The 85,788-nt window shown below is 73.3% G+C and carries 75 protein-coding genes; 51 read left to right on the top strand and 24 right to left on the bottom strand.

Annotated elements, in window-relative coordinates; all coding sequences use genetic code 11:
* Positions 1–115: 115 nt before the first annotated feature.
* On the top strand, positions 116–2,965 hold the full coding sequence (locus GD970_RS22580) for a helix-turn-helix transcriptional regulator (protein WP_170297188.1): 2,850 nt from the start codon (positions 116–118) through the stop codon (positions 2,963–2,965).
* A 3-nt stretch (positions 2,966–2,968) separates the two neighbouring features.
* On the opposite strand, the gene GD970_RS03985 is transcribed toward GD970_RS22580, so the two are convergent.
* A complete protein-coding gene (locus GD970_RS03985) occupies positions 2,969–3,853 on the bottom strand; it encodes a fructose bisphosphate aldolase (RefSeq protein WP_152201045.1) in 885 nt (294 codons plus the stop codon).
* A gap of 154 nt (positions 3,854–4,007) precedes the next feature.
* Between GD970_RS03985 and GD970_RS03980 the strand changes: the two genes are divergently transcribed.
* Complete coding sequence (locus GD970_RS03980) at positions 4,008–5,264, top strand: serine hydrolase domain-containing protein (RefSeq protein ID WP_152201043.1); 1,257 nt, start codon at positions 4,008–4,010, stop codon at positions 5,262–5,264.
* Here GD970_RS03980 and GD970_RS03975 read toward each other — a convergent pair.
* Both GD970_RS03975 and GD970_RS21480 read right to left on the bottom strand, forming a co-directional pair.
* Positions 5,261–5,722 carry a MerR family transcriptional regulator gene (locus tag GD970_RS03975; protein WP_152201040.1) on the bottom strand — a complete coding sequence of 154 codons (462 nt, stop codon included), beginning with the start codon at positions 5,720–5,722 and terminating at the stop codon, positions 5,261–5,263. The genes GD970_RS03980 and GD970_RS03975 overlap by 4 nt on opposite strands.
* Before the next feature lie 35 nt (positions 5,723–5,757).
* Positions 5,758–6,012, bottom strand: coding sequence for a hypothetical protein (locus GD970_RS21480; RefSeq protein ID WP_170297189.1), 255 nt, complete (start codon positions 6,010–6,012; stop codon positions 5,758–5,760).
* Between GD970_RS21480 and GD970_RS03970 the strand changes: the two genes are divergently transcribed.
* A complete protein-coding gene (locus tag GD970_RS03970) occupies positions 5,993–7,174 on the top strand; it encodes an MFS transporter (RefSeq protein WP_170297190.1) in 1,182 nt (393 codons plus the stop codon). The genes GD970_RS21480 and GD970_RS03970 overlap by 20 nt on opposite strands.
* Here GD970_RS03970 and GD970_RS03965 read toward each other — a convergent pair.
* Complete coding sequence (locus GD970_RS03965; RefSeq protein ID WP_152201035.1) at positions 7,129–7,674, bottom strand: SRPBCC family protein; 546 nt, start codon at positions 7,672–7,674, stop codon at positions 7,129–7,131. The two genes, GD970_RS03970 and GD970_RS03965, sit on opposite strands and share 46 nt — an antisense overlap.
* A gap of 138 nt (positions 7,675–7,812) precedes the next feature.
* Here GD970_RS03965 and GD970_RS03960 point away from each other — a divergent pair, with 138 nt between their 5' ends.
* A complete protein-coding gene (locus GD970_RS03960; RefSeq protein WP_152201033.1) occupies positions 7,813–8,463 on the top strand; it encodes a dihydrofolate reductase family protein in 651 nt (216 codons plus the stop codon).
* 62 nt (positions 8,464–8,525) lie between these two features.
* Positions 8,526–9,542, top strand: coding sequence for a PHP domain-containing protein (locus GD970_RS03955; RefSeq protein WP_152201030.1), 1,017 nt, complete (start codon positions 8,526–8,528; stop codon positions 9,540–9,542).
* Between the two features lie 45 nt (positions 9,543–9,587).
* Here the strand turns inward: GD970_RS03955 and GD970_RS03950 are convergent, their stop codons facing one another.
* Positions 9,588–10,265, bottom strand: coding sequence for a TetR/AcrR family transcriptional regulator (locus GD970_RS03950; protein ID WP_152201027.1), 678 nt, complete (start codon positions 10,263–10,265; stop codon positions 9,588–9,590).
* Positions 10,266–10,708: 443 nt separating this feature from the next.
* Between GD970_RS03950 and GD970_RS03945 the strand changes: the two genes are divergently transcribed.
* From GD970_RS03945 to GD970_RS03900, 10 genes are all read left to right on the top strand, one after another.
* The gene (locus GD970_RS03945) at positions 10,709–10,939 is read left to right on the top strand and encodes a Flp family type IVb pilin (RefSeq protein WP_152201025.1); all 231 of its coding nucleotides are present in this window, start codon (positions 10,709–10,711) and stop codon (positions 10,937–10,939) included.
* 87 nt (positions 10,940–11,026) lie between these two features.
* On the top strand, positions 11,027–11,419 hold the full coding sequence (locus GD970_RS03940; protein ID WP_152201022.1) for a TadE/TadG family type IV pilus assembly protein: 393 nt from the start codon (positions 11,027–11,029) through the stop codon (positions 11,417–11,419).
* Positions 11,407–12,477, top strand: coding sequence for a TadE/TadG family type IV pilus assembly protein (locus GD970_RS03935; RefSeq protein ID WP_152201020.1), 1,071 nt, complete (start codon positions 11,407–11,409; stop codon positions 12,475–12,477). The genes GD970_RS03940 and GD970_RS03935 overlap by 13 nt, the downstream gene beginning before the upstream one ends.
* 12 nt (positions 12,478–12,489) lie before the next feature.
* Positions 12,490–13,245, top strand: coding sequence for a Flp pilus assembly protein CpaB (gene cpaB / locus GD970_RS03930; RefSeq protein ID WP_152201016.1), 756 nt, complete (start codon positions 12,490–12,492; stop codon positions 13,243–13,245).
* Positions 13,242–14,438 (top strand): AAA family ATPase, encoded by a 1,197-nt coding sequence (locus GD970_RS03925; RefSeq protein ID WP_152201013.1) that lies wholly within the window; start codon positions 13,242–13,244, stop codon positions 14,436–14,438. Before cpaB ends, GD970_RS03925 begins: the two co-directional genes overlap by 4 nt.
* Positions 14,435–15,988: an ATPase, T2SS/T4P/T4SS family gene (locus GD970_RS03920; protein WP_452179036.1), complete on the top strand. Its 1,554-nt coding sequence runs from the start codon at positions 14,435–14,437 to the stop codon at positions 15,986–15,988. Before GD970_RS03925 ends, GD970_RS03920 begins: the two co-directional genes overlap by 4 nt.
* A complete protein-coding gene (locus tag GD970_RS03915) occupies positions 15,985–16,932 on the top strand; it encodes a type II secretion system F family protein (protein ID WP_226925143.1) in 948 nt (315 codons plus the stop codon). Before GD970_RS03920 ends, GD970_RS03915 begins: the two co-directional genes overlap by 4 nt.
* A 14-nt stretch (positions 16,933–16,946) precedes the next feature.
* On the top strand, positions 16,947–17,846 hold the full coding sequence (locus tag GD970_RS03910) for a type II secretion system F family protein (RefSeq protein ID WP_152201011.1): 900 nt from the start codon (positions 16,947–16,949) through the stop codon (positions 17,844–17,846).
* A 69-nt stretch (positions 17,847–17,915) separates the two neighbouring features.
* Positions 17,916–18,488: a prepilin peptidase gene (locus tag GD970_RS03905; RefSeq protein WP_152201009.1), complete on the top strand. Its 573-nt coding sequence runs from the start codon at positions 17,916–17,918 to the stop codon at positions 18,486–18,488.
* Positions 18,489–18,721: 233 nt separating this feature from the next.
* On the top strand, positions 18,722–19,033 hold the full coding sequence (locus GD970_RS03900) for a hypothetical protein (RefSeq protein WP_152201006.1): 312 nt from the start codon (positions 18,722–18,724) through the stop codon (positions 19,031–19,033).
* Positions 19,034–19,119: 86 nt separating this feature from the next.
* Here GD970_RS03900 and GD970_RS03895 read toward each other — a convergent pair whose 3' ends face one another.
* Positions 19,120–20,067, bottom strand: coding sequence for an NAD(P)H-dependent flavin oxidoreductase (locus tag GD970_RS03895; RefSeq protein WP_152201004.1), 948 nt, complete (start codon positions 20,065–20,067; stop codon positions 19,120–19,122).
* Positions 20,068–20,194: 127 nt separating this feature from the next.
* On the opposite strand from GD970_RS03895, the gene GD970_RS03890 reads away from it, so the two are divergent.
* Positions 20,195–21,094 (top strand): TIGR03619 family F420-dependent LLM class oxidoreductase, encoded by a 900-nt coding sequence (locus tag GD970_RS03890; RefSeq protein WP_152201002.1) that lies wholly within the window; start codon positions 20,195–20,197, stop codon positions 21,092–21,094.
* Between the two features lie 9 nt (positions 21,095–21,103).
* Here the strand turns inward: GD970_RS03890 and GD970_RS03885 are convergent, their stop codons facing one another.
* Positions 21,104–22,195, bottom strand: a complete 1,092-nt coding sequence (locus GD970_RS03885; protein WP_152201000.1) for a DUF932 domain-containing protein — start codon at positions 22,193–22,195, stop codon at positions 21,104–21,106.
* A gap of 271 nt (positions 22,196–22,466) precedes the next feature.
* On the opposite strand from GD970_RS03885, the gene GD970_RS03880 reads away from it, so the two are divergent.
* From GD970_RS03880 to uidA, 5 genes are all read left to right on the top strand, one after another.
* Entirely contained in the window at positions 22,467–23,225 is a 759-nt protein-coding gene (locus GD970_RS03880; protein WP_152200997.1) for an SDR family NAD(P)-dependent oxidoreductase, read from the top strand.
* Between the two features lie 200 nt (positions 23,226–23,425).
* Positions 23,426–24,388 (top strand): ABC transporter ATP-binding protein, encoded by a 963-nt coding sequence (locus GD970_RS03875; protein WP_152201076.1) that lies wholly within the window; start codon positions 23,426–23,428, stop codon positions 24,386–24,388.
* Positions 24,388–25,554: an ABC transporter permease gene (locus GD970_RS03870; protein WP_226925141.1), complete on the top strand. Its 1,167-nt coding sequence runs from the start codon at positions 24,388–24,390 to the stop codon at positions 25,552–25,554. Before GD970_RS03875 ends, GD970_RS03870 begins: the two co-directional genes overlap by 1 nt.
* The gene (locus GD970_RS03865) at positions 25,551–26,714 is read left to right on the top strand and encodes an ABC transporter permease (protein ID WP_152200995.1); all 1,164 of its coding nucleotides are present in this window, start codon (positions 25,551–25,553) and stop codon (positions 26,712–26,714) included. Before GD970_RS03870 ends, GD970_RS03865 begins: the two co-directional genes overlap by 4 nt.
* 111 nt (positions 26,715–26,825) lie before the next feature.
* Positions 26,826–28,610, top strand: a complete 1,785-nt coding sequence (gene uidA / locus GD970_RS03860; protein WP_152200992.1) for a beta-glucuronidase — start codon at positions 26,826–26,828, stop codon at positions 28,608–28,610.
* Between the two features lie 124 nt (positions 28,611–28,734).
* Here the strand turns inward: uidA and GD970_RS03855 are convergent, their stop codons facing one another.
* Positions 28,735–30,120, bottom strand: coding sequence for an aspartate aminotransferase family protein (locus tag GD970_RS03855; RefSeq protein ID WP_152200990.1), 1,386 nt, complete (start codon positions 30,118–30,120; stop codon positions 28,735–28,737).
* A 214-nt stretch (positions 30,121–30,334) separates the two neighbouring features.
* On the opposite strand from GD970_RS03855, the gene GD970_RS03850 reads away from it, so the two are divergent.
* Positions 30,335–31,060: a TetR/AcrR family transcriptional regulator gene (locus GD970_RS03850; protein WP_226925140.1), complete on the top strand. Its 726-nt coding sequence runs from the start codon at positions 30,335–30,337 to the stop codon at positions 31,058–31,060.
* A gap of 162 nt (positions 31,061–31,222) precedes the next feature.
* Here GD970_RS03850 and GD970_RS03845 read toward each other — a convergent pair whose 3' ends face one another.
* Together GD970_RS03845 and GD970_RS03840 are read right to left on the bottom strand one after the other, a co-directional pair.
* Positions 31,223–32,665, bottom strand: a complete 1,443-nt coding sequence (locus GD970_RS03845) for a gamma-aminobutyraldehyde dehydrogenase (RefSeq protein ID WP_226925139.1) — start codon at positions 32,663–32,665, stop codon at positions 31,223–31,225.
* Positions 32,666–32,787: 122 nt separating this feature from the next.
* Positions 32,788–34,284, bottom strand: coding sequence for a PucR family transcriptional regulator (locus GD970_RS03840; RefSeq protein ID WP_152200986.1), 1,497 nt, complete (start codon positions 34,282–34,284; stop codon positions 32,788–32,790).
* A 128-nt stretch (positions 34,285–34,412) separates the two neighbouring features.
* Here GD970_RS03840 and gabT point away from each other — a divergent pair, with 128 nt between their 5' ends.
* The 4 genes from gabT to GD970_RS03820 all read left to right on the top strand — a co-directional run bounded on the left by gabT (position 34,413) and on the right by GD970_RS03820 (position 39,653).
* Positions 34,413–35,765, top strand: coding sequence for a 4-aminobutyrate--2-oxoglutarate transaminase (gene gabT, locus GD970_RS03835; RefSeq protein WP_152200983.1), 1,353 nt, complete (start codon positions 34,413–34,415; stop codon positions 35,763–35,765).
* Positions 35,762–37,030: a Glu/Leu/Phe/Val family dehydrogenase gene (locus GD970_RS03830; RefSeq protein WP_152200981.1), complete on the top strand. Its 1,269-nt coding sequence runs from the start codon at positions 35,762–35,764 to the stop codon at positions 37,028–37,030. Before gabT ends, GD970_RS03830 begins: the two co-directional genes overlap by 4 nt.
* 177 nt (positions 37,031–37,207) lie before the next feature.
* Positions 37,208–38,707, top strand: coding sequence for an NAD-dependent succinate-semialdehyde dehydrogenase (locus GD970_RS03825; RefSeq protein ID WP_152200978.1), 1,500 nt, complete (start codon positions 37,208–37,210; stop codon positions 38,705–38,707).
* Positions 38,708–38,858: 151 nt separating this feature from the next.
* Entirely contained in the window at positions 38,859–39,653 is a 795-nt protein-coding gene (locus GD970_RS03820; RefSeq protein ID WP_152200976.1) for an MBL fold metallo-hydrolase, read from the top strand.
* A 117-nt stretch (positions 39,654–39,770) separates the two neighbouring features.
* Here the strand turns inward: GD970_RS03820 and GD970_RS03815 are convergent, their stop codons facing one another.
* The 3 genes from GD970_RS03815 to GD970_RS03805 are packed head-to-tail and all read right to left on the bottom strand — an operon-like array spanning position 39,771 to position 43,069.
* Positions 39,771–40,619, bottom strand: a complete 849-nt coding sequence (locus tag GD970_RS03815) for an enoyl-CoA hydratase-related protein (protein WP_152200974.1) — start codon at positions 40,617–40,619, stop codon at positions 39,771–39,773.
* Positions 40,609–42,453 (bottom strand): acyclic terpene utilization AtuA family protein, encoded by a 1,845-nt coding sequence (locus GD970_RS03810; protein WP_152200971.1) that lies wholly within the window; start codon positions 42,451–42,453, stop codon positions 40,609–40,611. The genes GD970_RS03815 and GD970_RS03810 overlap by 11 nt, the downstream gene beginning before the upstream one ends.
* A 28-nt stretch (positions 42,454–42,481) precedes the next feature.
* Complete coding sequence (locus GD970_RS03805) at positions 42,482–43,069, bottom strand: TetR/AcrR family transcriptional regulator (protein WP_152200969.1); 588 nt, start codon at positions 43,067–43,069, stop codon at positions 42,482–42,484.
* Positions 43,070–43,144: 75 nt separating this feature from the next.
* On the opposite strand from GD970_RS03805, the gene GD970_RS03800 reads away from it, so the two are divergent.
* The 8 genes from GD970_RS03800 to GD970_RS03770 all read left to right on the top strand — a co-directional run bounded on the left by GD970_RS03800 (position 43,145) and on the right by GD970_RS03770 (position 51,163).
* Positions 43,145–44,719, top strand: coding sequence for a carboxyl transferase domain-containing protein (locus tag GD970_RS03800; protein WP_152200966.1), 1,575 nt, complete (start codon positions 43,145–43,147; stop codon positions 44,717–44,719).
* Positions 44,720–44,722: 3 nt separating this feature from the next.
* Positions 44,723–46,759, top strand: coding sequence for an ATP-binding protein (locus GD970_RS03795; protein WP_152200964.1), 2,037 nt, complete (start codon positions 44,723–44,725; stop codon positions 46,757–46,759).
* On the top strand, positions 46,759–47,889 hold the full coding sequence (locus GD970_RS03790; protein ID WP_152200961.1) for an NAD(P)H-dependent flavin oxidoreductase: 1,131 nt from the start codon (positions 46,759–46,761) through the stop codon (positions 47,887–47,889). Before GD970_RS03795 ends, GD970_RS03790 begins: the two co-directional genes overlap by 1 nt.
* Before the next feature lie 115 nt (positions 47,890–48,004).
* On the top strand, positions 48,005–48,166 hold the full coding sequence (locus tag GD970_RS21475; protein WP_155524109.1) for a hypothetical protein: 162 nt from the start codon (positions 48,005–48,007) through the stop codon (positions 48,164–48,166).
* A gap of 66 nt (positions 48,167–48,232) precedes the next feature.
* A complete protein-coding gene (locus GD970_RS03785) occupies positions 48,233–48,682 on the top strand; it encodes a hypothetical protein (RefSeq protein WP_152200959.1) in 450 nt (149 codons plus the stop codon).
* Between the two features lie 86 nt (positions 48,683–48,768).
* Complete coding sequence (locus tag GD970_RS03780) at positions 48,769–49,071, top strand: hypothetical protein (RefSeq protein WP_152200956.1); 303 nt, start codon at positions 48,769–48,771, stop codon at positions 49,069–49,071.
* Positions 49,072–49,155: 84 nt separating this feature from the next.
* Complete coding sequence (locus GD970_RS03775; RefSeq protein WP_152200954.1) at positions 49,156–49,425, top strand: hypothetical protein; 270 nt, start codon at positions 49,156–49,158, stop codon at positions 49,423–49,425.
* An 85-nt stretch (positions 49,426–49,510) separates the two neighbouring features.
* Positions 49,511–51,163 (top strand): DUF222 domain-containing protein, encoded by a 1,653-nt coding sequence (locus GD970_RS03770; protein ID WP_152200952.1) that lies wholly within the window; start codon positions 49,511–49,513, stop codon positions 51,161–51,163.
* 31 nt (positions 51,164–51,194) lie between these two features.
* Here the strand turns inward: GD970_RS03770 and GD970_RS03765 are convergent, their stop codons facing one another.
* The gene (locus GD970_RS03765; RefSeq protein ID WP_152200949.1) at positions 51,195–52,229 is read right to left on the bottom strand and encodes an LLM class flavin-dependent oxidoreductase; all 1,035 of its coding nucleotides are present in this window, start codon (positions 52,227–52,229) and stop codon (positions 51,195–51,197) included.
* Positions 52,230–52,393: 164 nt separating this feature from the next.
* On the opposite strand from GD970_RS03765, the gene GD970_RS03760 reads away from it, so the two are divergent.
* The 4 genes from GD970_RS03760 (at position 52,394) to GD970_RS03745 (ending at position 56,073) form a co-directional block, all read left to right on the top strand.
* On the top strand, positions 52,394–52,993 hold the full coding sequence (locus GD970_RS03760) for a pyridoxamine 5'-phosphate oxidase family protein (protein ID WP_152200947.1): 600 nt from the start codon (positions 52,394–52,396) through the stop codon (positions 52,991–52,993).
* Positions 52,994–53,120: 127 nt separating this feature from the next.
* Positions 53,121–53,765: a DUF3105 domain-containing protein gene (locus GD970_RS03755; protein ID WP_152200944.1), complete on the top strand. Its 645-nt coding sequence runs from the start codon at positions 53,121–53,123 to the stop codon at positions 53,763–53,765.
* Between the two features lie 20 nt (positions 53,766–53,785).
* On the top strand, positions 53,786–54,442 hold the full coding sequence (locus GD970_RS03750) for a DUF305 domain-containing protein (RefSeq protein ID WP_226925138.1): 657 nt from the start codon (positions 53,786–53,788) through the stop codon (positions 54,440–54,442).
* An 80-nt stretch (positions 54,443–54,522) separates the two neighbouring features.
* The gene (locus GD970_RS03745) at positions 54,523–56,073 is read left to right on the top strand and encodes a molybdopterin-dependent oxidoreductase (RefSeq protein WP_152200939.1); all 1,551 of its coding nucleotides are present in this window, start codon (positions 54,523–54,525) and stop codon (positions 56,071–56,073) included.
* 9 nt (positions 56,074–56,082) lie between these two features.
* Here the strand turns inward: GD970_RS03745 and GD970_RS03740 are convergent, their stop codons facing one another.
* The 3 genes from GD970_RS03740 to GD970_RS03730 form a co-directional block, all read right to left on the bottom strand.
* Positions 56,083–57,396 carry an anaerobic C4-dicarboxylate transporter gene (locus tag GD970_RS03740; RefSeq protein WP_152200937.1) on the bottom strand — a complete coding sequence of 438 codons (1,314 nt, stop codon included), beginning with the start codon at positions 57,394–57,396 and terminating at the stop codon, positions 56,083–56,085.
* 197 nt (positions 57,397–57,593) lie between these two features.
* A complete protein-coding gene (locus tag GD970_RS03735) occupies positions 57,594–58,403 on the bottom strand; it encodes an ABC transporter permease (protein ID WP_152200934.1) in 810 nt (269 codons plus the stop codon).
* A complete protein-coding gene (locus GD970_RS03730) occupies positions 58,400–59,389 on the bottom strand; it encodes an ATP-binding cassette domain-containing protein (protein WP_152200931.1) in 990 nt (329 codons plus the stop codon). Before GD970_RS03730 ends, GD970_RS03735 begins: the two co-directional genes overlap by 4 nt.
* A 171-nt stretch (positions 59,390–59,560) precedes the next feature.
* On the opposite strand from GD970_RS03730, the gene idi reads away from it, so the two are divergent.
* The 3 genes from idi to GD970_RS03715 all read left to right on the top strand — a co-directional run bounded on the left by idi (position 59,561) and on the right by GD970_RS03715 (position 61,737).
* On the top strand, positions 59,561–60,124 hold the full coding sequence (gene idi / locus GD970_RS03725; protein ID WP_193314876.1) for an isopentenyl-diphosphate Delta-isomerase: 564 nt from the start codon (positions 59,561–59,563) through the stop codon (positions 60,122–60,124).
* A 100-nt stretch (positions 60,125–60,224) separates the two neighbouring features.
* Positions 60,225–60,656: an SRPBCC family protein gene (locus GD970_RS03720; RefSeq protein ID WP_152200928.1), complete on the top strand. Its 432-nt coding sequence runs from the start codon at positions 60,225–60,227 to the stop codon at positions 60,654–60,656.
* Between the two features lie 106 nt (positions 60,657–60,762).
* The gene (locus GD970_RS03715; RefSeq protein WP_152200926.1) at positions 60,763–61,737 is read left to right on the top strand and encodes an aldo/keto reductase; all 975 of its coding nucleotides are present in this window, start codon (positions 60,763–60,765) and stop codon (positions 61,735–61,737) included.
* Between the two features lie 92 nt (positions 61,738–61,829).
* On the opposite strand, the gene GD970_RS03710 is transcribed toward GD970_RS03715, so the two are convergent.
* Complete coding sequence (locus GD970_RS03710; protein ID WP_152200923.1) at positions 61,830–62,942, bottom strand: MIP/aquaporin family protein; 1,113 nt, start codon at positions 62,940–62,942, stop codon at positions 61,830–61,832.
* A 371-nt stretch (positions 62,943–63,313) separates the two neighbouring features.
* On the opposite strand from GD970_RS03710, the gene GD970_RS03705 reads away from it, so the two are divergent.
* Positions 63,314–63,490 carry a type II toxin-antitoxin system VapB family antitoxin gene (locus GD970_RS03705; RefSeq protein WP_152200921.1) on the top strand — a complete coding sequence of 59 codons (177 nt, stop codon included), beginning with the start codon at positions 63,314–63,316 and terminating at the stop codon, positions 63,488–63,490.
* 66 nt (positions 63,491–63,556) lie between these two features.
* Here GD970_RS03705 and GD970_RS03700 read toward each other — a convergent pair whose 3' ends face one another.
* Both GD970_RS03700 and GD970_RS03695 read right to left on the bottom strand, forming a co-directional pair.
* Positions 63,557–65,140 carry a solute symporter family protein gene (locus tag GD970_RS03700; RefSeq protein WP_152200918.1) on the bottom strand — a complete coding sequence of 528 codons (1,584 nt, stop codon included), beginning with the start codon at positions 65,138–65,140 and terminating at the stop codon, positions 63,557–63,559.
* On the bottom strand, positions 65,140–65,535 hold the full coding sequence (locus GD970_RS03695) for a DUF485 domain-containing protein (RefSeq protein ID WP_152200916.1): 396 nt from the start codon (positions 65,533–65,535) through the stop codon (positions 65,140–65,142). The genes GD970_RS03700 and GD970_RS03695 overlap by 1 nt, the downstream gene beginning before the upstream one ends.
* Before the next feature lie 318 nt (positions 65,536–65,853).
* On the opposite strand from GD970_RS03695, the gene GD970_RS03690 reads away from it, so the two are divergent.
* Positions 65,854–66,885: a cyclic nucleotide-binding domain-containing protein gene (locus GD970_RS03690; RefSeq protein ID WP_152200914.1), complete on the top strand. Its 1,032-nt coding sequence runs from the start codon at positions 65,854–65,856 to the stop codon at positions 66,883–66,885.
* A 146-nt stretch (positions 66,886–67,031) separates the two neighbouring features.
* Positions 67,032–67,607 (top strand): helix-turn-helix domain-containing protein, encoded by a 576-nt coding sequence (locus GD970_RS03685; protein ID WP_152200912.1) that lies wholly within the window; start codon positions 67,032–67,034, stop codon positions 67,605–67,607.
* Here the strand turns inward: GD970_RS03685 and GD970_RS03680 are convergent.
* Positions 67,588–68,931, bottom strand: a complete 1,344-nt coding sequence (locus tag GD970_RS03680; protein ID WP_152200910.1) for an RNA polymerase sigma factor — start codon at positions 68,929–68,931, stop codon at positions 67,588–67,590. The genes GD970_RS03685 and GD970_RS03680 overlap by 20 nt on opposite strands.
* A gap of 182 nt (positions 68,932–69,113) precedes the next feature.
* On the opposite strand from GD970_RS03680, the gene lpdA reads away from it, so the two are divergent.
* Positions 69,114–70,514: a dihydrolipoyl dehydrogenase gene (lpdA, locus tag GD970_RS03675; protein WP_152200908.1), complete on the top strand. Its 1,401-nt coding sequence runs from the start codon at positions 69,114–69,116 to the stop codon at positions 70,512–70,514.
* A gap of 532 nt (positions 70,515–71,046) precedes the next feature.
* Entirely contained in the window at positions 71,047–76,431 is a 5,385-nt protein-coding gene (locus tag GD970_RS22575; RefSeq protein ID WP_319593447.1) for a ThuA domain-containing protein, read from the top strand.
* A gap of 150 nt (positions 76,432–76,581) precedes the next feature.
* On the opposite strand, the gene GD970_RS03665 is transcribed toward GD970_RS22575, so the two are convergent.
* Positions 76,582–77,061 (bottom strand): Lrp/AsnC family transcriptional regulator, encoded by a 480-nt coding sequence (locus GD970_RS03665; protein WP_152200903.1) that lies wholly within the window; start codon positions 77,059–77,061, stop codon positions 76,582–76,584.
* 218 nt (positions 77,062–77,279) lie between these two features.
* Here GD970_RS03665 and pdhA point away from each other — a divergent pair, with 218 nt between their 5' ends.
* From pdhA to GD970_RS03640, 5 genes are all read left to right on the top strand, one after another.
* Positions 77,280–78,377 (top strand): pyruvate dehydrogenase (acetyl-transferring) E1 component subunit alpha, encoded by a 1,098-nt coding sequence (gene pdhA / locus GD970_RS03660; protein WP_226925137.1) that lies wholly within the window; start codon positions 77,280–77,282, stop codon positions 78,375–78,377.
* Positions 78,374–79,396, top strand: coding sequence for an alpha-ketoacid dehydrogenase subunit beta (locus tag GD970_RS03655; protein WP_152200899.1), 1,023 nt, complete (start codon positions 78,374–78,376; stop codon positions 79,394–79,396). The genes pdhA and GD970_RS03655 overlap by 4 nt, the downstream gene beginning before the upstream one ends.
* Complete coding sequence (locus tag GD970_RS03650; RefSeq protein WP_152200897.1) at positions 79,393–80,772, top strand: dihydrolipoamide acetyltransferase family protein; 1,380 nt, start codon at positions 79,393–79,395, stop codon at positions 80,770–80,772. Before GD970_RS03655 ends, GD970_RS03650 begins: the two co-directional genes overlap by 4 nt.
* Positions 80,773–80,835: 63 nt before the next feature.
* Positions 80,836–82,026 carry a thiolase family protein gene (locus GD970_RS03645; protein ID WP_152200894.1) on the top strand — a complete coding sequence of 397 codons (1,191 nt, stop codon included), beginning with the start codon at positions 80,836–80,838 and terminating at the stop codon, positions 82,024–82,026.
* Positions 82,019–82,759 carry an enoyl-CoA hydratase/isomerase family protein gene (locus GD970_RS03640; protein WP_152200892.1) on the top strand — a complete coding sequence of 247 codons (741 nt, stop codon included), beginning with the start codon at positions 82,019–82,021 and terminating at the stop codon, positions 82,757–82,759. Before GD970_RS03645 ends, GD970_RS03640 begins: the two co-directional genes overlap by 8 nt.
* A gap of 47 nt (positions 82,760–82,806) precedes the next feature.
* On the opposite strand, the gene GD970_RS03635 is transcribed toward GD970_RS03640, so the two are convergent.
* Both GD970_RS03635 and paaZ read right to left on the bottom strand, forming a co-directional pair.
* A complete protein-coding gene (locus GD970_RS03635; RefSeq protein ID WP_152201067.1) occupies positions 82,807–83,652 on the bottom strand; it encodes an enoyl-CoA hydratase/isomerase family protein in 846 nt (281 codons plus the stop codon).
* A 40-nt stretch (positions 83,653–83,692) separates the two neighbouring features.
* Complete coding sequence (gene paaZ / locus GD970_RS03630) at positions 83,693–85,720, bottom strand: phenylacetic acid degradation bifunctional protein PaaZ (RefSeq protein ID WP_152200889.1); 2,028 nt, start codon at positions 85,718–85,720, stop codon at positions 83,693–83,695.
* Positions 85,721–85,788 lie beyond the last annotated feature (68 nt).

Genomic DNA, 85,788 nt, shown 5'->3' with positions numbered 1-85,788 from the left:
CCGAGCGCGCCGGCGACGCCGCCCCGCCGGCCCGCCGCCCCCGGCCGCCGCGCTGGGCCCTGCGCCGCGCCCTGTTACCCCAGCCGCGTGGGTACCGCATGGCACGATGAGCGCCGTGCCCCCACGCCCGGTCCCGCTGCTGGTCGGCCGGTCCGCCCAGCTCGACGAGCTGCGCCGGACCTGGTCCGCCGCGCTGACCGACGGCGCCCGCCTCACCCTCGTCGCCGGCGAGGCCGGCATGGGCAAGACCACCCTCGTCGCCGCCTTCGCCGAGTCCCTCGACGACGCCGAGGTGGTCACCGGCCAGTGCGTGGCCTTCGCGGGGGAGGGGATGCCCTACGCCGCCGTCGCGCAGATCGTGCGCGACCTCGTCCGCCGCTACGGCCAGGACCAGGTGATCGGCTGGGCCGGCGCCGGCTGGACCTCCCTCGGCACGCTGCTGCCCGGGCTGACCCCCGCCCCCGGCGGCGCCGACGTCGAGCGGCTGCGCCTGTACGAGGCGGTCACGCTCGTGCTCGAGGAGGCCGCCCGCCGCCACCCGCTGCTCGTCGTCGTCGAGGACCTGCACTGGGGCGACCAGTCCACCTGGCACCTGCTGCGCTTCCTCGGCGCCGCCCTCACCGACGCGCCGGTGATGATCCTGGCGACCTACCGCGAGGAGGAGCTCCACCGCCGCCACCCGCTGCGCCCGGTGCTCGCCGAGCTGCTGCGCCAGCGCGGCACCACCCGCCTCGACCTCGGCCCGCTCGACGCCGCCGGCACCGCCGACCTCGTCGCCGCCGTCGGCTCGCCCCCGCCGGGGGTGGCGGCGGCGATCTACCGGCGCAGCGACGGCGTGCCCTACTTCGTCGAGGAGCTCGCCCGGGCCGCCGCGGACGGCGTGACCATGCCGGGCACGCTGCGCGACGCGCTCCTGGGCCGGGTGCGGGCGCTGAGCGAGGAGACCCAGCACGTGCTGCGCACGGCGGCCGCCGCCGGCACCCAGTTCGAGCACGAGCTCCTCGCCGCCGTCAGCGACCTGCCGGCCCCCGCGCTCGACGCCGCACTGCGCGAGGCGGTGGACGCCGTCGTCCTCGTGCCCGACGAGACCGGGTACCGCTTTCGCCACGCGCTGCTCCACGAGGTGGTCCAGGACGACCTGCTGCCCGGGGAGCACACCCGCCTGCACGCCCGCTACGCCGCGGTGCTCACCGAGCGGCCCGAGCTGTCCGCCGCCCGCGGCCACGACCTGGTCCACCACCTCTTCGCCGCCCACCGCCTCGACGAGGCCTTCCGTGCCGCCCTGGCCAGTGCCGAGGACGGCGCCACGGCGCCGCACGAGGCCCTCGCCCTGTACGAGCGGGCGCTGGAGGTGTGGGACCTGGTGCGCGAGCCGGCCGCGGTGGCCGGGGACCACGACGTCGTGCTCGAGCGGGCGGCCCGCGCGGCCATCTGGGCCGGGGAGGCGGAGCGGGCGCTGGCCCTGGTCGAGGCCGCGCTGCGGGGGACCCCGGCCGATGCCGCCCCGGAGGTGCGCGCCTACCGGCTGGTGATCCAGGGGCGGGCCCTGGGCAACCTCATGCGCCCGGGCGGGCCCGAGGTGCTCGCCGAGGCGGTGGCCCTGACCGGGGACCGCCCGCCCACCCGCCAGCGCGCCATGGCGCTCGAGCTGCTCTCCGCCCAGCTCGGCCTGGCCGGGCGGCACCGGGAGGCGATCGCCGTGGCCGACGAGGCGATCGCCGTCGCCACCGCGCTCGACGAGCCGGCCTACCGCGGAAGCGCCCGCAACACCCGGGCGATGGCGTTGTGCGCGCTCGGGGACGAGGAGGCGGGCCTGGCCGAGCTGGCCGCCGCCCGGGCCGACTCCACCGCCCGGTCGCGCATCGCCATGCGCTTCTGGATCAACTGGTCCAACCAGCTCAACCTCGCCGGCCGGTTCCAGGAGGCCAAGGAGGCGGCGCTGGCCGGCGTGGAGATGACCCGGGCGCTGGGCCTCGAGCGCTCCGGGGGCGTGATGCTCTTCGGCAACGCGGCCGAGCCGATGATCGCCCTCGGCGAGCTCGCGGCGGCCGAGCGCATGGTGGACCGTGCCATCGAGCTCGTGCCCCCGCAGAACTACGTGCTCCACCTGCGCATCCTGCGGGCCTGGCTGGCGCTGTGGCACGACCGCCCCGAGGAGGTCGAGCAGACCCTGGCCGACTTCGCCTCGGTGGCCGAGGGGCACAGCCCGCAGACCCAGTTCCAGGGCGAGCTGACGCTGCTCACCGCCTGGCTCGCGCTGCTCGGCCCGCGGCCCGACCCCGGGCGCGCCTGGGACGCGACCCAGCGCATGCTGCGCGCGCCCGGCGGACACGTGCCCAACCGGCTGTGGCAGGTCGCCCACCTGGCCGCCGCGGCGCTGCGGCTGCGCGCCGACGACGCCGTGCCCGCCGACCGGGCCCTGCTCGCCGGGCAGGTGGCCGAGATCCCCGCCGCTCTGGTCCGGCCCACCTGGGCGCCGATGGTCGCGGCGGAGCTCGCCGGCGACGCCGCCACCTGGCGGTCCGCGCTGGCCGACCCGGGCGTGCTCGCCGGTCCGGCGGTGCTGGGCCCCTACGCCGGGCTGCAGCTGGCGCGCTGCCTCGCCGGGCAGGACCGGGCGGGCGCCGAGCCCGTGCTCGCCGCCGCCCGCCGGGAGGCCGAGCGCATCGGGGCGCGCCTGCTCACCCGCCACCTCGACGACGTCGCCCAGCGGGCCGGCCTGGGCACGCCCCGGCGGCGCGGCGCCGACCCCACCGCGCTGACCGTGCGCGAGCGTGAGGTGCTCGCGCTGGTGGCGGCCGGGCGGTCGAACGGGGAGATCGCCGCGGAGCTGTTCATCTCGACGAAGACGGCGAGCGTGCACGTCTCGAACATCCTCGCCAAGCTCGGCGTGCCGACGCGCGGGGCGGCGGGGGCGCTGGCGCACAGCCGGCCCGACCTGCTGGGCGAGCCGGCGGTGCGCTGAGCCTCAGGTCAGCGAGGCCGCCGCGATCCCGGCGATGGCGCCGTCCAGCGCGGCGTCGAACTCCTCGTCGCTCTGGTCCGCGTGCAGCCCCTCGGTCAGGGCCCGGGAGAAGCTGGCCACCACGCCGTGGTTGCGGGCGAGGCGCTCGTCCGCCTCGGCGCGGGTGTAGCCGCCGGAGAGCGCCAGCACCCGCAGGACCTTCGGGTGCTCCACGAAGTCGCGGTAGAGGTCCTCCTCCTCGGGCAGGGTGAGCTTGAACATCACCAGCTGACCGTCCGGGACCTGCTCGAGGTGCCCGGCCAGGGCGGTCTTGAGCTGCTGCTCCGCCTCGGCCTTCTGGGGGCTGTGGATGTCCACCTCGGGCTCGATGATGGGCACCAGGCCCGCGCCGAGGATGCGCTGGGCGACCTCGAACTGCTGGTCGACCACCGCGTCGACCCCCGCGCCGGGCAGCTTGATCACCGAGCGCATCTTGGTCCCGAAGATGCCCTTGTCCTTCGCACGGGCGAGGAGCTCGTCCAGCCCGGGCATGGGCTTCATGACCTGCGCGCCGTCGGCCTCCTTGGCGAGGCCCTTGTCGACCTTGAGGATCGGCACGACGCGCTTGACGTTCCACAGGTAGTCCGGGGTGGGCCGGCCCTCGATGTCCCGGTCCATGGTGTTCTCGAAGAGGATGGCGGCGAGGATCCGCTCGCCGTTGAAGCTCGGGCTGGTCATGATGCGCGTGCGCATCTGGTGGACCAGGTCGAACATCTCCTCCTCGGAGGAGTAGGCGTCCTCGGGGATGCCGTAGAGCCGCAGCGCCTTGGGGGTGCTGCCGCCGCTCTGGTCCAGCGCCGCGACGAAGCCGGCGCCGTTCCTCATCTTCTCGAGCTGCTCAGGGTTCATCGAGAAGTCCCTCGCCCTTCCGCACGGGTTGGCGCCCGGGCCCTGCCCGGGCGGTGGCGTGGCGCCACGCCACCAGCGTGGCACCGCGGGTGCCCGTGCGGGAGGCGTTCACCTGCCATCCTTGCGCCGTGACTCACACAGACGTGACGGCGCGGTGAGCGCCGCCATCACCACCGCGACCGCCCTAGCCACCGGGGCCCTCGCGGTCGCCGCCGCGCTCCTCGTGCGGCGCGGGCTCCGGCGCCGGCGGCACCGGCTGCGATGGCCGGCCACGGTGGCGACCGTGCTCGCCGTCGTCCTCGCCGGGACGTGGACCTGGGCGCACCTGATGATCGACCGCTCCACCGCCGCCCGGGCGATCGCCTGGATGGACGCCGACACCGGCGACTGGCGACGCTTCCCGGCCCGGCCGGTCCCCGCCGGCCCCGCACCGCTGGCCTTGCGCGACGCGCCGTTGCCGGAGGGGGCGCTGGACGCCGTCCGCCTGCCCCGAGGCGCGACCTCGCTGAGCGGGCTGCTCGAGGACACCGGCACGACGGCGTTCCTGGTGCTGCACGGGGACGACGTCGTCGTCGAGCAGTACCTCAACGGCTCCTCCCGGGAGGCGACGCAGACGTCGTTCTCGGTGGCCAAGTCCTTCGCGTCCACGCTGGTGGGCATCGCCATCGCCCGCGGGGAGATCGCCAGCCTGGACGAGCCGGTCACCACCTACGTGCCCGAGCTGCTCGCGCGGGACGAGCGCTTCGCCGACATCACGCTGCGCGACCTGGTGACGATGTCCTCCGGGCTGCGCTACGTCGAGCACAGCACGCCGTGGAGCGACGACGCCGTCACCTACTACTCGCCGGACCTGCGCGCCGCCGCGATCGGCGCCGAGGTGGTCGAGGCGCCGGGGGAGCGGTGGCACTACAACAACTACAACCCGCTGCTCATCGGGCTCGTGCTCGAGCGGGCCACCGGCCGCCCGGTTGCCGACTACCTCGCCGAGGAGCTGTGGCAGCCGATGGGCGCCGAGGCCGACGGCTCCTGGAGCCTGGACAGCGAGGCGAGCGGCTTCGAGAAGATGGAGAGCGGGATCAACGGCCGCGCCCGCGACTTCGCCGCCCTCGGGTACCTCTTCGCGCACGACGGCGCGGTGGGCGGGCGCCAGGTGGTGCCTGCGGACTGGGTGCGCGAGGCGACGGCGAAGGACGTGACCACCGACCCGGCCGCCCACTACCAGTACTTCTGGTGGGTCGACACCGAGCGCCCCGGGCGCTTCTACGCGATGGGCAACCACGGGCAGTTCATCTACGTCGACCCGGCCACCGACGTCGTCGTGGTCCGGATGGGGGACCGCTACGGCCTGAGCCACGAGGAGTGGCCGGCGCTGCTGCGGGACGTCGCGGACGTGGTGGGCGCCGGGGCTTAGGCGCGCGAGGCGGCGGTGCTGTCGACGGCGCCGGCGCCGTCGTCGAGGGCCACGGTGGCACCGGGGACGCCGTGGCTTGCCTCTCCATCGGGCAGCACCGCGGCGTGCTCGGTCTGGGCGAGGAAGGCGCGGATGGTCTCCCGGCTGCGGGTCAGGCACCCGATCCGGGCGTCGAGGTCGCGCAGCTCCCCGGCGAGCAGCTCGGCGACACCGCGCGAGCAGGAGGCCGCCAGCTCCGGGGCCCGGACCCCCTCGAGCTCGAGCAGCGCCTTGACCAGCCGGGTCGGCACCCCCGAGCGCACCAGCAGAGCGACGCGCTCGACGACGGCGACGTGCTCCTCGTCGTAGGTGCGGTACCCGTTCGCCGAGCGCCCGGGGGTGAGCAGGCCCTGCTCCTCGTAGTACCGCAGCAGCCGGGTGGCCACCCCCGTCCTGCGGGAGAGCTCGCCGATCTTCACGCCGTCCCCCTTGACCCTGACATTGGTGTGAAAGTTTAGCGTCGCGGCATGGACCTGACCACGAATCCCGCGGCCGCGCCCGCGACGGCCGCCCGCGCAGGGGAGCCGAGCCGCCTCGACCGCGAGTCGGCGGTGCGATCCCGCCGCCTTCCCATGCGATCCCGCCGCCCCAGCGGCACGGTGCCGAGCGGAACGCCGTCGTCGTCGCGGCCGTCGTCGCCGTCCACCGTCGCGCGGCTGCCGTGGCCCAGCCTGCTCGCGCTCGGGTTCATGACCTTCGTCGTCGTCACCGGGGAGATGCTGCCCACCGCGGTCCTCCCGCTCATGGCGGCCGACCTGGGTGTCTCCCCGGCGCGGGTCGGGCTGCTCGTGTCAGGCTGGGCGTTCGTGGTGGTGGTGGCGAGCTTCCCGCTCGTCCGGCTGACCCGCGTCCTCGACCGGCGGCGCCTGCTCGCCGCGGCGATCGCCGTCTTCGGCGTGGCCAGCCTCGTCACCGCCCTGGCCGGCTCCTACGCCGTCGCGGCGGGGTCCCGGCTCGTCGCCGCCGGCGTGTGCGGGCTCCTGTGGGCCACGGTCAACGCCCACCTCGCCGCGCTCGTGCCCGAGCGGCTGCTGGCCCGGGCCGTCGCCGTCGTGCTCGGTGGCGGCACGCTCGGCACGGTGCTCGCTGTCCCCGCCGCCAACGCCGCCGGCGCCCTGTGGGGATGGCGGACGACGTTCGCGGCGCTGGCCGCCCTGAGCCTGTTCGCCGCGGCGGCCGCCCTGAGCATGCTGGCGCCGGCGACGGCGCGCGCCGACGCGGTCGCGCGGTCCGGCCAGGCGGGGCGCCGGTCGGTGCGTCCGGTGGTCGTGCTCGTGACGCTCGGCGGAACGCTGCTCGTCGGGCACTTCGCGGCGTACACCTTCGTCACCGAGCTCCTCGCCGACTCCGGCGGGACGCTGGCGGTGAGCGCCGCTCTCCTGCTGTTCGGGGTGCTCTCCGGGGTGGGGGTGCTCGTCGTCGGCCGGGTGGGGGACCGTTTCCCCGGCGCCGCCCTGGCCGGCAGCGCCGGCCTCGTGGCCGCCGCGCTGCTGGGACTGACCGCGCTGGGCACTCACCCGCTCGGCGACGTCGCCGTCGTGGCGCTCTGGGGCCTGGCCACCGGCGCGCTGCCCCCGCTCATCCAGACGGCGGTCATGCGCGCCGCCGGGGTGGAGCACCGGGCGGTCGCCGCGACGCTCATCCCGGTCGTGTTCAACCTCGGCATCGCGGTCGGTGCGGCGGCCGGCAGCGCGGTCGTCGCCTGGTTCGGCGTGGGGTCGCTGCCCGTGCCGGCGGGCGTCGTCGCCCTGCTGGCCGCAGCCGGGCTGGCAGCCGCCGGGATCGCGGGGCGCCGCTCACCGGGCCGGCGAGCGCGCGGCGCCGCTCAGTCGCTTCCCGTCGTCTCGGCGACGTCGAGCTGCCCCGCGTAGCCGTCGGCCAGCGCCTGCCAGCCGTACCCCATGGCCGCCTCGCCGACGATCGGCGGGATGGGGGCGCCGTCGAGAAGGTGCTCGGCCACGAGGAGGCACAGGTGCCACCCGGCGGCCACCTTGGGTATCCACTCCGGCGCCTCGACGGTGTGCGCGAGGGTCAGGCACGTGCCGCCGTCGTCGGGGGCCACCTCCCAGCGCATCCGGTCGCCGCCCCATGTGTACTCCAACAGGCGCGGCGCCTGCGCGGCGGAGACGGTGGCGGGCAGGTCCAACCGGGACTCGGCGTCGATCATCGTCAAGGTCGCTGGGCCCTCGCTGCCGAGGTCGCGGTCGGCGGTGAACGGCGCCCACCGGCCCAGCAGCTCCGGATCGGTGAGCACCGCCCACACCGCCCCGGGCGGGTGGGCGAGGGGGCGGCGCAGGACCAACGTGCTGCGGTCGCCGTCCTGGTGGCCGGAGACCTCCAGCAACGGACCGGGATCGAAGGCGGCGGGCATGAGCTGCTCCTCGGGCCGGGGATCGGCGTGCGGCACTAGTCGATCACGCCGCCGTGTCGATCGGGTCCTCAGTCGTTCGACGCAGGGATGAATGGGGGGCGGAGACGCCCCCAAGATTCGACATCGAAGGAGCAGTTCATGCGCAAGCTCGTCATGGTCGCGTTCGTCTCGCTCGACGGCGTGATGCAGGCGCCGGGCGGTCCGGAGGAGGACCCCTCGGACGGCTTCCCGTACGGCGGCTGGCAGTTCCCCTTCAACGACGACGAGATGGGCGAGATCGTCGTCGAGGTCTCACGGCGCGCGGGCGGCTTCCTCCTCGGCCGGCGCACCTACGACATCTTCGCCGGATACTGGCCCCAGGTCACCGATCCCGACGACCCGATCGCGTCGGGGCTGAACTCGCTGCCCAAGTACGTCGTCTCCACCACCCTGCGCGACCCCGCCTGGCACAACACCACGGTGATCAGCGAGAACGTGCCGGAGGCGGTGCGGGCGCTCAAGGCGGCGGAGGACGGGGACATCCTCATCTGGGGCAGCAGCCAGCTGCTGCCCACCCTGCTCGCCCACGATCTCGTCGACGAGTTCCTGCTCGGCATCTACCCGGTCGTGCTCGGCCGTGGCAAGCGGCTCTTCGCGGAGGGGGCGCCGGCGCGAACGCTGCGCCTGACCAACTCGCGGCGCACGAGCAGCGGGGCGATGTTCAACACCTACGAGCCCGCCGGTGAGGTGAAGACCGGGGAGTTCGGCGTGGACGAGCATGGCCAGGAGACCGCCACGCCGAGCGCCTGAGCGGCGACGGGCGGTCGACGGCGGGGGAGCGGGCCCCCGCCGTCGCCGCTAGCCTCGGCGCCGTGGACCCGGTCTCGGCGCTGCGGCGCGTGGCGTACCTGCTCGAGCGCGAGCTCGCCGAGCCGCACCGGGTGCGCGCCTACCGCACGGCGGCGAACCGGCTCGCGGCGTTGCCCGCCGGCGAGCTGGAGCGGCGGGTGGCGGCCGGCACGCTGACGCAGCTGCCCGGCGTCGGGCCGAAGACGGCCGCCATCGCGACGCAGGCGGCCGCCGGGGGCACGCCGGAGTACCTCGCCGAGCTGGAGGAACGGGCGAGCGCGCCGCTCGTACCCGGTGGGGAGACCGTGCGCGGCTGGCTGCGGGGCGACCTGCACGCCCACTCCGACTGGAGCGATGGCACCACGCCGATCGAGGAGATGGCTCGCGCCGCGATGGCCGCCGGCCATGAGTACCTCGCCCTCACCGATCACTCGCCGCGGTTGACCATCGCCAACGGGCTGAGCCCGGAGCGGCTGCGCCGCCAGCTGGGCGTCATCGCGGAGCTCAACGCCTCGCTGGCGCCCTTCCGGATCCTCACCGGGATCGAGGTCGACATCCTCGAGGACGGTGAGCTTGACCAGGACGACGCGCTGCTCGCCGAGCTGGATATTGTCGTCGCCTCGGTGCACTCCAAGCTGCGGATGGACACGGGGGAGATGACCCGACGGATGGTGCGCGCGGTGTCCAACCCTCGGGTGGACGTGCTGGGCCACTGCACCGGCCGGCTCATCACCGGCGGGCGGGGCACCCGGCCGGAGTCAGCGTTCGACGCCGAGGCGGTGTTCTCGGCGTGCCGTGAGAACGACGTGGCGGTGGAGATCAACTCTCGGCCGGAGAGGCGCGACCCGCCCACCCGGCTGCTGCAGCTCGCGGCGGAGATGGGGTGTCGGTTCTCGATCGACACCGACGCCCATGCACCTGGGCAGCTGGACTTTCTGGACTTCGGATGCCAGCGCGCCGAGGCGGCGGGGCTGGGCTGGGAGCGGATCGTGAATGCGATGGGAATTGACGAGTTGCTGGCGTGGTCTCGGCGAGGGTGAGGCGCGTTGCGTGACGATTCCGGGGGTTGTCGCGGCCTGGGATGGTCAGGCCGGCGCGGCGGCCGACCGGTGCGGAGGCCCGTGCGAGGCATGGGCGCCGTCCTCGGCGGACGATGGCGGACGCAGGCCCCCAGCGATCTGGTCGAAGGCGGCGCCGATGAGCTCGGGAAGTGCCTCAGGCCCTGACTCCGTACGCGCCCATAGCCGGATCGACGAGCTGATCGCGGAGACGGCGGCGGCCGCCGCGATCCACGGATACACGTCGGTGTCGCCGTTTGTGTGCGTGCGGGCGGCGATGGCCTCGCGGAGCGATGCCTCCAGCTCGTCGTACTGAGCGACCTGATAGGGGTGCAGCGCCGGGTACTCCTGCTCGACCTCGAGCTTCTGTCGTTCCACGCGGAGTCGCTCCGGGGACAACGAGGCGGCGAAGTCGATGAGCACCTGACGCAGGGCATCCATGGGCGGCTCGTCGGCGGGGCGCAAGGTGAAGGCGTCGACGAGTTCGAGCAGGTCGTGTGCGCCGGCCCGGGCCACCGCCTCCTCCTTGCAGGAGAAGTAGTTCGACACCGTTCTGGCGGAGACGAAGGCGAGGTTGGCGATCTCGTCGAGCGTGACGTTCGCGAGGCCGCGCTCGACCGACAGCGCCAGGGCGGCGTCGGCGATCGTCTCCCGCGTGAGGTGCTTCTTGCGCTCCCGCAGGCCCATCTTCTCGGGGGTGGCCATGCGATTCACGATACGAGTTTGTTGTCGGTCGCCACGCAGTTTCCAACCTGGCAAAAGCCGCAAAGAATAGAGACGGCAAGGTAACAAAAGTCCCTAGGAGCGCTAGTGGACGGCGTCAGGAGGCCATGTGGCCTCGCAAGGGTGAGGCTACGAGATCCGGCGAACATCGAGCGGCCGCGCCTCAGTACCCTCGGAAATTCGCGGTTTCCTGCGGGGACAAGGGCTCTCACCTGGTGTTGCCACTACCCCTGACGCACGGCCTCTCACCCATGTAACTCACCCTCCTCACCCTGACCGGATGAAGTTTCGGACACCCGAAAGTTCGTCCCCACGAAGCTCTTCCGATCTCGAAAAGTTCTGGGAAGTTCCTCTCGTCACCGGTTCGAACCCGAGCCGGAGAAATTGCACCGGAACTCTCCGGGCACGCCTCGAAAGGAAAACCCATGAACCGCGCTGCCGCTTACCTGATGACCATGTTCACCGTCATTGGAGACCGCTTCGAGAACCGCAAGGACCGCGGCGCCACCGCTGTCGAGTACGGGCTGATGGTCGGCCTCATCGCCGTCGCGATCATCGTGGTCGTCGCGTTGCTCGGTCGACAGCTCGACGCCCTCTTCGACAAGGTCGCGGCGGAGCTCGCTGGTCCTTCCGGTGTCGCCGTCCCCGCTCCGTGACCGACTGAGACTTGCGAGCCCGGCGTGGTGCTCCTCGCGGACGCACCACGCCGGGCTCGATCCGAACTCGCTGGGAGGAGGCGACAGGTGAGCCGCAGCAAACATGACCGCGGTGCATCGGCGGTGGAGTTTGCCTTGGTGATTCCAATGCTCGTGCTTCTAGTTTTCGGGATCGTCGAGCTCGGTCGGGCGTATCAGGTTCAGACGACCCTCTCCGCGGCCGCCCGTGAGGGCGCCAGGAGCGTGGCGCTGGGCAAGCCAACCGAGGCCGCCGGGGCCATCAAGAACTTCGATTCGACGATTGCCATCGCTGACAGCGAGATCACGATCTCACCCACGTCGTGCCCCAGCCCGGGCGCCACCCCGGCGGTCACCACCAACGTCAAGGTCACCGTCCGCCATAAGCACCACTTCCTCACGGACTTCTTCGGTGCCGACGTCACCCTGACAGGCAAAGGAACGATGAGATGCGAAGGCTGAAGCGGGAGCGAGGTGCCGTCGCCGTCGTGATGGCGATCCTGGCGGTCCCGCTCATCGCGGCCGCGGCCCTGGGAGTCGATATCGCGGCCATGGCGGCCGAACGTCAGCAGCTCCAGAACGGCGCCGACGCCGGTGCTCTCGCGATCGCGCAACTCTGTGCCAAGGCGAGCGCGGCGGCGCCGGGAGACTGTACCGCCGGCGGGACGACGCCCAATCGGGCCGTCGGAGCGGACAAGATCGCCCAGAACTACGCGCTGACCAACAGCAACGACCAGGAGGTGCTGGCCGGGGTCGTCAGGCTGCCGGCGCCTCTCACGCTCAGCCCGACGACGGGTGAGGTCACCGTGGAGAACACGGGCGTCCGAGAGCATTGGCTGGCGCCCGTCATCGGCGTTGACGCGAGCAACATCCGGACCACGTCCACCGCTGTGTGGGGTGCCATCAACCACGGCACGTCCCTGCCGCTCACGATCTCGCTCTGCGAGATCACCAAGCTCATCGCCGCGGGTGACCCGACGTTCAAATTCAACACCGCCACCGGCAACTACGAGAGCAACGCACCATCGGGCAACAAGCTGGCGATCCGGCTGCCCCATCCCAGCAGCCCGAACGAATGCATCCCGAATGGCTCACCCCAGTACGTGCCTGGCGGGTTCGCCTGGATCACCGACGGGCTGAATCAGTGCAGCGCCGCCACCAAGATCGGCGACTGGATCCACTCGGACCCGGGCGCAAGCGTCTACCAACCCTGCGACGCCCCGTATCTGAAGGGCCTCGTGGACAGCGGCAAGGTGCTGACCATCCCGATCTTCGACAAGGCGCAGGGAACCGGGTCGAACGCTACGTATCGCATCTACGGCTATGTGGGCTTCAAGCTCACGGGGTTCGCCTTCAACGGAAACGCCGAGTTCCAGTACAAAAACACCGGCTTCTGCACCGGTAGCGGCAACGACCAGTGCATTGTCGGCATCTTCTCCAACGTCCTGGTGCCCGACGGCACGCTGACGCCCGGCGCACCGGCGCTCGGCGGCAAAACCATCCGGCTGATCAAGAAGTAAGGAAGCGCTCCCATGATCCGTCGAATTCTCGCCGCCGTGGCAGCGATCCTGCTGGCCGCCGTCGGTGCTCTCGTCCTCGTGACCTATGTCGGCAACGCCGACGAGCGGGCCATGGCCGGGATGCAGACCACAGACGTGCTGGTGGTCACGGCCCCAGTCGCCCAGGGCACCCCCGTGGCCAACCTCAAGGACGCGGTGAACCTCGAGGCGCTACCCGCGAAGGCGGTGCCCGCCGGCGCGGTCGCCACGCTCGACGATCTCGTCGGGCAGGTCACCACCGCCGACCTGCAGCCGGGAGAGCAGCTCCTCGCCGCCCGCTTCGCCGACCCCGCCACCCTCCAGAAGCATGGCGCGGTGGAGGTGCCGCCGAACATGCACGAAGTCTCGGTGCTTCTCGACCCGCAGCGCGTGGTCGGGGGCCGTGTCACCGCCGGTGACACCGTAGGCGTCTTTGTCTCGCTCGGCGGCAAGACACACCTCACTCTGCACAAGGTGCTGGTCACTCACGTCCAGGGCGGGGTCATCGTTCCTTCGGAGGGAAGTGCGGCCACAGACGTGGCTCCCGCAAAGGCCACAGACCCTGGTGCCGCCGCAACTCCCGAACCGGCACCGTCGAGCAGCGTGATGGTGACTGTCGCAGTGAGCGCCCCGGACGCGGAGAAGATCGTCTTCGCTGCAGAGAGCGCCAGTATCTGGCTGTCCAAAGAGGGGGCCGAGGTTCCCGTGGACGGGACGCGCATCGTGACCGAAGGGAACGTGTACGAATGAGCATCCTCCTGGCCACCACGTCCGTCGAGCTGGAGGATCGTATCCAGCGCGCCACCTCTGGGCACGTTGTCGCGATCAAGGGGCCGCTGCCGGACCGGCCCGAGGAGTTGCTCCAGCGCCTCGTCGGCTCCCCGGTCCCTGAGGTCGTCGTCCTCGATGCCCAGGCATCCTCCGGGCAGGCGCTCGGCCTCGCGGCCGGATTCGCCGTCGCGTCGCCGGGAACCAGCGTCCTGTTGGTGAGCGATCTGTGGCAGGAGATCGGCATGGACGCGATGCGCGCCGGCGTGCTGGACATCGTCCATCCTGCGGCGGAGATCGCTGACATCCAGGTCGCGCTGGAACGCGCCGAGCGGGTGGCGCAGCTGCGCGGGCAGTCCACCGCACCGGCGACGGTGGCCCCGACCACGGCCACCGTCGCCGGCGGGCGGGTGATCAGCGTGGTCTCGCCCAAGGGCGGGGTCGGGAAGACGACCGTCTCGACGAACCTGGCCGTCGGCCTCGCCCGGAGTGCGCCGCAGGCCGTCGTCTTGGTCGACCTGGACATCCAGTTCGGGGACGTCGCCAACGCCCTCAATCTTCAGCCGGAGTACCAGCTGCCGCAGATGGTCCGCGGCGACGCCGCGCGCGACACGATGGTGCTCAAGACCTACCTCACCCTCCACCCGACCGGCCTGTACGTCGTCTGCGGCCCGGAGTCGCCGATCGAGGCTGACGGGATCGACGGCGAGATGGTCGGTCACCTGCTCGACCAGCTCGCGGCCGAGTTCCGCTTCGTCGTGGTCGACACGTCTCCCGGGCTGTCCGAGCACACGCTGGTCGCGATGGACCACACCACCGATCTGGTCCTCCTCACCAGCATGGACGTCCACGGCGTGCGCGGGCTCCGCAAGGAGCTGGACACCCTTGACGACCTGGAAATGTTCGCCGACGCGCGCCACATCGTCCTCAACTTCGCCGAGAACGGCCGGGGGCTCTCCACCGCCGATGTCCGCGCCAGCCTCGGCACCGACGTCGACCTGGTCCTGCCCGTCTCGCGGTCGGTGCCGGCCTCGGTCAACCAGGGGATCCCGCTCCTGCAGAGCGGCACCCGCGGCCCGGTCACCAAGGAACTCGCCAAGCTCGTGGAGCGGTTCGCTCCGCCGGCCCCCACCGGGCGGGGCCGCCACCGTCGATCCTGGGTAGGTGCACGATGAGCCTGACCGAAAGGCTGCGGGCCCGCCACGTCGGCGACGCTGCCGAGACCGTCGATCCGCTGGGGCCGTTCGCCGCACCGTCCACCGGCCCGATGCCGGACGGATGGGCGCCGCCGTCGTCCTCGCCGGAGGTGACGGCAGGGTCGCCGTTGAACACGCCGCCCGCGCCCCCAGCGTCGCTGGGTACGCTGCCGGTGCCAGCCGACCCGCTTCCGACGACGCTTTCTGGCCGCCTCGCCACGCCGGTCGACGTGGCGCCCGTGAGTGACGCCCTGGCCCGACTCAAGGACCGCGCCGCTGATGCGCTGTACGACCGCGTCGGGGGCCGGCTGAGCGACCCCACGCTGGGAGAGGACCAACTGCACGCCCTGGTGCGCGCCGAGCTCAACCAGGTGGTCGAGGCGGAGAAGGTCCCGCTGACCGGGGAGGAGCGCAAGCGCCTCACCCGCGAGGTGCTCGACGAGGTCTTGGGCCTCGGCCCGCTCCAGCGCCTTCTGGACGATGATTCGATTACCGAGGTCATGGTCAACGGGCCCGACCGGGTGTACGTCGAGCAGCATGGAAAGCTCTCACGCACCGGCGTGCGGTTCACCTCCGAGGCGCACCTCCGTCGCATCATCGAGCGCATCGTCTCCAAGGTCGGACGGCGCATTGACGAGTCGTCGCCACTCGTCGACGCCCGCCTCGCCGACGGCTCCCGTGTCAACGCTGTCATCCCGCCGCTGGCCTTCAGCGGCGCAACGTTGACCATCCGGAAGTTCTCCAAGGACCCCTTCAAGGTCGACGACCTCATCCGCTTTGGCACGATGAGCCCGTCGATGGCCGAATTGCTCCACGCCTGCGTCGAGGCCCGGCTGAACATCATCGTCTCGGGGGGCACCGGCACCGGTAAGACCACCTTGCTCAACGTCCTCTCCTCGTTCATCCCCGACGGTGAACGCATCGTCACTATCGAGGACGCCGTCGAGCTCCAGCTCCAGCAGGACCACGTGGTGCGCCTCGAGGCCCGGCCGCCGAACTCCGAGGGCAAGGGCGAGATCACCATCCGCGACCTGGTGCGCAACTCGCTGCGGATGCGCCCGGACCGCATCGTCGTCGGCGAGGTCCGCGGCGGGGAGTCCCTCGACATGCTTCAGGCGATGAACACCGGTCATGACGGGTCGATCTCGACGGTGCACGCGAACTCTCCGCGCGACGCGATCGCCCGCCTCGAGACGCTCGTCCTCATGGCGGGCATGGACCTGCCGCTGCGGGCCATCCGCGAGCAGGTGTCCTCGGCGGTCGACGTCATCGTCCAGCTGGCCCGGCTACGAGACGGCACGCGTCGGATCACGGCGATCACCGAGGTGCACGGGATGGAGGGGCAGACAGTCACCCTGCAGGACGCCTTCGTGTTCGACTTCTCCGCCGGAGTGGCCCCCGACGGCCGGTTCCTCGGCTCCACCATCCCTACGGGCGTCCGGCCCCGGTTCACCGATCGCTTCATAGAGCTCGGCATTGCCGTCTCGCCGCAGATCTTCGCCCCGGTTCCGGTAAGGACGCTTCGATGAGCGGGCTGATGATGGCGCCGAGCACCGCCTACGGTGCTATCGGCGCGTGCGCCCTGGCCGTGGCGATCGGCGTTTACCTGCTTGTAGGCCCCAGGCCGGTGCGAGTCCCGCTGGCCCGGCGCCGCCTCGGGGTCGCCCCGGACGCCGGTCCCTGGGCGGGTGCGGCGACGGCTGCCACGGGCGCCGTCGAACGAGCGATGCGGCGTCGCGGCACCCGGATCGGCGCCCTCGAGCTGGCGGGCGTACGCATGCGGCAGCAAGACTTCGTGTTCCTCGTCGGCATCGCCGCCGTCGTGGCCGGGGCGGTGGGGCTGCTGTTGGCCGGGTTCTGGCTCGGGTTCCTACTCGTCATTTTCACCCCCGCCGGGGCGAAAGTGTGGCTGCGCGTGCTGACCTCACGTCGCCAACGAGCCTTCGCCGACCAACTCGACGACTCGCTGCAGCTGATGTCCTCCAGCCTGCGTGCCGGCCACAGCCTGCCCCAGGCGCTCGCCTCCGTCGCCCGGGAGGCGGAGGCGCCGACGTCGGAGGAGTTCGCCCGGGTCATCAACGAGGTGCGGGTGGGCCGCGACCTGACCGATGCGCTGGACGAGACCTCCGCGCGCATGGGCAGCAACGACTTCCTGTGGGTCACCCAGGCGATCGCCATCAACAGGGAGGTGGGCGGCAATCTTGCCGAGGTGCTCGACGGCGTGGGACACACCATCCGCGAGCGCAACCAGATCCGCCGTCAGGTCAAGGCGCTCAGTGCCGAGGGCAAGCTCTCCGCCGTCATCCTCATGCTGTTGCCGATCGGGATCACCGGGTTCTTGTCTTTGGCCAACCCCGATTACATCGCCAAGTTCACGCAGAGCTTCATCGGTTGGGCCCTCGTTGTCATCGGCGTCGTCCTCCTCGTCGTCGGTGGGATCTGGCTCGCCAAGACCGTGAAGATCAGGTTCTGAGAGCGGAGACCGCCATGCCTCCCATCGTCATCGTCGCGATCGCCGCCATCAGCGCAGCCCTGCCACTCGCCGCATGGTCCGTGCTGGCACATCCGGATCGGGTACGACAGCAGTCCGTGGCCAACCTCCATCGCGGGCTCGATGCCCGCGCCCCTGGGGCCTTCTCTGGCGGGGGGCAGCGCGCTGGTCTCCGCGCGTTCGCCAGGCGCTTGACCCCAGCCGGATACGTGCGGTGGATTGACCGGCTGCTAGCCCGGGCGGGGCGGCCGCCCGAGTGGCCGCTCGACCGGGTGCTCGCCACTAAGGTAGTCATCTTCTTCGTCTCCGTGACGAGCAACGTCTTCATGGCTACCGTGCTCGACTCTGCACTCATCACGCTCATCGCCGTGGTGAGCCCAGTGGTGCACTACGTCCTGCCAGATCTCCTGCTCCAGAGCGCCGGCGTCAAACGGCGCGACAAGATCCAGCTCGAGTTGGCCGACACCCTCGACCAGATGACCATCGCCGTCGAGGCCGGTCTCGGGTTCGACTCGGCGATGGCCAGGGCGGGCAAGAACGGCAAGGGCCCGTTGGCGCAGGAACTCATCCGCACGCTGCAGGACATCCAGCTCGGCCAGTCGCGCCGCCAGGCCTATGAGGCCTTCCTCGAGCGCGTCGACGTACCGGACCTGCGCCGGTTCCTCCGCGCGGTGATCCAGGCCGACGCCTACGGCATCGCGGTGGGCGACGTGCTGCGCACGCAGGCGGCCGAGATGCGCCTCAAGCGCCGCCAGCGCGCTGAGGAGAAGGCCATGCAGATCCCCGTCAAGGTGATCTTCCCGCTGATCATGTGCATCCTGCCGGTCCTGTTCATCGTCCTGCTCGGCCCGGCGGCGATGGACATCGTGGCTGCGTTCACTGGCGGGGGCCTGTAGGTGGGCTTCGGAGTGGTTCTCGTCTCTGCCTTCGGTGTCGCCGGCGGCGCGTGGCGCTTGGGACCGTTCATGCGCACGACGGCGGCGACCGGTTCACGCTGGCTGACTTCGCCGGTGCATGTGGTGCTGGCCTTCGTCCTGGGCGGGGCGGTGGCGCTGCTCGCGGACGGCTGGACCGAACTCGCCGCGTTCGCGCTTCTGGCCCTGGCGTGCGCGATCCTCGTGGTCATCGATCTGGCCGCGTACCGCCTGCCCGACGTCATCGTGGGGCCGATGTACCCGATCTTCCTCGGCGGGCTCGCCGTGGCGGCCCTAGTGGGCGGGGACTGGGGGCGCCTGGGTCGGGCGGTGGCGGCGGGAGCGATCCTCGCGGCCTGCTACTTCGTCCTGGCGTTCATCTCGCCGGCCGGGTTGGGCCTCGGCGACGTCAAGCTCTCCGGCTTGCTCGGGGCCTTTCTCGGATGGCTCGGCTGGCCCGAGCTCCTCCTCGGCAGCACGGCGGCGTTCGTGCTCAGCGCGGCATTCGCCATCGCGCTGCTCATCGCGCGGAGGGCCGACCGGCACACCGCCTTCCCATTCGGGCCCTGGATGGTGCTCGGCGCCGTCGTGGGCGCTGCGTTGGGGCCCGTTCTCGCGGGGTAATTCTCGGAGATGGGCCCGATCACATTTCGCATGGCGCACGGAGCGGCTTCGTGATGGATGCGCGTCGCATCCTCGCTCAAGAACCGGACTCGTCTCAGCTGCTGGGACTGCGCAGGGTGAAACCGGGCACTCTCGACGACTTTTCCGGACGTTTTGGACAACACCTGGCGTTTGTGTCGCGGGCGGGACTATGGTCCCAAGCAGACCTGTTTTTAGGCCTCCGGAGGTGCCCTATGAACCCGTTCAGAGCTTCTCGTCGCCCCGGCTGGTTCGCCCGCCTGACGACGGCGCAGCGCGGCTGGGTGCTCCTCGGTGGCAGCCTGGCGGTCACCCTGACGCTCGCGGCCGCCGGTGCGAGCATGCCGTTCCTCTCTGGCATCCTCGCGGTGATCATGTGCTTCGGGCTGGTGCTGGCCCTGATCTCCCTCTTCGGCGGCTCGCACACGGCCGCTCTGGCCGCGGCGCGGCGTGGGATGACGCCGTCGTACGGCGCGTTCGGGCGCGTGCCGGCGTCGTGGGAGTACTACGAGACCTTCGGCCGGTAGATGGGCCGCGCCCGGGCTCACGGGCGGAGGGAGACAGGCCGGGCGCCGCTTGTGCGGTCGCCCGGCCTTCGCCGTGCTCCGAGACGTCAGAACCGCCGCAGCAGCTCCTCGGCCCCGGCAAACTCGGCGAGCACCTCTGCCACGGAGCGCTCACGGTGCAGCAGCCCGACGCCCTCGCCGGCATAGATGACGGCGGTGTCGTAGTCCTCGGCCGCGCGCGCTCGGCGAAGCTGCTCGGCCGCCTCCCAGTTACCGGCCAGCTCGTGGAGCCGGCCGTGCCAGGCGTCGAAGAAGGCGTTGCGCAGCGCGCGGCCGCCGTACTCGGCGGGCCAGCCGAGGCCCTGGGCCACGTCGAAGACCCGCCCGTACGCCGTCCCCGTCTCAGCGGTGTCGAACAACCGACGACGCGCCGTGGCAGAGGTGCCTGCCTCGGCACAGCCCAGCAGCGCCGTGCCGACCCACGCCCCGGCGGCGCCCGCGGCGAGAACCGCCGCGAGGCCGCGTGGCCCGGCGATGCCTCCGGCGCCGACCACCGGGACGGCCACTGCGTCGAGGACACTCTGCAGCAGCGGGAGGGTGGCGACCTCGCCGCGCCCGTGCCCGCCGCCCTCGGCGCCGCGGGCCACCACGAAGTCCACGCCGGCCGCCTCGGCGCGGCGAGCCTCCTCCACCGTGCCGGCCTGGGCGGTGACGCGGATGCCCGCCTCCCGCACCCGAGCGACGTACGGCTCCGGCGAGCCGAAGCTGATGGAGATGAGTGGCGGCCGGGCGGCGATGGCGGCATCGAGTTGCTCGGGCCGGTCCGCGAGGCCCCAAGCCATGAGGCCGATCCCGAACGGGCGCCCAACGGCCCTGACGGCGGCGGCCTGGTCCGTCACCCATGCGGCGCTGCGGGATGCGTTGACGCCCACCATGCCCAGCCCGCCGGCGGCGGACACGGCCGCGGCGAGGCCGCCCTCGCCCGGGCCCGCCATCGGGGCGCCGATGACGGGGACGGTGAGGCCGAAGGTGTCGGTGAGCCAGGTGTCCAGCACGATCGCTCCTTTACGCAGGGTTGCTCAGCCGCGAGGCTAGCGCCCGGACGGGCCGACGCGGGCGTGGGCCAGTCCAGGCTCGGCCTGCACAGACGCCGGCCGGCCACACAGAGCGAGGAGCAATGCAATGGACATCGGGTTCGCCCTGCCGGTCTCCGGCGCCTGGGCCACGCCGGACAACATCGCCACCGTGGCGCGGCGGGCCGAGGAACTCGGCTATGCCTCGCTGTGGACCTTCCAGCGCCTGCTCGACCCCGAGCGCCGCCGGCTGCCCCCGGTGTACGCCAGCGTCCTCGACCCCGTCGTCGCCCTCGGCTTCGCCGCCGCCGTCACCGAACGCGTGCGCCTGGGCACCGCCATCGTCAACATGCCCTTCGTCGCGCCGGTCCTTCTCGCCAAGCAGATGGCCACGCTCGACGTGCTCTCCGGCGGCCGCCTGGACGTCGGCCTCGGGCTCGGCTGGGAGCCTGAGGAGTTCGAGGCCGCCGGCACGCCGATGGAACGCCGCGGGGCCCGCGCCGAGGAGTACCTCGCCTGCCTGCGCGCCCTGTGGGGGCCCGACCCCGTCGAGTTCAACGGCGAGTTCTACCGCGTGCCGCGCTCGGACGTGCGGCCCAAGCCCGTGCAGCGCCCCACGCCACCGCTCCTCCTGGGGGCGTCGGCCCCACGCGCGCTCGCCCGCGTCGGACGCCTGGCCGACGGCTGGATCAGCAGCAGCCGGGCCGACCCCGCGGCACTGGGTGAGTCCATCGAGCAGGTCCGGGCCGGGGCGCGCGCCGCCGGCCGGGAACCCGACCGGCTGCGGTTCGTCTGCCGCGGCGTCGTGCGCGACGCCCCGCGCACCGCCGCACTGACCGGGTCCCTGGAAGAGGTCCGCGCGGACCTGCCGGCCCTGGCCGCCCAGGGTGTCACCGAGGTCTTCGTCGACCTCAACTTCGACCCCACCGTGGGCAACCCGGACGCCGACCCGGCGGCGTCGATGCGCCGCGCGCACGCGGTGCTGGAGGCGCTCGCCCCACGAGCGTGACCACCGCGCTCACACCGCCGCCACCGCCCGCTCGTCCGCGAGCACCCGCTGGAGGGTCTTCCACGCCGTGGTGTCCAAGGCGGCGTAGGCGCCGGTCACCGTGCGCAGCATGTTGCGCTGCGCCCGAGAGGTCTCCCCGCGGGTGGGGCTGTGGTGGTGCTCGTAGGTGTTGACGGCCTGGAGGACGGCGTGGGCGGTGCCCGCCCACGGCTCCACCCGGCGGTCGTGCCGGTACAGCCCGGCGAGGGACTCCCGCTTCTTCTCGGCGTGGCGCAACGCCTTGGCCGGCAGCTTCTCCCCGTGGGCGCCGGTCGTGGGGACCCAGGCGTCGAGGAACCGGCCCCACATGTGCCGGGAGACGTCGATCTGGCACAGCCGGGCCACCTCGGCGGCGAACGCGTCGGCGGTGGTGTGCACCAGCGCGAGGGCCTCCCGGGCCGCGCCCAGCTTCAGGTGCGAGCTGCGGGAGTGGCGGATCTTGAGGTCCTGACCCCGCTCGCGCAGCGCCGCGTTGCGGGTGTTGTCGCACACGACGTCGGTGACGGTGCGCTTGTAGGTGGTGGCCAGGGAGCCGTCCAGCGTCGTCGTCGCGAGCAGGTTCGGCCGGAACTCCACCCCCTCCGGAGTGGTGATCGACTCGGGCACGCTGACCTCCACCCAGGCGACCGCGCCGCCCTTGAGCAGCCCGGCGGAGCTGACCGACAGCGAGTCATCGACGATGTTGGCGAGCGAGGTGAGCAGGTACTCGGTGTAGGGATGGGGCACGTAGGCGTCGGTGAAGACGCCCAGCACGTGCCCGTCGCGGCGGTCGGACCGCACGATCGCCTGTCGTCCGGGCACGACCATCCATCGCATCGGTTCACCCTTCGGGCTCTCGTGCGTCATCGTGCGCGCGTCGGCCGGGCGCTCGACGGCGATGGCCCGGGACTCGGCGTGCCAGCCGAACAGGCGGCGGGCGACGTCCTCCACCGGGATGGGGCCGGGGTAGTGGTTCGGCTCATCGCCCTGCAGCTCGGCCCGGTAGTGCCAGGCCGTGCCGCGGTGAGCGGTGTTGCCGATGAGGGTCTGGGTGTTCAGGGTCTGCAAGGTCTCCAGTGACATGGCATTGCCTCCTTGGCGGCAGCCAACCGTGTGGCACCGACATCGCGCCCGGGTCCTGTGGATGGCGGTGGCGTGGCCACCTGGGAGCCGGCAACGGCGCGCGCACCGGAGAGGCGACAGCGTCGATCGCGCCGGGGAAGACGGGGGCCGGGGAGACAGGGACCTGGCGCGGCGTAGCGCCCAAAGTCCCTGGCGCCCGCGCGGATCCGCCGGAACGATGGGGCACGAATCTGACGGACGATGGCGTCACGGATCTGAGTGGAGGACGACGATGGCGACGTTCGAGGGCAAGGTCGCGTTGGTCACCGGCGGCGGGTCGGGGCTGGGCGAGGCGATCGCGAAGGAGCTGGCGTCCAAGGGCGCCAGCGTGGTGGTCACCGACATCAACCTGCAGGGCGCCGAGCGGGTGGTCGGCGAGATTGGCGCCGCGGGCGGCACGGCGAGCGCCGTCCAGCAGGACACCGCCAGCCCGGAGGACTGTGAGCGTGTCGTGCGCGAGGCGGTGGAGCGTTACGGCGCCCTCCACGTGGCGGTGAACAACGCCGGCATCGGCGGCAAGAACGCCCCGGCGGGGGAGGTCGACATCGCCGACTGGGACCGGGTCATCGGGATCAACCTCAACGGGGTGCTGTACGGCATGCGCTACCAGATCCCCGAGATGCTCCGGGCCGGCGCGGAGGGCTGCGCCATCGTCAACATGGCGTCCATCCACGGCACCGTCGCCGCGATCGGCAACGGCGCCTACACGGCCGCCAAGCACGGCGTCGTCGGCATCACCAAGAACGCCGCCGCGGAGTACGGCCCGCAGGGGCTGCGCATCAACTGCGTCGGGCCGGGCTACATCATGACCCCGCTGCTGGAGAACAACCTCACGCCTGAGGTGCTCGGCGTCCTGCGCACCCGGCACCCGCTCGGCCGCCTGGGCCGTCCGGAGGAGGTCTCCCACCTCGTGTGCTTCCTGCTCTCCGACGAGGCCTCCTTCATCACCGGGAGCTACCACCTGGTCGACGGCGGCTACACGGCCGTCTGACACGGCACATCCGCCGGCCGCACCGGGGCGTCCACGCACCGGCCGCGCCCAGCCGCCGGCAAAGCGAGATGAACGGTCCGTAAACCCCGGGCGCGTCGCCCAGCGCCCCTACCGCGCCGTGGGAGCATGTCGCCGCAGGTGGGGACCGGACCAGACCACGAGGTGGAGACGTGAGCAGCGACGCCGGCCCGAGCGCCGTGATGACCCAGGAGGAGCGGACCGCGCCAGGGGACGTGCTCGTCGTGGACGGGCTGGTGCGCCGCTTCGGCGACTTCACCGCCGTCGACGGCATGACCTTCCGCATCGGCGCGGGGGAGACCTACGGCCTGCTCGGTCCCAACGGCGCCGGCAAGACGACGACGATCTCCATGATCGCGGGCCTGCTCGCCCCGGACGCCGGCGGCGTCACCGTGGCCGGGCAGCCCATGGGCCCGGACGCCATCGCCGTCAAGCGGCACATCGGGCTCGTCCCGCAGGACCTGGCCATCTACCCCGACCTCACCGCCCGGGAGAACCTGAACTTCTTCGGCCGGCTGCAGGGTCTGGGCGGCAGGGCGCTGGCGGCGCGGGTGGACGAGGTGCTCGAGCTGGTCGGCCTGGCCGACCGGGCCAAGGACGCCACCAAGGAGTACTCCGGCGGCATGAAGCGCCGGCTGAACATCGGCATCGGCCTGCTGCACCGGCCGCTGCTGCTCATCCTCGACGAGCCCACGGTCGGGGTGGACCCCCAGTCGCGCAACGCGATCCTCGAGTCCGTCGAGGCGCTGTCCGTCGAGGGCATGGCGGTGCTGTACACCACGCACTACATGGAGGAGGCTGAGCGCCTCTGCGACCGCATCGCCATCGTCGACTCCGGCCGCATCCAGGCCGAGGGCACCCGCGACGACCTCATCCGCCTCACCGGCGGCCTGGACCACATCCGGCTCACCGGGACCGGGGACACCGCCGCCGCGGCCGAGGCGCTGCGGGCCCTGCCCGCCGTCGACCGGGTCGACGCCGACCGGCGCACCCTGGTCCTGACCGTGCACGACGCGCCCACCGCCGTCGCCGCCATCGTCGCCGGCGCCAGCGACGCCGGGCTGACCCTGAGCGACGTCGAGATCACCCGCCCGGACCTGGAGTCGGTGTTCCTCCAGCTGACGGGGAAGGCGCTGCGGGACTGATGCGCGACATCCTCACCATGACCGCCGCGGACCTGCGCCAGCGGGTCCGGGACAAGTCCGTCCTGATCTTCGCGATCGTCGTGCCGCTGGGGCTGATGTTCGTCTTCAACCTCGCCTTCGGCGGCACGCAGGACCCCGAGCTCGAGCCGGTGACCGTCGCCGCCAGCGCCGACGACGCCGACCCCATCGCCGCCGTCCTCGTCGACGCCCTCGCCCAGGTCGACGCCCTCGACGTCACCGTCGAACGCGCCGAACCCGAGCAGATCCGCGCGCTGACCCGCAGCGGCGAGGCCGGCCTGGGCCTGGTCGTGCCGGCCGGGTTCGGCCAGGCGCTCCAGCGCGGCGAGGCGACCGCCGTGGAGGTCATCGAGGGCGACGGCGCCGGCCTCGAGACCGACGTGCTCATCGCCGTCGTCCACGGCGTGGTCGACCAGCTGACCGCCGGCACGGTGGCCGCGCACGCCGCCGGGTCGGCCGGGCTGCCGCCCGCCCAGATCGGCGCGATCGCCGAGGCCGTGGCCGGCGACACCGGCGGGACCACGCTCACCGAGGGCGAGGCCTCCAGCGAGCAGCTGACCTCCTCGGCCGCGCTCGTCGCCGGCCAGGCCGGGCTGTTCCTCCTCTTCACCGTCGGCTTCGGCGTGCTCGGGCTCGTCGCCGAGCGCCAGCAGGGCACCATGACGCGGCTGCTGTCGATGCCCGTGCGGCGCAGCAGCATCGTCACCGCCAAGGGCCTGACGAGCTTCGTGCTCGGCGTGGTCGCCACCGCCGTGCTGCTGGCCGCCGGCGCGGTCTTCTTCGGCGTCGGCTTCGGCTCCCCGGCGGCGGTCGCGGTGCTCATCGTGTGCGTCGTCGCCGCCGCGACTTCGCTGATGTTTGTCATCGCCCGGGTGGCGCGCACGGCCGAGCAGGCCAACATCCTCCAGTCAATCCTCGCCATGGTCCTCGGCGTGGCCGGCGGGGCCTTCTTCCCGATCGCGGCCACCGGGCTGGCCGGGCAGCTGCTCGACCTCAACCCCGTGGCGGCGTTCATCCGCGGGCTGGGCATCACCGCCGGCGGCGGCGGGCTCACCGAGATCGGCGTGCCGGTGGCGATCATGCTCGGCTTCGCCGTCGTGTGCTGGGCGCTCTCCCGCATCGTGCCGAACCGGGGGGCGGCGGCATGAGGGCGGCGGTCACGGTCGCGGGCGTCGAGCTGCGGCGCTTCCTGCGGGACCGGTCCAACATCTTCTTCGCCTTCGTCTTCCCGCTGCTGCTCGTCGTGCTCATCGGCTCGCAGTTCGGCGCCGGGGCGATGCAGGGGCGCGCCGCCGTCGCAGGGGCGGACACCCCGTTGCGCGGGGCGCTGGTGGCGGCGCTGGAGGACGACGACGTCGCGGTCACCCTCGCCGCGCCCGGCGACGTGCGCGAGCAGCTCGCCCGCGGGCGCACCGACGTCGGCATCCTCGTGCCCGACGCCGCCGCCGCGGCCTACGACGCCGGCGAGCCTGCCCAGCTCGAGGTCATCGGCGGCAGCCAGGCCGACGCTCAGGCCACGGTCCAGCGGGTGCGCACCGCCGTCCAGGCGCTCACGACCGAGCAGGCCCAGGTGGGCGCCCTCGTGGCCGCCGGTATCGCCGCGGACGACGCCCGGGCTGCCCTGGCGGACGCCGCGGCCGCCGTCGACGCGCCCGAGGTGCGGGTCACCGACGTCGACGAGGTCGCGCAGGCGTTCTCCGGCCTGGGCCAGTTCGACCTCGGGGCGGCGACGATGACGCTGCTGTTCGTCTTCCTCACCTCGCTCACCGGGTCCGCCACGCTCATCCAGGCGCGCCGCTTCGGCGTCGTCTCCCGCGTGCTGTCCGGGCCGGTCTCCACCGGCCAGCTCATCGCCGGGCAGGCGCTGGGCCGGTGGGTCATCGCGTTCTTCCAGGGCGCCTACGTCATGGCCGGCAGTTCGCTGCTGTTCTCGGTGAGCTGGGGGAGCATCCCCCTGTCCCTGCTGCTCCTGGCCGTCTTCAGCGTCGTCTCCGCGGCCGCCGGGATGGTCATCGGCTCGGTGATGGACAACGACGGCGCCGCGTCGGGCATCGGGGTGGGCGCCGGGCTGATCCTCGCCGCGCTCGGCGGGTGCATGGTGCCGCTGGAGGTCTTCCCCGACACCCTGCGCGCGGTCTCCAACGTCACGCCGCACGCGTGGGCGTACGAGGCCTTCGCCCAGATCCAGCGGCACGAGGGCACGCTGGTCGACGTCCTGCCCCAGCTCGGCGTCCTGGCCGCCATGGCCGCGGTGCTCCTGGTCCTGGGGGCCTGGCTGCTGCGCCGCAGCCTCGCGCGCGCCCTCTGACGCCCCCCGTCAGCGGCCGAGGGCGAGGGCGGGGGAGCGGTGGGCCGCCGTCGTGCCGGTGTCGGTGGGGTGTGCGTGAATGGGCGCAGCGACGGCGCCGAGGAGGTCCTCATGCTCCGACCCCGGGACACCCCCACCCGCGAGCGCAAGCGGCTGGACGGGCTGTGGACCTTCGCCCTCGACCTTCAGGGCCTCGGCCGGACCACCGGCTGGCAGTCCCGCCCGCTGCCCGGCGCCCGGGAGATCGCGGTGCCGGCGAGCTTCAACGACCTGTTCGCCGACCCCGAGGTCCGCGACTACGTCGGCGACGTCTGGTACCAGACCGCCGTGCGCATCCCCCGCGGATGGGCCGGCCAGCGGATCGTGCTCAACTTCGAGTCCGCCACCCACAGGGCCACGGTGTGGGTGGACGACACCGAGGTCGTGACGCACGAGGGCGGCTACCTGCCCTTCGAGGCCGAGGTGACCGACCTCGTCACGCCCGGCGAGGAGGTGCGCATCACCGCCGTCGTCAACAACGAGCTCACCTTCCAGACCATCCCGCCCGGGGTCGTGGAGGAGACCCCCTCCGGCAAGAAGCTGCGTTACTGGCACGACTTCTTCAACTACGCCGGGCTGCACCGCTCCGTCTGGCTGTACAGCACCCCGCGCACGTACGTCTCCGACATCACGGTGGTCACCGGGCTCGACGGCGCCGTCGGCACCGTGCGCTACGCCCTGGAGGCGGGCGGCGAGGCGGCGGACCAGGCCCGGTTCGCCGTCGTCCTGCGCAACGCGGAGGGCCACGAGGCCGCGGTGGGCGACGGCGCGACCGGCACCCTGACCGTGCCGGACGTCCACCGCTGGACCCCGGGCGACGGGTACCTCTACGACCTCGAGGTCCGCCTCCTCGACGGGGAGGCGACGGCGGACAGCTACCCCCTCGCCGTCGGCGTGCGCACCGTGGAGGTGCGCGGCACGGATCTCCTCGTCAACGGCCAGCCGTTCTACCTCCGCGGCTTCGGCATGCACGAGGACCACGCCGTGCTGGGCAAGGGGCACAGCGACGCCCACCTCGTCCACGACGTCGCGGTGCTGGAGTGGGTCGGCGCGAACTCCTTCCGCACCTCGCACTACCCCTACGCCGAGGACGTCCTGGAGTACGCCGACCGGCAGGGGCTGGTGGTCATCGACGAGACGCCGGCGGTGGGGCTGAACATGGGGCTGGGCGGCGGGATCTTCGGCGCGCAGGGGTACACGACCTTCTCGCCGGAGACGATCAACGAGCGGACCCAGGCCGTGCACGCCCAGGTGATCCGCGACCTCGTGGCCCGGGACAAGAACCACCCGTGCGTGGCGCTGTGGAGCATCGCCAACGAGCCCGAGTCGCAGACCCCGGCGGCCGAGGAGTACTTCCGGCCGCTCTTCGACGTCGCCCGCGAGGCCGACCCCACCCGCCCGGTCGGGTTCGTCAACGTCATGCTCGCCCCGCACGGGCAGTGCCGGGTCTCGCAGTTCTCCGACGTCATCATGCTCAACCGGTACTACGGCTGGTACGTCTACAGCGGGGACCTGCCCGGCGCCGAACGGGCCTGGCGCGAGGAGCTGGCCGGCTGGGCGAGCGAGGGCAAGCCGATCATCATCACCGAGTACGGCGCCGACACTTTCCCCGGGCTGCACAACCTCGTGCCGCAGCCGTGGTCGGAGGAGTACCAGGTGGAGTACCTGGAGATGAACCACCGGGTGTTCGACAGCGTCGCGGCGGTGGTGGGCGAGCACGTGTGGAACTTCGCCGACTTCGCCACCGTCGCCGGCCCGAGCCGGGTGGGCGGGAACAAGAAGGGGGCGTTCACCCGCGACCGCGAGCCCAAGGCCGCCGCGCACCTGCTGCGAAGGCGGTGGGGCGGCGGGGTGTGAGCTTGGCATGCGGGCCCGGCGGGTCCTCCGCGGCCGGGGCTCTGCCGGCTCGCCTCTGCGCGCTCACCCGCTACCGGCCGGGGCGGCGTGGGGCCGCCCCGGCCGGTCGGTGCACCAACGAGCCTCAGGCGGTGAGGTCCCGGGCCAGCTCCTCGAAGCAGGCGAGGTAGGCGTCGATCGCCTCGTCGGTGTGCGTCACCGACAGCGTCCACTCCTCCTCACGCCCCGGGGTCATGAAGATCCCGCGGTTCATGTTGAACAGCCACGCCAGCTCGGACAGGTCGGCGTCCTGGTTGGCCTTGAAGCTCTCGTAGTCGACGACCTTCTGGGGCGAGAACGTCACGCAGCCCTTCGAGCCGATGCCGACGGCGTAGCCGGGCAGGCCGTACCGGTCCACGATGTCCTGGCACCCGGACACGATCCGGTCGTTGAGGCGGTCCAGGTGCGCGTACGCCTCGGGGGTGAGCACATCGAGCAGGCTCGCCCGGGCGGCCGCCATGGTCAGCGGGTTCCCGTTGTAGGTACCCACCTGGTACACCGAGCCGTCCTCGACGACCGCCATCACCTCCGCGGACCCGCCGATGGCCCCGGCGGGCAGGCCGCCGCCGAGCGCCTTGGCGAGGGTGACCATGTCGGGCGTGACGCCGAACTTCTCCGTCGCCCCGCCCGGCGCGATGCACAGGCCCGTCTTGACCTCGTCGAAGATGAGGACGACGCCGTAGCGGGAGGTGATCTCGCGGACCGCCTCGAGATAGCCCGGCTCGGGCAGGACCACGCCCAGGTTCATCATGGCGGCCTCCATGATGACGCAGGCGGGCAGGCGGCCCTCCTGCTCGAGGCGCTGCATGCGCCGCTCCATCGCGCCGGCGTCGTTGAACGGCACCGCCACCGTCATGTCCACGACCGCCTGGGGGATGCCGGCGCCGTAGGGGAGCGAGGCGAGGTTGTCCGGGTCGCCGATCTTGTCGTACTCCACACCGATGGAGACCATCACCGTGTCGTGGTGGCCGTGGTAGGAGCCGAAGATCTTCATCACGGTGTCCCGGCCGGTGTAGGCGCGGGCGATCCGGATGGCGTCCATCGTCGACTCCGACCCGGAGTTCGTGTAGCGCCACTTCGGCAGCCCGAACCGGCGGGCGAGCTCGTCGCCGACGACGATCGCGTCCTCGGTGGGGGCGGCGAAGTGGGTGCCCAGCGGGTAGCGCCCGGCCACCGCCTCGCCGATGGCAGGGTGCGCGTGGCCCTGGACCATGGAGCCGAAGCCGTTGTGGAAGTCCCAGTACTCGTTGCCGTCGACGTCGCGGACCCGCGGCCCCTGCCCGCCCTCGAGGTAGATCGGCCAGGGGTCGCGCAGCTGGTAGGACGACGCCACGCCGCCGGCGAGGTGCGCGCTGGCGCGGGCGTACGTCTCGCGCGAGCGCTGCGTGCGCGCGTCGAGACGCTCGCCCTCGCGCGCGATGAGCTCGGCGACGCGCTGACGGGAGATCTGTGCGGTGTCGGTGGTGGTCATGCTTGCCTCCGCCCGCGCCGGCCTGGCGCTCGGGCCCGTGATGGGTGACAAACCCGGCCGGCCTGGCGCCGGGTGCGGCGACACTGCGCGGCCCGGTGGCACGCGCCGATATGAACGTAGATCATTTATCCCGGGTCGGAGCGGTTTTCGTCAACCCCGCCACGCCGGACGACGGCGGCCCGGACTGCCCCGAGGTACGGAAGGATGGTGCGCCGTGAGCCCAGCGCGTGACCGCCCCGAGAGCCCCCGGCCCGACCGGGCGCGGCGGCGCGGCCGCCCGGCGACGCCGGTGCTCTCCCCGGCGAAGATCACCGCCGCGGCCATGGCCCTCATCGAGTCCCGGGGGTACCGGGCGCTGACGATGGCCGCGCTCGCCCGCGAGCTGCGGGTCTCGCCGTCGGCGCTCTACAACCACGTGCGGGCCAAGCAGGACCTGCTGCGCTGGATCCAGGACCACGTCAACGAGGGCATCGACGCCTCGGGCTTCGCGACGGAGCCGTGGGACGTGGCGCTGGAGCGCTGGGCGCGGTCTTACCGCGACGCCTACGCCCGCCACGCGCCCCTGGTGCCGGTCATCGCCGTCGCCCCGGTGGCCGGGGCGGCCCACACCATCGCCATGTACGAGCGCGTGGCGGCCGGGCTGCAGGCCGGCGGGTGGCCGGCCGAGGCCGTCATCGACGTCATCGTCGCGGTGGAGTCCTTCGTGCTCGCCTCGGCGCTGGACGCGACCTCCCCGCCGGACATCTTCGACGTCGGCGACCTCGCCGCGCAGGCGCCCGTCTTCGCCGCCGCCGTGGCCGCCCGCCGGGCCGCGGACCCGGCGCGCGCGGCCTTCGACGTCGGGCTGACCGCGCTGCTCGACGGCCTGCGGACTCGGCTCGCCCGCCTCCAGCCCGCCCCCTCCGGCGAGACGTCAAGTAGGGCGCGAGGCGTCAACTAGCGCGCGAGAGGTCAAGTAGGGCGGGAGGCGTCACATCGCGCGCGAGGCGTCACGTACCGCGTGAGCCGTCCGGGAGCGCGTGGGAGTCTCGCGAGAGGTGCGAGAGAGTCGCCGGCTCGCGTGGGGGGTACGCGAGCCGGCGACTCCGCCAGTGGGGGAGGCCTACTCCTCGCCGAGCGCGTGCATGACGTGCTTGACCCGGGTGTACTCCTCCACCGAGTACAGCGAGAGGTCCTTGCCGTACCCGGAGGACTTGAACCCGCCGTGCGGCATCTCCGAGGTCAGCAGCACGTGGGTGTTGACCCACACGCAGCCGAAGTCCAGGTCGCGCGAGACGCGCATGGCCGTGCCGTGGTCGGCGGTCCAGACGCTGGAGGCGAGGGCGTAGTCGACGTCGTTGGCCAGCTCGACCGCCTCGGCCTCGGTGGCGAAGGGCTGGACCGTGAGCACCGGCCCGAAGGTCTCCTCCTGCACGATCCGGTCGTCCTGGCGCACGCCGGTGACGATCGTGGGCTCGAAGAAGTACCCGACGTCGGAGGCGGGCTTGCCGCCGGTGACGACCGTGGCGTGCGCCGGCAGCGACTCGACCCGCTCCTTGACGGCGGCGAAGTGACGGGCGTTGTTGAGCGGGCCGTAGAAGTTCTTCGAGTCGTCCGGGTCGCCGGTGGTGGTCTCGCGCGCGGCCTGGGCGAGCAGCTCGACGAACTCGTCGTGCACGGAGTCCTGCACCAGCACCCGGGTGACGGCGGTGCAGTCCTGGCCGGCGTTGAAGGTGCCGAACTCCACCAGCGCCTGGGCGGTGGCGGGCAGGTCGGCGTCGGCGAAGACGACGGCGGGCGCCTTGCCGCCGAGCTCGAGGTGGCTGCGCTTGACGTTCTTCGCCGCGCTGGCCGCCACGGCCTTGCCCGCCCGGACCGAGCCGGTGATCGAGACCATCGCCGGCGTGCGGTGCTCGGTCATGAGCTCGCCGGTGGAGGCGTCGCCGAGGACAACGTTGAGCACCCCGGCCGGCAGGATCTCCTGGGCGATGCGCGCGATCTCGAGCGTGGACTCCGGGGTGGTGTCGGAGGGCTTGAGCACGATGGTGTTGCCCGCCGCCAGCGCCGGGCCGATCTTCCAGATCGCCATCATCAGCGGGTAGTTCCACGGCGTCACCTGGGCGACGACGCCCACGGGCTCGCGGCGCACGTAGGAGGTGTGCCCGGGCAGGTACTCGGTGGCGGCCTTGCCATCGAGCGTGCGCGCCGCCCCGGCGAAGAAGCGGAGGTTGTCGGCGCCGGCGCCGACCTCCTCCTGGCCGATCATCTCGCGGGGCTGACCGGTGTTGCGGTGCTGGGCCTCCACGAGCGCGGACTCGTTCGCCTCGAGCGCGTCGGCCAGCTGCAGCAGCAGCCGCTGCCGCTCGCTGGGGGTGGTGCGCCTCCAGGTGCGGAAGGCCGTCGCGGCCGCGGCCATCGCGGCGTCGACGTCCTCGGCCCCGGAGATCGGGGAGACGGCCACCACCTCGGCGGTGGTGGGGTTGACGACGTCGAGCCGTCCCTGCCCGACGGCGTCGACGAACTCGCCGTTGATAAAGTTCTTCAGGACCACGGCCTCTGGCGCCACGGAGCCCATCCTCTCTGCGGTCGGTGCGCGGCAGGGGCCCGCGCACTAAATGAATACTGGTCACTTTGGCACACATGTGACGCGGGCAACAGCCCCTTCGGCCGCGTGGCGGGGAGGGGGAGTCAGCCCTCCAGCCGCCGTGCGGCGTCGGCCTGCAGGGCCACCCACGCGCTGACCCGCGTCCCCGGGTCGTCCAGCGAGCGGCCGAGCGCCGCCTCGATCTCCGCGACCCGGTGGCGCACGGTGTTGCGGTGCACGCCCAGCTCGGCGGCCACCCGCCCGCGCGAGCCGTGATGGCGCAGGAACGAGCGCAGCGTGGGGAGCAGGTCCGGCCGGCCGGCCAGCGGCGCCAGGTAGGACGCGGCGAAGGCGCCCGCGGCCTCGGGTCCCACCAGCGCCATGACGCCGTCGTCGACCAGGTCGTCCCAGCGCACCAGCGACAGCGCGGCGGTGGTCTGGGCCAGGGCGTAGCGCGCCGTGGTCGCCGCCCGCTCGCCGTCATCCAGCCCGACGGCGGCCCCCACGCCCACCTGCAGGCCCAGCGAGGCCAGGCGGGCCGCCGCCCGCTCGGCCCGCTCGGGGGCGGCGGCGAGCCGGACCACGTCTCCGGTCCGCGCCGCCAGCGCGCCGACGCCGAGCTCGGCCTCCAGGGCGGCGAGGGCGTCGTCGAGCCGGTCCGCCGGCCCGCTCGCCCAGGCGACGCGCAGCCGCGCCGGCAGCCGGACCTCCCCGGGCAGGTCCTCCACCGCGGCGAGCAGCACGGCCGCGGTGCGGGCGTCGCCGGTGAGGACCAGCTCGAGCGCGCGGGCCCGCAGCCGCCGGTCGGTGTCGCGCCGGTCGTGACGGCGCTCGGCGGCCAGGCCGAGCAGCGCCACCGCGGTGGTCACCGCGCCGCGCTGGCCGTCGGTCAGCGCGTGCGGCGTCCACGCCGCGAGGTAGCTGTCGGGCCGCTCGCTGAGCCCGATGGGCTGGATGAGGCAGGTGTGCCCGGCCAGGCCCACCGACGCCGAGGCGCGCAGTCCCTGCGGGCGCAGGCGGGCCACCTCGGTGGCCAGGTCCAGGCCGGGGGGAACCGTCTCGCCGACCGCCTCCCGCAGCGCGCCACCCGCGGAGACCAGCGCGGCGCCCCCGGCGAGGTGGGCCGCCAGGACGCGCAGCAGGGCGGCCGGGTCCCCGGCGCGCGCGGCGGCCTCGGTCAGCTCGCGCTGGACGGCGACGGCGCGGCGCGCGTCGGCCTGCTCGGTCTGCTCCAGCAGCTGGGCGGTCAGCCGGCTGATGGCCACGAAGGTCGTGCGGTGGGGCACCTCGAAGAGGTTGACCTCCTGCTCCCGGCAGGCCCGCTCGAGCGGGGGCGGCACGGCCGCGTGGGTCAGCCCGGTGGCGAAGCCGACGGCGGCCACGCCCGCCGCCCGCAGCCGGGCGACGTACCCCTCCCACTCGTGGTCCCATCCCTCGGCGCGCAGGCCGGTGGTGAGCAGGACCTCGCCGCCCTCGAGGAACGGGCTGGGGTCGGCCAGCTCGCTCGTGGCGACCCAGCGCACCGGCGTCAGCGGGTGGGGCACGACCACCCCGCGCAGCGCCAGCGCCGGCAGGGCCAGCACGTCCTGCACGGCGACCATGGCTGACAGTCTTGCACAACGGTGTGGTGGAGATTGTGCGAGTCTGCCCTGTGGTGGCGGGGACGTTGGTCCTACCGTGTGAACCACGCCCCACCCGGGCGCCGGATGTTCTTTCCCTGGAGGCCCGCATGTTCCTTCTCACCCCCGCCGTCAGCGGTGGACCGGCGCTGGCGCAGGAGCGCCGCCTGGTCACCGAGATCCCCGGCCCGCGCTCGCGCGAGTTGGCCGAGCGGCAGCGGGCCGCCGTCGCCCACGGGGTCTCCACCACCATGCCGGTGTACGCCGCGGCGGCCGGAGGCGGCGTCGTCGTCGACGTGGACGGCAACTCCCTCATCGACCTCGGCTCCGGCATCGCGGTGACCACGGTGGGCAACAGCGCCCCCAAGGTCGTCGAGGCGGTGACGGCGCAGGTGGCCTCCTTCACCCACACCTGCTTCATGATCACGCCCTACGAGGGCTACGTCGCCGTCGCCGAGCGGCTCAACGCGCTGACCCCCGGCGACCACGAGAAGCGCACCGCGCTGTTCAACTCCGGCGCCGAGGCGGTGGAGAACGCGGTCAAGATCGCCCGCGCCTACACCAAGAAGAACGCGGTCGTGGCCTTCGACCACGCCTACCACGGCCGCACCAACCTCACCATGGCGCTGACCGCGAAGAACCAGCCGTACAAGTCCGGCTTCGGCCCGTTCGCCCCCGAGGTCTACCGCGCCCCGCTGTCCTACCCCTACCGCGACGGCCTCTCCGGCGCCGAGGCCGCCAAGCGCGCCATCTCGGTCATCGAGAAGCAGGTCGGCGCCGAGAACCTCGCCGCCATCGTCATCGAGCCCATCCAGGGCGAGGGCGGCTTCATCGTCCCGGCCGAGGGCTTCCTCCCCGCCCTGGTGGAGTGGGCCCGCGCGAACGACGTCGTCTTCATCGCCGACGAGGTCCAGACCGGCATCGCCCGCACCGGCGCCTGGTACGCCAGCGAGCACGAGGGCATCGTCCCGGACCTGGTCGCCTCGGCCAAGGGCGTCGGCGGCGGCCTGCCGCTCTCGGCGGTCACCGGCCGCGCCGAGATCATGGACGCCGCCCACGCCGGCGGCCTCGGCGGCACCTACGGCGGCAACCCGCTGGCCACCGCCGCCGGGCTGGCCACCCTGGAGACCATCGAGCAGGAGGGCCTCCTCGAGCGGGCCCGGGAGATCGGCGAGCTCCTCACCAGCCGGCTCGGCGCCCTGCAGCAGAGCGACCCGCGCGTGGGCGACGTGCGCGGCCGCGGCGCCATGGTCGCCGTCGAGCTCGTGGACCCGGCCACCCAGGAGCCGGACGCCGCCCTGGCCAAGGGCGTCGCCGCCGCCGCGCACGCCGCGGGGGTTATCGTGCTGACCTGCGGCACCTACGGGAACGTCCTACGCTTCCTGCCGCCGCTGTCCATCTCCGACGAGCTGCTCGCCGAGGGGCTCGACGTACTCGCCCACGCCTTCGAGGTGACCCGATGACCATGGCCCCCGCCGCGACGACGACGGCCAACCCGCTCGACGACGCCCGCGCCCAGCTCGCCGAGGCGGTGGAGGTGCTCGGGCTGCCCGAGGGCCTGCACCGCATGCTCGCCACCCCGCGCCGGGAGGTGACCGTCTCCATCCCGCTGCGGCGCGACGACGGCAGCCAGGACCTGTTCATCGGCCACCGCGTGCAGCACAACTTCTCCCGCGGCCCGGCCAAGGGCGGCATCCGCTACAGCCCCCACGTCGACCTCGACGAGGTCCGCGCCCTGGCCATGTGGATGACCTGGAAGTGCGCCCTGCTCGACGTCCCCTACGGCGGGGCCAAGGGCGGGGTGCGCATCGACCCGCGCCACTACTCCAGCGCCGAGCTCGAGCGGGTCACCCGCCGGTTCACCTCCGAGATCCTCCCGGTCATCGGGCCCGCGCACGACATCCCCGCCCCGGACATCGGCACCGACGAGCAGACCATGGCGTGGATGATGGACACGTACTCCGTCGCCTCCGGGTACACCGTGCCCGGCGTGGTCACCGGCAAGCCCGTCTCGCTCGGCGGCTCGCTCGGGCGGGCCACCTCCACCTCGCGCGGCGTCGTCGACGTGGCGCTGGCGGCGCTGGACTCCAAGGGCCTGAAGCCGGCGACGACGACCGCGGCCGTGCAGGGCTTCGGCAAGGTCGGCCGCGGCGCCGCCCGGTTCCTCGCCGAGGCGGGCGTGCGCGTCAGGGCCGTGTCCGACCAGTACGGCGCCGTCATCAACACCGCCGGCCTGGACATGCCCGCCCTCGAGCGGCACGTGGACGCCACCGGCAGCGTCGTCGACTTCGCCGGCGCCGAGCCGCTCGACGGCGACGCCCTCCTCGAGCTGGACGTCGACCTGCTCGTCCCGGCCGCCGTCGAGGGCGTCCTGACGGCGGAGAACGCCCCCCGGGTGCGCGCCCGCCTCGTGGTCGAGGGCGCCAACGGCCCCACCACCCCCGAGGCGGACGCCATCATGGCCGGCAACGACGTCCTGGTCGTCCCCGACATCCTGGCCAACGCCGGCGGCGTCGTCGTCAGCTACTTCGAGTGGGTCCAGGCCAACCAGGCCTACTGGTGGACCGAGGCCGAGGTGGAGGCGCGCCTGAAGGAGCGCATGCTCGGCGCCTGGGAGGCGGTCAGCGCCTACGCCGCCGAGAAGGAGCTGTCGCTGCGCACCGCCGCCACCGCCATGGCCGTCGAGCGCGTGGCCTCCGCCCACACCCTGCGCGGCCTGTACCCGTGATCGGCTGACCGGCGCGGGCGATCCGCCCGCGCCGGTCCCACTCCCGCCAGCCGGCCCCGCCGGCCTCCCTCAGGCGACCCGGTCGCCTCCTCGAGCCGCCGGCCTCGCGCCGGGCGGCCATGCTCGCGCGCCCGCCGCCCGCCCCGGCCGCCCGCCCCACCCTCCTGGAGAACCCCCATGACCACCACCGTCACGCCCACCGCCCCCGCGGACCTGCGGGCCTACGTCGACGCCCTCGCCCCCCGCCAGGGCGTCTGGATCGACGGCCACGGCACCACCGCCCGCGCCGGCGCCACCTTCGCCGTCACCGACCCCGCCACCGGCGACGCCATCGCCGACGTCGCCGACGGCCAGGTGCCCGACGCCGTCGCCGCGGTCGACGCCGCCGCCCGCGCGCTGCCCGGCTGGGCCGCCACCGCGCCCCGGGAGCGCTCGGAGGTGCTGCGCCGCGCCTTCGCCCTGATGATCGCCAGCTCCGAGCAGCTCGCCGCGCTCATGTCCTGGGAGAACGGCAAGGCCCTCGCCGACGCCCGCTCGGAGGTCACCTACGCCGCGGAGTTCTTCCGCTGGTTCGCCGAGGAGGCCGTGCGCACCGAGGGCGAGTACGGCTCCTCGCCCGCCGGCGGCACCCGCACCGTGGTGACGCACAAGCCGGTCGGCGTCGCCGCGCTCGTCACCCCCTGGAACTTCCCGGCGGCGATGGCCACCCGGAAGATCGCCCCCGCGCTGGCCGCCGGGTGCACGGTGGTGCTCAAGCCGGCCGCCGAGACCCCGCTGACCGCCCTGGCCGTCGCCCGCATCCTCACCGAGGCCGGCGTCCCCGACGGCGTGGTCAACGTCGTGCCGACCACCGACGCCGCCGGCGTGGTGACCGCCTGGCTCGAGGACGCCCGGGTCCGCAAGATCTCCTTCACCGGCTCCACCCCGGTGGGCCGGGTGCTGCTCAAGCAGGCCGCCGACCGGGTGGTCAACGCCTCGATGGAGCTCGGCGGCAACGCCCCCTTCGTCGTCGCCGCCGACGCGGACGTCGACGCCGCCGTCGCCGGCGCCATGGTCGCCAAGCTGCGCAACGGCGGCCAGGCCTGCACCGCGGCGAACCGGCTGTACGTGCACGCCGACGTCGTGGAGGAGTTCACCGAGAAGTTCGGCGCCGCCGTCGCCGCGCTGACGGTGGGCCCGGCCTTCGCCGAGGGCAGCGAGATCGGCCCGGTCATCAGCGCCAAGGCGGCGAAGGGCATCACGGGGCTCATCGAGGCCGCGGTCGCGGCCGGTGCGCGCGTCACGCACCAGGCCGCGCTCCCGGAGGGCCACGAGGCGGGCTACTTCGTGGCCCCGACCGTGCTGCGCGACGTGCCCGCGGACGCCGAGATCCTGCGCACCGAGATCTTCGGCCCCGTCGCCCCCATCGTGACCTGGCGCGACGACGCCGAGCTGCTCGAGCTGGTCAACGGCACCGAGTTCGGCCTCGCGGCGTACGTGTTCTCCCGCGACCTCAAGTGGGCGCTGCAGACCGCCGAGAAGATCGACGCCGGCATGGTGGGCGTCAACCGCGGGGTCATCTCGGACCCGGCGACCCCGTTCGGCGGCGTCAAGCAGTCCGGCCTGGGCCGCGAGGGCGCCCGTGAGGGCATCCGCGAGTTTCAGGAGACGCAGTACTTCAGCATCGACTGGAGCTGACGTCCTCGGCGAGGCGTCAAGTAGGTCGCGAGGCGTCAACTCCGTCGCGAAGTCACGTTCCGTCCCGATCACGATGCCCCCCGCCGCCGGTCCCGCACTCCGCGGGGCCGGCGGGGGCCGCTACAGTGCGGCCGGAGAGCGAGGAGGGCCGATGACGTCGACGTCGGAGCTGTGGACCGGGGGCCGCGTCACCCCGCGCGCCGCGTGCGTGCTGGGACCCAACCCCGGCGTGATGACGCTCGACGGCACCAACACCTGGGTGCTGCGCGAGCCGGGCGCCGCGGAGGTGGTCGTCGTCGACCCCGGGCCCCTCGACGAGGCGCACCTGGCCGACACCCTGCGGGTCGCGGGGGAGGACGGCGGGAAGGTCGCCCTCGTGCTGCTCACCCACCACCACCACGACCACGCCGAGTCCGCCGAGCGCTTCGCCGCGCTCACCGGCGCGCCGGTGCGCGGCGCCGGGCGCGGGGAGCCTCTGCGCGATGGTGAGATCATCGCCGTCGGCCCGCTGACGCTCGAGGTGCTCGCCACGCCGGGCCACACCGCCGACTCGGTGAGCCTCCTCGTTCCGGCGGACCGGCTGCTGCTCACCGGCGACACCATCCTCGGCCGCGGCACGACCGTGATCGCCTGGCCGGACGGCGACCTCACCAGCTACCTGGCCACCCTCGAGCGGCTCGTGGCGCTCGCCGACACCGGCCGGGTGGAGCGCATCGCGCCCGGCCACGGCCCCGTCATCGACACTCCCGCCGCCGTCATCGCCGGCTACCGGACTCACCGCGAGGAGCGCCTCGCCCAGCTACGGGCGGCGCTGGGGGACGGCGCCGCCACCGTCGGCGAGGTCGTCGCCGCCATCTACGGCGAGCTGGAGGACTTCCGGGCCACCGCGGCTCGGCACACCGTCCAGGCGCAGCTGGCCTACCTCGGCGTGGACCTGCCCGACTAGCCGGTCATGCGTGAGTGACGCGCCGGTAACGCGGACGCTGCTACCAAGCGACCAGGAGCCGTCCCGCCTCGAGCGGGACGAGCTCCGCCACCTCCGCCGCCCTCGGCCGCTGGCCGGTCATGGCTCGTCAAGTGGCGGCGGAACCCATGCAGCCTCACGACGCTCGGCACGCGCGCGCACGCCTTCCTGTCCCTCCACCGAGGCGAAGTGGCGGGCGGAGAGCTCGCCCAGGCCGGTTAGCTCGACAGCGGTCAGAGGACCGGTGGGCGCCTCGCGCAGCAGGGCCTTGGTCGCCGCGAGGGCGTCCGGCCCGCCGCGCACCAGCAGGTCCGCGTAGCGCCGGACCTCGGCGTCGAGCGCCTCGGCGGCCACGGCGGCGGTGAGCAGGCCGATGGCGACCGCCCGCCGCGCGTCGAACGCCTCGCCGGTGAGGAAGAGCTCGTGCAGGGCGTGCGGGGCCACCCGCCGGCGCAGCGGCGCCGAGACGACCGCGGGCACGACGCCCAGGCGCACCTCGGGGAAGGCGAAGGCGACCGTGTCGGCCGCGACCGCCAGGTCGCACGCGGCGACCAGGCCGACGCCGCCGCCGCGGGCCGTCCCGGCAAGGCGCGCGATCACCGGCTTGGGGGAGTGCCACAGCATCTCGATGAGCCGGGGGAGGTCGGGGACGCCGTCGGCGCGGACGTCATCGGACCCGGTGGGGGCCGTCCCGCCCAGGCCAGCATCGGCGGCCGCCGTCCCGCCCACGCCGGCACCGCCGGCCGCAAGGTCGGCGCCCGCGCAGAAGACCGGCCCGGTGTGGGTGAGGACGACGACCCGCACCGCCGGGTCGGCCAGCGCCGCCGCGAAGCGGCTTCCCAGCCGGGCGCGCAGGGACCGGGAGAGGGCGTTGCGGTTGGCCGGGGAGTCCAGGGTGATGGTGGCGACCCCGCGGGAAGTTGCGAGGTGGACGACCTCAGCGTCCATGACCGGCCCCGTTCGGCACCAGCTCGACCGGGACGTCGACGTGCTTGGCCCGCAGGTACTCGGCCAGCCCCTTGCCCTGGGAGTCCAGGGCGAGGCTGACCCCGACGCCCTTGCCGAGCAGCCCGACGATTGTGGCGCCCACCGCCCGCAGGTGCGGCAGCTCCCACAGCCGGAGCTCCAGGCCGGCCGCCTCCGGCAGCAGCGCGCGCAGCCGGTCCTCGGTCCAGAACCGCCGCAGCCAGGCGTGCGTGGCGTCGGTGCGGGCCCACACGCCGAGCGTGGCGTTGCCGCCCTTGTCGCCCGACCGGGCGCCGACGAGGGTGCCGAGCGGGACGCGCGTGGTCTCCCCGGACCGGTCGCCGGCGTGGGCGCCGCCGTTGCCGTCCGGCGCGGCAGGTCCCGACGGCGTCGCCGCCGCCGCGGGCTGTGCCCGCTCCGGCTCCGCGCCGGCCGGCGTCCTGACCGCCGGCACCTCCCACGTCCGCCCGTCGAACGTCACCCGCTGCGGGAAGTCCGCCGCCGGCATGAGGACCGGCCAGAACACCGAGCAGGCGCTGGGCGAGACGGGCGGGCCGGTGAAGTACAGCCCCGGGTAGCCGGTCAGCCACGTCTCCACCGCCGTGCGGGCGAACCGTCCCACCCGGTCGCGGTCCTGCCCGCGCACCGCGACGGTCAGCAGCGCGACCGCGTCGGTCATGCTGGCCGGGTCGGGCCGGTCCGCGCGCACCAGCCGCACGGCGACGTCGTCGAACCCCTCCCGACCGCCGGGCACCCCCGCCCAGAGCGCCGCCTGGGCCGCGGCCGCCTTGGCCTCGATCTCCCCGCCGGTGAGCACGAACGTCGTGCCGGTGCGCCACCCGGCCGGCACGATCGCCCCCACCTTGACCTGCCCCGGCGCCGGCTCCCCGCGGGTGCCGGACAGAAGCACCCGGTCCGGCCCGGCCGGCTCCAGCCGCACGGTGTCGAGCCGGACGACGACGTCGGGCGTGAGGTACCGCGGGCCGCCGACCTCGTAGAGCAGCTGCGCCGTGATCGTCTCGACGGTGACCGCCCCGCCGGTGCCCGGGTGCTTGGTGATCACGGCCGAGCCGTCGGCGTGCACCTCGGCCAGCGGGAACCCCACCCGCTCCATGCCCGCCAGCTCGGTGAAGAACGCGAAGTTGCCGCCGGTGGCCTGCGCGCCGCACTCGATGACGTGCCCGGCGGCCACGGCGCCAGCCAGGGCGTCCCAGTCGTCACGGGCCCAGCCGTGGTGCCACGCCGCCGGCCCGAGCACGACGGCGGCGTCGGTCACCCGCCCGGTGATCACCACGTCGGCGCCGGCCGCCAGCGCCTCGACGATGCCCCTGCAGCCCAGGTAGGCGTTGACCGCCTCCGGGACCGCGCCCGACGGCAGCGGCTCGCCGGTGTCCAGGTGCGGCGCCGCCCAGCCCGCCGCCCGCGCATGGGCCAGCGCCTCGGTGGCGTCGTCGCCGTCGATGACGGCGACCCGCACCTCTCGGCCGAGGCGCGCCCCGATCCGGCGCACCGCCGCCGCGCAGCCGTGGGGGTTGAGGCCCCCGGCGTTCGAGACGATGCGCACGCCCCGGTCCAGGCAGTCGCCCAGGACATCCTCGAGCTGGTCGACGAAGGTGGTCGCGTAGCCCGCGTCCGGGTCGCGGGCGCGCTGCCGGGCGAGCACGCTCATGGTCAGCTCGGCCAGCCAGTCGCCGGTGAGGACGTCCACCGGGCCGCCGTCGAGCATCTCCCGGGCGGCGGACAGCCGGTCGCCGTAGAACCCGGACACGTTGGCGATGCGCAGGGGCCGGCCGGCGCCGGCAGACGGGTGAGCCACGCTGCTCTCCTCTCGCGGCCGTCGGCCGTCAGCTGGGCGGGTCGGGGGCGAGCAGGGCGCGCAGGGCCATCCGGCGCAGCAGGTCCCCGGTGCCCGCCCGGCCCAGGCGGGCGCTGTGCGGGGTGGAGTTGATGAGGCCGAGGACGGCGTGCGCGGCGGCCACGGCGGTGGCACGCCGGACCCCGTCGGACCCCGCCGCCTGGATCTCGCGCGCCCACACGTCGACGTAGCTGCGCTGGAGCCGCCGGACCGTCTCCCGGTCCGTCTCCGCCAGGGCGTCGAGGTCGCGCTGCTGGACGGTGATCAGGGCCGGGTGGTCCAGGGCGAAGGCGACGTGCCAGTCGACCAGCGCGGCCAGCCCCGCGCCGTCGCCGGCCGCCGCCACCCGGTCCCGGGCCCCGGTGAGCAGGTGCTCGCTGATCCCGATGAGCATCGCGGCCAGGATGGCGTCCTTGCCCGGGAAGTGCCGGTACAGCGCCGGCCCGGAGATCCCCACCGCGGCGCCGATCTCGTCGATGGACACCCCGTGGAAGCCCCGGCGGGCGAACAGGTCCGCCGCCGCCGCGAGGATCTGCTCGCGACGCGACGGCGCGGGCGGCTGCGGCGGCGGGCACATGCCGGCATCGTAGACAGTGGCGTTAACGATTGCTAACGTTCGGCCAAACATTTCCTCGTTTGCTCGGTGGTGAGCATGACGACGACCCCGCACCGCACCGGCGCGCTGGCCGAGCTCGCCGCAGACCTGCGCGAGCGCCTCGCCGTCGTGCGCCGTGGCGGCCCGGAGCCGGCCCGCGACCGGCACGTGGCCCGCGGCAAGCTGCTCGTGCGTGAGCGGGTGGACCGGCTCCTGGACCCCGGCTCGCCCTTCCTCGAACTATCCCCGTTGGCGGCCACCGGCATGTACGACGACGAGGTGCCGGCCGCCGGCATCGTCACCGGGGTGGGCCGGGTGGCCGGGCGCGCGTGCGTCGTCGTCGCCAACGACGCCACGGTCAAGGGCGGCACCTACTACCCGATGACCGTCAAGAAGCACCTGCGCGCCCAGGAGGTCGCCGCCGCGAACCACCTGCCCTGCCTCTACCTCGTCGACTCCGGCGGGGCGTACCTGCCCCTGCAGGACGAGGTGTTCCCGGACCGGGACCACTTCGGGCGGATCTTCTACCACCAGGCCCGCCTGTCCGCCGCCGGGATCCCGCAGCTGGCGGCCGTGCTCGGCTCGTGCACCGCCGGCGGCGCGTACGTGCCGGCGATGGCCGACGAGTCGGTCATCGTGCGCGGGCAGGGCACGATCTTCCTCGGCGGCCCGCCCCTGGTGCAGGCCGCCACCGGCGAGGTCGTCACGGCGGAGGAGCTCGGCGGGGGCGACGTGCACGCCCGCACCTCCGGCGTCGTCGACCACCTCGCCGCCGACGACGCCGAGGCCCTGGCCCTCCTGCGCGCCGCCGTCGCCACCACCGCCCCGCCCGGCCCGGCCACGCTGCGCTGGCAGCCGCCCGAGGAGCCGCAGGAGGACCCCGCCGGCCTCTACGACGTCGTCCCCGCCGACGTGCGCACCCCCTACGACGTGCGCGAGGTCATCCGCCGCATCGTCGACGGCTCCCGGCTCCAGGAGTTCAAGGAGCTCTACGGCACCACGCTGGTGTGCGGCTTCGCCCGGATCTGGGGCTACGACGTCGGCATCGTCGCCAACAACGGCATCCTCTTCTCCGAGTCCGCGCTCAAGGGCGCCCACTTCGTCCAGCTGTGCAACCAGCGCGGGATCCCGCTGGTGTTCCTGCAGAACATCGCCGGGTTCATGGTCGGGCGGGCCTACGAGAACGCCGGCATCGCCAAGGACGGTGCCAAGCTCGTCACCGCCGTCGCCTGCTCGGTGGTCCCCAAGCTCACGGTCGTGATCGGCGGCTCCTTCGGGGCGGGCAACTACGCCATGAGCGGGCGCGCGTACGACCCGCGCTTCCTGTGGACCTGGCCCAACGCGCGTGTGTCGGTCATGGGCGGGGAGCAGGCGGCCGCCGTCCTGGCCACGGTGCGCCGCGACGGGATCGAGGCCCGCGGCGGTGAGTGGTCCGCCGCGGAGGAGGAGGCCTTCAAGGCGCCCATTCGCGCCCAGTACGAGGAGCAGGGCGCGGCGTACTACGGCACCGCCCGGTTGTGGGACGACGGCGTCATCGACCCGGTGGACACTCGCCGCGTGCTCGGGCTGGGCCTGGCCGCCGCCGCACACGCCCCGGTCCCATCGCCCGGCTACGGCGTCTTCCGGATGTGAGCGATGTTCTCCACCGTGCTGGTCGCCAACCGCGGCGAGATCGCCCTGCGGATCATCCGCGCGGCCCGGGCCGCCGGGCTGCGCACCGTCGCGGTGTACTCCGACGCCGACGTCGACGCCCCGCACGTGCGCGCGGCCGACGCCGCCGCCCGCCTCGGCCCCGCGCCGGCCGCCGCGTCCTACCTCAGCGTCACCGCGCTGCTCGCCGCCGCCCGCGCCAGCTGGGCCGACGCCGTCCACCCCGGCTACGGCTTCCTCGCCGAGGATGCCGCCCTGGCCCGCGCCTGCCTCGCGGCCGGGCTGGTGTGGATCGGGCCGCCGCCCGACGTCGTCGAGCTCATGGGCCGCAAGGATGCCGCGCGCCGGGCGGCGCAGGCCGCCGGGGTGCCCGTGCTGCCCGCGGTGACCGAGGACGAGTCCGGTGCACGCGACCACGGTGCACCGGACGACGCCGCCCTCGCCGCCCGCGCCCTGGCCGAGGTCGGCCTGCCGCTGCTCGTCAAGCCCGCCGCCGGCGGCGGTGGCAAGGGCATGCACGTGGTGACCGGGCCGGACGGGATGCCGGCGGCGCTGGCCGCCGCCCGCCGCGAGGCCGTGGCCGCCTTCGGTGACGGCGCCCTGCTCCTCGAGCGGTACGTGCCCGGTGGACGGCACGTCGAGGTGCAGGTCCTGGCCGACGCCCACGGGCACGTGGTGCACCTGGGCGAGCGCGACTGCTCGGTCCAGCGCCGTCACCAGAAGGTGGTCGAGGAGGCGCCGGCGCCCACCGTCCCCCCGGTGCTGCGCGAGCGACTCACCGGCGCGGCGGTGCGGCTGGCGGCCCAGATCGGCTACGTCGGCGCCGGGACCGTGGAGTTCCTGGTGGCGGGGGAGCAGGCGTACTTCCTGGAGATGAACACCCGGCTCCAGGTCGAGCACCCCGTCACCGAGGCCGTCACCGGCCTCGACCTCGTCGCGCTCCAGCTCGCCGTCGCCCAGGGCGAGCCGCTGCCGCTGCGCCAGGAGGACGTCACCGTGCGCGGGCACGCCATCGAGGCCCGCGTCTACGCCGAGGGGCCGGACTTCCTGCCCCGCGCCGGCCGGGCGACCACGGTGCGCTGGCCCGACCGTGCCCGCGTCGACGCCGCCCTCGAACCGGGCCAGGACGTGACCACCTGGTACGACCCGCTGCTCGGCAAGGTCATCTGCCACGGCGCCACCCGGGAGGCGGCCCGCCTGCGCCTGGTCGCCGCGCTCGACGACACCGCCATCGTCGGGGTGACCACCAACACCGGCGTGCTGCGCCGCCTCCTCGCCTCGCCGGCCTTCACCCGGGCCGAGCTCGACACCACCTGGCTGGACACCCATCCCGGCGCGTTCCCGCCTGGACCGCCGGACCTCGCCCTGTGCGCCGGCGCGTGGGCGCTCACCCGCCCGCGTGACCGCGACGCCACTCGCTCCGCCGTCGAGGGCCCCTTCGCCGTTGCCGACGGCTGGCGGCTGGGTGGACCGCCCGCCGACGTCGTCGTGGAGCTGAGCCACGACGGCGCGCGGCACCGGCTGCGCGTGCAGGCGGGTGGGGCGTTGACCGGTGGCGCGCGGGTGACGCTCGTCGGGGCCGACGGCGGTCTGCGGCGTGCCGTCACCGTGCACCCGGAGGCCGGTCCCGGGGACGGGCGCCCCGCCGCCGCGGGGCAGGCGGTGCGGCTGGAGGTCGACGGCGCCTGGCACCGCGCCGTCGTCGAGCGTCGGGGCGATTCCGTGGCGGTGGTGCACGAGGGCGAGGCGCACGTCTTCGCCGTCGCCGACCGGCTCGTGCAGGCCGTGGCGGCACCCGCCGACGGGCTGGTCAGTGCGCCCATGCCGGGACTCGTGCGCGCCGTCGCCGTGCGTGCCGGCGAGGCGGTCAGCGCCGGGCAGACGCTCGGCGTGCTCGAGGCCATGAAGATGGAGATGCCGCTGCGTGCCCCCTGCGCGGGCACCGTCACGCGGGTCACCGCCGCCGTCGGGGACCAGGTCGAGCTGGGCCAGCCGCTGTTCACCGTGACCGAGGAGGTCTGATGCGTACTGCGTTCACCGAGCTGGTGGGGGTCGAGCACCCGCTCGTCGGCTTCAACCGCGCGCCCGCTGTCGTCGTCGAGGTCTCGCGTGCGGGCGCGCTGGGCGTCCTCGGCGCCACCATGTACACCCCCGAGCAGCTCGACGCCCGGCTCACGTGGATGGACGAGCAGCTGGCGGGGCGGCCCTACGGTGTCGACCTGCTCGTTCCGGGATCCGTGGGCGCCGTCGACGGCGGTGGTGTGCCACCGGAGCACCGGGACTTCGTGGAGGGGCTGCTCGCCGACCACGGGATCCCGCCGCTGCCGGCCGACGCCCAGCTGGACCGGACCGGCCGGATCGACATCAGCCTGGAGACGAACATGGACGCCCAGGTGGTCCACGAGCTGCTCGAGGTGACGTTCTCGCACCGGGTGGCCCTGGTCGCCAGCGCGCTCGGCACGCCACCGCCGGAGATGGTGGCCCGCGCCCGGGCGGCCGGCGTGCCGGTCGCCGCGTTGGTGGGCACGGGAGAGCACGCGCGGCGGCAGCTGGCCGCCGGGGTCGACGTCCTGGTCGCCCAGGGCACCGAGGGCGGCGGGCACACCGGGAACGTGGCCACCATGGTCCTCACGCCGGAGGTGGTCGACCTCGCAGGGGACGTCCCGGTGCTCGCCGCGGGCGGCATCGCGACGGGCCGCCAGCTCGCCGCGGCCCTGGCCCTCGGTGCGGCCGGCGCGTGGACGGGCTCGGTGTGGCTCTCCAGCCTCGAGGACCCGGCGGCCGGCGTCATCAAGGAGAAGCTGCTGACCGCCCGCAGCACCGACACGGTGGTCTCCCCGACACGGACCGGCAAGCCCGCCCGGCAGCTGCGCAGCGCCTGGCTCGACGCGTGGGGCCGGCCGGGGGCGCCGTCGCCGCTGCCGATGCCGTGGCAGTCGACGCTGGTGCGCGAGGCGTGGGAGCGGATCGATCTCGCGGCGGAGGCGGGCGACGCGCGCGCCCGAGAGCTGGAGTCGTTCTTCGTGGGGCAGGTCGTCGGGACCTTCACCGAGCTGCGGCCGGCCGGCGAGATCGTGCGCGACATCGTGGCCGGCTGCGAGCAGCGGCTGCGGGAGCTGGGTGGGGTCGCGGCTCGCGACGTCGCCGGCTAGGGGTGCTCGCCGTCGTCCGTCATCGCCCCCTTCCGCTGAATCGAGGACTCCGGTTCGGTGCCAGCGATACCGTTCCGGCAGGTCTGTGCGGCTCCATCAACGAGAAGGGTTCGCCATGTGGCTCTGGATCACCGGTGTCGTGCTCCTCGTCCTCGCGGTCGTCGGGCTGTGGGCCGGCAAGAAGTCCGGCCGCGATGCCGACCCTCGAACGACTCAGGACCCGCCCGACCCCCGCCCGTACTACTTCGGTAGTGGGGGCAACACCGGCGCCTTTTAGAAATCTCTGTCCGATTTCGCGCTGGAACGGCCGGTCTCGCTCCCCGTTGATCGCTACCTTGCCAGCATGCGAGTCGTACCGAAGTGTGTCGCTGTCGTTGGTGGTCTGCTTCTCATGACCGGGTGTGGCGCCTCCCGAGCCGCCTCGCCTGAGCTCGCCGTCTTCGACCGGCCGGCGACCGCCGATGACGCCCTTCCCGACGGACGCGAGTTCGAGGACTACGACCACTTCCGCTTCGTGGGAGTGGTGGACGCAGCGCTCGTCTACGCGGCACGAGGCCTCGAGGAGCACCCGTGGTGCATGGTTGTCGTCCTCGATGGGCCGGGCGAGGACGACGCCGTCGCGGGCGGAAGCTGCGTCGACGAGGAGCACTTCGCAAGCCGGGGCGCCTTCGTCGGCGTCGGCGGGAATGGCCGAGGCGTCGAGGCGAGGCTCCTGCCCGACGATTTCACCGGGCAGCTCGAGGACGGGTGGGAAGTCGTCGGCCCGAACCTCGCCGCCCCCGGCAAGGCGTAGACGTGTCAGGTTCGCGGGCATTCCGGCGGTCCGGTCCCGGAGAGGGGAAGCGCGCCCTTCCTTCCCGGGCGGACCAGGTTCTGCCTGTGCTCGTCGCCGCAACCCTCATCGCCGCTGTGGCCTGGGCGGCGATCTGGCTGCTCATCGTTCCTCGCGCTGTCATCTGCCCCGGCGTCTACACCATGAGCTGTGCGGACAGCGACCGAAGCGTTCATGCGGTCGCCTGGTCCGTCGTCGTGGCCGCTGCCTACGCCGGCACCGCCGCGGTTTCGCTCACTGTCGGGCGACGACGCCCCTGGACGTGGCTCGGCTCGCTGGTGACCCTCGCCCTGGTCGCCGTTGTCAGCTGCCTCGCCATGCTGGCCGCCACCGGCCGCATCGCCAGCTGAGCGCCCGATGGCCACACACGAGCAGATGCGCCCGGAGGTTCTCGGCGCCGTCGGCATCACCTTCATGGCGGTGGAGGAGGTGTGATGGAGCGCCTCGAACGATGGGCCGACCGGTGGGTCAGTTGGGGCGGCGCCATCTGTGCGGCTGCCCTGATCTCAGCCGCCGCCGCGATCAACTGGTACGGCATCGCCCGCGGGTTTGCGCGCGCCGGGACCGAGGGGCTGGCTGCGGCCGCCGGCGCCGAGGCGAGCGCGCACATCTATGCCTTGATCGCCCTGCTGCTCCTTGTGGTCGGGTTGCGCATCGTTGACCGCAGCGAACGGTTGCGCGGCCCCAGGGAAAGGCACCGATGAGGTTAGACCTACCGCGAGGCGGGCCGACCGGGCGTTGTCCCCAGGCCCGGCGCGGATGTCAGAGCCCTTCGGTAGTGTGCTACACATGTTCGATAGGCGAGGTGGCCGGGACCGGGGTGCGGGGCAGCCCGGTGCGGACCCTGCCGCGACGAGCCCCTCGTGCCCGCCGGCCGCGCCGCCGGCTCCCGCTCCGCTCACCGCCGCCGACGTCGCCAGCTGGCGCGAGGCGCTGGCGTCGGTGGATCGGGATGTCTCGGACGCGGACCGGATCGACCAGCTGCGGGTGTTGGAGGAGCTGAAGGCGGCTGCGGCGGCGGCGCAGGCGCGCATCGCGGTGGACCTGGATCGCTCCCAGCGCCACGCGCAGGAGGCCGCGGGGGTGCCCGCGGCCAGGCGCGGGCAGGGGGTGGGGGCGCAGGTGGCGCTGGCCCGGCGAGAGTCGGCGCACCAGGGCGGGCGACTGCTCGGCCTGGCCAAGACCCTGGTGCTGGAGATGCCCCACACCTTCGCCGCCCTGCAGGCCGGGACGCTCAGCGAGTGGCGGGCCACCGTGCTGGTGCGCGAGGCGATCTGCCTGTCCGCCCCCGACCGGGCGGCGTTCGACGCCGAGCTGTGGGCCGACCCGGCCGCGGTGGAGCGCACGGGCACCCGGGCGCTGGTGGCCCGGGCCAAGCAGCTGGCCTCCCGGCTGGACGCCGCCTCCGTGGTGGCCCGCGCCCGCCGCGCGGAGGCCGAGCGGGGCGTGAGCCTGCGCCCGGCCCCGGACACCATGACCTACCTGACCGGGCTGTTGCCGGTGGCCGAGGGGGTGGGGGTGTGGGCGGCGCTGACCCGGGTCGCGGACGCCCTGCGCGCCCAGGGCGACGGCAGGAGCCGGGGGCAGATCATGGCCGACACCCTCGTCGAACGCGTCACCGGCCAGGCCCGCGCCGCCGACGTGCCGATCGAGGTCCAGCTGGTCATGACCGACCGCACCCTGCTCGAAGGCGACGCCGAACCGGCCGTGATCCCCGGCTACGGGACCGTCCCGGCCGGCTTCGCCCGCGACCTGATCACCGACCGCCTCGGACCCCTCGAGGTCGGCGGCGGCGATGGTGTGAGCGGGGCGCGCGACAGCGGCGCCGAGTCAGGCGCGGCCGGCGCGGGTGACTCGACGGCGCCGGGTGTGGCTGATCGGAAGGTGCTGGCGTGGGTGCGGCGGCTGTTCACCGCCCCGGGCACCGGCGAACTCGTCGCGCTGGACTCCCGCCGCCGCATCGCCCCACCCGGGCTGGCGAGGTTCGTGACCATCCGGGACCAGGCGTGCCGGACGACCTGGTGCGACGCCCCCATCCGCCACCGCGACCACGTCGTCTCCGCCGCCGCCGGCGGGCCCACCACCGCGGCGAACCTGCGCGGGGCGTGTGAGGCCTGCAACTACGCCCGGCAGGCCCCCGGCTGGACCGCCCGCACCCTCCCCACCAGCGAAGACGCGGCCACGGCTGGCACCGTCGACGGCGCCACAGACGATCAGCGGGCCGGGCCCGGCAGGCACGTCGTCGAGCTGACCACCCCCACCGGGCACACCTACACCTCCCACGCCCCACCCCTGCCCGGCCACCGACCCACCCGCCCGACGGCGCCGCCAGGCCGCCAGAGGCTGCCATCAGCCGACATTGCCGGCGCACCACCGGGCCTCCGCGTCTCCGACAGCGTCCTGGAGCGCCGCATGCGCGCAGACTTCGACTGGATCGCCTGACACGACCGCACCCGCCGGGGCAGCTGGGCTGCTACGCCAGCATCTCGTGCACCAGCGGGGCCACTCGGGTCCCGTACAGCTCGATGCTCTTCATGAGCCGCTCGTGCGGCAGGGTGCCGAGTGAGTACTTGAGGTCGAACCGCGTAAGACCGAGCGTCCGGGCGGCCCGGGCGATCTTGGTCGCCACCGTCTCGGGTGACCCCACGAAGAGCGCACCGTCGGGCCCGATCTCGTGCTCGAAGCGGTCCACCGTCATCGGCGGCCAGCCCCGCTCACGGCCGATCCGCTCCTGCATGGCCCGGTAGTGCGGGAACATCTCCTGGCGCGCCTCGGCGTCGGTGGCCGCGACGTAGCCGGGGGAGTGGGCGCCCACCGGCTGGTCCGCGCGCCCGAGCTGAGACAGCGCACGGCGATAGAGGTCGACCAACGGGGCGAACCGCGCCGGCTCACCGCCGATGATGGCAAGCATGAGCGGCAGCCCGTAGCGCGCCGCCCGCACGACCGACTGGGGGCTGCCGCCCACGCCCACCCAGGTGGTGAGGTGGCCGGAGTCGGTGAATGGATAGACCTTCTGGTGGTCCAGGCCGGCACGCGTCGTGCCGGACCAGGTCACCGGCCCCTCGGTGAGCAGCCGGGCGAACAGGTCGAGCTTCTCCTCGAAGAGCACCTCGTAGTCCTGCAGGTCGAGGCCGAAGAGCGGGAAGGACTCGACGAAGGAGCCGCGGCCCAGGATCACCTCCGCACGCCCGGACGACACGGCGTCCAGCGTGGCGAAGCGCTGGAAGACGCGCACCGGGTCATCGGAGCTGAGGACGGTGACGGCGGAGCCGAGGTGGATCCGCTTGGTCTGACCGGCGATGGCCGCGAGCGCGACCTCGGGCGCCGAGACGGCGAAGTCCGGGCGGTGGTGCTCGCCCACGCCGAAGAAGCTCAGGCCGACCTCCTCGGCCAGCACCGCCTCGGCCACGACGTTGCGGATCACCTGCGGGTGGGGCAGCGGGACGCCGTCGTCGCCGACGGTGACGTCGCCGAAGGTGTCGAGACCGAGCTGAAGCTGGGGTGCCACGGGGTCCTCTTTTCCATGCAGACGTATCGACCGAGGAACCCGCGGGGCGCGGGTGGTATTCCGGCCGGTTGCCGGGCGCCCGAAGTGCCGCCATCGTCGGGGCAGCGGCCCGGCGCCCGCCGCGGAGGCGCGGCGTCATCCCGAGTCCTGCGAGAAGGAGCGTCATGAGCAATCCCTTCGGCGCCGACGTCGACCCTGACGCCGTCCCGGACCCCATGACGCTGGTGCGCGCGTGGGTCGGCGCGCCGGATCGGCCCCTCGTCATGACGCTGACCACCGTCGGCGACGACGGCGCACCCGACGCCCGGCACGTCCACCTCTTCGAGGTCGCGGACGAGGAGATCCGGTTCCACACCGACGCCCGCTCGCGCAAGGCCGCCCAGCTCCGCGCCGACGCGCGGGTGACGCTGGCGTTCTTCTGGCCCGAGCCGCTGCGGCAGCTGGTCGTCGCCGGGGTCGCCGCCTCGGTGCCCACAGCCACGCTCGACGCCGATTTCGCCCGGATCTCCCGCTACCTCCAGGTCCTCTCCTGGGTGAACGACGACGCTCTCGCCGCCCGGCCCGCGGGAGAGCGCCGCGAGGTCCTCGCCGCCTTCGAAGCGGCCCACCCGGGGCCGCTGGCGCGCCCCGAGTGGTGGATCGGCCACAGCGTGCGCCCCCACCGGGTGACCTTCTGGCGCGGCGACGACGCCGGACCGAGCAACCGCCTGGAGTACACCCGGCGCCCGGACGGCACGTGGGAGACGACCCGCCTGGCCGGATAGCCGCCGCGGCGACGCGTCGGGTCGGGCACGTCACTCAATCCGGGAGGTTCCGACCGGCAATGGTGGTCGGTTACCCTGGGCGGGCCTTAGTTGAAGAGGCAACCGAAGGTCGTCCCCGAGGAGCCCCGTGAGCAACCGCAAGCAGCAGGTCCAGGAGCGCGCCGCCCGAGTCGCCGCCATGCGAGCCGAGCAGGAGCGCAAGGATCGGCGGCGGAAGTGGCTCATCTTCGGCACGTCCGGCGCCGTCGCGCTGGCCCTGGTCGCGGCCGTCGCCGTCCCACTCGTCAACCACTCGCGCGAGCGCGCGGCCATCGAGGCCGCGGCCAACGCACCCATCGACGGCGTCAAGGAGTTCTCCGACCTCGGCCGCGACCACGTCGAGGGCACGGTGGACTACGCCACCACTCCGCCGGTGGGCGGCGACCACAACGCCGTGTGGCAGAACTGCGGCATCTACGACACCCCGGTGACCAACGAGCACGCCGTCCACTCCCTCGAGCACGGCGCCGTGTGGATCACCTACAACCCCGACCTCCCGGCCGACCAGGTGGCCGCGCTGCGCGACGCCGTGCAGGGCGACGCCTACGCCATGCTCAGCCCCTACGAGGGCCTGGACTCGCCGATCGTCATGAGCGCCTGGGGCTACCAGCTCAAGCTCGACGACGCCGCCGACGAGCGCATCGACGTGTTCCTCCAGCGCTACCTCCAGGGCGAGCAGACCCCCGAGCCCGGCGCGGCCTGCTCCGGGGGCGTCGGCACGCCGGTCGCCTGATGACGGACGAGGGTCAGAGCGTGGTTGACGACGACGCCACCCCGCCCGCGGGGACCCCTCGCGGGATGGTGGTGGCCGCCGTCGTGCTGCTCCTCGCCGTCGCGGCGGTGGTCGGCCTCATCGCCGGCTCCCGGCTGGCCGCGGGACCGCAGCATCCGTCGACGGCGTCGGTGGACGCCGGCTTCGCCCGGGACATGGGCGCCCACCACGCCCAGGCGGTAGAGATGTCGACCATCGTGCGCGAGCGCACCGACGACCCCGCCACCCGCAGCCTCGCCCTCGACATCGCGCTCACCCAGCAGCACCAGCTCGGGCAGATGTACGGCTGGCTGGAGCTGTGGGACCTCCCGCAGCGCTCCGCCGAGCCCGTCATGGCGTGGATGAGCGACCACACGAGCCACGCGACGGTGCCGGAGACCGGTCTCATGCCGGGCATGGCCACCCGCGCCGAGCTCAACCAGCTCTCTGCCGCGGAGGGCCGCGACGCCGAACGCATCTTCCTCCAGCTGATGATTCCCCATCACGAGGCGGGCGTGGAGATGGCCGAGTACGCCGCCAACAAGGCCGAGGAGCCGGCGGTGCGCCACCTGGCCACGACGATGGTCCGGGCCCAGACGGCGGAGCTGACCGTCCTGCACGACATGCTCGACGAGCGCGGCGGCCCGCTGGAGCCGTAACCCGCCCCAGGGGTCCTCGCACCCCGCCCCTTCTCCCCGCCGCCGCTTGCGAGGACAATCCGTAGCGGCGAGGAGGGGCCATGAGGGAGACGAGACCGCTGACGCCGCCGCGCACGGCCCCGGTCGCCGCCCTCCTCGGGGTGGCGGTCACCGCCGCGGCGGTCGCCCTGGCGGAGGTGCTGACGCGCGTGGGCGCCACCGGGCCGGGTCCGGTGGCCGCCGTCGCCGGCGTGTTCATCGACCACACGCCCCTGTGGCTCAAGGAGTTGGCGATCGGCTGGTTCGGCACCCGCGACAAGCTCGCGCTGGGCGTGGGCATCGTCGTGGTCATGCTGGTCCTGGCGGCGGCGGCCGGCCTGGAGGAGCGCCGACGGCGCTACTCGGGTGGCGCCGTCGTCCTGGTCCTCGGGGTGGTCGCGGCCCTCGCCACCGTCACCCGTCCCGACGGCGGCTGGGCCGCGGCGTGGCCGGTGCTCCTCAGCGCGGCCGCCGGGGCGCTCGTGCTGGTCGCCGTGGTCGGCCCCGGCGAGGAGGCCCCGGCGCCGCCGGCCGAGGCGACGCCGGCGGAGGTGCCGTTGGGCCCCGGCCGGCGCCAGCTGCTGCAGGGCGCGGGCGTGCTCGCCGTCGTCGCCGTGCTCGGGGCCGGGGTCTCCCGGGTGGTCGGGCGCCGTCCGGCCGGGGCGCCGATCGCCCTGCCGCCGCCGGCCACCGCGGCCCCGGCCGCGACGGGCGCCGACCTCGCGGTGCCGGGCCTGTCGCCCTACCGCACCCCGAACGCGGACTTCTACCGCATCGACACCGCCTTCGTCGTCCCACGGGTGGACGCGGGCGGCTGGCGGCTGCGCGTGCACGGGCTGGTGGACCACGAGGTGACGCTGACGCTCCCGGAGCTCCTCGCCGCGCCGCTGACGCAGGCGTGGGTGACCCTGTGCTGCGTGTCGAACGAGGTCGGCGGGGACCTGGTGGGCAACGCCGAGTGGCTCGGGCTGCCGGTGCGGGAGGTGCTCGCCCGGGCCGGGCCGCGCCCGGAGGCGGACATGGTGCTGTCCCGCTCGGTCGACGGCTTCACCGCCTCCACGCCCCTGGAGGCGCTCACCGACGGGCGCAACGCGCTGCTCGCCGTCGGCATGAACGGCCAGCCGCTGCCCACGGAGCACGGCTACCCGGTGCGGCTGGTGGTGCCCGGGCTGTACGGGTTCGTCTCGGCCACCAAGTGGGTCAGCGAGCTCGAGGTCACCCGGTTCGCCGACGCGACGGCGTACTGGACCGAGCGTGGCTGGGCCCCGCGCGCGCCGGTGAAGCTGTCCTCGCGCATCGACGTCCCCCGGGAGGGTCGGGTCCTGCACGCCGGGACGGTGACGGTGGCCGGGGTGGCCTGGGCCCAGCACACCGGGATCGCGGCCGTGGAGGTCCGCGTCGACGGCGGTGCGTGGCGGCCCGCCGAGCTCGCCACGGACGTCAGCATCGATACCTGGCGCCAGTGGCGCTATGCGTGGCCGGCGACGTCCGGCGAGCACACCCTCGAGGTGCGGGCCGCCGACCGCGCCGGGCAGGTGCAGACGGGCGAGCGGGTCGGCCCGGTGCCCGACGGCGCCACGGGCTGGCACCGGGTGAACGTGCGGGTGGTGTAGCGCCGGGCCCTACAGGACCACCGAGCCGATCAGGAAGCCGAGCGTGACGGCGATGGCGATGTTGAGGGTGCCCGGCACGAGGAACGGGTGGTTGAACACGAACCGGCCGATCCGGGTCGTGCCGGTGTCGTCCATCTGCACCGCGGCCAGCAGGGTCGGATAGGTCGGCAGCACGAACAGCGCCGAGACGGCCGCGAAGGAGGCCACCGCCGTCAGCGGCGCGACGCCGATCGCCAGCGCGGTGGGCATGAGCGCCTTCGTCGTGGCGGCCTGGGAGTACAGCAGCGCCGACGCGCAGGCCAGGACGACGGCGAGGGTCCACGGGTGGGCGGCGAGCAGGTCGCCGGCGACGGCCATGATCTGCTCCTCGTGCGCGCTGACGAAGGTGGTGCCCAGCCAGGCCACGCCGAGCACGCAGATGCTCGCGCTCATGCCGGCCCGGAAGGTCGGGGCGCCGAGGATGGCGTCGGTCGGCACCTTGCAGGCCAGCACGATGACCGCCGCCGTGGCGAGCATGAACGCGATGATCGCCGCGTCGCGCGCCATGACCGGCTCGGCCACCAGCCCGACGGTGTCGCTGATGGCCGTGGCGTAGCCCATCACCGCGACCAGCCCCACGAGGAAGATGAGCACCGAGCGGCGCGCGCCGGGCTTGAGCTCCCGGTCCTGCCGGCCCACGACGCTCACCTCGCCGGCGGCCCAGCGGCGCTGGTACTCCGGGTGGGTGCTCAGCGGGCCGGTGCCGCGCAGGCGGTCCACCCCGGTCATGATCGCCGCGGTGGCCATGCAGGCCAGGAACGTCGAGGGCACCAGGACGGCGAGGAGCTGGAGGTAGTCCACGCCCCGCGGCTCCATGGCCGTGGCGAAGAAGACCACCGCCGCCGAGATGGGTGAGGCCGTGATGGCCATCTGCGAGGCCACCACCGCCACCGACAGCGGCCGTGCGGGGCGGATGTTGTTCTCCTTGGCCACCTCGGTGATCACCGGCAGGGTCGAGAAGGCCGTGTGCCCGGTGCCCGCCATGAAGGTCATGAGGTAGGTGACCATCGGGGCGAGGAAGGTCAGGTGGCGGGGGTTGCGCCGCAGCAGCCGGTCCGCGAGGTCGACGAGGTAGTCCATGCCGCCGGCCACCTGCATCGCGGCGATCGCCGCGATGACGCTCATGATGATGGAGATGACGTCCAGCGGCATCGCGCCGGGGGAGACCCCGAGCAGCGCGAGCACCAGCACGCCCAGGCCGCCGGCGAAGCCGATGGCGATGCCGCCCAGGCGGGCGCCGACGAGGATGGCCGCCACGACGACGACGAGCTCCACAGCGATCATGGCTGTGCCTTTCGCGGGTGAGAGGGGCGGCACGCGGGCGGTGCGCCGTCCTCCATGATCGGCGCGGACAGGGCCCGTCCGCCTGGGCTGATCGGCCTACCCGCCCGCCGGGACACGGGGAGAACCCGCGACATCTCGCCCTTCGCCCGCTCGCGCCGTGGGCGAGATCACGGGGCGCGGCGGACGCCGGCCGGCGGTCACCGGCTCGTGGAGCGCTGGTACTGCCAGGTCGCCAGGGGGACGAAGACGAGGAGGATCACCCCGGCCCACAGCACCGTGTAGAGCTCGGGGTTCGCCAGCGCCCACGACGCCGGCGGCGCCGCGCCGGTGGGGTCCGGGTTGCCGAACAGGTCGCGGGCGGCCTGGGTGACCGCCGAGACGGGGTTCCACGCGGCGACGGTGCGCAGGGGGCCGGGGAGGGTCTCGAGCGGCACGAAGGTGTTGGCGATGAACGTCAGCGGGAAGATGACGATGAACGCGGCGTTGTTGACCACCTCGGGGGTGGGCACGAGCATGCCGATCCACGCCATGATCCACGAGATCGCGTAGGCGAAGAGCAGCAGGAGCACGACGGCGAGCAGCGCCTCGGGCACCGACGTGCGGATCCGCCAGCCCACCACCAGCCCGGTCAGGCCCATCACCACGAGGACGAGGACGTTGTTGACGACGTCCGACAGGGTCCGGCCCACCAGCACCGCCGACGAGCTCATTGGCAGCGAGCGGAACCGGTCGATGATGCCCTTCTTGACGTCGTCGGCCAGGCCGGCCCCGGTGATCGTGGCGCCGAAGACGACCGTCTGGGCGAAGATCCCGGCGATGAGGAACTCCCGGTAGGCGGCCCCGCCGGCCTCGCGCCCGATCGCCCCGCCGAAGACGTAGGCGAAGAGCAGCACGAACATGATCGGCTGGATCGTGGTGAACACCAGCAGGTCCGGCACCCGCTTGATCTTGATGAGGTTGCGCCGGGCGACGACGCGCCCGTCGTGGACGGCGCTTCGCAGGCTCATCGCACCCCCTCGGTGGCGGGCACCATGCCGTCGCGCTGGGCGACGTCGTCGGCGGCGTGGCCGGTGAGGGTGAGGAAGACGTCGTCGAGCGTGGGCCGGCGGATCCCGATGTCGTCCACCGAGATGCCGGCGTCGTCGAGCCGGTGCAGCGCCTCGACCAGCGCCCCGGTGCCCCCGGAGGTCGGCACCGCCAGCAGGCGGACCTTGGCGTCGGTGCTCGGCGCGCCCACGGCCAGCGTCGCCAGCAGGTCGCGCGCGGCGGGCAGGGCGGCGGCGTCGCTGACGACCACCTCGAGCCGCTCGCCGCCGACCTGGGCCTTGAGCTGGTCGCTGGTGCCGCGGGCGATGGCACGGCCGCGGTCGACGACGACGATCTCGTCGGCGAGCTGGTCCGCCTCGTCGAGGTACTGGGTGGTCAGCAGGACGGTGGTGCCGCCGGTGACGAGGGTCTGGATGACCTCCCACATGTCCAGCCGCGAGCGCGGGTCCAGGCCGGTGGTCGGCTCGTCGAGGAAGAGCACCGGCGGGTCCGCCACGAGGGCGCCGGCCAGGTCCAGCCGGCGGCGCATGCCCCCGGAGTAGGTGCGGGCCGGCCGGTCGGCGGCGTCCTCGAGGCGGAACTGGGCGAGCAGCTCGCGCGCCCGCTCCCGGCTGCGGCGCCGCGGCAGGTGGTAGAGCTGGCCGATCATGTCGAGGTTCTCGAACCCGGTCAGGTACTCGTCCACCGCGGCGTACTGGCCGGAGACGCCGATGCGCTCGCGCACCGCCCTCGGCTCGGTGAGCACGTCCGCGCCCGCCACGGTGGCCCGGCCGGCGTCCGGGCGCAGCAGCGTGGTGAGGATCCGGATGCACGTGGTCTTGCCCGCGCCGTTCGGGCCCAGCAGCCCGAGCACCGTGCCGGTGGGCACGGTGAGGTCGACGTCGTCGAGCGCGAGGACGTCCCCGTACCGCTTCGTCAGCCCGACGGCCTCGATGGCGTGGGTCATGGCAAGGAACCTACCGGGGGCCACCGACACGGCCCAGGCATTTGCCGGGCCCGCTCCCGGACCGACGGCGCCGTCGCCTCCGGGGAGGGCGGTCGCGTCGGTCCCCAGGCGGGCCCGCCGGCCCCGATAGGGTCGGGGGACCGCCGCCAACCGAGGAAGGAGACGGCCGACATGACGGACCTGGGGGACCCCGGCATCGTGGGAGTGCGCGAGGAGGTCGTGCTGCTCGACGACGCCGGCCGCCCCGTGGGCCTCGCCGACAAGGCGCGCGTCCACACCGACCACACACCGCTGCACCTGGCCTTCTCCTGCCACGTGCTCGACGGCGCCGGCCGGGTCCTCGTCACCCGGCGGGCCCTGTCCAAGCTCACCTGGCCGGGGGTGTGGACCAACGCGTTCTGCGGGCATCCCGCGCCGGGCGAGCGCGTCGAGGACGCGATCACCCGCCGTGGCCGGTTCGAGCTCGGCCTGGAGGTCCCCCGGGCCGACGAGGTGCTGCCGGACTTCCGCTACCGGGCGGTGGACGCCTCCGGGGTCGTGGAGAACGAGATCTGCCCCGTGTACCTCACCCGCGTGACCGCCGACCCGGTCCCCGAGCCGACCGAGGTGGCCGAGTACCGCTGGGTGGAGGCCGCCGACCTCGTGGCCGCGGTCCGCGCGGCCCCGTTCGCCTTCAGCCCGTGGCTGGGCCTCCAGCTCACGGACGACCGGCTGGTCGCGGCCCTCACCGCCTGACCCGGCCAACCCCCCCCGGCGCCCCACGCCCTCGGGGCCCGCCCTTGCCCTCGCCGGGCGAGCGCGGGAGCCTGGAGCCCCCGAGACCGCCGGAGGGCTCATGACGGGCTACGAGGCCACCGTCAGCACCGACGTCGCCGCCCTGCCGCACACCGTCTGGACGGCGCTGACCACCCCGGAGCTGGCCGGGACGTACATGTTCGGCGCCACCGTCGAAAGCACCTTCGAGCCCGGCGGGGCCATCACCTTCGCCGGGACGTGGGAGGGCCGCCCGTACGAGGACCACGGCACGATCCTCGACGCGGACGAGCCCCACCTGCTGCGCTACACCCACCTCAGCTCCCGTGGCGAGCCCGAGACCCCGGAGAACCGCCACACGCTGACGTTCACGCTCGAGGAGATCCCGGACGGCACCCGCGTCACGCTCGTCCAGGACAACAACCCCACCGCGGAGGCGGCGGAGCACTCCCGCCAGAACTGGGAGCGGGTGCTCGAGGCGCTGCGGGTGACGGCGGAGCGCCTCGGCGGCTGATCCGGGCGGCGCCCGCCCGCTCAGCCCGGCGGCGCCCGCCCACCCGGCGGGGCCGCTCACCGCGCCGCCCCCGGTCCTTGGGGCCCGGCGTCTTAGGCTCGGCGCCATGGACTACACGCGACTGGGCCGCTCGGGCCTCACCGTCTCCGTCGTCGGCCTGGGCTGCAACAACCTGGGGCGGGCGGGCACCGTCACCGAGACCCCCGAGGGGACGACGGCGGTGGTGCATGCCGCCCTCGACGCCGGCATCACCCTGTTCGACACCGCCGACACCTACGGGAAGGTCCCCGGGCTCAGCGAGGAGCTGCTGGGGGCGGCCCTGGGCCGGCGGCGCGACGACGTCGTCGTAGCCACGAAGTTCGGCATGGACATGAAGGGCGCGAACGGGCCCGACCACGGCGCCCGCGGCTCGCGCCGCTACATCGTCCGGGCCGTGGAGGCCTCGCTGCGCCGGCTCGGCACCGACTGGATCGACCTCTTCCAGTTTCACACCCCGGACCCGCTGACCCCGATCGAGGAGACGCTGGCCGCGCTCGACGACGTCGTGCACGCCGGGAAGGTCCGCTACATCGGCCACTCGAACCGGGCCGGCTGGCAGATCGCCGAGGCCGAGCACGTGGCCCGCGAGCTCGGGCTCACCCGGTTCGTCTCGGCCCAGAACCACTACAACCTGCTGGACCGGCGCGCCGAGCTCGAGGTGATCCCCGCGGCGGAGCACTACGGGCTGGGGGTGCTCCCGTACTTCCCGCTCGCCAACGGCCTGCTCACCGGCAAGTACGCCCGGGGCAGCGCGCCCGAGGGCAGCCGGCTCACCCACAGCCGGCGCCAGCTGCTCGAGGAGGCCGACTTCGACCAGCTCGCGCGCTTCTCCGACTTCGCCCGCGCGCGGGGCCTGACCGAGGTCGAGGTGGCCTTCTCCTGGCTGGCCGCGCAGCCGGCGGTCGGCTCGGTCATCGCCGGCGCCACCCGGCCCGAGCAGGTCACCCAGAACGCCGCCGCGGCCGACTGGCACCCCACGCCCGAGGACCTCGCCGAGCTCGACGAGATCTTCCCGCGCCTCCCCAAGGTCGCACTGTTCTGACGCCGCCTCGGAGCACGGAGGGGCCCGGCGGCACGTGCCGCCGGGCCCCTCGATGCGCCGGCCTCGGGAGCCGGCCGACGGTGCGGGAGCCGTCAGACCGGGTGCTCCTGCCGGTCACCCTTGCTCGTCTGCGGCCCGCGCGGACGTCGGGCGAATCGCGTGTGCTCGGGCTTGGTCACCTGTTCCTGGACCGGGCGGCCCCCCATCTCGGCTCCGCCGGGACCGGCCTCGGACGACCCCATCGGGGCCTCCGCCCCCTCGGGCTCGCCAGGTCCGGGCGCCGGTTCCTCGCCCGGCTTGGCCGCGCCGGTGGGGCCGACACGCTGCCGCGCGTACAGCACGTCACCGATGAGCAGGTCGTAGACGAGGATGCCGATCACGCCGCCGACCAGCGGCCCGACGATGGGGATCCACCAGTAGTTGCTGAACCAGGGCCCGTTGCCGGGCATCGCGAAGCCGTCCCAGCCGGCGGCCCAGGCAAGGAGGCGTGGGCCGAGGTCGCGGGCGGGGTTGATGGCGTAGCCGGCGTTGGCGCCGAAGGAGATGCCGATCGCGCCGACCGACAGGCCGATGATGAACGGCCCGAGGTTGGAGAGCACGCCGGTGTTGCGCACGTCGACCACGGCGGCGACGAGCATGAGCAGGAACGCCGTGCCGACGATCTGGTCGATCAGCGGGCCCCAGACGGCCCCGTTGAAGTACTGCGCGGGGAACGTCGCGAAGATGGAGAACGTGGCGAGGTTCTTCGGCCCCCCCGGGGCGATCGCCCGCTGGTAGGCGCTGATGGCGTCGCGATAGAGGAGCAGGACGAGCGCGGCGCCGGCGAAGGCGCCCACGAGCTGGGAGATCCAGTACGGGACGACCTTGTGCCAGCCGAGCCGACGGCGCAGGGCGAAGGCCAGCGTGACCGCCGGGTTGATGTGCGCGCCGCTGACGCCACCGGCCACGTAGACGCCGAAGACGACGGCGAAGGCCCACCCGAACGCGATGAGCAGCCAGTCGCCACTGGCCATGAAGATCGTCGTCGGGGTCGCGGCACGCCCCGAGCCCGGCAGGCCGGCGACGGCCATGGCCACGGACCCGCAGCCGAACGCGATGAGGACGAAGGTGCCGAGGAACTCCGCGAGGCACTCGCCCCACAGACCCCCACGGCTCCGTAGTCCGCTGCCGTGCCGCACGGCCAGCGGGGTGATCTCGTCAGACATGTCGACCCTCCGACCGACACCGAGCGCGGGCGCGGCGGGTGAGGGAGTGGGCGGCTGGGTCCAGCAGGCTCACGGGCTGACGGGCCGTGACGGTGTCGGCTCTCAGTGAGACATCGAGTCCTGCGACCGGGTGCTCGCTTCCGGCGACGGCGTCGGTCGCGGGGCGTCGTCGCCGGCCCCCGTCCGGGGGTCGAGGACGGCCCCATTGTACGGCGGCACGATCCGAAGGGCGCCTCGTGATCGGGCGCGCGGCCCGTCGCCCTCGTGGCCCACCGCCCGGTGGCGGCGGGAAGCGCGATGCGCCGACCGGCCCCCGGGCGTAGCGTGAACGTTCCGACCCGTCCGGCTCCTGGCTGAACCTGGAGGGCTTCGTGCGCATCACCGTCACGCTCGACGGCGAGCTGCTCAAGGAGGCGTCCGTCCTCACCGGGATCACCGAGGCGTCGGTGCTGCTGCGCGCGGCGCTGGAGGCCCTGGTCGAGCGGGAGACGCCGGAGCCGGAGAACCCGCCCGAGGGCGAGGACCTGCCCGAGCCCGAGGGGGAGTGACCTCCCGCGCACGACATGACGAAGCGGCCGACCCCGCGGGCCGGCCGCTTCGTCGTCGCTACCGGGTCAGTGCGTCACCGCGCGCTCCGCGCCGGCCCCGGTCATCGACCGGACCTCCATCTCCGCCTGCTTGGCGGCGTCGTGCTCGGGCGAGGTGACCGAGCCGAGCCAGCCGAGGAAGAAGCCGAGCGGCACCGAGACGATCGCCGGGTTCGACAGCGGGAACCACGCGAAGTCCGCGCCGGGGATCATCGCCGTCTCCGAGCCGGAGACCACCGGGGAGAACATGATGAGGATCAGGGCGCTGAGCAGCCCGCCGTAGATGCTCCACACCGACCCGCGGGTGTTGAACCGCTTCCAGTACAGCGAGTACAGGATCGAGGGCAGGTTCGCGCTGGCCGCGATGGCGAAGGCCAGCGAGACGAGGAACGCGATGTTCTGCCCGTTCGCCAGCACGCCGCCGACGATGGAGATGGCCCCGATGGTCAGCGCGGTGCGCCGGGCCACCTTGACCTCCTGGGCCGGGTCGGCCTGGCCGTGCTTGAGGACACCGTTGTAGACGTCGTGGGCGAAGCTCGCCGAGGCGGTGATCGTCAGGCCGGCCACCACCGCGAGGATCGTGGCGAAGGCGACCGCGGCGATGATGCCGAGGAGCAGGGTCCCGCCCAGCTCGTAGGCGAGCAGCGGGGCCGCGGAGTTCGCACCGCCCGGGGAGGCCTTGATGGCCTCGACGCCCACCAGGTAGGCGGCGCCGAAACCGAGGATGAGGGTGAAGAGATAGAACGCCCCGATGAGGCCGATGGCCCAGGTCACCGACCGGCGCGCCTCCTTGGCCGTGGGCACCGTGTAGAACCGCATGAGCACGTGCGGCAGGCCGGCGGCCCCGAAGACCAGGGCGATGGCGAGGGACACGAACCCGAGCTTGGAGGTGTCGGAGGCGCCGTACTGCAGCATCGGCTCCAGGATGCGGTCGCCCTCGGGGTGCACGGCGACGGCCTCGCCCAGCACGTTGGAGAGGTTCATGCCGTTGAGCGCCAGCACCCACAGCGTCATCGCGCCGGCCCCGATGATGAGCAGGACGGCCTTGATGATCTGGACCCAGGTGGTGCCCTTCATGCCGCCGACCAGGACGTAGACGATCATCAGCGCGCCGACGACGGCGATGACCAACGACTGGCCGACCTTGCTGTCGATGCCCAGCAGCAGGGCCACGAGCCCGCCGGCGCCGGCCATCTGCGCGAGCAGGTAGAAGAAGCTGACCGCCAGGGTGGAGATGGCGGCGGCGGTGCGCACCGGACGCTGCTGCATCCGGAAACTCAGGACGTCCGCCATCGTGTACTTGCCGGTGTTGCGCAGCGGCTCGGCCACGAGCAGCAGCGCCACCAGCCAGGCCACGAGGAAGCCGATGGAGTACAGCAGGCCGTCGTAGCCGTAGATGGCGACGGCGCCCGCGATGCCGAGGAACGACGCGGCGGAGAGGTAGTCGCCGGCGATGGCGATGCCGTTCTGGCGCCCGGTGAAGGCCCGGCCGCCGTGGTAGAAGTCGCCGACCGACGTCGTCGTGCGCGAGACCCGGACGACGATGACCAGGGTGACGACGACGAAGGCCAGGAAGATCGCGATGTTGAGGTACGGGTTGCCGACGTCCATCAGCCCTCTCCCTCCAGCTCGGTGCGCAGGCTCGCGGCGACGGGGTCGAGCGAGCGGTTGGCGTGGCGCACGTACAGCCACGTGATGAGGAACGTGCTGACGAACTGGAGCAGGCCGAAGATCAGCCCCACGTTGAGGTGCCCGACCACCGGGGTGGACATCGCGTCCTCGGCGTACGTCGAGAGCAGGACGTAGAGGAAGTACCAGACGAGGAACGCGACCGTCATCGGGAACGCGAACGCCCGGAACTTGCTGCGCAGCTGGGCGAACTCGGGCGAGGACTGGACCCGCGCGAACTCCTCGGGAGTGGCGACCCGCGCCGCCGGGCCGGTCTCCTCCAGCTCCGGCAGCGGGGAGTGGTGCGGCGGCAGATGCGCCTCTGGATTATCGGACATGCGTTTCCCCCTCAGTGTGACGCGACTCACATCGGCGTGAATCGCGGGACAAGTTAGCAGCATCGGGACGACGACGACGGGGAACGTGTCCGCACGTGCCGGGACGCGCCGTCCGGAATTCCGCGCGTCACTCGCCGGTCCCGTTGCCGTCGACGGACGGCCCGTGGCGCGCGGTGTGCGCGAGCCGGGTGGACCGCGCAGAGCCGCCCGCGCCGGTCGCGGCAGGGGGGTGCCTCGCCAGGCGATGTCGTGTTGAATGACGGGCACCGAGACCCGCGGCCGGGCGAGGGCCGTGGCGGCGAGGCGGCGGAGGCGGACATGAGGGTCGAGTCGCGCGTGGTGTCCCTGGCCTGGATTCCCTCCGACTCCGTCGCGGCCTGGCTCCGGAACGGGCTCGACGTCGGGCTCGCCCACTACGGCGAGCCGCCCCTCGAGGCGCTGCCCAGCCTCGACGCCGTCCAGCAGCTGCGCGCCGACGACCGGTTCCGCTTCGCCAACGTCCTGACGGCGTGGGCCGAGTTCGACGACGACGGCACCCCCACCGCGTGCGGCTACGGCCCGGACTCCGGCGGCGTCGTCGGTCCGACCACCGTGCGCCTGGCGTCCGTGGGGGCGACGTTCGGCGGGTACGGGCTGCCCACGCTGCGCCAGGACCCGCTGCTCGAGCCGGGGCTCGCCCACGTCACCCAGACCGTGGGAGGGCGCACCGGGGTGCCGCTGCCGCGGGCGCTGCCGCACGCGCCGTTCGTGCTGTGGCAGGCGCCCGTCGTGTGGACGACCCTGGCGCTGACCCTGCGCCCGGACGGCTCGGCGGAGGTCGCCATGCCCGCGGCCAGCGCCTTCCCGCGGCACTGGGTCTACGGCCCGGACGGGGCGCTGCTGCAGGGCATCGGCCTGACGGACGAGGAGGGGTGGATGACCCACGCCTTCGCCGGGCGCACCCCGTGGGGCGACCAGGACTCCGACGGGGTGGTGGCGGAGTCCGAGCGGGCCGTCGAGCGTCAGCTCGCCGCCGGGCTCCTGCACCCGGGGCGCGCCCTCGAGGTGCGCCGGCTGCCCGCCGGCGCCGTCGTCGCCCGCGAGGGGGAGCCGGGGGAGGAGATCTTCTTCGTGCTCGACGGCGTGCTCGCGGTCGAGCACGACGGCACCCCGGTCGCCCAGCTCGGCGCCGGCGCCGTGCTCGGCGAGCAGGCGGTGCTCGAGAGCAGCGGGCGGCCCTCGACGCTGCTCGCCCTCACGCCGGTGCGCCTCGCCGTCGCCCGCGGCGACGCCCTGGACCTGGAGAAGCTGCGGGCGGTGGCCGAGGTCTCGGGTCGCCGGGCCGGCGCCCCCGCCCCGGCGGCGGACTGACCCGCCGTCGGCCCCTTCGGGGGACTGTCCCACCGTCCGCCCGGCCGCGGACTGACCCGCCGTGCGCCCGGCTGAGACACACGCACGTCCGCCCCGGCCGATGTGACCGCGGGAACTTCGGCGCGGTTCCGTCCGTTGATCGGAGAGTGAAGAGCGACAAGGACCTTCCTCCCGGAGTTCCCCACCTGGCCGACGACGTCGTCCAGGGCCGGCGCCTCCGCAGCGCGGTGCAGCGTGCGGAACCGACCGGCCGGCTGGGTGACACCCTCGAGCTCGTCGAGCAGATGGCCGCCGTCACCCGCTCACAGGAGCAGATCTACGCGGTGATCGAGCGGCTGACCGGCCTGCGCTTCGGCGAGCTGCAGGCGCTGAGCGCGGTGGCCGACGGCGCCGAGCACGCCCGGGCGGTGGCCCGGATGACGGGCCAGGTCGACGCCGCCGCCGAGGTGACGATCGACGGCCTCGTGCGCCGGGGCCTGCTCGCGCGCCACGCGCACCCGGCAGAACCGGCGGGCGGCACCGCCTCGCTGGTGCATCTCACGCCCTCGGGCACCGTGGCGCTGCAGCAGGCGGAGGCGCTCCAGGTCCGCCTGCTCGACAGCGTGCTGGCCTCCCTCGACGCCGAGGAGTCGGACCGGCTGCGCGCGGCGGTCGACCGGGTCGCCGCCGCCACCGACCGGCAGCGGCCGGTGCTCGCCGGGCTCATCGCCGGCGCGTCGTAGCCTCCCGCTCGGGCTCGCGCTCGGGCTCGGCCCCTGCCTCGGCGGCGCGGCCCGCGGCGTCGGCGCGCTCGCGCAGGAGCGCCCGCTCCCGCTCGTTCTCCGTCAGGTCGGCCGCGCGCAGGAGCTCCGCCCGCGCCTCCGCGTGACGCCCGAGCCGGCCGAGGAGGTCCCCGCGGACGCCGGGCAGCAGGTGGTACCCGGCCAGGGCCGGGTCGCCCACGAGCCGGTCGACCACGGCGAGCCCGGCCGCCGGGCCCGACGCCATGGCCAGCGCGACTGCACGGTTGAGCTCGACGACGGGCGAGCCGGTCAGCGCCGCCAGGTGCCCGTACAGCGTGGCGATGCTCGCCCAGTCGGTCTCTTCGGGCGTGCGGGCGCGGGCGTGGCAGGCGGCGATGGCCGCCTGCAGCGCGTAGGGGCCCGGCGCCGCCCCCTCGGCGGCGAGGAGCGCCTCGGCGCGGCCCAGGGCCGCCAGCCCACGGTCGATGAGCACCCGGTCCCACCGCGAGCGGTCCTGGTCCAGCAGCAGCACGGGCTCCCCGCCGGGCCCGCTGCGGGCCCGCATCCGGGAGGACTGGATCTCCAGGAGCGCCACGAGGCCGTGCACCTCGGGCTCGGTGGGTGCGAGGCGGGCGAGCACCCGGCCCAGCCGGACGGCGTCCTCGCAGAGCTCCGGGCGCGTCCACCGGTCCCCGGACGTCGCCGCGTACCCCTCGTTGAAGATGAGGTAGACGACCTCGAGCACCGAGGCCAGCCGGGCGTCGAGCTCGGCGGGCGGGGGCAGCTCGAACGGCACTCGCGCGTCGGCGAGGGTGCGCTTGGCCCGCACGATGCGCTGGGCGACGGTCGACTCGGTCACGAGGAACGCCCGGGCGATCTCGCGGGTCGTCAGCCCGCCGACCATCCGCAGCGTCAGCGCCACCCGGGCGGGGGTGGTGAGTACCGGGTGGCACGCGATGAAGATCAGCCGCAGCAGGTCGTCACCGACGTGGTCGTCGACGGCGTCGTCCACCGCGGCGGTGCCGTCCTCCTCGGCCGTCTCGAGGTCGCGGGCGAGCTGGGCGTACTTGCGCTGGAGGTTCTGGTCGCGCCGGATGCGGTCGACGGCCCGGTGCTTCGCTGTCGCCATGAGCCACGCGCCGGCGTTGCGCGGGACGCCCTGGGTGGGCCACTGCTCCAGGGCGGCGACGAGGGCGTCCTGGGCGAGGTCCTCGGCCAGGCCCACGTCGCGCACGATCCGGGTGAGCCCGGCGATGACCCGGCCGGACTCGATGCGCCAGACGGCCTCGACCGTGCGGTGGGTCTCGGTGACGTCGCTGTCCACGGGACGAGCCAAGCATGCCGGGCCGGTCGTGCCTACTCCCCGGGGCCTCGTTCCGTCCCGTTCTCCGGGCCCGGGTCCGTCCCGGGGTGCCGTGCCGGGCGGGTGGCGTGGCGGACGGCGTGGGCGTCGCCGTCCCCGGGCACGCGTGCGCCACAGACCCCCGCCGCACTAGGGTGCGTCGGGTGAGCGCACACCATGATGTCGTAGTCCTCGGCGCCGGCCCCGGTGGGTACGTCGCCGCCATCCGGGCGGCCCAGCTGGGGCTGAGCGTCGCCGTCGTCGAGGAGAAGTACTGGGGCGGGGTCTGCCTCAACGTCGGCTGCATCCCCTCCAAGGCGCTGCTCCGCAACGCCGAGCTGGCCCACATCGTCACGAAGGAGGCCAAGACCTTCGGCATCGCGGGGGAGGCCACGTTCGACTACGGCGCCGCCTTCGACCGCAGCCGGTCCGTCGCGGAGGGGCGCGTCAAGGGCGTGCACTTCCTCATGAAGAAGAACAAGATCACCGAGTACGACGGGCGCGGGCAGTTCACCGACGACCACACCTTGCAGGTGGCGCTGAGCTCGGGCGAGACCGAGACGATCACCTTCGACCACGCCATCATCGCCACCGGCGCCGAGGTGCGGATGCTGCCCGGCGTCGAGCTGAGCGACAAGGTCGTGACCTACGAGAACCAGATCCTCGACCGGGACCTGCCCGACTCGATGATCATCGTGGGCGCCGGCGCCATCGGCATGGAGTTCGCCTACGTCCTGAGCAACTACGGCGTGGACGTCACCATCGTCGAGTTCCTCGACCGGGCCCTGCCCAACGAGGACCCGGAGGTCTCCAAGGAGATCACCAAGCAGTACAAGAAGCTCGGCGTCGACATCCTCACCTCCACCAAGGTCGAGTCCGTCACGGACGACGGCGGGTCGGTGCGCGTGACGTACACCGACGCCAAGGGCGGCTCCGGCGAGCTCAAGGCGGACCGGGTGATGATCTCGATCGGCTTCGCCCCCCGCGTGACGGGCTACGGCCTCGAGCGCACCGGCGTGCAGCTCACCGAGCGCGGCGCCATCGCCATCGACGACTACATGCGCACCTCGGTGCCGCACATCTACGCCATCGGCGACGTCACCGCCAAGCTCCAGCTCGCCCACGTGGCCGAGGCCCAGGGCGTGGTGGCGGCCGAGACGATCGCCGGCGCCGAGACCATGGAGCTCGGCGACTACCGGATGATGCCGCGGGCGACGTTCTGCCAGCCCCAGGTGGCCAGCTTCGGGCTCACCGAGCAGCAGGCCCGGGACGAGGGCTACGACGTCAAGGTGGCGAAGTTCCCCTTCACCGCCAACGGCAAGGCGCACGGGCTGGGCGACCCGACCGGGTTCGTCAAGCTCATCGCGGACGCGAAGTACGGCGAGCTGCTCGGCGGGCACCTCATCGGCCCGGACGTCTCCGAGCTGCTGCCCGAGCTGACCCTCGCCCAGAAGTGGGACCTCACCGCCGGGGAGCTGGCGCGCAACGTGCACACCCACCCCACCCTCAGCGAGGCGCTGCAGGAGGCCTTCCACGGCCTGACCGGCCACATGATCAACTTCTAGTAGATCCCCTCGGCCGTCACCGGCCGTCAGAGGCCCGGATCCGCGTCATTGCGCGGGGCCGGGCCTCTTCGCGTCTCGGTGGAACCAGGTTCAGTCCGACTACCGCGACGCGGTTTCCGGCCTCCCCAAGGGCACCGATTCCACGACCTGCGGCACAGAGGTCGCCAACCATCAAGAGCCCGCTGACGCTCCCATATGAGCATCGAAGACACATAGTTCGGGCGCTGTAACGCGACTTATGCTTGACCGAAAAACAAAAGCCCCCCTAGTGTTCGGCCCAGGCGCCGTCAGGTCCGACCCGGACCTTGGCCCGGACCAGGCACGACACCCCGTGCAGGGCCCGTGCCACGGCGCTCACGTGACGCATTCCTCGTCGACGACGTCGCCGACGACACGTGCGCACCACTCTCGGCGGTCAGAGCAGATCGCCGGATGACCCAGGGGGAGAACCATGGTTCGAGATCAGAGAGCGGTCGCACGGCTGCTCGCGCGAGGGGCGACTGCTTCCCTCGCAGGCGCGTTGGTGGTGCCGATGGCGCTCACCACCAGCGCACGGGCGGACACGACGACCGCCCCGCCACCGAACGAGGTCGTGACCGCCGTGACCGCGGCCGCAGGTGAGACGGAGCCGTTCTCGGCCCTGGTCTTCAGCGCGACGGCGGGATTCCGGCACTCCTCGATCGAGGACGGCGTCGCGGCGATCCGCCAGCTCGGCGACGCGCACGGGTTCACGGTCGAGCACACGGAGGACCCGGCGTCCTTCACGACCGAGAACCTCCAGGACTTCGACGTCGTCGTCTGGCTGTCCACCACGGGCGACGTGCTCAACGCCGATCAGCAGGCCGCGTTCGAGGAGTACATCCGGAACGGCGGCGGCTACGCGGGCATCCACGCCGCGAGCGACACCGAGTACGGCTGGGAGTGGTACGGCGACCTCGTGGGCGCCTACTTCTCCGGCCATCCCCAGAACCAGGACGCGACGGTCGTGGTGGAGGACCCGGCCCACCCCTCCACCGACCATCTCGAGGCACGGTGGGACCGCTACGACGAGTGGTACTCGTTCCGGGACAACCCGCGCGGCGACGTGCACGTCCTGGCCTCGCTCGACGAGGACTCGTACGACCCCGGCGGCAACGCGATGGGTGACGACCACCCCATCGCCTGGTGCCAGGACTACGACGGCGGCCGCGCCTGGTACACCGGCGGCGGCCACACCTCCGAGTCGTACACCGAGCCCGCGTTCCTCGAGCACCTCCTCGGCGGCCTGCAGACGGCCGCCGGCGTGGTCGACGCCGACTGCGCCGCGAGCCAGACCGAGAGCTTCGAGAAGGTCGCGCTCGACGACAACACCCAGAACCCGATGGACCTCGCGCCGGCCCCCGACGGCCGCACCTTCTACGTCGAGCGCGACGGACGGGTGCAGATCATCCGGGCCGGCGGCGGCACCGTGACGGCGGGCACCCTGGACGTGACCACGGTGCAGGAGTTCGGCCTCGTGGGGATCGAGCTCGACCCGGCGTTCGAGGAGAACGGCTGGCTCTACCTCTACTACTCCCCGAAGGGCTCGGCGACCGACTACGTCTCCCGGTTCACCGTCGTCGGGGACACGATCGACGTGGCCAGCGAGAAGGTCCTTCTCGAGGTGCCGGTCCAACGGGACGAGTGCTGCCACGCGGGCGGCGCCCTCCAGTTCGACGGCGACGGCAACCTCTACATCGCCACCGGTGACAACACGAACCCGTTCGCCTCGGACGGCTACACGCCGATCGACGAGCGCGACGGCCGCGCCGCCTGGGACGCGCAGCGCACGTCCGGCAACACCAACAGCCTCTCCGGCAAGGTGCTGCGGATCCACCCCGAGGCCGACGGCACGTACAGCGTCCCCGAGGGCAACCTCTTCGAGCCGGGCACCGAGCGGACCCTTCCCGAGATCTACGCCATGGGCTTCCGCAACCCGTTCAAGATCGGCATCGACCCGAGGACCGACACGCTCCTCGTGGCCGACTACGGTCCTGACGCCGGCTCGGCGAACCCCAACAGGGGCCCGGCCGCGACGGTGGAGTGGAACGCCCTGACCCAGCCGGGGAACTACGGCTGGCCGTACTGCGTGGGTCCGAACACCCCGTACGTCGACTACAACTTCGCGACGTCCCAGTCCGGCGCGGCCTTCGACTGCGCGAACGGCCCCACGAACGACTCGCCCAACAACACGGGCCTGGCCAAGCTCCCGCCCGCCGTCCCGGCGACGATCTGGTACCAGAACAACGGTGCCCTGAGCAACGCCCCCGAGATCGGGAACGGCGGAGCGCCGATGGCCGGCGGCGTCTACGTCTACGACGAGGCGCTCGCGTCCGAGAACAAGTGGCCGGCCTACTGGGACGGCAAGGCGATGTTCGCCGAGTGGAACACGAACAAGCTGTTCTCCTTCCAGCTCGGTGAGGATTCCGGCGACGTCGTGGACATCAACAGGATCCTCGAGGGGATGTCCTTCAAGCGGCCGCACGCCCTGGAGTGGGGCCACGACGGCGCGCTGCACATCATCGAGTGGGGTTCCGGGTTCGGTGGCAACAACGCCGACTCCGGCGTCTACCGGATCGACTACATCTCGGGAAGCCGGGCGCCGATCGCGCGCATGAGCGCCGACGTGACGTCCGGCCCGGTCCCGCTGACCGTCCAGTTCGACTCAGCGGGCAGCCGTGACCCGGACGGCACCGAGATCACGGTGGCGTGGGACTTCGGCGACGGGGCTACCTCGACCGAGCCGGCGCCCTCCCACACCTACACGGAGGCCGGTGACTACACGGCCACGCTGACGGTGACGGACGCGGACGGCCAGACCAGCTCCGCCACGCGCGCCATCACGGCGGGCAACACCGCCCCCACGATCACCGTGGACGCGCCGCCGAACGGAGGCTTCTTTTCCTTCGGGGACGTCGTGCGGTACTCGGTGACCGTCACGGACCCCGAGGACGGCGAGATCGACTGTGACGACGTCATCGTCCAGCCCGCCCTGGGCCACGACGAGCACGCCCACCCCTACGACCAGTACCGCGGGTGCTCGGGCGCGATCCCGATCGAGGGCGACAGGGGGCACCTCGGTGCCAACATCTTCGGCGTCATCACGGTGACGTACACCGACCGCGGGGCGGAGGGCGTCTCCCCGCTCACGACGCAGGAGGTCATCGTCCTGCAGCCCAAGACGAAGGAGGCGGAGTTCTTCAGCTCCACCGGCCGGCTCGCCGGCTCGACCAGCACCGGTGACCCGGGCGTCCAGGTCGAGGACACCAGCGACACCGGCGGCGGGAAGAACGTCGGCTTCATCGAGCCGGGAGACTGGTTCTCCTTCGAGCCGGTCAACCTGAGCGGCATCGACTCGATCCGCGTCCGCGGCGCCTCCCAGCCCGGCGGCGTCATGGACATCCGCACCGGCGCCCCCGACGGTCCCTCCGTCGGGACCATCACGATCCCGGCCGGCGGCTGGCAGACGTGGGCCGACTACACCCTCGACCTGCCCGACGACGTGACGACCGCGACGACGGAGATCTACTTCGTCGCCACCTCCGGGCAGTACAACGTCAACTGGGTCGAGTTCGAGGGCCGGGGCGTCACGGACAACACCAGCCCGACGGCGGAGCTCGTCGCGAGCACGACGTCCGGCACCGCGCCGCTGGTGGTCGACTTCTCGGTCGACGCCGACGACCCCGACGGCGACACCCCGCTCACGTACGCGTGGGACTTCGGTGACGGGGCCACGGCGGACACCGCCGAGGTGTCGCACACCTACACCCGCGCGGGCACCTACACCGCCCGCGTGACCGTCACGGACGCCAGGGGCGCCACGGCGACCCGGACGACCGAGATCCGCGTGGCTGCGCCGGCCCTCGTGTGCCTCGACGGCCGCTCGGACGACTTCACCGGTGACCAGCTCGACCGGGACCGGTGGACCACCGTGCTCCGGGAGAACCAGGACCTTCGGGTCGCGGACGGCCACCTCGTCCTGCCGACGTCCGCCACGGACATCTACGGGACGAACAACACCGCCACGCCGAACATCGTCCTGCAGGACCTGCCGGAGGGGCCGTTCACCGCAACGGCCAAGGTGACCCTGCCCGCGACCGAGGCCTACCAGCAGGCCGGCCTCGTGATCTACGGCGACGACGACAACTACGCGAAGATGGTCCTCCAGGGCCGGAGCACCTCGGGTCCGGACCCCGCCGCGCGGATCTTCCAGTTCATCCGCGAGGAGAACGGGGCCCCGAACGAGGTCGGCGCCAGCAACACCGCCAACCTCGGAGCCGACTACCCGAGCACCGTCTGGGTGCGGTTCACCAGCGACGGGAAGAACGTCACGGCGTCGTACAGCGCTGACGGTTCGTCCTTCACCGAGATGCCGGAGACGAAGTCGCTCGCCGGCATCAAGAACCCGAAGATCGGCCTGATCGCCCTGCAGGGCACCGGACGCCCGCAGCAGCCGGTCGAGGCCGCGTTCGACTACTTCGCGATCACGCCCGACGACACGGCCGGAGCCGTCGAGCCGGACGACGAGTTCGAGGGCTCGGCTCTCGACGGCTGCCGGTGGGACGTCGTGCGGCACGACCCGAAGCACCTCCGGGTCGCCGACGGTGCGCTCGAGCTCGACGCCACGCCCGGTGACATCTACGGCGCTGACAACGGCACGCCGAAGAACATCGTGCTCCAGGACCTCGAGGGGGACTGGACGGTGGAGACGGTCGTCGACGCCTCGGCCCTCGACCGGCGCTACCAGCAGGCCGGCCTGATCGCGTACGCCGACGATGACAACTACGTCAAGCTCGACGTGCTCGCGACCAACACCCCCGGCAGCGCGGTGACGCGTGGGCTGGAGCTCCGCAGCGAGATCGGTGGTGTGGTCCAGAACCCGCAGCCTTCCCAGGGCAACCTGGACAGCGGGGTGTGGCACCTGCGTCTGCAGAAGGAGGGGGACACCTTCACCGGGTCGTACTCCGCCGACGGCGAGACCTGGACGCCGTTCGAGTCGCTCACCAACGCCGGCGTCGCCAACGCCGGTCGGGTGGGGCTCTTCGCCCTCGGGGCCGAGGCCACGCAGATCGCCACGGCGACGTTCGAGCACTTCCGGGTGCTCGACGACGAGGTGGACGAGACCGCCCCCGAGGTCGCGGTGACGACCGACCCGGCGGAGCCGAACGGTGACAACGGGTGGTACACGTCCGCCGTCACGCTCACCGCGGCGGCGACGGACGACTCGGAGGGGCCGGTGACGGTCGAGTACCGCATCGGCGACGGCGAGTGGACCGGCTACACCGAGGCGGTCGCGGTCGCCGAGGACGGCTCCCACGAGCTCGCCTTCCGCGCCACCGACGAGGCCGGCAACGTCTCCGAGCCGGTGATCGTCCGGCTCGACCTGGACGCGACGGCGCCGGGGGTGTCCGTCGAGGGGCTCGCCGACGGCGACACCCTGACGTGGTCGGAGGGCCGTGCCCTCGAGGTCTCCGCGACGGCGGAGGACGCCACGTCCGGCGTCGCCGGCCTCACGCTCACCGTGGACGGCGAGGAGGTCGACAACCCGGCCACCGTCGCCCTCGGCGCCGGTGAGCACACGGTCGTCGCCACGGCGACGGACACGGCGGGCAACACCACGTCCACCACGGTGACCGTCACCGTCGCGGTGGCCACCGTCGCGGAGGTCCGGGACGCGCTCTCGGCGACCCTCGCCGGGCCGGATGTCCACCGATCGGTCGAGCAGCAGGTGGGCAACCACCTCAGCTCGGCGGAGCGGTTCCTCGACCGCGGGCAGACGGCGCAAGCTGCTGCCAGCCTCGACCGCGCAAGGAGCGCAGCCGAGAAGATCTCGAACGGCGATGTCCGGAAGGAGGTCGTCGACCTGATCGAGCAGCTGCGTCCCCACGTCGAGGGGTGACCGACGGCGGCCCCTGAGGCCGTCGTGACACGAGTTCCGGCCGGGGCGGGCGACCGCCCCGGCCGGAACCCGTTCCCGGGCCCGTCGGCCCCTGCTGTCTCACCTGCTCCCCACGACCGGGCTCGCCGGAGTGCGGTGCGTCGCCGACGATCATGGCGAGCCCGATGCGCTGGTGGACGCGAGCCGCGGAGACGGCGTCGGAGTGTCGAGGTCCTCGAAGACCAGGAAGGTCCGGGACGACCGGACCCCCGGGATGGCCTGCATCTCCTGCAGGACCACCCGTCGCAGGTCCTGGTTGTCGCGGGCCCGCACCAGCGTGAGGACGTCGAACTCGCCGCCGACCAGGGCGATGTGGCGGACCTCGGGCAGCGCGGTGAGCCGCTGACGTATGGGCTTCCATTCACTCTGGTCGATCGAGAGTGCCACGTAGGCGGAGGTGTGATACCCCTCGCGGATCGGGTCCGTGCGCACGGTGAAGCCGCGAATCACCCCCGCCTCGGTCAGTCGGTGCAGCCGGGCGTAGGCGTTCGAGCGCGAGATGTTGGCGCGGTCAGCCAGGGCGTTGATGGAGATGCGCGCGTCCTCGCGGAGGATGTCGATGAGCGCCGTGTCGATGGCGTCGAGCGTCATGGCTCTCCTCCTTCTGGGGCACACCCACCCTTGGGTCGGGTGCATGTCCACGGGGAACGGACGACCTGTCAGATTTGCGCGGCGTCCATAAGACGTTCTGTGTCCGAGGCAGTCTATTTGGTAAATGCGTCTCGGCATCGGCCGTTGGTGCGGAGGATATGTCGCATTCTTGTAGCGTCTCGCCATCCCGACGACGTGATGACCAGCCAGGAGCCTCAGTGCCCGCGACCCCCGAGACGCTGCTGCCTCGTGCCGTGCCGGTATCCCTCATCGATGCCGACGGCGCCGCGCACCCGGACGACGTCTACGCGCGCCCGCACGACCAAGCGCTCCTGCAGGCGTACCGCGAGCTCGTCGCGGGGCGCCGGATCAACGACCAGTGCAACGCGCTCGTGCGGCAGGGACGCCTCGCGGTGTATCCCTCGTCGCACGGCCAGGAGGCCTGCCAGGTGGCGGCTTCGCTCGTGCTCGACGAGCAGGACTGGCTGTTTCCCACGTACCGCGACTCGGTCGCCGTCATCGCGCGCGGCGTGAGCCCCGCCGAGACGCTGGTCCTCCTGCGCGGCGACTGGCACTGCGGCTACGACCCGAAGAAGCATCGCGTCGCGCCCCAGGCGACCCCGCTCGCGACCCAGCTGCTGCACGCCGTGGGGCTCGCCCACGCCGCGAAGCTGCGCGGGGAGTCCACCGTCGTGATGGCGCTGTGCGGTGATGGTGCGACCAGCGAGGGCGACTTCCACGAGGCTCTCAACTTCGCAGCGGTCTACCGCCTGCCGGTCGTGTTCTTCATCCAGAACAACGAATTTGCGATCTCGGTGCCGCTCGCGCGCCAGACCGCGGCGCCGTCGCTGGCCCACAAGGCCGTCGGGTACGGGATGCCAGGGCAGCGCGTCGACGGCAACGACGTGGCGGCGCTGCTCAGCGTCCTGGGTGAAGCCGTCGACCGTGCGCGGGCGGGGGAGGGCCCCTCGCTCGTCGAGGCACACACGTACCGCATGCAGGCGCACACCAATGCCGACGACGACACGCGCTACCGCGCGCGCGACGAGGTCGCCGCCTGGACCGCGCGCGACCCCCTCACCAGGATGCGCACGTACCTGACCGACGCAGGCGTGCTCGACGAGGCGCTGGACGCCGAGATCAGGGACGCCGCGGAGGAGACCGCCGCAGTGCTCCGGACGGCGATGAACACCGAGGTCGAGCCCGATCCCGAGGACCTGTTCACCTACGTCTTCGCCGAGCGTCCCGCTCACCTCGAACGCCAGTGGCGGCTGCTCCACGATGAGCTGCGGCGTACCGAAGGGAACGATCGATGACGACGGTGGAACGTCCGCAGGAGGCGACCGGGCACGCTGCGGTCGAGCCGCTGACGATGGCGGCCGCGCTCAACCGGGCGCTCGCCGACGCGATGGCGGCCGATGACGGCGTGCTGGTGTTCGGCGAGGACGTCGGGGCGTTGGGAGGGGTGTTCCGCGTCACCGACGGGCTGACGGCGCGGTTCGGCGGCGACCGCTGCTTCGACACGCCGCTGGCGGAGTCCGGCATCGTGGGCACCGCCATCGGCATGGCGATGAACGGGATGCGGCCGGTCGTCGAGATGCAGTTCGACGCGTTCGCCTATCCCGCGTTCGAGCAGGTCGTCAGCCACGCCGCGAAGCTCGGCAACCGCACCCGGGGAACCATCCGGGTCCCGATCGTCATCCGCGTGCCCTTCGGCGGCGGGATCGGCGGCGTCGAGCACCACTGCGACTCCTCCGAGGGCTATTACGCGCACACCGCGGGGCTGACCGTCGTGTGCCCGTCGACGCCGCAGGACGCGTACGGCCTGCTGCGGGCCGCGATCGCGCATCCCGACCCGGTCGTCTTCCTCGAGCCCAAGAAGCTGTACTGGACCAAGGGCGAGGTCGATGTCACGCGCGGAGCCGCGATCGGCCGGGCGCAGGTCGCTCGCGAAGGGACGGACGTCACGCTCATCAGCTACGGCCCCGCGGTCAGCGTCGCGCTGGACGCGGCCGCCGTGGCGGAGAGCGAGGGCCGAAGCATCCAGGTCGTGGACGTCCGCACCCTCACGCCGTGCGACGACGAGACCATCTTCGCCGCCGTACGCAAGACGGGCCGGGCGGTCGTCGTCGCCGAGGCCGCCGGGTTCGCCAGCGTCGCGTCCGAGCTGGCCGCGCGCGTCGGGGAGCACTGCTTCGAGTACCTGGCCGCTCCCGTCCGCCGGGTGACGGGCTTCGACGTGCCGTTCGCACCGCCGAAGCTCGAGCACTACTTCCTGCCCGACGTCGACCGCATCCTCGACGCCGTCGACACCCTCAGCTGGGAGGACGCATGAGCGCGACCCTGCACACCCAGCAGTTCCGGCTGCCCGATCTCGGCGAAGGGCTGACCGAGGCGGCGCTCGTCCAGTGGCTGGTGGCGGTGGGCGATGTCGTCGCGGTCGACCAGGCCATCGCCGAGGTCGAGACCGCCAAGAGCGTCGTCGAGCTGCCCACCCCCTACGCGGGCGTCGTCACGGCACTCCACGGCGTCCCCGGTGACCTGATCCCTGTCGGCACTCCCGTCCTGGAGGTCCGGACCGAACGTCCCGCCACCACGGCCTCCTCGGCGGCGACCGGACCGACGGCCGGTGCCGAGGACACCACCGAGATCGAGGCCCACCGCAAGGAGGAGCGCGCCGGCTCGGGCAACGTCCTCATCGGGTACGGCACCTCGGCGCACCCCTCACCGGCACGTCGTCGCCGTCGTGCTGCCGCCCCGGCAGCGCCGGGTGCCACCACGGCCCGCACCGACGACGGGCCAGGTGCGATCGCGGTCCGCTCGCCGTTGGTCCGGCGCCTCGCCCGGGACCTCGGTGTCGAGCTCGCCTCGATCACGGGGACGGGGACGGACGGGGTGGTCACGCGCGCCGATGTGCTGCGGGCCGCCGACGGCGCTCAGCCCGCCGTTCCGGGTCAGCCGGCCGCGCCGGAAGGGGCCGCGGCGCCCGTTGCCGCGATATCCGTCCCCACCGACCTGGAGGTGGTGGCACGCGAACCGCTCTCGATGCTGCGACGCACCGTCAGCGCGCGGCTCAGCGCCAGTCGCTCCGAGATCCCCGAGGCCACCGTGTGGGTCGACGTCGACGCGACCGCCATGTGGGAGCTGCGCCCGCGGATGGCGCGCGGCGACCGCCAGGCGCCGTCCCTGACCGCCCTGGTGGCGCGTTTCGTCCTGCTCGCTCTCGCCGAGTACCCGCTCCTGGCGTCCCGGCTCAACGAGGCGGGCGACGAGATCATGACCTTCGACGGCGTCAACCTCGGCATCGCGGCCGACACCGACCGCGGTCTCGTGGTGCCGCACGTCCCGCGTGCCGACCGGCTGTCGGTGCGCGAGCTCGACGAGCAGCTGGGCGCCCTGGCCGAGTCGGCGCGCGCCGGACGCACCCCGCCCGAGCGGCTGCGCGGCTCGACCTTCACGCTCAACAACTACGGCTCCTTCGGCGTCGACGGCTCCGCGGCGATCATCAACCACCCCGAGGTCGCGATCCTGGGAATCGGCCGCATCATCGAGAGGCCGTGGGTGGTCGACGGCGCGATCGTGGCGCGTCGCATCGTGCAGCTCTCGCTCGTGTTCGACCACCGCGTGTGCGACGGTGGCTACGCGGCCGGGTTCCTGCGCCATGTCGCGGGATCGATCGAGAATCCGCTGGGTCTCTATGCGGAGCTGTGACCACCGCCCTGTCGCATCCCGACACCGGGCAGCGGCGCACACCGTCGCACGAGGAGACGCGCCATGACCGAAGCATTCCTCGTGGGCGGCGTCCGCACCCCGGTCGGGCGTTACGGAGGAGCTCTCGCCGACGTCCGCCCCGACGACCTGGCGGCCCTCGTCGTCGGCGAGGTGGTGCGCCGCACCGGCGTCGACCCGGAGGCGCTCGACGAGGTGATCCTGGGCGCCGCGAACCAGGCGGGTGAGGACAACCGCAACGTCGCGCGGATGGCCGTGCTGCTGGCGGGACTGCCCGACAGCGTTCCCGGGCTCACGGTCAACCGTCTGTGCGCCTCGGGGATGTCGGCGGTGACGCTGGCGGCGCAGGCGATCCGGGCCGGCGACGCCGACCTGGTCGTCGCGGGCGGTGTCGAGTCGATGACCCGCGCGCCGTGGGTCCAGGCCAAGCCCGCGCGGGCGTGGGCGAAGCCGGGGGAGGCGTTCGACACCTCGATCGGATGGCGCCTCGTCAACCCGCGCCTCGCGGCGCGCGAGAAGGCCACCTTCTCGATGCCCGAGACCGCCGAGGAGGTGGCGCGCGTGGACGGCATCACCCGCGAGGACGCCGACGCCTTCGCCCTCCGGAGCCACCAGCGCGCGCTCGCCGCGATGGACGCCGGTCGCTTCGCCGACGAGACCGTCGCGGTGCCCACCCCGAAGGGCGACGTCACCGCCGACGAGGGGCCGCGGCGCGAGACGTCCGCGGAAGCGCTCGCGGCGCTGCGTCCCGTCGTGCGCGGGGGCACGGTGGTCACCGCGGGCAACTCCAGCTCGCTCAACGACGGCGCTTCCGCGGTGCTCGTGGCCAGCGAGCGGGCGGTCGAGCGTTTCGGACTGCGGCCTCGCGCCCGCGTGGTCGCGGCCGCCTCCGCGGCGCTCGCCCCCGAGATCATGGGACTGGGCCCGGTGCCCTCGACCCGGAAGGCCCTGGCGAAGGCCGGTCTCACGGTCGACGACCTCGGCGCGGTCGAGCTGAACGAGGCCTTCGCGACGCAGTCGCTCGCCTCGATACGGCGCCTCGGCCTCGATCCCGAGATCGTGAACGCCGACGGCGGCGCGATCGCGCTCGGCCACCCGTTGGGATCCAGCGGGTCGCGCCTGCTGGTCACGCTCCTCGGCCGGCTCGAGCGCGAGAACGCCCGCGTCGGTCTCGCGACCATGTGCGTGGGCGTCGGCCAAGGCTCGGCGGTCATCGTGGAGCGCGTCGATGGCTGACGAGGTGCTCCGCGTCGTCGAGGACGGCGATCGCGTCGTGGCGACCCTGAACCGACCCGCGACCCGCAACGCGATCGACCAGGAGCTCGTGGACCGTCTGCACGACCTGTGCGACGAGCTCGAGGGCGCGCCCCGGGTGCTGGTGCTCACCGGCGCCGGCGGAGTGTTCGCGTCGGGCGCCGACATCGGCCAGCTGCGCGACCGCCGTGCCGACGACGCCCGACGCGGCATCAACACGCACGTCTTCGACCGCATCAGCCGGCTGCCGCTTCCGGTGATCGCGGCGGTCGACGGGTACGCACTCGGCGGCGGCGCGGAGCTCGCCTACGCCGCCGACATCCGCATCGCGACCACCGACGTGCGCATCGGCAACCCCGAGCCGGGTCTGGGCATCATCGCCGCGGCCGGAGCGACGTGGCGCCTGCCGCGCATCGTCGGACACGCTCGCGCCGCCGAGCTCCTGCTGACCGGGCGGGTGCTCGGCGCCGAGGAGGCGCTGGCCTGGGGCATCTTCTCGTCGGTTCACCCGCCCGCCGACCTGGAGGCGGCCGCGCACGCGATCGTCGACCGCGTCGTCGCGAACGATCCCCTCGCGATCCGCCACACCAAGACCGCGCTGAACGCCCCCGCCGACGCGCACCCCGCGATCGATCTCGCGCTGCAGGCCGAGCTGTTCGAGAGCCCCGAGAAGCAGCGCCGCATGACGGCGTTCCTCGAGCGGAGGAAGACATGACCGGAATGCCTGCCGCGGTCGGCGCCGTCAGCTGAGCGCTGCGGATCTCACCGACCGGTGAAGGTGGGTCTCGACTTCCTGATGAACGCGTTCACGGCGTCGCGGTGGTCACTGGTCGCGCCGCACCTGTCTTGCGCCTCCGCCTCGGCCCGGAGCGTGGCTGCGAAGCTGCGATCCAGTGCGCCGGCGATGAGCTGCTTGGACTCGGCGAACGCCACGGTCGGGCCGGCGGCGAAATCGGCTGCGAGACGCGCCGCGGTCGCGTGGACGTCCGCCCGTGGAACGATCTGCCCCGCGATGCCCCAACCGACGGCATCGGCCGGCGTGAACGTCTTGCCGAGCAGCACCAGCTCTCGCGCGCGCGACTCGCCCACCGACCGCGTCAGCGTGGCCGAGAGCCCCGAGTCGCAGGTGAGCCCGATACCGGTGAAGGCGGTGCCCAGGGTCGCGTCCTCGGCGAAGACGCGCAGGTCGCAGGCGAGCGCGAGGCCGAGCCCGGCTCCCACGCACGTCCCGTTGACTGCCGCCACGACGGGCTTGGGCATCGTTGCCAGCGCCTCGACGATCGGCGCGTAGTGGTTCGGCACGGTCTCGAAGGCGGCAGCGGGACCGTCCGCGGAGAGCCGATCGGCGTGCTCGGCCAGGTCCTGGCCGACGCAGAATGCCTGCCCCTCGGCGGCGAGGACGACGGCGCGGACCGTCTCGTCCGTGCCGACGTCCGTGAGCGCCTCGAGAAGCGCTGCCTTCAGCGTCTCGTTCAGCGCGTTCCGTCGGTCGGGCCGGTTCAGGGTCACGGTGGCGACGGTGCCGTCCCGGGTGACGAGGCTCGTGCTCAAGGTCGTGTCCTCCTGTTCGAGGCGGGTGAGCGGACTTCGAGGCGGGTGAGCGGACATCGTGCGAGGCCCGGCGCCGGAACGCGGTGCCTCAGGCGCCTCACTCCTTGCTGACGAGGGTGAGGACGTCGTAGGTCGCGACCGACTCGCCGGCGTCATTGGTGACGACGGCGTCCCAGCGGACCTCGCCGTAGTCGGCGGAGGTGCGCGGGGTGATCTGCTTGACCGTGAGGGTCACCGCGATCGAGTCGTCGGCCTTCACGGGGGTGAGGAAGCGCAGGTTGTCGACGCCGAAGTTCGCCAGCACCGGGCCCGGTGCTGGGTCGACGAACAGCCCCGCGGCCAGGGAGACGACCAGGTAACCGTGAGCGACGATCCCGCCGAAGAGCGGGTTCCGTGCCGCCGCCTCGGGGTCGGTGTGGGCATAGAACCTGTCGCCGGTGAACTCGGCGAAGTGGTCGATGTCGGCCAGCGTGACCGCTCGCGGCTCCGACGCGATCGTGTCGCCGATGCGCAGGTCGGCCAGGCTCTTGCGGAACGGGTGCATGCCGTCCTCGCGCCGGGCCGAGCCGGTGGTCCATCGGCCGGTGATCGCGGTGAGCATGTCGGGGGAGGCCTGGATGGCGGTGCGCTGCATGTGGTGCAGGACGCCGCGGATGCCGCCGAGCTCCTCGCCGCCGCCGGCCCGGCCCGGTCCGCCGTGGACGAGCACGGGGAGCGGGGAGCCGTGGCCGGTCGACTCGGGGGCGTCGTCCCGGTCGAGCACGAGGATGCGGCCGTGCCAGGGCGCGAGGCCGAGGACGACCTCCCGCGCGACGTCGGCGTCGTGCGTCACCAGCGAGCCGGCGAGGCTGCCCCTGCCCCGCGCGGCGAGGGCAACCGCGTGGGCGACGTCGTCGTAGGCGATGAGCGTGCTCACCGGGCCGAACGCCTCGACGTCGTGCGGCTCGGCGGCGCCGTCGGCGGCCCTGAGGAGGACGGGGGAGAGGAACGCGCCGCGCTCGGCGTCCGCGTCGATGACGTCGCTGCGATCGGGGTCGCCGAAGACGATCTCGGAGGAGGCTCGCAGCGACTGGATCGCCTTGCGCACCTCCTCGCGCTGGTCGAGGCTGACCAGGGCGCCCATCCGGACGTCCTCGGAGCGGGGGTTGCCGACGGTGGTTCGCGCCAGCCGGGCGGTGATGGCCTCCGCGACGGTGTCCATCGCGTGGCGCGGGACGATGACGCGGCGGATCGCGGTGCACTTCTGCCCGGCCTTGACGGTCATCTCGGTCACGACGCCCTTGACGAACAGGTCGAGCTCGGGGGCGTCGGAGGTGACGTCCGGTCCCAGGATCGAGCAGTTCAGCGAGTCGGCCTCCACGGTCAGCTCGACGCCGCCGCCCAGCACGCTCGGGTGGGTGCGCAGCAGGCCGGCGGTGTGCGCGGAGCCGGTGAAGCTGACGTGGTCCTGCACGGTGAGCTCGTCGAGCAGGCCGTGCGGGCTGCCGCAGAGGAGCTGCAAGGTGCCCTCCGGGAGGAGGCCGGAGTCGATGATGCGGCGGACGACGGCCTCGGCGAGGTACGCCGTGGGGGCGGCCGGCTTGACGATGGTCGGTGCGCCGGCGAGGAAGGCGGGCGCCAGCTTCTCGAGCATCCCCCAGACCGGGAAGTTGAACGCGTTGATCTGGACCGCGACGCCGGGCCGCGACGTGTACAGATGCTGTCCGACGAAGCTGCCTGTGCGGCCGAGCCGCTCGGTGTCGCCGTCGAGGTAGACGGTGTCGTTGGGCATCGCGCGGGTGCCCTTGCTGGCGATCGAGAAGACCGTGCCGATGCCGCCGTCGATGTCGACGGCGGAGTCGCGGCGCGTCGCCCCGGTGGCGTAGGAGAGCTCGTAGAGCTCGTCCTTGTGCGCCGTGAGGTCCTTGGCCATCGCCTTGAGCAGCCCGGCGCGCTCGTGGAAGGTCAGCGACCGCAGCGCCGGCCCGCCGACCGTGCGCGCGTGCTGCACCATGGCGCCGAGATCGAGGCCGGTCGAGCTGATCCGGGCGACCTCCTCGCCCGTGGTGGCGTCACGGACCGGCCGGCCCTCGTCGTCGGCCCGGAACCAGCTCCCGGCGGCGTAGCTCTCCAGCATCCCAGTCACGAAGGCTCCATCCCAGTCTCGGTTGGCGGACGTCTGCGCGACCGCTTGCGTGGCCGGCCCTCCGCGTG

The organism is Georgenia thermotolerans (genome assembly GCF_009193185.1).
Taxonomy (GTDB): Bacteria; Actinomycetota; Actinomycetes; order Actinomycetales; family Actinomycetaceae; genus Georgenia; species Georgenia thermotolerans.
Note: the sequence above shows the minus strand (reverse complement) of the source record. Positions and strands in the feature narration are given on the sequence as shown.

Excerpts from the sequence above, each read along its gene's own strand:
- GD970_RS03665 (WP_152200903.1), bottom strand. The coding sequence starts at position 77,061 with ATGACGCTCGACGCCATCGACACGGCGCTCATCGACATCCTCCGCGAG.
- GD970_RS03745 (WP_152200939.1), top strand. The coding sequence starts at position 54,523 with ATGAGGGAGACGAGACCGCTGACGCCGCCGCGCACGGCCCCGGTCGCC.
- GD970_RS03880 (WP_152200997.1), top strand. The coding sequence starts at position 22,467 with ATGGCGACGTTCGAGGGCAAGGTCGCGTTGGTCACCGGCGGCGGGTCG.
- GD970_RS03805 (WP_152200969.1), bottom strand. The coding sequence starts at position 43,069 with ATGTGCCCGCCGCCGCAGCCGCCCGCGCCGTCGCGTCGCGAGCAGATC.
- GD970_RS03800 (WP_152200966.1), top strand. The coding sequence starts at position 43,145 with ATGACGACGACCCCGCACCGCACCGGCGCGCTGGCCGAGCTCGCCGCA.
- GD970_RS03945 (WP_152201025.1), top strand. The coding sequence starts at position 10,709 with ATGAACCGCGCTGCCGCTTACCTGATGACCATGTTCACCGTCATTGGA.
- GD970_RS03935 (WP_152201020.1), top strand. The coding sequence starts at position 11,407 with ATGCGAAGGCTGAAGCGGGAGCGAGGTGCCGTCGCCGTCGTGATGGCG.
- GD970_RS03710 (WP_152200923.1), bottom strand. The coding sequence starts at position 62,942 with ATGTCTGACGAGATCACCCCGCTGGCCGTGCGGCACGGCAGCGGACTA.
- GD970_RS03970 (WP_170297190.1), top strand. The coding sequence starts at position 5,993 with ATGACCTTCGTCGTCGTCACCGGGGAGATGCTGCCCACCGCGGTCCTC.
- GD970_RS03925 (WP_152201013.1), top strand. The coding sequence starts at position 13,242 with ATGAGCATCCTCCTGGCCACCACGTCCGTCGAGCTGGAGGATCGTATC.
- GD970_RS03825 (WP_152200978.1), top strand. The coding sequence starts at position 37,208 with ATGACCACCACCGTCACGCCCACCGCCCCCGCGGACCTGCGGGCCTAC.
- GD970_RS03700 (WP_152200918.1), bottom strand. The coding sequence starts at position 65,140 with ATGGACGTCGGCAACCCGTACCTCAACATCGCGATCTTCCTGGCCTTC.
- GD970_RS03715 (WP_152200926.1), top strand. The coding sequence starts at position 60,763 with ATGGACTACACGCGACTGGGCCGCTCGGGCCTCACCGTCTCCGTCGTC.
- GD970_RS03735 (WP_152200934.1), bottom strand. The coding sequence starts at position 58,403 with ATGAGCCTGCGAAGCGCCGTCCACGACGGGCGCGTCGTCGCCCGGCGC.
- GD970_RS03855 (WP_152200990.1), bottom strand. The coding sequence starts at position 30,120 with ATGACCACCACCGACACCGCACAGATCTCCCGTCAGCGCGTCGCCGAG.
- GD970_RS03730 (WP_152200931.1), bottom strand. The coding sequence starts at position 59,389 with ATGACCCACGCCATCGAGGCCGTCGGGCTGACGAAGCGGTACGGGGAC.
- GD970_RS03820 (WP_152200976.1), top strand. The coding sequence starts at position 38,859 with ATGACGTCGACGTCGGAGCTGTGGACCGGGGGCCGCGTCACCCCGCGC.
- GD970_RS03640 (WP_152200892.1), top strand. The coding sequence starts at position 82,019 with ATGGCTGACGAGGTGCTCCGCGTCGTCGAGGACGGCGATCGCGTCGTG.
- idi (WP_193314876.1), top strand. The coding sequence starts at position 59,561 with ATGACGGACCTGGGGGACCCCGGCATCGTGGGAGTGCGCGAGGAGGTC.
- GD970_RS03875 (WP_152201076.1), top strand. The coding sequence starts at position 23,426 with ATGACCCAGGAGGAGCGGACCGCGCCAGGGGACGTGCTCGTCGTGGAC.
- GD970_RS03865 (WP_152200995.1), top strand. The coding sequence starts at position 25,551 with ATGAGGGCGGCGGTCACGGTCGCGGGCGTCGAGCTGCGGCGCTTCCTG.
- GD970_RS03770 (WP_152200952.1), top strand. The coding sequence starts at position 49,511 with ATGTTCGATAGGCGAGGTGGCCGGGACCGGGGTGCGGGGCAGCCCGGT.
- GD970_RS03885 (WP_152201000.1), bottom strand. The coding sequence starts at position 22,195 with ATGTCACTGGAGACCTTGCAGACCCTGAACACCCAGACCCTCATCGGC.
- GD970_RS03900 (WP_152201006.1), top strand. The coding sequence starts at position 18,722 with ATGAACCCGTTCAGAGCTTCTCGTCGCCCCGGCTGGTTCGCCCGCCTG.
- GD970_RS03950 (WP_152201027.1), bottom strand. The coding sequence starts at position 10,265 with ATGGCCACCCCCGAGAAGATGGGCCTGCGGGAGCGCAAGAAGCACCTC.
- GD970_RS03965 (WP_152201035.1), bottom strand. The coding sequence starts at position 7,674 with ATGCCCGCCGCCTTCGATCCCGGTCCGTTGCTGGAGGTCTCCGGCCAC.
- gabT (WP_152200983.1), top strand. The coding sequence starts at position 34,413 with ATGTTCCTTCTCACCCCCGCCGTCAGCGGTGGACCGGCGCTGGCGCAG.
- GD970_RS03985 (WP_152201045.1), bottom strand. The coding sequence starts at position 3,853 with ATGAACCCTGAGCAGCTCGAGAAGATGAGGAACGGCGCCGGCTTCGTC.
- GD970_RS03960 (WP_152201033.1), top strand. The coding sequence starts at position 7,813 with ATGCGCAAGCTCGTCATGGTCGCGTTCGTCTCGCTCGACGGCGTGATG.
- GD970_RS03870 (WP_226925141.1), top strand. The coding sequence starts at position 24,388 with ATGCGCGACATCCTCACCATGACCGCCGCGGACCTGCGCCAGCGGGTC.
- GD970_RS22575 (WP_319593447.1), top strand. The coding sequence starts at position 71,047 with ATGGCGCTCACCACCAGCGCACGGGCGGACACGACGACCGCCCCGCCA.
- GD970_RS03920 (WP_452179036.1), top strand. The coding sequence starts at position 14,435 with ATGAGCCTGACCGAAAGGCTGCGGGCCCGCCACGTCGGCGACGCTGCC.
- GD970_RS03785 (WP_152200959.1), top strand. The coding sequence starts at position 48,233 with ATGCGAGTCGTACCGAAGTGTGTCGCTGTCGTTGGTGGTCTGCTTCTC.
- GD970_RS03775 (WP_152200954.1), top strand. The coding sequence starts at position 49,156 with ATGGAGCGCCTCGAACGATGGGCCGACCGGTGGGTCAGTTGGGGCGGC.
- GD970_RS03840 (WP_152200986.1), bottom strand. The coding sequence starts at position 34,284 with ATGGTCGCCGTGCAGGACGTGCTGGCCCTGCCGGCGCTGGCGCTGCGC.
- GD970_RS03905 (WP_152201009.1), top strand. The coding sequence starts at position 17,916 with ATGCGCACGACGGCGGCGACCGGTTCACGCTGGCTGACTTCGCCGGTG.
- GD970_RS03690 (WP_152200914.1), top strand. The coding sequence starts at position 65,854 with ATGAGGGTCGAGTCGCGCGTGGTGTCCCTGGCCTGGATTCCCTCCGAC.
- uidA (WP_152200992.1), top strand. The coding sequence starts at position 26,826 with ATGCTCCGACCCCGGGACACCCCCACCCGCGAGCGCAAGCGGCTGGAC.
- GD970_RS03815 (WP_152200974.1), bottom strand. The coding sequence starts at position 40,619 with ATGGACGCTGAGGTCGTCCACCTCGCAACTTCCCGCGGGGTCGCCACC.
- GD970_RS03635 (WP_152201067.1), bottom strand. The coding sequence starts at position 83,652 with ATGTCCGCTCACCCGCCTCGAAGTCCGCTCACCCGCCTCGAACAGGAG.
- GD970_RS03695 (WP_152200916.1), bottom strand. The coding sequence starts at position 65,535 with ATGTCCGATAATCCAGAGGCGCATCTGCCGCCGCACCACTCCCCGCTG.
- GD970_RS03655 (WP_152200899.1), top strand. The coding sequence starts at position 78,374 with ATGACGACGGTGGAACGTCCGCAGGAGGCGACCGGGCACGCTGCGGTC.
- GD970_RS03795 (WP_152200964.1), top strand. The coding sequence starts at position 44,723 with ATGTTCTCCACCGTGCTGGTCGCCAACCGCGGCGAGATCGCCCTGCGG.
- GD970_RS03915 (WP_226925143.1), top strand. The coding sequence starts at position 15,985 with ATGAGCGGGCTGATGATGGCGCCGAGCACCGCCTACGGTGCTATCGGC.
- GD970_RS03830 (WP_152200981.1), top strand. The coding sequence starts at position 35,762 with ATGACCATGGCCCCCGCCGCGACGACGACGGCCAACCCGCTCGACGAC.
- GD970_RS21475 (WP_155524109.1), top strand. The coding sequence starts at position 48,005 with ATGTGGCTCTGGATCACCGGTGTCGTGCTCCTCGTCCTCGCGGTCGTC.
- GD970_RS03910 (WP_152201011.1), top strand. The coding sequence starts at position 16,947 with ATGCCTCCCATCGTCATCGTCGCGATCGCCGCCATCAGCGCAGCCCTG.
- GD970_RS03645 (WP_152200894.1), top strand. The coding sequence starts at position 80,836 with ATGACCGAAGCATTCCTCGTGGGCGGCGTCCGCACCCCGGTCGGGCGT.
- GD970_RS03650 (WP_152200897.1), top strand. The coding sequence starts at position 79,393 with ATGAGCGCGACCCTGCACACCCAGCAGTTCCGGCTGCCCGATCTCGGC.
- GD970_RS03760 (WP_152200947.1), top strand. The coding sequence starts at position 52,394 with ATGAGCAATCCCTTCGGCGCCGACGTCGACCCTGACGCCGTCCCGGAC.
- GD970_RS03720 (WP_152200928.1), top strand. The coding sequence starts at position 60,225 with ATGACGGGCTACGAGGCCACCGTCAGCACCGACGTCGCCGCCCTGCCG.
- cpaB (WP_152201016.1), top strand. The coding sequence starts at position 12,490 with ATGATCCGTCGAATTCTCGCCGCCGTGGCAGCGATCCTGCTGGCCGCC.
- GD970_RS03740 (WP_152200937.1), bottom strand. The coding sequence starts at position 57,396 with ATGATCGCTGTGGAGCTCGTCGTCGTCGTGGCGGCCATCCTCGTCGGC.
- GD970_RS03790 (WP_152200961.1), top strand. The coding sequence starts at position 46,759 with ATGCGTACTGCGTTCACCGAGCTGGTGGGGGTCGAGCACCCGCTCGTC.
- GD970_RS03890 (WP_152201002.1), top strand. The coding sequence starts at position 20,195 with ATGGACATCGGGTTCGCCCTGCCGGTCTCCGGCGCCTGGGCCACGCCG.